This is a genomic window from Chryseobacterium gallinarum (genome assembly GCF_001021975.1).
GTDB classification, from domain to species: Bacteria; Bacteroidota; Bacteroidia; order Flavobacteriales; family Weeksellaceae; genus Chryseobacterium; species Chryseobacterium gallinarum.
The window spans coordinates 3917129-4032471 of record NZ_CP009928.1; the positions used below are offsets into that span (position 1 = coordinate 3917129).

Below are 115343 nucleotides of genomic sequence, written 5' to 3' on the forward strand. Positions count from 1 at the left end.
TGTGAAGCGGCCAGTACCTTCAGTGAAGCAATGAATAAAATAGAAATGTTTCATTATGACTGCATTCTGTTGGACATCATGCTTCCTGATGGAAACGGCCTTAAAATTCTGGAAGAAATAAAAAAACAACATAAGCAGGACGGTGTGATCATTATTTCTGCCAAAAATGCTTTGGATGATAAAATTAACGGACTGAAACTTGGTGCGGATGATTACCTTACCAAACCTTTTCATCTTTCTGAACTGATGGCAAGAATATATTCTATCATCCGCAGAAAACAGTTCAGCAGCTCCAATACCATTAAGCAAAATGAATTACAGATTGATCTGCTGGCTAAGAAAGTGTCTGTTCATGAGGAAAACATTTGCCTTACCAAAAAAGAGTTTGACCTTTTGATCTATTTTATTGGAAACAAAAATAAAGTAATCTCTAAAAGTACTTTAGCAGAACATTTATCCGGTGATTTTGCCGATATGCTGGATAATCATGATTTCGTATATGCCCATGTGAAAAATCTGAAGAAAAAACTATATGATGCCGGCTGTGGGCATTATCTTAAAACAATGTATGGAACCGGCTATAAATGGGAAACATAGATAAATCTCTAGATAACTTTACATCCTTCCGGATTACACTCATAATTCCTATTTATTTTGAAACCTCTATTAAGCAAAACAACCAAGCCTTTCCTTATTTATGTTCTTATTGTTCTGATGATCAGTATTCCGGTGTATTATTGGGTGATAGATATGATCTGGAAAAGCGAGCTGGATGAGCATAATCAGCTTATAGTAGAAAAAACGGCATATGAATTCAAACAATTACATTTATCCGATGACCAGCTGGAAACGAGCCTGAAACTTTGGAATCATATCCAGCCTGAAACCAATATTGAAAAAATTTCTGCGGACCGGATCAGGAAAGACAGTGTCTATACGAGTGAAAAGCAACTTCCTTTTATCTCTGATAAGAAAAAGGAACGTTACCGGTGCCTTAAGAAAGTTGTTTATATTCAGGATAAACCTTATCTTTTTACCATACAGACCAATATTGAAGAATCTCATGAGACTATGGGCATTATTGCCATGATCACCATTCTTTTCTTTATCATCATTGTTGTAGGCTTACTATATTTGAACAGGAGGCTGTCATCATCAGTCTGGAAACCATTCCGGGAAACCCTGGACCGTCTGAAAACATTTAATCTCAACAGCCAGAAAACAATCTCATTTCCGGCTTCAGACACTGCTGAATTTGAAGAGCTTAACGAATCTCTTTATAAATTGATAGAACGTAATATTTCTGTTTATAAAACCCAAAAAGAATTTACAGAAAATGCTTCCCATGAACTTCAGACCCCGCTTGCCATTATCAAGAATAAGCTGGATATCCTGATGCAGGACCAGGATCTTACCGAAAGGCAATACAGGATCGCTGAAGATATGAATAAAGCCCTCACAAGAAGTTCCCGGATTAATAAAAACCTTTTATTGCTGGCTAAAATAGACAATAATCAGTTTGACAATTCGGAAATTATTTCATTTGATAATCTGCTTTGCCAAAGCATAGAAATTCTTCAGGAACATTTTGAACAGAAAAATATTATTATACAGAAACAGATTGCATCTGATATCCGGGTCAGCGGTAACAGTATTTTAACTGAAATAATGATCAGTAACCTGATCATTAATGCAATCCGGCATACTTCTCCGGGAGGAACAATTTCTATACAGCTGACAGATTCTGTCTTTGAAGTTTCTAATTCAGGAACAGAGAAACTCAATACCGGATTATTATTTAAAAGATTTTCCAAATTATCGGCAGATAATAACGGGAGTGGTCTTGGATTATCTATTATCCAGGAGATTTGCAGGTTCCATCATTGGACTGCCGGTTATATGTTTGAGAACAATAACCATGTATTTTCAATAAGGTTAAAATTATCTTAAAAAAGCACCGGAAATCTGGAAATTCAAAATTTCTTCTAAATCAGATTACACCTTTGAATTGAAAAATCTAAGGATGTGTAACTTTATTTAGAACATGATAACTAATATTTTTCTCTTATTTTCAGGAGTCCTTCGGGCAATGGGCACTTTTACCGGTTCTGCCGCCCGGATCGTTGTTTCTGAAAAACACATCCACCGGAAGAACTTTTGTGGTTTGCTTTGCCCTTTACTACGGCTAATCTTCCAGGGTTTTATACTTATCACTGAAGTTCAATAATACAGTCAAAGATGAAAAAACACAGTCAAAAAATGCTGATTTATTTAATTATTTTGATATCAGCTTTCAGTAAGATCAGTGCAAAGGGAAATGATACGGTTGCAGTTAAAAATCCGAAACAGGACAGTATCATGGCTACCACTATTCAAAAGAGCACCCTGAATTATAAAAGTCTGATTATTCCGGCGGCTTTTATCGGATATGGAGTAGCAGGGTTATCTGTAAGAGGATTGAAGGAACTTAATAGAGATACAAAAATTGAAATTGATGAACATCAGCCGACCCGCGTCAAATTTGATGACTATACCCAGTATGCTCCGGGACTAATTGTGTATGGGCTCAATCTTGCAGGAGTAAAGGGGAAACATAATTTAAGGGACCGGACTATCATTTATGCTTCTTCACAGTTAATAGCAGCGGCTTTTACACTTCCTCTGAAGTATATGGTTAAGGAGGAGAGGCCTGACCGTTCCAATACGATGTCTTTTCCTTCCGGTCATGCTGCTACAGCGTTTTCAAATGCCCAGTTCATGTTCAGGGAATATAAGGATACCAATATATGGCTAAGCCTTTCCGGTTATCCTTTTGCGATCTTTACAGGAGTATACCGGATGCTGAATGACAAACACTGGCTCGGGGATGTAGTTGCCGGCACCGGTTTTGGGATCCTGTCTACAGAACTGGCCTACTGGCTCTTTCCAAGGATCAACAACCTGCTGACCGGAAAGAAAAATAAAAACCAATCTTCTGCAATGATAATGCCATTCTATCAGAATAAAGCTGTAGGGATAGGAGTGATAAAGAACTTTTAGAGTACAGGTATAGAACAGAATATATTGCTAAACTACTTTTGCTTTTCGGACAACCTTTGTCAGCAAAGCAGGAAAGAATCTTTTCAGATAAACCCCTATTACTTCTTTACCACCAATGGCTTTCTGATTCTTTTGTTGCTCAATTGCTTTCAGCATCTTCCCTGCAAAAATATCCACAGGCATTCCTTTTTTTGTGGCATCATCCATTGTTCCCTGCTGTGAACCGTTGCCAGTAACAGCATGAATAGAAATATCAGTTTGTATAAAGCCGGGACAAATAATGGTCACTCTGATTTTATCATTGTAAAGCTCTGCACGCAGGGCATCAAAGAACCCGTGCAGAGCATGTTTAGCAGCGGCGTAACCGCTTCGCATAGGGGCGCCAAATATTCCCATAAGACTGGAAACTACAGCAATCTGACCGCCTCCATTTTGAATCATATAGGGGAGGATAGCTTTGGTAAGTGCCACTGTGCCGATAAAATCTACATCCATCAAACGCTTATCAACTTCTATATCGGTCTCTATGGCTAACGAGCGCTGGGACAGCCCTGCATTATTGATAAGGAGGTCAATCTTTCCGAATTTTTCAATGGCCAGGGCTGCAATACCGGGCATTTCTTTGTAGTTCATCAGGTTTAAAGGGATTATTGCATACCGATCAGTTTTTAACCCTGATTTTTCAGCAACATGATATAATTGATCTGCATTTCTTGATGAAAGGATAATTTTTGCGTTGCTTTTCAGTGCCAGCTCTCTCACTAAAGCTTCTCCGATGCCCGATGAGGCTCCTGTGATCCATATCGTTTTATTGTTAAAATAGGTGTTCATTCTGATAAATTTTATAATCCTGCGATATATTTTCCTGCCACCATTCCCGAAAAAATACAACCTCCGAGGAAAGTTCCTTCCAATGCCCTGTAGCCATGCATTCCGCCACCTCCAAAACCAGCCGCTTCTCCTGCAGCATACAATCCTTCGATGACACTTTCATCTTCTCTTAAGACCTGCGCATTCAGATTGGTTTTTATCCCTCCCAGGGTTTTACGTGTTAATATATTGAGACGTACGGCGATCAAAGGTCCGTTTTCAGGAGACAATATTTTATGTAGAGGAGCAACGCGGCCCAGTTTATCTCCCCAATAATTCCGGGTATTGCGGATGTAATTCACTTGGGTATCTTTTGAGAATGTGTTATCTAATTCCCGGTCTCTGGCTTCAATCTGAGCTTTTATCTTTTCATAATCCAGCAGCCGGTTCCCGGATAAAAGGGTCATTTTTTCTACCAGATCTTTAAGGTTATCCGATATGACAAAGTCTTTCCCGTGTTCTTTAAAAGCTTCTACGGGTTCCGGGGCTTTTTTACCAAAAATCCTTTTCATGAAAAGGGTGTAATCCCTATTGGTGATATCAGGATTCTGCTCGGATCCTGAAAGGGCAAACTCTTTTTTAATGATTTTTTGAGTCAGGATAAACCAGGAGTAAGAAAATCCTGTTTCCTGTATATATTTCAGAGTTCCTAAAGTATCAAATCCCGGTAGAAACGGTGCTGGCAAGCGGTTCCCTTTAGCGTCAAACCATAGGGAAGAAGGCCCTGGCAATATCCGGATTCCATGGCTGGGCCAGATAGGGTCCCAATTTTGTAAACCTTCCGTATAATGCCACATCCTGTCAGGATTGATAATGTGAGCACCGGAATTTTCCGCAATGCCAATCATTTTTCCGTCTACATACGCCGGAACGCCGCACAGCATATTTTCCGGTGCTTTTCCCAGCCTTTCGGGCCAGTTTTTCCGGACCAGTTCATGATTGGCTCCAATTCCTCCTGAGGCAATGATAACATGAGGAGCCGTATATTCAAAATGTGAAACGACATTTCTGCTGGTGGGTTCTCCTCTTTTTTTTAAATCAGCTTCAAGAATATCCCCTTTTACTCCTTTTATTTTCCCATGCTCTATATTCAGTCCGGTAACTCTATGCCTGAATTTCATCTGTAGGAGTCCCTTTTCTTTAGCCTGATATGCTTTTTCCACAAAAGGTTTTACTACTCCGGTTCCTGTACCCCAGCTCACATGAAACCTGGGCACCGAATTTCCATGACCATAGGCAGAACCGTCCCCCCGTTCCGCCCATCCTACCATAAACATGAGTTTAATTCCCAATTTTGAAATATACTGGTATTTTTCACCGGCAGCAAACTTCAGATAAGCTTCAGCCCATTTACGGGGCCAGTAATCTTCTTTACGGTCAAATCCTGCCGTACCTTTCCAATCCTGTAAAGCCAGATCATAGGAATCTTTGATACCCATTCTTCTCTGTTGCGGCGAATTGATCAAAAAAAGTCCTCCAAAAGACCAGAATGCCTGTCCTCCGATATTTTCTTCCGTTTCCTGATCGAGCAGCAAAACTTTTTTTCCTGCATTGGTTATTTCCATAGCAGCAGTAAGCCCTGCGAGCCCGGTTCCTATGATAATGGCATCCGGTTGGAATTGATCTTCCATGGTATTGATATTTTATTCTGGGGTTATTTAGTATAAAATTAGCAATTTTAGACTATAATTAAAATTAATAACAAGGTTTAAAAGTGTTTGCGGTATAACAATCTTCTCACGGCAATACCAGCATTAAATTTAGCCTGTTCCGGTTATCACTTTTTATAAACTTCCGAAAAGTACACCATACATAACTCCCTTGTTTCTATAACTTTGCTATACACCAAAATACAAAATCATGAATAAATACCAGAACATTTTCGATACCCAAAGAGAGTTTTTCTTTACAGACGATACAAAAACCTATGAGTGGCGTATGGAACAGCTGAACCGGATGGAGAAATTTCTCACAGAAAACCAGGAATCTTTTTGCAGGGCTCTTGCGGAGGATTTTGGCAAACCTCCTTTTGAGCAGTTATTTGAAATTACAGTTCCATTAGGAGTAATAAAATACTATAAAGAAAATCTCCGGGAGCTTATGGCTCCCCAGCCGGTTGAAATTCCAAAAGGACTTGAAGATACCGGGAATAGCGGAATGATCTATAAGGAGCCTTATGGGGTAACTTTGGTAATAGGACCCTTCAATGCTCCTGTATTACTTTTGCTGGATCCGGCTATTGCAGCACTTGCTGCTGGCAATACGGTAATTTTAAAGCCCGCCAATACAACACCAAAAGTAGCTCAATTGTTTCAGGAGCTTATCCCGAAGTATTTCGAGCCCGATGCAGTAGCAACAGTTACCGGCGGAAGAAATGAAATTACGGAACTGCTCCAGTTACCTTTTGACTTTATTTTCTTTACCGGAAGTTCTGATGTGGGAAAAGTGGTTATGCGTGCTGCTGCTGAAAATCTTACTCCGGTTATTCTGGAACTGGGCGGCCAGAATCCTACTGTAGTTGATGAAACTGCAAATATTGATATTGCCGTGGACAGGATTGCCTGGGGACATAATGCTATTTCCGGGCAATGGTGTATTGCTCCCGGATATGTTTATGTACATGAAAGTATTGCTGATGAATTTATTGAAAAACTGAAGGCCTCTATTCGTAAAATGTACGGAGAAGATCCTCAGCAAAGTCCGGATCTTGCCCGAATGATCAGTGAGCGTGATACAGAGCGAGTTGCCTCCTATATTGTTTCTGAAAAAGTAGTAATCGGCGGACGTTATGATGTGGACAACAGATACGTGGAACCTACTGTCCTTTTTCCCAGCACGTGGGAAGATCCTGCATTGCAGCAGGAAATTTTCGGACCTGTATTACCTGTACTGGTTTATTCTGATTTAAAAGAGATTACCAATATTATCAAGCGTAAACCCAAATCATTAGCAGCATATATCTTCAGTAAAAATCAACAAAATATAGACTATTTTCTTCATTCGGTTTCTTTCGGAGGAGGATGTGTTAATCAGACGAATTTGCATTGCTGGATAGACAGCCTGCCTTTTGGTGGCGTAGGCTACTCAGGAATGGGCAAATATTATGGGAAAGCTGGATTTGATGCTTTAAGCAATACCAAAGCAATGCTGGTAGGAAACCCTGACCTGGAGCTTGATGTTTTCCCTCCGTATGCAGGAAAAGATATCGCTAAGAATTTAAGTATATTTAGTTGATATAGATTACCGGATTACCTCATAGTTATGCTCAATACATCAGCTGTATTGAGCTTTTTTATAAAGACTCTTTCTATCTTTGTAGAAATCAATAAGAAATGAATGAAATAATACCTTATCAGATATTTGCGGTAAAAAAAGACGGGACAAAACACTTAATTGAAGCGGAGTCGATTATCATAGTGATGGAAGAGGAAGAGATCGAAATTTCGGTTGTCCCTGTTCATCCGGCTTTTCAGGGAAAAGTGACTTTAGCTACAGGTTCTGCCATTCAGGGCCGTGAGCAGGAAAGAGGAGCAGGAACCCGGCTGGTCATAGAACCGGGAGCAGCCAATGTGATCCACGTTACTCCAAAGAAATATTAGTTGAATTGTTGAAATAGTCTTTGAAAAACAAAAATATCCGTTTTTGATATTCTGTTTTCAGGTTTCAACTTTTTATCTTTGTGAAAAATAGAAGTATGAAGTATTTGTTTATCATTGTTTGCTTTGTCTGCTCACTATTTAGTCAGGCACAGCAAAAACAGAATCCCTGGAGAGAAAACCAGCTGATGGATCCTGCCTTACTGGCTTCCAGAATTGTTAAGAACAAGACTAAAGATCTGGTGATTATTTCAGTAGGTCCTGAAGCTATTATCAAAGGCTCAGTAGACATTGGCCCCACTCACGAGCCTGAAAATCTGGAAAAACTGAGAAATTATCTTAAAAGCATACCCAAAGATAAAGAAGTTGTGATTTATTGCGGATGTTGCCCTTTTGTAAAGTGTCCTAATATTCGTCCTGCATTTGGATTATTAATGGAAATGGGATTCAGAAATGCTAAATTGCTTAATCTCCCTAAAAGTATCAAAGCAGACTGGCTGGATAAAGATTACCCTACAAATGATTAGTATGAAGATGATTCGGATTGCAATAGTATTTTTAGTTCTTATTTCAGGGCTTATGTCCGCACAGAACAATACGGAAATAGGCCAGAAAGCACCGGAAATTACGATGCCCCGGGCAGACGGGAGTTCATTTGTGCTTTCTTCATTAAAAGGAAAACTTGTACTCATCGATTTCTGGGCGACCTGGTGTGCTCCATGTGTGAATGAGCAGCCTGAGCTTAAAAAACTGTATGCTCAGTTTTCTGACCAGGTAAAAAATAATTCGTTTGAAATTGTAGGAGTATCTTTAGATAAAAGCAAAGAAAGCTGGCAAAAGGCTATAGACCGTTTTGCAATCAGCTGGATACAGATCAGTGATCTGAAGTTTTGGAAAAGTCCTGTAGCAAAAGCATATGGAATTGAGGAGCTCCCTTTTAATCTTATTATAGATAGTAATGGCATCATTATCGCAAAAAACCTCCATGATAAAGAACTGGAAGAATTTTTAAGCAAAAATCTGAAACAGCAATAAGAGGTATAATCTTTATATTCATTCAGTGGAGATGTGAGTAATTTTAGACTTCAATATTTGAAAATGATTGGCTCCTGCAAGCAGATATTGCTGAATAAGAGCTATTAGAGATAAAAGATTTCATTTGGAAGATTTATTCTTTGAGACCAACGATTTATGTAACGACGAGCAAACCAGACAGCATGGAAAAGGGAATGATAACTTTTAACCTACTGTATTAGGTTTGCTGACGTACTTGTTATTTTTAACAAAAAAACGCCATGGCAAAAGTGCATCTTCCTGTGCATACGCAACCCCTATGCGGGTTGAGGCTACAATAGCATCCGGAGGATATTGAATCCCATGATCTTCAATCCAGATTTCATTTCCGCCCAGATCTTTTCTGTTGAAAGATTGATCAATTCCCAAAGCTTTGGCTGCAGATCCCGGGCCTGAAGAGATAGCTGCCCTCGAAGCAGGCATTTTCCGTCTGGATTCCATAATTTCTTTACCGATTAAAGGTTCTATGGCTCTTACCAGAACTGCATGAGGATCGCCTTCCACTGAAGTAACCACATTAAAGAGATGATGTATTCCATAGCATAAATAGACATAAGAAATGCCACCATGGCTGTATAAAGGTTCAGTTCTATTGGTACGTCTGCCACCATAGGCATGGGAGGCTTTATCCTTTATTCCGAAGTAAGCTTCTGTTTCTACAATAATTCCGGCAGTTATCTGACCGTTAAGGTTGGTAAAAAGAACTTTTCCCAGGAGATCCTGAGCCAGAAAAAGAACATCCTGATCAGAATAATAGGAGAGTGGTAGTTTCAAATCAATAGTTTTAGTATTTCCGGTTCAAAATTAACGATAATCCTATGAAAAGAGAAATAATGAACGATGAATAAAAAAATCATTTGATAGTGATTAATTTGGCATATTCATTGCATTTTAAAAAATATCATTATGAATCACTTTTAAAAATATAGTTTTTGACACCATTATCCCCGGAGCATTCCGGGGATTTTATTTTGGTAGTGTAATTCGCCTCATATTCAGGCTGTTAAAAATAAAGATTTTCTTTTCCTTTGCCATTCGTTCTAGAACCTTGTTTCTTTCTTCAATTGACATATTCAGGATATGATCAAAAGCACCGAAAGTAACCCCGTTATTGCCTCCGTCTTTTTCATGTTGAGCTCTGACAATCTCTAGTATTTGTTTCTCTATTTCTTCCTGATTTTCCATGGGGCAAAGATACGAAGAAAGCTGAAAATTTTATAAAAATAGAATCTCCGTTATCTTCTTTATTTAAACCAAAAAGTCCCACATGATTGTGAGACTCTAATTATTTTCTTCCGAAGAATTGTGAGTTAAGACAAATGTTCGGCTCTGTAATTTTCAATCTCTTCGATGGTTTTAATCAGGCCGTTCCCAAGAAGTCTGTAGCCGTCATCAGTAACCAGAAAATTGTCTTCTATACGTATTCCCCCGAAGTTCCGGTACTCATTTACTTTATCATAATTAATAAAGTCTGCATTCTTATTTTCAGACTGCCAGATATCGATCAGCTCCGGGATCATGTAGATACCGGGTTCAACAGTTAATACAAATCCGGATTCCAAAGCTTTACCCAGGCGTAAGGATTTAAGACCAAATGTTTGGGTATCTTTCGGTTCTTCTTCAGTATAGCCAATATATTGTTCCCCAAGATCCTCCATATCATGCACATCGAGCCCCATCATATGTCCCAATCCACATTGAAAGAACAACGTATGGGCATGGTTGTTAACGGCATCTTCGGGATTTCCTTTCATCAATCCCAGATCGACAAGTCCTTCCACAAGATGCTGGGCAGCTTTCAGGTGGATATCTTTGAACCTGATTCCCGGTTTCAGCAGACGTTGAGCATTGTTAAAAGCATTCAGTACCACTTCGTACAGTTCTTTTTGCCGGGTAGTAAAAGCCGGACTTACAGGAAATGTTCTGGTTAAATCACTGGCATACCCCATTGCTGTTTCAGCCCCTGAGTCATTCAGGAAAAGATCTCCTTCTCTGAGCGTGTTAAGACGGTAGTGGTTATGAAGAATACCGCCATTTATTGTAACAATGGGAGGGTAGGCCATCTGACATTCCTTATTGGCTGCCAGATATTGTATGGCATTGGCTATTTCATATTCTTTAACTCCCGGCCTGCCCATGCGCATCACTAAAAGATGCATTTCATTGGATATATTGATTGCCTGTTCTATCTGTTCTATTTCCTGAGATTCCTTAATAGAGCGTTGTTTTACAACAGCCCTGATCAGTTCCACAGACGGCTGCAGTTCTGCTATTCTGACACTTAATAAATCAGCCAGTACAATTTTATTGAAAGACTGATAAGGCGGCAGGTAATGCACTTTCCTTCCTGAAGCCTGCGCTTTCAGAATATACTGAGAAAGTTCCGCGTAGGGTAGAGTTTCCTGTACTCCTGATTTCAGGCTTTTTTCTTTCAGGGTTTCCTGCCCGCCCATCCAGACGATATCATCTATACTTAATTCGTCTCCGAAAATAATGGTCTTATTTTCATCAATATCAATGATAGCTGCAATCCTGGGTTCCTGAATTCCGAAATAATACAAATAAGTACTGTCCTGACGAAAATAATAAGGATTGTGTTCAAAGTTTACCGGGTTCTCTATATTTCCTAAAAACAATAAAATTCCATTAGCGATATTGCTTTGCAATACTGCTCTTCTGTCTTGATAAGTTTGTGCTGAAAACATATATTATGAATAGTTTTTATTTTTAAGCTTTAAAGGTACGATTTTGTATTATTTGCAGCTGTTATTCCTGAAAATAAAAGGTGATCCTGTATTGAATAATAAATGAGTAAATCATTATGATGAATAAATTCTGATCCTAAAGGTTTTTCTGCTTTATTTTCCTACTTTTACTGAAGCATTTAATCCTGGCAGAAACATTATTATGTATGCATTATAAAAACGATACCCTTATTATCCGGGAATTTACTCCGGAAGAATTTACTCTTTTTTCGGCACTCTTTGAGAATGAAAATGTTACCCGTTATCTTCCTTATAAAACCCGTGAGGAATATAAAGAGATGTTTGACAAAGCAATAGCTGATTATAAAGAAGGGCCATTCAGCAGATGGGGAATTTTCAATCCTGTAAATAATGATTGTATGGGGATGTGCCTGGCCAGGACATTCCTTGACCGGCCGGACCAGATAGAAATCGGATATACACTGGGAGAAAATTACTGGGGGAAAGGTCTCGGAACAGAAGTGTGCAAAGCCCTCGTTGAATATTGTCTTTCATTACAACAGGAAAAAGATATTGTCGCGGTGACGGATCCGGATAATATCGGCTCACAAAGTTCTTATCAAAAGCGGATTTAAGAGGATTGATAATCTGGTACGGGAAAATACAACGCTGGCGTATTTCGTGTTTTCAAAAACATCAGATATTGACAAATAAAGCCTTTATCAGTTGTAAAGGTTTTCTGAATCTGAATTTTATTCCTTAATTGCTTATTGTTTATTTTTGATTCCTATTACTTTTAAAGCTGCAGAAGTCAAAAAGATATCATCAAAAACGGTGAGTGATTCTATGTCATTGTAGCCGGTAGGCATCAGGTCATTTTTATTGAAAGACAGCTCGATGGAAGGATCATAAGAAGCTATGATTCTCACTTTCGAATAACCGTTATAATCTACTTTAAAGCCTTCAAACATGCAGTTCTGTTCTGCCTTTTGATAGGCTGCATATTCTTCAAATCCGGCAATATCTGTTCTTTCCCCGTCATTATGGTCAAGGGATTTCCAGGACGAATAATTTTTGGGCTCCTTAAGTACATTTCCTTTTTCATCAACGGGAACAAACATCCCGAGATGAAGGGATTTCTTTAAAAAAACGGCATAATTATTCATCAAATTTAAAATCTGAAGATCAGCATATCCTTCGCTTGAATAATATTCAATCACGAAAGTGGTCATCGGGATCAGCTTATGAGAAGCGTCGGTCGGCATAATTAGTCTTTTCTTTATCGGGCGATAAAAATAGTATTTTTTTTTACTTTTCTCAACGGAATCGTATGGATAGAGCCATATTTATACCCATTCTGAATAAGATTTTTGTTGGGAATCCATTTATTTTTCAGTTTTTTGAAGGGAAGACGTTAAGATTGAAAAATCCCGATAAGAGTTAAGGAGATTGAGGTTACCAATATTGTAAGGAAGGATTTTTATTCTGACTTATCTCTTTTTTCAGGATAAAGAATCGCATTATCGATTGTTTGACACTTTTCCAGCATTCTTTAATAAGATAATACTTATAATGAATAAAACCTCTCCTGTAATGAGCACCAGTATAGCGGTAGCTGCTTTATCGGGAAAATCGGAAAAGGAAAGTAACAGAAATATTATCCAGGATAAGATCCCCAACCCCATCAGGGTAAATCCCAGTATCTTTTTGCCACCTAATTTTCCCTTAGTCATAGTAATGAAATATAATTATTCATTACAAAGCAACTAAGTTTGTACATCCGGCCGGGCTATTTTCTACGTCAATTGGAAATTAAAAGCTTTGAAGTGTTATTTTTTGACATTGAAGCATATTAAAAATGTTTCAATGAATTGGTTATTTTATGCCCTGGAACATTTCGGGCAAATTCCGCTGATGATAAAATTATAGTCCTGAGGAACAAAATGTTCAGGTAAACTAATTTCCGGGATTGCATTTTCTATGCAGGTCACGGAATGACATTCTTTGCAATTGAAATGAACATGATTATGAAAATGTTGCTCATTCGTACACTTCCCGCTGCATTTTGCAAAATTAACAACACCATCCACATTAACGATCTTATGAATAGCTCCTTCATTTTCGAGCCTTTCCAATACTCTGTAAATAGTCACTCTATTGCATAGATCACCCAGTTTCTTTTGAATATCCGAGTGGGTAAGGGCAATATCCGAACTGTTAATAAGATTAAGAATTTCAGTTTTGGCCTGGGTATTTCTGACTTGTTTCATTATTTTAATGCAACAAAGTTGCGTTATTTAAAAATTAATTTCTACTTTTGCAACAAAGTTACTATAAGAAATTTAAATCTCCCTATTTATGAAATCAAAAATACTTGACACAATAGGAATTTCCGCTGCGGTTGTATGCCTCATTCACTGTATCATTTTCCCGTTATTACTGATCGTTCCTTTGGGAATATCCCATAATCCTTATATAGACCTGGCTTTTCTGCTGATCGGAGCCGTTGTTGTTTACCGGGTAACCAGGACCATCAGGAATGTAAGGTTAAAATGGTTGTTCTGGGTTTCAATTTTTCTTATTTCAGTTTCAGTAGGGCTTGATTTGTTATTTGAAATTCATGTTCCTTTGATTTACATTGGCGCCCTGGGTTTAATAGTAGCTCATAGCATCAATTTTAAAAACCATAAACATTAAGAGATGAACAAACTTCCTGTAACCGTATTGAGCGGCTTTCTGGGGTCCGGTAAAACCACATTGCTGAATCATATCCTGCACAATAAAGAAGGGTTGAAAGTAGCTGTTATTGTGAATGATATGAGTGAAATCAATATTGATGCCCGTCTCATAGAAAATCAGCATACCCTTTCCAGAACAGAAGAAAAACTCGTGGAAATGAGCAATGGCTGTATCTGCTGTACCCTCAGGGAAGACCTTATGATAGAGGTGGAACGCCTGGCTAAAGAGAACCGCTTCGATTACCTGTTAATCGAAAGTACAGGAATCAGTGAGCCTATTCCTGTAGCCCAGACCTTTACTTACACCGATGAAGAAAACGGAATTGACCTTTCCCGCTTCAGCTATATCGACACTATGGTGACGGTGGTAGACTGTTTCAATTTTATGAAAGATTTTGGATCTGCCGAGTTGCTTCTGGACCGGAAACTTACCGACATGGAAGGAGACTATAGAACGATTGTCAATCTTCTCACTGATCAAATAGAATTTGCCAATGTAATTATTCTTAACAAGACCGATCTTGTTGATACTGAAACATTGGGATTTTTACAGACTGCGCTCCAAAAGCTTAACCCCGGAGCAAAAATTCTCCATTCGGAATTCAGCAGGGTAGATATCAAAGAAATTGTGCACACCGGACTTTTTGATTTTGATAAAGCCCAGGCTTCTGCAGGGTGGCAAAAGGAATTACAGGCTGCCCACCATACACCTGAAACCGAAGAATATGGAATAAGCTCCATTGTATTCAGGAATAAAAGACCTTTTCATCCCATGAGGCTTTGGAAATACCTCAATGAAAATTATCCTGAAGGCATCATCCGGGCTAAAGGTTTGTTCTGGTTAGCTTCCAGACCGGATGTTGCGCTCAACTTTTCCCAGGCAGGCGGCTCATTCCGGTTAGAAAAAGCCGGGGTCTGGTGGGGTAGTATGCCTATGAGTTCCAGAGTACAATACGCTTCCTTTATAGAAAACCAGGAGTTTATTGAAAGCAGATGGGATAAAAACTGGGGTGACAGAATCAATGAACTTGTCTTTATCGGGCAAAATCTTGATCATGATCAAATTCGTACAGCATTAAGCCATTGTCTTATTACAGATCAGGAAGAGAATCTCTGGAATGCAGGAATGGTATTCGAGGATCCGTTTCCTGAAGGGATTTAAAATTAACAATTTATTAATGCAACATAGTTTCATTTGAAAGAATAATTATAATAATTTGCATTCACATTTTGCAGTATGGACAGACGAAAATTTTTAAAAGGATCCGCATTACTGTCGGGAGCATTTACTTTATCGCCAGCAAGTCTCTGGAGCACACGGAAGCAGATTGAATCCCCGGGAAAGAATGCCAAAAACATCATATTCATGATCAGTGATGGAATGAGCCTGGGAACCCTTACTATGGCTGATACCTATTCCAGGAATATCCTGGGAAAAGGCAGCAATTGGCTCAATCTTTATCAGGAAAAAAAGGTAACGAGAGCTTTAATGGATACCGCTTCCGCCAGTTCTGTAGTGACCGATTCTGCTGCAGCCAGTTCTGCGTTCGGTGGCGGGGTCAGGGTACAAAACGGAGTTCTTAATATGGGTACAAACGGGGAAAGACATCTTCCTGTGTGGCAAAAGTTTAAAAAAGCAGGCAAGAAAGCGGGTTGTGTAACTACTGTTACCATAACTCATGCTACCCCGGCAGGATTTTGTGTGAATTCCGCCAGAAGAAATGCGGAGCCTGAGATTGCAGAAATGTATGCGGATCTGGAATTGGATGTGCTGATGGGCGGCGGAGACGAATTTTTTAATTTCCGGAAAAGGGAAGATAAGAAAGACCTCTATGCCTCATATGCCGGAAAGGGATATCAAATCCTTAAAAACAGTAATGATCTTAAGAATATTACGCCGGGAAAAAAAGTCCTGGGAATTTTTAATGCCGGAGCCTTACCTTACAGTATAGACAGAATGCATGTAAAAGAATTCAAAGATACTCCCACTTTGGCAGATATGACAAAAGCAGCCATCAATCAATTGAAAGGCCATCAAAAAGGATTTGTTCTTCAGGTAGAAGGAGGGAAGGTAGACTGGGCTGCTCATGCCAACGATGTTGCTGCTCTTATTCATGACCAGCTTGCCTTTGATGAAGCGGTAAAAGCAGTAATAGATTTTGCAGAAGAGGACGGCAATACTTTAGTCATTATCACCACAGACCATGGAAATGCCAACCCGGGAACTATTTACGGAAATAATGCCACTCAGCATTTCAACAGCATTTCCAATTATAAATATACCAATGAATATCTTTTGAATGCTATTCACAAAGATTATTCTGTAAAGGACATCACAGACTGGATCTATGAAGGAAATAAAATTCGTCTGAATGATGATGAAGCACGGCATCTTCTTAGTTTCTATAACGGTCTCGAAAAGGAAGAAGGGCTTTACAATTATAAAAAGCTCCCGTTCAAATGGTATTCTGAAATTCAGAAAAAGCATAATTCAGTAGGGTGGATCAGTATGGATCATTCGGGAGATTATGTTGAAGTAGCTGCATATGGACCGGGAAGTGAATTGTTGCAGCCGTTTATTAAAAACACAGATCTTCATTTTTTAATGCTGAAAGCTGCACAACTGTAAACAGAAAGTTTTTTTATATCTATATTTTACATTTTTTAACAAGTTTGGGAGCAGGGTGAATGTGTATTCATCCTGTTTTTTTATGTTATAGTCTTCATTTACAATCTTTCTCAAGGCATCATAAACCAGCCGATAATTCACCGCCAGTCCATTTAATTTTAAAACAGTATCTTTACATACACCATAAAATTATTAATATGTCATTTATTACAGCAGAAGGAGCCAGAAAGGCTCAGCTTGACGCCACAGACAGGGCATTGGTTGCCAATGCACTTCTTGCAGGGGCAGAAAACATTGTAAAGTATAACACGGGGGTATGTCACGATGTAGTAGCCTATACGCTTTATATGCGTGGGGCAAGAATCAGTGCAACGGAACTTGTGCAGTCAACCGGTCAGAAATGGCTGGATAAATTTGATTATTTCAGAGGAGAAAAATGGGATGGATATTCTATTATTCCGAAAGGAAAAGCCGTTGGATTTTACAGACTTGTGGATAAAACTTTTTTTCATTCAGCCATCACTACGGGAAACATTAATGAAGTACGTTCAGTAAACGGATTTAAACTAGGTTCGGGATGGAATGAAAGGGTAGACCTAAGCTGGGTTTTAGGTAACAGAAATTCTGATGGAACCTTCAATTATGACGGAACTAAAATAGAAGTGTATATATCTTCCTTATAATATTAAGGTTTATAAAAAATGATGCACCCTGTCTGAAACCGGACGGAGTGCATTATCTTTTATAGCGTATATAATACAATTCTAACGATTGCAGTAGGCTTTATTGACAGTTGAATGATGGAATAATTATTGCCGTAATTAAAAAACTGATTTCTTAAATAACCATATGAAGATAGCAACCTACAATGTCAACGGTATCAACGGCAGGCTGCCTGTTTTACTTAAATGGCTGCAAGAAGCTTCACCGGATATTGTCTGCCTCCAGGAATTAAAAGCCCCTCAGGAACGTTTCCCCTTGCAGGAGATCAACGCCGCAGGGTATCAGGCGATCTGGAATGGACAGAAAAGCTGGAACGGAGTAGCTATATTGGCAAAAGACAGGGAAATAACAGAAGTACAGAGGTCTTTACCTGGTGATCCTGAAGATATTCAAAGCCGGTATATAGAAGCAATTATAGACAAGATGGTAATCTGCTGCCTGTATCTTCCCAATGGAAATCCTTATCCCGGGCCTAAATTTGATTACAAACTATCCTGGATCAAACGTTTCAAAAAGCGAACAAATCAATTGATTGCAATGGAACTACCCGCCATTCTCATCGGGGATTTCAATATTATTCCGGAACCTGTTGACGTTTATAAACCCGAGCGCTGGGAAAATGACGCCCTGTACAGAACGGAAGTACGGAAAGCCTATAAGGAGCTTCAAAAGAAAGGCTGGCTTGATTCCATCCGCAAGCTTTTTCCGGAAGAAAAGATCTATACATTCTGGGATTATTTATATAAAGCTTACGACAGGAATGCAGGGATGAGGCTGGATCATATATTATTGAGTCCTTATCTCCATTCCAGGTTACAATCTGCCGGAGTAGACAGCCATGTACGAGGCTGGGAAAAAAGCAGCGATCATGCTCCCGTCTGGATAGAACTTGCTGATGAAATGTAATTGCACCAGGAATATCTGTACAATGTACTTCTGACTTTGTGTAACCTCAGAAGTACATTGTAAGGATTATACATTAAGATTGCTTACGGCGACGGCCTGAAATCTTTTTGTCCAGGTCCCTGATGTCCTTCTTCAGTTCGCGAAACATTTCTTTAAAGTTGTAATTTTCATAATCTCCCGGCTCAAAATCCTCCGGGAAAATTCCCGAAGCATATTGCCAGATTTCAACGATTTCCGAAAAAGGAATATCATAAGGCTCATAGAAAGAATTGTCGGCACTTACACAGATTACATTGTTTTTTCTCTCCTTAAAACGTTTATAAGTAATTCCGTCATTTAATGTTACAAAAACATATGTTTTTCCCGGTTTCAGTTCATCGATTCCTTCCACGTATTTTCCTACGATATAGGAGCCATTTCTAAACGGAGGCATAGAATCACCATCTGCAGGGAATGCCCGGTATTTTCCATTGGTCAGAAAGGGAAGGGCAATCCTCTGAAGACTTTCAATATATTCTACATCACTATATCCTTCAAGATAACCCATGGAGGCTTTCTGGGGAATAATTTCAATGGTATCATTTCCCAGATGATCTACTGCAACTGGAAGGACAATCCTGTTATCCGGAAGTTTCAGCATTTCATCAATAGGATATTTACGGATATCTACCGACACCAGAAGATCGATACTGACATGAAAATATTTGGACATTTTTACCAGAAGATCAATGGGAGGTTCTGATATTCCATTCTCATATTTGGAATACCGTACACGGGAAATAGATAATTCGTCGGCTACATTTTGCTGTGAGAGCTTTCTACCAGCTCTTAAAAAGCGGATATTATTTGAAAAAATTGACATGATACAAAGTATGACGGCAAAAATACAAAATTTGGCCCCGTAACCAATAATCAGAACAGGTTTTACAGTAATAAAAAAGAAATTCAATTTTCCTTCATTAGTTTTCAGATTGGAAGCAGCAATCTTTTTAGTAAAAACAAGAAAAGAAGACAAAAACATAGATTTGAAGAATAATCATAAAAAAACAATATTTATTTAAAAATTATTAACTCTAAAATTTCAAATTTGAGATATTTTTTTTAACATTTGGATAATCAATAAGATATATCATAAAATGATAAATTCATTAAATTATGTTTATATTAACGAAATATTAAATTATAAAAATATTTTATTGATTTTTTAAAAAATATTACCGTGATAATGTTATTTATTCCTATATTCGTGATGTAATAATCATATAAAATTATCGTTATGAAAAACTTAAAAAAATTAGACAGAGAGCAATTAAAAACTATTTCAGGAGATGGATTTCTTGATCCGGTTCTAGGCGCTATCGGAGGAATTCTTGGTGGTGTTGGAACTATCGTTGGTGGTACCCTTAACGCTGTTGGAGGTGCTGTTGGCGGAACTGTTGTTCAGGTAATCAAAAATCTTGAAAACGGATTATGTGAAGTACAGTGTGGAATTAACAATGTAGTTCATATCACAGTTGTTAGCTGTGGAAGCAATTCTTGCAAATAAGAAAAAATTAGAAAAAATTACCGCTCTGCAAAGGGCGGTTTTTTTGTTTTAAATAGATACCATCAAATGCTCCAGGCGCATTATTCATTGTTTTACCCACCGGAATGTCATATTGATTCTTGGTTTCATTGCCATAACAGATTTGGCGATACGATGTTCCCAATCCAACTGTAGATCTCCTTTCATAATCAGTAAAGAGCCATGTTGAAGGGGTAGGCTGTATTTGTTTGCGTGATCATCAAATTTCCTGAATTCAAAATTACGGACCTGGCCAAGACTTACAGAAGCAATTACAGGGCGGTTTCCAAGCTCACTTTCTTTATCTCTGTGCCAGGCGACAGAATCGTTTTTGTCACGGTATAAATTTAACAGTACGGAATTAAACTGATAGCCCGTACTTTTTTCAATACGCAGTTTTAAATCCCATAGTTCAGGCAGCCAGGGATTGGCGGTAAAAGAAGTTCCGCCCAGCTGATAGGTTTTCTCCTTATCACCATACCAGGCAGTGAGCCGTGGAGTGATAACCATTTTATCATACATTTTTTGTACTCTTTGTTTCCAGGGAACAGTGTTCATCAATAACTCCTGCAATTTTACAGCTTCATTTTCTGATAGAAAATGTTCCGTATATTCAAGAAGCTCTTTTGGAAACTGATAATATTCCTCTGAATCAAATAAAGCAAGTTGTCCCATGATAAAATTTTAAGATAAGAGCAAAGTGGATTCTATTGCTGTTCTAAATTATATCAACAAAAATACAATTTATGATCAAAAATATAACAGTAAATTTAATAAAGAAAAGTATCATGTTGATTATCTGACTTTTAATTCATTAAATTAAAATTTTGGATTTACAAAAAACTCAAAAAAAGTCAAAAATGATTTTTATTAAAATTTTAATCGTAATATTGCAATATAAAGATAATTATATGGGGGTAACAAAAACAGATCACTTTACTGAACATCAAAATCAGGTAGCAGTTATTGCGAAAGCATTAGGACATCCTGCAAGAGTAGCTATCATAGAATATCTGCTGAAAGTAGATACCTGTATAACCGGTGATATCGTAAATGAGCTTCCTTTAGCACAACCCACCATTTCACAGCATTTAAAAGAATTAAAAAATGCAGGTCTGATTAAGGGAACTGTAGAAGGAAATTCGGTTTGCTATTGTATTGATGAAAACACTTTTAGTGTTTTAAAAGAATACTTTTCAAAAATTATTACAACAGTAACCGATCGGAAATGCTGTTAATTATTTTATTCACAAGAATCATAATATTACATTTTAACTATAAATAATTGATAAATATGAAATTATCGGAAATTAAAGAACTTCTCCCTACATTGGAACATGTTGAATTTCAGTTAGAAAACGGAACATTTGTTCCTGAGCATTTCCATGTGACCGAAGTAGGCCAGGTCAATAAAAAATTTATCGACTGTGGAGGAGTGGTACGTGATGAAAAGTCCGTAAACTTCCAGCTTTGGAATGCCAATGACTATGAACATCGTTTGAAACCCGCGAAATTATTGAACATCATCAGGCTTTCTGAAGAAAAACTACAAATTGAAGATGCCGAAATTGAAGTTGAATATCAAAGCGATACCATTGGTAAGTACGATCTTGCCTTTAATGGAAAGACATTTGTATTGAAGGCAAAAACTACAGCTTGTCTGGCACAGGATGCCTGTGGAATTCCTTCAGAAAAGCAAAAGAAAAATCTGAGTGAATTAACCGTAAGCCAAAATTCTGCTTGTAAACCAGGAAGTGGATGCTGCTAGTAAGGCCGAAAAATAATTTTACATTCCCCGGAGAATTATTAAATGATACAGCTCCAGATTTATCTTCACAAAGTAAATTATGAGAGTCATTGTGTTTCAAATGGGAATGTAAAAACAAATACAATTTAACATAATATAAATTATAGGAAAAAATAAATATTACAAAGGAGAGTATATATCAGCCACGCTAATCACTTTATAAGCTTCTCCCAGAGCTTCTTCTGCCTGAACCAAATATCAGAAATTACACCACGCCTGTTATTTCCTGTTTTCTTCAATATTAAATCTATTGTACATGGGATTAATGTTCAGAAATAATTTTGAATTAGGTAATTGTCTTTCTACAACTTCTCCAGCTAAAATTATAAAGTCTGTCCACTTGTCAACAGATAAATATTTTCTGTAAAGCGCTCTTTTTGTTTTTGACTAAATTACATTTTTTGAGTGATCTATAACGCCTAGAGTTCTGGATATTCCCCTTAAAATAATTTTTAATTCTGTAGAATCGATTCTAAGGAATTATATATTTGAAAAATTAAACACATATATTATGTTAAATTAAATTTCTTCGTTAAATATCCTGTAACAACCTTATGGAACTCTTCCTTCGTCATAAACCGGTCTAAAAATTCCTCAAGGCTTCCTTCATTTTCAAGTTCGTCAAAATACACTTCATGATCTGTACTGTAAACTGTCGGATTAGAAGGATCAGGATCTGTTGTACACACGAAATAATGATCCGGATACCCATAAGAATACAGTATACACATAAATTCGGGCTTAGAAATTCCCACCACTTCCTGTACATAATCTTCATCTATTAAATCATCAAATTCTTCCTGATTTTCTGAGCCTTCTTTAAAAGGTGTAAACATCCAGTCTTTCACAAAATACTGCCCATACGCTGAATCATGAGCTGAAAAATAATGGTTTAACAGATTTTCATAAAACTTTTCCGGCTGATTATGATACAGTTCTTTATTGGATTCATAAAATTGGTCAATTCCGTAAACATCCCAATCTTTATCGTATAAATAATGATTAAAAGTAATGCTCCTCCAGTTTTCGATGAAGTTTTTATCCTGATCTACAGCATCCGTATTACCTCCTAAAGTTTTTATTTTATTGATAATAGTATCTTTCATATGTTATTTTTACTGTATTGTAATTCAATCTGTCATCCGCTTTTCAGCCGTTTCAAATACAATTTAAATATTATGTTAAATTAACCAACATTAAATTTCCTGGGATATCCTTTTCTATTTTCAACAGTAAGAAATTCATCCAAATCTCCTGATTTCTCTTCATAATAGCTATTTAACAGATCGAGAAAGTCTTCAAGACTTGTTGCAATAATATTTCTGTCATCATCTCTGTTCCAAAATTCCAGAATCTGTCCTTTATTTCCGGTAAAAATACCTTTTAGATCATAGCAGATATAATCTCCGCCACCATTATGGAAAATAGGAATCCAGTTTTCATTCCACCAATTTTCAACCTCAAAATCTGTCCCTATCATTAAAGCCAGTTCCTGAGCAATATCAAGTGCTTCCTCCAAAGGAATAAACATTGAATTATTCACAAAGGCATCATAACAACTGCTCTCCTGCCCGTTTTTCCATTGGTAAAGTCATCTAAGGTCTTTCGGGATCTGAATATTATATTGAATTTCAAGCATTTGAATATCATTTTCAACCAATGGAATTTTTAATCTATCATAAAATTCAGGTCTGAATATTTTAATATGTACATCTAATTTCTTAAGTATTTCTTCCATTGATTTCTTTCTGCACATTAAAAATACAAAATCTTGCCACATGGCAATCTCTATCCCTTTAAAAGAACCTAATTTTACCCTAACCAAAAAAATAAATCATATGAAACCTAAAATGATCTGGGCCAATCTGGCTGTCGCCGATCTGGAACGTACCCAAAAGTTTTATAAAGCCATAGGATGTACTCCCAACAATCCTCATACTTCTAATGAGCTGGTAAGCTTTTTTTTCGGAGAAAATAATTTTGTTATCCACTTCTTTCTGAAAAACATACTGGAAGCTAATGTAAAAGGAGTCTCTTTCGGTAATTCTCAAACTTCAAATGAAATTATATTTACCGTTTCTGCTGAAACTAACGATCAGGTAGATCAATGGGCTTCAGAAGTTAAAAAAGCTGGCGGGACCATTGTTTCAGAACCTGAAAGTTTTGGAAACAATTATTATGGTTTTGTTTTCGCAGATCCGGATGGACATAAATTTAATGTCTTTAAAATGTAAAAATTCTGAAATCCGATTAAAACTAATTTTCGCCCATAAATCTCCTTTATTTGCAAGCGGATAGCATAGGTTGAGGATGAAAAAACACTGGTTATTTGAGCTTATTTTGATTTTATGTATTTAAGAGCTTTTTTCTGTGATTTTGCACAAATTTTTATAAAAAAACAGGCCCTAATTTCGTTGAAGAAAATAAACTGATGATTTAAATACTGTAATGTAAACTCAAGGCGGCGGTTTGTTAATCTTATAATAAACTGTAAAATATTATTTATTCATTCCCAAACTGTTATATACCTGCACCTGCCATATTCCCACAACCTCTTTCAGCATAACGAATGTAAAGGCAGCATTATAGCTGTTAGGAAACCAGGTTATTTCAGTATCTATAAAATCTGAGGCCTGCGGAACAGGCTTTAATCCAAACGTCTTGAACAAAGCAACAGATCTCTTCATATGAAATCCTGAAGTCACCAAAAATAAGCTAGAAGGAGCCATTGTTTTCAGTATCTGGCTGGAAAATTTCGCATTCTGATAAGTATTCATACTTTGATCTTCCTTAATGATATCAGCATCCGGAACGCCCATCCTTTTAAAATCTTCACTGAATAATTCCGCTTCACTTCTGTGTCCTCTCCCTTTTCCGGAAATTAATATTTTACAGGACTGATTATTTTTTCTGTATTCATGGTACAATTGATACGCAGTAACCATTCTGGAATAAGACATGGTATGCAGTTTCTCTGTATTGTTAATCTCTACAATACCGCCCCCTAATACTACAATAACACGATTCTGAGCAGCTGTAGTCTTTATTTCAGAAGTATTGAGGTAAGCTTTCTGTAAATACCCGGAAATCATTTTCCCCAGAAAACCATTCCCTATAAAGATAACCATAACAACTGTTAATATAAAAATTCCTATTCTCAGATTTTTACCCTTATTTTTCCTTTTTAACACGGCAATAATAACAATTGCAAGAAATACTAAAAAGTACGGTTCCGTAAAAAGCTGAAAAACACGAAATAAAAAGTCCAGTAAAAATTTCATCTATGATAGTATTGATTAATGCAAAGAAAACATTGAATTTGCAAAGATAAGGTTATTTCACAACTACTCTTTTTACCGGTATACTTTTGAACCATTAAGATTATTAAGGAAAAAACAATAAAAATAAATCAGAATCCAAAATAGAAAGATAAACACCTAGATTTATAATAAAAAGTTTCGGCGGCCGGAGGCCGCCGAAATCCTATCCATTCACCTTCATCAGGCAAGTTCACTTGCCCACTCTTAGCTCCCTAAAAATATAAAAGCCACCATCAAAACTTTGCGTCTAAAAAATTCTCCCGCAGATCACACTTACTATAAAAGCAGACTCTATTCACTCACCTTCATCAGGCAAGTTCACTTGCCCACTCTTAGCTCCCTAAAAATAATACAGTCACCATCATAAAACTTTGCGTCAAACAAAAATAATTTCACGCAGATCAAGCTGATAACGCAAATTTCATAGCACTTTCAAAATCTGCAATCTCCCAAATCTGCGGGACCATTATCCACAACCTTCATCAAGCAAGTTCACTTGCCCACCCTTAGCTCACTAAGGATGATACCACCGCCGTCATAAAACTTTGCGTCAAACAAAAATAATTTCTCGCAGATCAAGCTGATAACGCAAATTTCATAGCACTTTCAAAATCTGCTCAATCTCCCAAATCTGCGAGACCATTATCCACAACCTTCATCAAGCAAGTTCACTTGCCCACCCTTAGCTCACTAAGGATGATACCACCGCCGTCATAAAACTTTGCGTCAAACAAAAATAATTTCACGCAGATCAAGCTGATAACGCAAATTTCATAGCACTTTCAAAATCTGCTCAATCTCCCAAATCTGCGAGACCATTATCCACAACCTTCATCAAGCAAGTTCACTTGTCCATCCTTAGCTCCCTAAAAATAATACAGTCACCATCATAAAACTTCGCGTCTACAGTATACTACCTTTCCAGGCTAGCTCTTTCAAAAAATGAGATACCTTTAACTTTGCATTTAATTAAAAACCTCACACAGATTAAGCAAATATCGTAGATTGTAATCCCCAATCATCTGCTTGATCTCCGAAATCTGCGAGAGATTAAAAAACAAGTCTCAGCAATATCAGCCAGAAACCTGTATTATTTACACCTCTTCATAATTCATCTCTTTTTCTAAGATAATCTGATGTCTCCGAACCGTCACCAGCACTTTATCTCCCGGTTCAAAACCACACTCCAGCAGCCACTTCCCTGCCAGCCGGATTTCCGGGAAGAAAACCAGCCTTCTGTATGCTCTTTCAAATGATTTATGGTAAACCGTAAGGTTACGGATGGACACAATCTTATATTTGCCCCTGATAGTTATTTTTCTCATCTTATTGTTTTTCAACAAAGCAAGAAATATTTAGGCGTCTGTACCAGTTATAAAGAGGATATTTTATGCTAAAAAGCAGCTATTTTAGAAGATAATTTATTTTAGAAAAGGACTTTATTTTTATCTTTTAAAACTTTATATTTGTTATTATGACTTACACAGATATGCAAAATAAAAAAATACATCAGGGTAGAAATATAAAGCGTTTCCGTGAAATGCTGGGCATTAAACAGGAAGCCTTAGCTTTTGAACTGGGTGATGACTGGAACCAGAAGAAAGTTTCTCTTTTAGAACAAAAAGAAACGGTAGAATCTGATATTTTGGCGCAGGTAGCAAAGATTTTAAAAGTGCCTGCGGAGGCGATTGAGAATTTTGATGAGGAACAGGCGGTGAATATTATTTCTAATACTTTTAATGACCAATCAAATGGTTATAACTATTATCCTAATTTTACTTTTAATCCTCTTGACAAAATGGTTGAGCTTTATGAGCGTATGCTTCAGCAGCAGAGGGAGATGATTGAGAAATTGGAGAGGTTGATTAAAGATCATTCAAGCAAATAACCATTTATCGAAATAAATATATGGATATAAAAAAATATTTTGAAAAAATCTCCGAGCAATCTAAAGAGATATTTGAATTAACTACTAATACATACGAACAAAAATTAGCAAAATCACATTATTTATGTACTTGCATTTTTGACTTTTCAGAAGAGATTATTGCTGCAAATGATGAAATTTGTGCTTTAAAGAATGCTATTTCTCAATTAGAAACAAGTCTATATTGTTTAACTATTGGTCTATATAGGCAAGCAAACATGTGTTTAAGGTTGGGATTTGAACTCGCATTAGGTTCAATTTTCTTTTCCACAAATAAACTAGAATATCTTGAATGGGAAATAGGAAAACAAGATATAAGATGGAGTAAATTAATTGATGAAGAAAATGGAGTTCTTTCTGAAAGGTTTTCAATTTTTTTTAGTTCCAATTTAAATAAAGTAATTCAAGAGTTTAATAATAGAGCATCTCGTGTTTATAGGAGGCTATCTGAATTTGTTCATGGTAATAATGAAACTTGGAGCAAAGTTGATTTAGAGCTTGTATATAATAAAATTTTAGCAGACGATTTTTTTAATTATTTTAGTGAAGTTTGCGAAATAATATTATTTACATTATCTGTAAGGTATCTAAAAAAGATTGAAAAAGACAATCTCGATTTTCTAATAACTGAATTATCCCATATAGAAGAAATTAGAATCTATTTAGGGGGACCAAAATAAAAATTATGTCAACATTTTATTTAAGAACAGAGAGTATAAAGACAGAAGATATTAAAAAGCTTTCTGTAATAAGCCATCAAGACAAAGAAATAATTAAATCATTAATTCTTCCTGATCCTTGTTTATTAGAAGGTTCAAGAGGGACAGGCAAATCTTTTTTATTAAAATTAACAGAAATAGAAGTTGAAGAAAATTATCCTAATTGTATATGCGTTTATATTTCCTTTAACATTAGTTCTTTAATAAAGACAGATGATCATTTTCAGTTTTATCATTGGATGCTAGCTAAAACTTTAAAAGCACTTCTAAATAATTTAAGGAAAAAAGGAATTTCAATTGATACAAATTCTGCAAGTTTATTGAGTAATGATGAAAGCGAAAATGAAGAAGATATTTCACAAAACTTAAAAGAAATTGTTAAACAATATGAAAATTCTTATAAAGGAAAATCAACCATAAATATTGAAGCACTTCCAGATATCGAAGATGTAAAAGAAGCTATTGAAATAATATGTAAAGAAAATAATTTAGATCGAATTTATTTTTTATTTGATGAAGCTGCACATGTTTTTAGACCTGAGCAACAAAGACAATTTTTCAGTTTATTTAAGGATCTAAGATCACCATATATTACATGTAATGCTGCTATTTATCCTGGTGTTACCTATTTTGGAAACTCTTTTGAGCCATTACATGATTGCATCTATTTAAAATTAGAAAGGGATATTAGAGATACAAATTATGTTAGCTATTTTAAAGAAATTGTATTCAATCAATCAGATGAAACATTAAAAAAATCAATCCAAACTCACGAATCACTTTTTATTACATTAGCTCTTTCATGTGGAGGAAACCCTAGGTTTCTGCTTAATACCTTACGAGATATTTCAACATTTAACTCTAAAAATGTTGAACAAGTAATTAAAGACTTTTATAGAAATAAAATTTGGTCTGAGCATACAGATTTAGGCGAAAAATACTTTGGACATAAAGCATTGATTGATTGGGGAAGAGATTTTCTTGAAAAGGGGGTAATCCCCTCAATAATTAGATACAACGATGCTAGAAAAAGCTCCGACAAACAAGAATCAACCATATACTTTTGGGTTCATAAGGATGCTCCAGAGACAGTAAAGGAGGCTCTTCGTTTATTAACTTATACAGGAATTATAAGAAAAATAGATTCGGGAATAAGAGCGACTAAAGCTGAGTTAGGAACTAGATATGAAGTTAAATTTGGTTGTATTTTAAGTTTGGAACCAAATCCTCATAATATTTCAAAAGCCTTTTTTAATAACTTAGCAATTGCAAAATTCTTAGAATTCGGTAAAAATAGTCCTGCCTATAATTCAATACTTGACTTAGTTGAAGTCATTAATGATGATGAAGGGGTTTTTGAAAAATCTATTTCAAACATACTTTTAAAACCAATTTCTGTATTGGAACTTCTAACAGAATGGCAGAAAAAAACTTTAAATGACGCAGGTATCTATACTATTTCTGATTTACATAACAAGACAGAAGCAGAATTGATTGCTAAGATATACAATGTTGGCCCTGTCAGAGCAAGAATTATGAAAAGAGCTGTAGATGCTGAATTACTAGAATACATCTCCGGATAAAAGTCAGAACAAAAGGGCATATGGAATAATATGCCTGTTATAATTTTATATAAATTTAGTAGTTTTTATGTAATTTTTTTTACATTAAAATTTTATTTAAAAACTTGCGTAGCTAAATAACTACACATATATTTGTAGTCAAATAACTACACAATGAATTTAAGAAGAGATGTTTTTCAGGCCATCGCAGACCCTACCAGAAGATCCATACTGATGCTGGTAGCTGCACAATCTATGACTGCAGGAGCCATTGCTTCCAATTTCGATACCGCAAGACCTACCGTTTCCAAACACCTTCAGATTCTTACAGAATGCGAACTGCTGAGATCTGAACAAAACGGCCGTGAAATTATTTACCACCTTAATCCCCATAAAATGAAAGAAATAGCCGACTTTATAGAGCCGTTCCGCAAAATGTGGGATGAAAAATTCAATACACTGGAAAGTGTGATGAAAGCTTATCAAAACATAAGTAATAAGTAATGGAACCCAACAACTTTTACTCTAACACTCTCCCACCCTCAAACTTAAAACCAAACCCAAAATCATGGAACTTAAAACAAAAATCCACGCAGAAGACGGAAAACAGGAAATTTTTATCATCCGGGAATTTGACCTGCCGGTAGAATTGCTTTTCAAAGCGTATACAGAAGCTGAACTGTTCGAACAATGGATGGGAACAAAAGTGACAAAATTTGAAAACAAGCCACACGGAGGTTACCGTTTTGAAACCTTAAATCCTCAGGGCAATGTAGTTTTCAGCGCCAATGGAACCATTCACGATATTGTTCAGAATGAGAAAATTATAAGAACTTTCCAGATGGAAAATACGCCTTTTCCGCCTCAACTCGAGTTTTTAGAATTTGAAAAACTAACCGATACTACCAGCAAAATCACCATTCAGACCATTTATAAATCCGTTGATTTCAGAGACCAGCACCTGAAAATGCCTTTTGCCCAGGGAATTAATATGGCGCATAATCGTTTGCAGGAAATGTTTGAATAGATATAAGATATAAGATAATAAGATGTCAGATGTCAGATTTCAGATTTCAGATACTGAAAGTTAGAAGTTTAAATACCCTCGACTCAATCACTCTCTCCTCAAACTTATAAACTCAAAGCTCCCACTCTAATACTCTCAAAACCAAACAAGTATGAATCCAAAAGTTGATTTCTTCTTCAATAAAGCCGGACAATGGAAAGAAGAATTTGAAAAATTAAGAACAATTGCCTTAAGCACCGAACTTGTAGAAGATTTAAAATGGGGCTGTCCCTGCTATACCTATGAAGGGAAAAACATTTTCCTGATCCACGGGTTTAAAGAATATTGTGCCCTGCTCTTTTTTAAAGGAGCTTTGATGAAAGATCCGGATAAGATTTTAATCCAGCAGTCTGAAAACGTACAGGCGGCAAGGCAAATTCGTTTTACAGATCTTCAACAGATCAACGATCTTGAAAATGAACTTCGGTCTTATATGTTTGAAGCTGTAGAGATTGAAGAATCCGGAGCAAAAGTTGAAATGAAGAAAACCAAAGACTTCGAAATGGTGGAAGAATTTCAAAACAAGCTGGACAATGATGCTGTATTAAAAGAAGCCTTTGAAACTCTTACTCCAGGCCGGCAAAGAGCTTACCTGCTCCACTTTTCCTCCGCCAAACAATCCAAAACCAGGGAAGCAAGAATTGAAAAATGCATCCCTCAGATCCTTGAAGGAAAGGGTCTTAACGATTAATTAAAAAAAAACAACTTATATGGAAACCTCAAACCGATCAGAAAAAAGAACAAAGATCATCTATTGGATCTTTACGCTCTGGATGGCCTTAGGCATGGTCTCTACAGCTATCGTTCAGCTAATGAAAAACAAAGATGAACTTGCCAATTTCACCAATCTTGGCTATCCCGCTTACCTGATGACCATCATCGGAGTCTGGAAGATCCTGGGAATTATCGCCATACTCATTCCAAAACGTTTATTGTTAAAAGAATGGGCCTATGCAGGATTTTTCTTTATAATGTCCGGAGCGGTTATTTCCCACCTTATTGTTGGAGATACCGCCGGAAGAACCTTCCCTGCTGTCTTACTGTTTGTATTGGTCATTATTTCATGGTATTTCAGACCTGCTGATAGAAAAATTTCTATTCAATCTTAGTAATTTTAGTCTAAATCAATCACTTGAAAATTTGATATGAAAAAGAAACAATTAACCCCCGAACAAAGCGAAGCTCTTTTAAAAGTACTGCAATCCCGTTTTGAAAAAAACATGAACCGCCACAAAGGCCTGAAATGGGAAAAAATTCAGGCTAAGTTGGATGCCAGTCCCGAAAAGCTATGGTCTTTATACCAAATGGAAGAAACAGAAGGCGAACCCGATGTTATTGATTACAACAAAAAAACAGACGAATATATCTTCTGTGACTGTTCACCAGAAAGCCCGAAACGCAGAAGCCTTTGTTACGACTATCAGGCATGGCAATCAAGAAAAGCCAACAAACCGGAAGGCAACGCCATTGATAAAGCTTCAGAAATGGGCATTGAAATTTTGACTGAAGAACAATACCGCAGGCTTCAGGAACTGGGAAAATTTGACCAGAAAACATCAAGCTGGGTACAGACTCCAGCTTCCGTCAGGGAACTTGGCGGTGCCCTTTTCTGCGACAGACGCTACAATACTGTATTCCTTTATCATAATGGCGCCGATTCTTATTATGCCGCCAGAGGATTCAGAGGAATACTGAAAGTCTGATTCATTTTATGCACCAACCGGAACTATTTAAGCACAAAAAAGCGCAGAGTGATCTGCGCTATTATTGAATACCTAAAGAAACGTCGCATGAATTGAATTCAGGCGCATCATTTTCTAAAGCATTTTAAGATTATTCACTTCCAGTTCTGTAAGGATTCTCCAGTGTCCTCTCTTGATATTCTTCTTCGTTAGTCCGGCAAACATTACCCTGTCTAAAGATTCCACTTCATATCCTAATCTTTGGAATATTCTTCTGATAACACGGTTCCATCCGATATGGATTTCAATTCCCACTTCATTCTTTGGTTTACCTTCAATATAAGAGATCTGATCTACAACCGCAATTCCCTCATCAAGGCGGATACCTTCAGCAATAAGACGCAAATCTTCACCGGTAAGCTTTTTATCAAGCGTTACATGATAAATCTTTTTCGCATCGAAAGATGGATGTGTCAGTTTTTTGGTCATATGCCCGTCATTGGTCAATAGAATAACTCCTGTTGTTGAACGGTCCAGTCTTCCTACCGGGAAGAGCCTGTAAGGAGAGGCATTGGCCACGAGGTCCATTACAGTCTTTCTGGCTTTATCATCCTTAGTCGTAGAAATATATCCTTTCGGTTTATTTAAAAGTACATAAACAGGTTTTTCAGGCGTAATGCTTTGCCCGTCAAAAACCACCCTGTCCGTTTTTTGCACCTGGTATCCCATTTCGGTAACTACCTTTCCGTTTACTTCTACAAGTCCCTGGGTAATCAGCTCATCAGCCTCTCTCCTGCTGCAGATTCCTGAATTGGCAATATACTTATTAAGACGGATGCTGTCCTTATGAACGTCTTTTTCAATTTTGTTCAGTCTTCTCTTTTGCACAAAAGATTTTGCCCTGTCTTCTCTTTCGTCACCGTTAGACGGCCTTCTACCGTATTTCAGGCTACCTCTTTCATACTTGTCTCTTGTATCAAAGTTTTTTCCACCTCTTTTGGGTTTTCCAAAAGATTTCTTCTCATAGCTTTCACTTTTATTGGTGATATAAGGCTTTCTTTCAGATTTTGAACCAAAATCCTCGTCGGAACCATCAAAGCTTCCGGTGTTCTTCTTGAAAGATTTCTGTTCAAATTTTGAATTGGATCCTTTATGTTCCGGGCCTTTTCTGTCTCCCGATTTAGAGAAAGGCTTTTTAAAAGACTTTGATCCTGAAGAATTTCCAGATCTGGAAGCGCGAGAATCATCAGAACTTTTTTTGGTTGAAATTCTTGGTCTTTTGGGTTTGTCTGAATTATTATTATCTCTGCTCATTCTAAAAATTTCTGCAAAGATAGTAATTTAGTTACGAGTTAAAAATTAAGAATCATAACTTTGCAATATAGTTTACTTTTAATTTTATATACAATCAAAAGATGATAACAATATTAAATGATAGTTTTTCTCAGCTAAACACCTTTCTTCACGAAAAATCTTTCAGTAAAATTTTCATATTGGTAGATGAAAACACCCATGAATATTGCCTTCCCATACTTTTAGGAAATATGGAAACAGATCTGGGCTTTGAAATTCTGGAGATAGAAGCCGGTGAAGAAATGAAAAATATCCAGACCGCTAACCAGCTTTGGGAAATTCTTACGGAAATGCAGGCAGACAGAAAAGCTCTTGTTATCAATCTTGGCGGAGGAGTGATTACAGATATGGGAGGATTTGTAGCTTCTACCTATAAAAGAGGAATACAGTTTATCAATATCCCTACTACCCTTTTATCTATGTGTGATGCTTCCATTGGAGGAAAAACAGGAATAGATTTAATGCATTATAAAAACATGGTAGGAACCTTTTCCTTTCCTGAACAAATTTTCATCTATCCAAAATTCCTGGAAACATTGCCTTTCAAGGAATTGAGAAGTGGTTTTGCAGAAATGCTGAAACACGGATTGATTGCTGATAAAAAACATTGGGAACAGCTTATCCGTATCCATAAACTTGATGTGGAAGCAATTACGCCCCATATCCAGACATCGATGGATATCAAACAGGATGTGGTAAATAAAGACTTCCATGAAAAAAATATCAGAAAGACCCTGAATTTCGGGCATACTATAGGCCATGCCGTTGAAAGCCTGCGCCTGCAGCAAGGTAATCCTATTCTTCATGGTGAAGCTGTTGCCATGGGAATGATCAGTGAAGCCCATCTTGCATATCTTGAAAACCTTATTTCAAAGGAGGACTCTCAGTTAATTGTTGAGAGCATTCAGAGGTATTATCCTTATTTAGATATCAGTGATCTTAAAGATGAAGATATTACAGCACTGCTGCTGAATGATAAAAAGAATACGGACAGTAAAATTAACTTTTCACTGCTCACTGCCATTGGTGAATGCACCTATGACCATCAATGCAGCCGCAAAAACATCCTGAAGTCCATAGATTTTTACAGAAAGCTGAATGATGCGTAAACGATTTAAAAAAAATGAGTCTTCAATCCAGCAAAAAATAGCCTGATTATCTATTTAGACTTTTTCTAAACAAATGTTTAATTAGTTTGTTAAGTAGCTATAAATCAGGTAAATAAATTAAAATCCATCTTTTTTTAAGATGGATTTTTTATTGATTTTAATCATATTTATTTTTTTTGGCAAGCAATTTGAAAGATACTCCCCGTCAATCAGAAATGATGACAAGTAGTAAAATTTAAAATTAAGAATAGTAAATACTTAAAAAATTAAAGTTATGAAAAAGTTAATTTTAGGATTAGCAGTAACTGCAGGTACATTAGCGTTCGCTCAACAGACACCATCTACTAATCCGGTAACATTCGGGGTAAAAGGTGGGATGAACGTATCGTCACTTTCCAATGGAGCTGATTTAAGTGATTCAAAATCTAAAATAGGTTTTAACGCAGGAGTTTTTGCCAACATTCCGGTAGCAAGCAATTTCAGCGTTCAGCCTGAGGTTATTTACAATGACCTGGGTTCAAAAGTAACAAGGGAATATACTGCATTAGGAAACACCTACAAAAGCGAGTATTCCAGAAATTTAGGATATATTGCAGTACCGGTAATGTTCCAGTATAATGCAACTCCGGAATTCTTCCTTGAAGCAGGACCAGAATTTGGCTTCCTGGTAAGTGCAAAGGATAAATTCAAAAGTTCGACAAATAACAACAATAATAGCTCTCAAATCGCAACCCTTGATAAGGATGATTTCCAGACATTCAACTTTGGAATCGGTATCGGAGCTGGTTATTATTTCTTACCTAACTTAGGAATTACAGCAAGATATACAGCAGGTCTTACAGATATCTATAAGAACAACTCTGGTGACGCTGTGAAAAACAATGTATTCCAGGTAGGTCTGGCTTTTAAATTTAAATAAAAAGCCACAACATTCACTAACAAATTTTATATTCAATAGAAGGATCGGATTATTTTTAATCCGGTCTTTTTTTATAAAGGTTTATTAGAAATGTTAATAATTTACAAATTATAAAGAAAAAATATTTATAGATATTAAACGATTTCTGTTAAACACTTAATTATTTCCACTAAATAAAGACATTGGTTAACAACCCAATAATTAAAAAAATGTATTTGGCACAATGTTTGCTAATAAAGAAAATGTTAAACAAAACTTAAAATAACTATAAATTAAATATCTTATGAAAAAGATTTTTTTAGGCCTTGCCCTTACAGCGGGTACATTGGCTTTCGCACAAAAGACTTCTACTAATACAGCTTCATCACCAGTTAGATTTGGTTTAAAAGCAGGTCTTAATATTTCCAGCGTATCAAACTCTGATATGAATTCAAAAGCAGGATTTTACGGTGGTGTATTTGCCAATATTCCTGTAGCTCAGGATTTCTCTGTACAGCCGGAAGTATTGTACAGCGGTATGGGAGCAAAAGCAAAAGCAAACAGCGATGTCAAATTAAATTTAGATTATATTGCAGTACCGGTAATGTTCCAATATAACGCATTGCCTAATTTATATTTAGAGGCAGGACCTCAATTTAGCTTCCTGATAAACTCAAAGGTTAAATATCCATCAGGTTCTATTGATGCAAAGGATGCACACAAAACTTTTGATTTCGGACTTGGACTTGGTGCAGGATACTACTTTACTCCTAACATCGGAGTTAATGTAAGATACGTTGCAGGACTAACAGATATAGCGAAAAACAGAATCGGAGGTGACTCTTCTAAGAACGGAGTGTTCCAGCTTGGTTTAGCTTATAAATTCTAATAGTTTTTAATCATTTTTAACTCAATAAACAATATCAGATTAAAATTTTAATCTGATATTTTGTTTTAACACCACCTGCAGATGCCTGTTAAATTGGAATGGCAATAAAAGATGTTCAGTATCCTATTTGGAGCAAAAATGAATCAACATTATTTCATTTTCCAGGCATATCATCCTGAGAACTTGTATGCTTAGCTCTCAAATTTTAAAACTCACCTGCTATTTTGGCAAGAAATTTGCGGTTTGTAAATTAATTGTACCCTCTCTCCGATTCTCCATTTAACAACTCCGTTTTATCATTTTTTAATACACATCGTTTTATTCAAACGAATCAGTTATTTCAAATCATATCCTTAATTCAGTTTTGTTTTTGGAAGAGATTTCGGAGGCATCATAAGTAATACATTTTGATTTCAATAGAAAAGGTCGGGCTTAGTTTTTTAAGTCTGACCTTTTCACTTTTATTGAATCTTTGGGGTAAAACTCAAAATTCGGGGATAATACAGTGTTGATATTGATATGCTTTAAATTATAAAGATTTCGAAATCCGACTGATGTAATAGTTCAATTTCTGTTTAGTTCAGTTTTAAGAATAAACCGGTTTACAAAGTTCAAATAAGACATATTTATAAATTAAACGAATATTTAACTTAAAATTTACCTTAAATATTCAATATGTGTTGAAATATTTTATTAAAACTTGGATAAATTAATCTTTTTTTCAAAGCTCAAAACCTTTGTCAAACAGCTTCTATTCAAGGTTTTTTTTAGTTTGGCAAGCATTTTGCAAACTAAAGAAGCAAATAGTAAAATTAAAAATAAAATTATGAATAAGTTATTTTTAGGATTGGCATTAACTGCTGGTACATTAGCTTTCGCTCAGGAAACTCAAGAAATAAAAACAACAACTACAACTACTACATCTGCTCTTAAAAATGATGTACAGCCTGTAAGATTCGGTATAAAAGCAGGAGGTAACTCAGCTTATTTCAGTGCGCAAAAATTCGGTATGAATAGCCAGAAATTAGGATTCCATGCAGGAGCATTCGTAAATATTCCGGTTTCTAAACAATTCAGTATCCAACCGGAGGTTTTATATAACCAAATGGGGGCAAGAGACGTAATCTCTTCTACTCCTATTGAAAACGGAACTGTAAAAATACAGGATAAAGTAACAATGAATTATATCTCTGTTCCTTTAATGGTTCAAATGAGACCTACGGAGAAGTTTTATGTAGAAGCAGGTCCTGAATTCAGTTATTTCATCAATGGTAAAAATAAAGGTGATGTAACAAGAACTACTACTACAGGAGGTATTACTACTACAACCACTCAATCCCACTCTGAAGATGTGGATAAAGATCAAATCAACAAATTCAACTTCGGGTTAGGTCTTGGTTTAGGGTATGACATTACTAACAATATCGGAATCAGCGCAAGATATGTAAATAGCTTGACAAAGATCGATAAGAGCAGACCTGCTGCTGAAAACAACAACAGAGTTTTCCAATTAGGCCTGAACTATAAGTTCTAATCAAAAGAAACCAATTTTTTAACTTAAATGCATACTAATGCATTGTATAAAATCGCCGGAAGAAATTCTTCCGGCGATTTATTTTAATTGGCCTCAGATAGAATAAGAAAACGATGATTTTCGTAACTGTTCCTTCTCCAGTTCAAACCCACAGCACAGAATTCTTTTCCAAACCTTGGTTTTAAAATATTCTTGGGTCATCACTAATCACCCCATCTATTCCCATATCCTTCAGCTCCTGTAATCTTTCTTTTGAATTCACTGTCCATGGGATCACTTTCATACCCAGGGCATGACATTCCCTTACCAATTCAGGCGTTACAAGACGATGGTCAGGACTATAGATCGTAGGAGTAAAGCTCAGAAACTTCATATCTCCGGCTACTCCACTTAGATGATCAGGATATAATTTAAACCGCTCCAAAGGTATATTTTTGAAATTAGCCCGTTGCTCAGCCAATTTTTTATCATCTACTTTTTCCACCAGTAAAGCAGTCATAACCGCAGGATACTCTCTATGGATAATTTCGAGCGTCCTGGGATCAAAAGACTGAATGATAACACGGTCCTGGATTCCTTTCTCCAGAATGATTTTCATCATCAGGTCTACAAACTCTTCAGGCTCCGGATGAAAGATATTATCTGAGAAAGGCCGGGTTTTTGTTTCTATATTATAAAAAGGTAACGGTCTTTTCAATGCACGGGAATAAGCTTCACATTCATCTATTACCGATGAAAAGAGTGGCTTTTGAACTTTTATTTTCTTTTGGTCGGGATAATGATACAGCTTTTTTAGCCCTACATCAAAGGTCTGGATCCTGGTATAGGGCATATCATAAATTTTATAATAAAACCCGGAATCTTTTGGAATATAGCTTCCATCAGCTTTTGTTACCAATCCCGGTGAAAGAAAAGCGTCATGGGAAAGAATCACCTGCTTATCTCTGGTAATTGCCAAATCCATTTCCAGCGTGGTAACGTTCATTTTTAAAGCATTCTTCATCGCCGGAATTGTATTTTCAGGATACAGGGATTTTCCACCCCGATGAGCCTGTGTATCAAAAGACTGTGCCTGACAAAGCTGCGTAAATACAAGTATAATACCCGAAAAAAAAGCAATTTTCATATCCTGGAATTTTAATCTGATAAAATTAAAACTTACCCCACGGCTGTATACTACAGGAATATTAAGCTTTATCACATTAATGTAAATATTTTTTAACACGGATCTGAAAATAAAAAAGAGCCAGGTAATACCCGGCTCTATTATGCTATTGTATATAACAATTAGTTGAATAATTCTATCTCTTCTCCTTTTCCTACCGGATATTCTTCTGTGAAGCACCCAAAGCAGTGATTGGAAGATCCTAAAATTTCTTTCAGGTTGTCTATGCTTAAAAACTCTAAAGAATCTACTCCTAAATAGTTTTTAAGTTCTTCTGTAGTCATATTCGCTGAGATCAGATCATCTTTTGATGGAGTATCAATTCCCAGATAACACGGAGCAATAATAGGCGGAGAAACACTTCTGAAGTGGATCTCTTTTACCCCCGCGTCTTTCAGGATTTTAACCAATCTCTTGGAAGTAGTCCCCCTGACAATAGAGTCATCAATAATAACCACTCTTTTATCTTTCATTTCTGAAATAATCGGGTTCAGCTTAAGGTTTACTACTCTTTCTCTCATTTCCTGTGTAGGAACAATAAAGCTTCTTCCGATGTATCTGTTTTTAATCAAAACAGGACGGAAGGGGATTCCTGAAGCTTTTGAGAACCCAATGGCAGCAGGAACTCCGGAATCCGGTACTCCGATTACCAAATCGGCTTCTACAGGTGCTTGTTCCCAGATTTTTTCTCCTGATTTTTCTCTGATCTCATATACATTAATATTTTCCAGAGTAGAGTCAGGTCTTGCAAAATAGATGTATTCAAAAGAGCAGATTCTTTGCTTCCCTTTCTTTTCATCCATCATATATGAATGCAGCTTTCCAGGTTCATTTTCGTTGGTATAGATAATTTCCCCCGGAAGAATATTCCGCACATACTGTGCTCCTACAGCGTCTAATGCTACAGATTCTGAAGCAACAACATAGGACTTCTCATCAATAGCTCCTAAAACCAATGGGCGGATTCCGTTAAAGTCCCGGAAAGCAAAGAATTTATTTCTTGTCATTCCTACTACAGAATAAGCTCCCTCGATTTTCTCCATCGTTGCCTTAATAGCTCCACGAAGTCCAAGGTCCAGGTTTTTCTGGATTAATCTCAGGATTACTTCAGAATCGGAAGTAGCCCTGAAAACAACACCTTCCGCTTCCAGTTCTGCTTTAAGTTCTTTCGCGTTGGTCAGGTTACCGTTGTGTGCTATAGAAAGTATAATCTGGTCATATTCGTTTTTCGCGAAAAATGGCTGGAAATTATATTTCTTTTTATCTCCTGCCGTGGTATAACGGGTATGCCCGATTGCAGAATTTCCCATAAAAGTTGCAGGTTCCTTAATGTCTTTATACACGTCGAGAACCAGTCCTTCATCTTTCATATTGGTGATTTTCCCATCCTTTAAAACGGAAATCCCACAAGCCTCCTGACCTCTGTGCTGCAAAGCAAAAAGACCGAACTGTGAAAGAGAAAATGTATCAAGATCATTATCTGAATACAATCCGAAGATACCACACTCTTCATTGGGTGCATCTAACCTTTCCTCTTCTTGTGTTCTAAAAAGGTTTCTGCCATAAGTCTGGTTTTCAAATTGTTTTAAATATTCACTTTTATGAATGTCTAAACTTTTCATTTCTATTTTTTCTAATGATTAGAAGTTAGATATTAGATGTTAGAAATTAATCTAAGTTAACTTCAATTATATTTTTAAACTTGTTTTAATGAATAAATCATTTTGGGGATTTCAGCTAAAGGTCCTTTTACTTTTAGAGGAATAATTTTTCTTCAGAAATAAAATTCAAATCAATTCTTTTACTGAACCCATAGACTTACTCCAACCTTCCAATTTTCTATCCGGTGTGAATTTGATATTAAGTTCTATAACTAACTTCTAATTTCTAAGTTTATTTACCAAGTAAATTTTTAAGACGGTTGTAGATTTCCACATACGCCTCCGTTACTTCTCCTAAATCTCTTCTGAATCTGTCTTTATCAAGTTTCTTCATTGTATCTTTATCCCAAAGTCTGCAGGTATCGGGAGAAATTTCATCAGCTAAAATAATTTCTCCGTCGGAAGTTTTACCTAATTCAATTTTGAAATCCACTAAAATGATATTGATTTTATCAAAAAGATCGATAAGGATTTCGTTGATATCAGAAGTCAGCTCATACATTTCGTCAAGCTCTTCATAAGTAGCCGCTCCCAGGAAAACCGCATGGTGATCATTGATAAGCGGATCTCCCAATTCGTCTTTTTTATAACAAATATCGAAGATCGTTACCGGAGATTTAATGCCTTCCTCTACTCCTAATCTTTGGGCCATACTTCCTGCAGAATAGTTTCTTACCACCATTTCCAGAGGAATAATGGATACTTTTCTTACCAGCTGTTCTCTTTCGTTTAATTGTTTGATGAAATGAGTTTTGATCCCTTTTTCATTTAAATATTCAAAAATAAGAGTAGTGATGGCGTTATTCATTTCTCCTTTCAGGTCAACCTGACCTTTCTTTTGAGCATTAAATGCTGTAGCATCGTCTTTGAAACGTACTACTACTTCATCAGGATTATCGGTAGCAAATACTTGTTTCGCTTTCCCCTCGTACAACATTTCTTTCTTTTGACTCATAATTTTACTTTCTAAATTGTAGTTAGATTTATTGATTTATTTAATTATTATCCCTGTTAAAACAGCCAATCCAAAACTCAGGAGTGTTCCGATAAGAACATATTCTGTAAGCTTTCTTTGTTTTGCCTGTGCAAGGTCGCTGAATCTGAAAACAGACTTGGCGGCAACCATGAAACCTACCCCTTCCCAGTGATTTACCATAATAAAAGTAAATACCAGAAGGCGTTCTAAAATTCCTATATATTTTCCGGCACTTGTTAAAGATTCGGTCTGAATAGTATTGGGACCATCCGGAGCGGGTGTCCAGGATGATAATAGTATTTTGATAAAAATGGAAGCCGGCGTTGTCAGAAACAAAGCAGCCATCAATATCTTTAAAAATTCCTGATTTTGTAAAAAACCGAAACTGAATTCTCTGAAATAAAAAGAAATACCTCCAATTACCAGAATATGCAGCAGCTGGTCTATGAAAAACCATCTTTTCTTTGTTTTCACATTTTGAAACGTCAGCTTGGCAGCATCAATAATGAAATGAGTTACTCCCACCAGCATAGCCACCCACCAAAGCCGTAGATCCCAAAGGAAAATAAGACTTAAAACAGTGTGAATCAAAACATGAAAATATAAAAATGTACTTTTCAGTTTATGGTTTTCCTTATCTGCAACCCATGAATTTGGCTGAAGTATAAAATCTCCGAGTAGATGTGCCAATATGAGTTTGATGAAGATCATGCTTTAAAGTTCTGAGATTTTCTTTCTAAAATACTGGTTGGTTTCCACGATGAGCTCATAGTTGGCTCGTTTCAGTCTCTGGCTTATTGAAGACTGTGAAATAGCAAATCTCCTGGCGAGATCTTCCTGGGTAATGTCCTGGTTCATAATCATTTCATGAATGATTTCTGCAGTAGCCATTGTCCAGTTGTCAAAATCTTTGGATGACCATTTCAGAAGAATATTAAGGTCCCTGTCAAGAGAATCATTGGAAGTTTTGATCGCAACGGTATGTCCGTCATTTTTAAGGTCGTTCAGCAGCCTTCCGGAATTCACATAGGCCGTTCCGTTGGATTCGGTAATCTTTTCCGAAGAAAAACTTTCTTCACCGATACCGATAGCCATTCTTACATCAAGATTTTCCTGGCTTTTAATAAGGGATTTTATGGCAAGAAAATGCCAGAAAACATCATCTATACCACATTTGAACTGAAATTCATCCCCTCTGTAAATTTCCCATGTATGAGGAGCGCTTCCCCAGGTTTCGAGAAGATTTTTAAGTCTGGTTATCCAAACTTCAGTATCCGCATGCTGTGAATTTATAATATCACCGGTAATGACCGCTATCATACTGCAAATATAAGCATAATTACTTATAAATAAAAAATATAAGCAGAAACACTTATAGATATTGATTATTAGTGAATCTGCTTATATCGATGATACTGTAAACATACGGTTTTTAAGCCTGATTTAAATCACAAAAAGACAAAATAAATTAAAAATTTTCATGACAGATGAAATATTAACTTACCTTTTAATTCTTTTCATGTAAGAAGCTTATATTTCTCTAATAAAAAACCATAATAGTTTTATAGTTTATCAGGGTTTGTATAGACAATTTCTTGCTCTATTTCTTAATAAACTGCTCTACTTTGTCATCAAGCCTCAGAAAGTATGTCCCTGCAGGAATTCCCTGCATAGAAATATTTTTTTTGTTTCTGAACGGATTTTTCTCTGTATAGATCACTTTTCCTGAAAGGTCAATGACCTGGGCAGTTTTTATCTTTTCAGGGTCTCCGCTTACAAAAAGGTTGTCGTATACCGGATTCGGGTATATTTTCAGGACTTTGTCTGCAGAAGTGATTAGTTCTGAAGTTGACAATGTTCCGCCAAGGTTCTGACAATAATCCGTAGGATAAGCCTCCCATTCATTAAGATTGAAAGTACTCGCCGGTTGGTTGACAGAAGCTTTTCTATACAAAGAAACATCTTTTAAAGCTGTAGAATTATTTTGCCCTGTCACACCCAATGCATCTATTGTTACAGACTTGTATCTCAATTCAAGGTAATTATATCCATAAAAGGTCATCTGGGGGGCAGCTGTTACAAACTTTGCCTGATCATTCGTATAGCAAGAAAAGCTGGCCGACGGATTTAAAACAACAAAAGTTTCATTATTCTGAACTACCCCTTCCATTTCAAAAGGAGCAGGAAAATAATGACTGTTATTGCTTCCCTGCAGCTGAATAGACAATTTATAATCACTTAAATTGACAGAATGACCTGTTTTATTGGTGATTTCGATCGCTTTGTTACCGTTAGTTGACCCTTCCAGGTATTTTGAAATAAAGAGATCTTTAGCATACGAATCCGAAGCTAATGTAGTGACAGGAAGAATATTGCTGTCCGGTGAAAGCAGATAACCATTGTCATATGCTTTTACCGTATAATTATACGTTGTAGAAGGACTAAGGTGATCAATGGTAACAGACGTGCCTTTTGTAGCAGCAACTAAGGTACCGTTCTGATACACCTTATAACCAATTACATCTGCATCGGGGCTGGGAGTCCAGCTCAAATTAGAAAAATAAGCGCTGGTTTGTGTGGAGGTTAGGTTGGAGGGAGCCTGGGGAGCAATGGTATCCGGAGTCTGGCTCCAGATGGCATTAATCCAGGCAGGGTTATCTATAAAAGGATTCCTGTTTTTCTGGATTGCATATACTGCATTATTTCTGTCAATTTCCCTTGGTGATACAGGATCCTGCTGATGCCATTGAAGGAGCATAGCCAGATAAGCGGGCTCAAATGCCCTTTCTTCTGTACCGTCAAGTGGATTTACATCTAAAGCGGGATTTGCATTCGTATTGTATTTGAAAGTACCCAGTTTTCCTTCATACCTTACTGCAAAATACAATAAAGATCTTGCTATATCTCCCTTAAACTCATCAATAGGTTCATAAACGTTCCCTGTGTATGGTAAATTGGGAATCATACTCGTACCTATCTTGGAGCTATTGGTGAAAGTATAAGCTATGTTGGCAGGTAACGTGCTGGAAATCCCATAAGGATAATTGCTTCTCAACTGATTGATCTTTGCATCCGTGGGAATTACATAAAACAAATCGGAATACATCGGATAATTACTGTTAAATGTACTTTGCGGCATCATATGTTCTCTGTTGTATCCCATTCCTTCCCCGCCTGAGGAGGATATCAGCTGCGCTGAGGTGTATTCATAAGCATCAGGGCCTGATGGTACTTCTGAATAGATATCCAGCAGAAAAGTAGTATTATTGGAAGGGTTATGATCGTAGTAAACATCCAGATCCGTCTGGTTATAGTATCCTGGAAGATCACCATAATGCCAGCTGATTGTTTTCTCTGCAATAATATCATGAAGTTTTGATTTCAAAGCATAACCGGTAAGTCCGGCAGTGCCATTGTAATATCCGGGAGGTGCCTGTGCAGACAGATAAGAAGAAATCAAAATAACAGGGAGTAGAATTTTTTTCATGCCTTAAAATTTGGGGAAACTAAAATAGTAAATAAAAAACGCATAGCTCTTGAAATTTTATTACGAAAACATTAATTTTTAAAATATAAAAAATTGAAAACTAAAATTTTGCGTCTAAAATATTATGGATAAAATAAATTCTTTTAGCATTCCATCAATTTATTTATCTTTGGGAACTAACTATTATCTATATGAATACAGAGACTATTGACAACATCAAAATGATAGCGGAGACAGCTAGAGAATTTGCAGAGAAGAATATCCGTCCGAATATAATGGAATGGGATGAGAGCCAGACATTCCCTAAAGATTTATTTCACCAACTGGGAGAAATGGGTTTTATGGGTGTTGTAGTTCCTGAGCAATATGGAGGCTCTGGTTTGGGATATCATGAATATGTTACAATCCTTGACGAGATTTCTCAGGTAGATCCGTCAATCGGTCTTTCTGTAGCAGCACACAATTCTCTTTGCACCAATCATATTTATGAATTCGGTAACGAAGAACAAAGAAATAAATGGCTTCCTCAGTTGGCTTCAGGAAAAGTAATCGGTGCCTGGGGATTAACGGAGCATAATACAGGTTCAGATTCCGGAGGAATGTCTACTACAGCTGTAAAAGACGGCGATGACTGGATCATCAACGGAGCTAAAAACTTTATTACCCATGCCATTTCGGGAGATATTGCCGTTGTGATGACAAGAACAGGGGAAAAAGGTGCTAAAAACAATTCTACAGCTTTTGTTTTGGAAAAAGGAATGCCTGGTTTTACTTCCGGGAAAAAAGAAAATAAATTAGGTATGCGTGCTTCAGAAACGGCAGAGCTTATTTTCGACAATGTACGTGTTCCGGATTCACACCGTTTAGGTGAAGTAGGCGAAGGTTTCAAACAAGCTATGAAGATTTTGGATGGAGGAAGAATCTCTATTGCGGCTTTAAGTTTGGGTACTGCAAGAGGTGCTTACAAAGCTGCTTTAAAATATGCTAAAGAAAGACACCAGTTTGGGAAGGCAATCTCTGAATTCCAGGCAATCAACTTTATGCTTGCCGATATGGCAACGGAAATTGATGCTGCGGAACTGCTTATCCAGAGAGCAGCCACACTGAAAAATGCCAAACAGAAAATGACCAAAGAAGGGGCAATGGCCAAATTATATGCTTCTGAAGCTTGCGTAAGGATTGCCAATAATGCCGTTCAGATTTTTGGAGGCTATGGATACACCAAGGACTTCCCTGCTGAGAAATTCTACAGAGATTCCAAACTTTGCACTATTGGAGAAGGTACTTCTGAAATCCAGCGACTGGTGATCGGAAGAGATATCACAAAATAAACTAAAACTTAAAACAAATGATTAAACAGGCACTTTTAGGTGAATTTCTGCATGAAGCAGAAAACACCAGAAAAATTTTGAAAGCAATTCCTGACAGCGCCCTGGACTGGAAACCGTCTGAAAAAAACTGGACGACTGCCCAACTGGCTTCTCATATTGCTGAAGTATACAACTGGTATGAACCCACTTTCAACCAGGATACTTTTGATATGGGAAAATATGAATACGACAAAGGAGATATTTCCAAAGCTGAAAATATCCTTACAAAATTTGAAGAAAATGTTGCCAAAGCACAGCACGCGCTTGAAAACTCTGATGAAGCCACTTATTTCAATGAATGGAAAATGGAGATGCATGGAAATGTGCTTTTTCCTCCTTCCCCAAGGATTCAGGTGGTTAGAGGCTTTCTGTATAATCATTTGTATCATCACAGAGGAGAGCTTGTGGTCTATTTAAGATCAACCGGCAATAAAGTTCCCGGGCTTTACGGACCTACTGCTGATGATAAAATGTAACTGAAAACTATTTTATAGCAACTCATTAAGCTGTTTCACTCTTCGAAACAGCTTTTTTGTTATCAGGTCCGGCTGTTTTATACCATTACAACGGAAGAAGAAATGCTAATGCGACACAATAATTAGTTCGTTAATTCTGAAAAAAATCAAAAATATTATTGTCTCATTTATAGAAATTAAATAAAATTTCATCTTATTTTTAAATTTCTATAAAATAAATCAAATGACAGTGTTTATTTTTCGTGTATTGAAGGCTGTTTTCAATTAAATTCAATGCATTGCATAATACATTAAACATATACTCAGAATTTTTCTTAAATAATTTCGTTTTTCGTAATATATTTTTTATTAGTTTTGATATTCCACAATTAAAACAAATAATTAATATGAAAAAACAACTAACCCTGATCGGAATGCTTCTCATTACGGGTGTTTCTTTCGCACAAACTGACCGCCTTTGGTCCGAAACTTCTAAAAGAACCTCATCAGAGATCTTTGAAAACAAATCCGGAATCAACAATCCAAAGGTATACAACCTGGATATCAACGGATTGAAAAATGCTCTGGCAAAGGCTCCCAAAAGACTGGCAGTTGGCGAAAAATCGGAACTCATTATTTCCTTTCCAAATTCTCAAGGAAAAATGGAAAATTTCAAAGTGAGAGAGAATTCCAACTTTACCCCTGAATTGGCTGCAAAATATCCGGATATCAAATCCTATATCGGCCAAGGACTTGAAGACCCAAATTCAACGGTATATTTCAGTGTTTCTCCGCTAGGACTATCCTCAATGGAAATATATGGCGACAGATCAGCTGTATTCATCGAGCCTTACTCTAAAGATCTTTCCACCTACGTGGTTTATAGAAAATCGGATAAAAAAGACGACCTCAGTAAATTTGAATGCTCTGTAATAGATGTAGCACAGAAAGGCGCTGCCAGTTCAGCCCTTGCCGCAAGACCTAATGCAGATGATTCCAAATTAAGAACTTTCAGACTGGCATTATCCTGCACGGGAGAATATACGGCTTATTTTGGCGGGACAAAAGCTCAGGCTTTAGCAGCAATGAACAATACGATGACCCGCGTAAACGGAGTTTTTGAAAAAGACTTTGCTGCAAGAATGGTACTCATTGCCAATAATGATGCTGTTATTTATACCAACGCTTCTACAGATCCCTATTCCCCTTCTTCAGGAATGAACAACTGGAATTCACAATTGCAAAGCACTTTAACTTCCGTAATCGGAGAAGCCAATTATGACATCGGTCATTTATTCGGCGCATCCGGAGGTGGAGGTAATGCAGGCTGCATAGGCTGTATCTGTGTTAACGGATCTAAAGGAAGCGGTTATACTTCTCCGGCAGATGCCATTCCTTCAGGAGATAATTTTGATATTGATTACGTAGCTCACGAAATGGGACACCAATTCGGAGGAAATCATACTTTCTCAATGAGCAATGAAGGCACAGGAGCCAATATGGAACCGGGTTCGGGTTCTACCATTATGGGGTATGCAGGAATCACAAGCCAGGATATCCAGCCTCACTCAGATGCATTTTTCCATGCCATCAGTATTCAGCAAATCACAAATAATATTAAGGCAAAAACCTGTTCCGTAAACACCAGTACAGGAAATTCAATCCCTACCGCTAATGCAGGCCTGGATTATACCATTCCGAAAGGGACACCGTTTATGCTGACCGGAACAGGAACAGATGCTGACGGGGATTCTCTAACGTATATCTGGGAGCAGATGGATAATGCATCATCTTCTCAGACCGGGTCAAGTTCCGCTGCAAGTGCAACCAAAACATCCGGGCCTAATTTCAGATCCTGGACACCTACTGCATCTCCTACAAGATATTTCCCAAGGATGGCATCCATCTTAAACGGGGCGACTACTACTGCAGGCTCAGAAATTACTGTTGAAGCTCTTTCATCAGTGGCCAGGACTCTTAATTTCAGATTTACGGTACGCGATAACAGAGCCGGAGGTTCGGGAAACAATTCTGATGATGCGGTAATCACTGTAAACGGTACTGCCGGTCCATTTAGTGTAACTTCTCAAAACTCCGCAACAACTTATACAGGAGGAAGCTCGCAAACCATTACCTGGAATGTTGCAGGAACTACAGCAAACAATGTGAATGCTGCCAACGTAGATATCCTTTGGTCCACCGATAACGGAAATACCTGGACTACCCTATTGGCAGGCACTCCAAATGATGGTTCACAAGCGGTAACGATTCCTAATACTTCCACAACATCCGGAAGAATCATGGTAAAAGGGTCTAATCATATCTTCTTTGATGTAAATAATGCCAATATTACAGTGAATGCAGGTTCAGGAACTCCGGACACTACCGCACCTACTGCGCCTACTCTTGCAGCTTCAGGAACTACTGCTACCAGCACTAATCTTTCCTGGTCCGGAGCCACAGACAATGTTGGGGTGACTGGCTATGATGTATACCAGGGCACTTCATTAATCGGTTCTACTGCTTCTACAACGTATACGGTTACCGGATTGACTCCATCTACCACATACACTTTCTCTGTTAAAGCTAAAGATGCAGCAGGAAACGCTTCTTCTTCAAGCAATACCGTAAATGTTACAACGCTTTCGGGAGGAACAGTCAGCTATTGTTCTTCTTCAGCATCCAATACTGCTGATGAAAGAATCGGAAATGTTAAATTCGGAACTATCAACAATACTTCAACAGGAACAGCCGGCTATGAGAACTTTACTGCAATCTCTACCAATGTTACCAGAGGAACAGCCTATACCCTTTCTATAACTCCTGTGTGGACTTCTACAAAATATAGCGAGGCTTATGCTGTATATATTGATTATAACGGTGACGGAGATTTCACAGACAGCGGTGAGCTTGCCTGGTCAAAAGCTGGATCTACAACATCACCTGTAACTGGTTCCATTACGATCCCGTCAACAGCTACTCTTGGAACAACGAGAATGCGGGTAATGATGAAATACAGCAGCATTCCTACTTCATCTTGTGAAGCCTATACGTATGGACAGGTTGAAGATTATACCCTGAATATCGTTTCTTCAGGAAAAGGAGATATCTCGAACACCAATAACCTGATCACAGATATTAAGTTGTATCCAAACCCTGTAAAAGATCAATTATATATTTCAAATACATCATCTGAAGATTATAAAATCTTCGATATGGGTGGAAAACTAATTGATTCCGGAAAACTTCAAAGAGGATCAGTAAATGTAAATAACCTTGTAAAAGGAGCTTATATGATTCAAATCGGAGAAACAACAAAGAGATTTATCAAAAATTAATAACCTTATCATTAAACGATGTGAAAGGCTGCCCGTCCGGGCAGCCTTTTTATGATGAAATTTAATACTCCCAATTTATCCGGGTAAAATTTTCCATGCTATATAAATACCCAAAATAGGAGTCTACAACCCATGGTTGTAGATTTTATTGTTCATAAGTCTTGAAAAGATAACACCGCTTTTACTTCCTGCAATTCATACATTTTCCCCTGTACATTTCAAAATTTACAAATCGTTTTCTATCTTTGCGTAAATAAAAAAATTCATGGATAAAATTGATAGTCTGAACCAAGTAGCAGAATTCCATACTACTTTTAAAGCCCCTATTTTAGATACCCCACAAATTCCTTCTCCTGAAAGGTGTAACCTTAGGGTAGAGCTTCTACAGGAAGAATTAAACGAATTAAAACAGGCTATTGCCGACCAGAATATTGTAGAAATTGCTGATGCACTTTGTGATCTTCAGTATGTTTTGAGTGGTGCTGTGCTTGAATTCGGGCTTGGCAACAAATTTGTAGAATTATTCAACGAAGTTCAGCGTTCCAATATGTCAAAGGCTTGTGATAATGAAGAGCAGGCAAAAGAAACGGTTGAATTTTATAAAGAAAAAGGAGTAGAATCTTTTTATGAAAAGTCCGGAGAAAAACTAAATGTTTACAGACGTGCTGATCATAAAGTATTAAAGAACAAATACTACTCTCCTGCCGATTTAAAATCAATTATTGAAAAATAAATATGAAAAAATTTATTACCCATATTGTTGCCTTTTCGAGCCTCTTTTTTGCTGCCCAGCAATTGAGTGCCCAAAAAGTAGTTATTAACCGCGAGGTAGAGTCCCAAAAGGATGGAAAAATGCTTTTAGGATATCAGTCTAAGGATCAGTTTTTAAAAGCTCCTTATGCCGACTGGTATGTAAAAGAACATGATGAATACGCCCTTGATCAGAAAGCTATCAGCGAACTGAAAAAGGAAAGAATCAGTTCTTATGACATGATTGTTTTCATAGGTACCTGGTGTGAAGACAGCCACAGAGATTTCCCAAGGCTAATGAAAATACTGGAGGAAGTAAGTTATCCCGACAGTAAGCTTACCATTATTGCGGTTAACCGTAAAAAAGAATCTCCCACCGGAGACGAAAGTCTTTATAATGTCCAGAAAGTTCCTACCATCATTGTCAAAAGATACGGGAAGGAAGTGGGAAGAATTGTAGAGATGCCTACTAGCGGATATATTGAAAGAGATTTGGCAGAAATTTTGAAAAAGAACGATTCATCTGTAATCAAAGAAATTTTTAAATAAACTTGAGAAATTATAAAGTAATTATATCGTTTCTGGCAGGTGCAGGTGTTGTACTGCTGTTGTTTTTTGGTCTTAAATCATGCCTGAATATGGGTGGAAAAACGGAAAAATCAGATTATTATATTCTGACCAACCAGATTTCCAAGATGAATAAAATGGTGGTGATAGAGCAAAACACATCCAGTATGCAGAAAACCAAGATGGGCTATGAAGTATTTGGAAAGGAAGTGTCTAACAACAGCATTATTACCTATACCAAAACCAATGCACAGGTTTCCTATGATCTTAATAAAATGAAGATCGAGGTAGATTCTATCAACAAAAAGCTGGTGATCACCGAACTTCCTGATGCAGATATCAGAATCACCCCAAGCGTTGAAATTCAATCCCTGGATGATTCATTTTTCAACAGGATTACAGAGAAAGATATTAAAAACGTAACGGAAAAAGCCAAAGAAACTGCTATTAAATCTATTGATCAGAATCAGCTGAGAAGCCAGGGCCGTAAACAATTATTGGAAAATCTCGATAATATCTTTGTTTTGGCAAAAGCTTTAAACTATACCATAGAAGATAAAACCGGCAAAATCGGCATTTTAAATCTTTGATACGGTAATAAAAGAAACTACGGTCCTTTATTTACTTTGGCAAACGCTTTGAAGAATATTAAAATCAAGATTCTTGAAATTAATTAAAAATTTAAAGTCATGAATTCAAAAGAAAATAATAAAAAGGATACATCTGCCAATACTGCAGAAACTAAAAAACAGAATCAGGATTTTCAAAACATTCCTGCTTCATCAAAAAAAGCCAACCCTCCTGATATTGATAAAGAAGATGTTCAGAAAGCTTCAAAGAATAAATCAGGAAAAACGGATAATACGAAAGAATAATCTCCTACTGGATTATTACCGGATAAAATTGAAAAGTACTGCTTCACAGCAGTACTTTTCTTCTAACTAATCTTATTTAAGTGGACTATAAAAATTATACGATAGTTGATTTTCCGATTTTCACGTTTTCAAAGTTATAATACGATTTCTCGGAATATTTGATATAATCTGCAATAAAGCTTCCCACCTCACCGGTAGAATAATGCTGCTTTGTATTAAGATCAATAGTAACATATTTATTTTCAATGGCATGTTCTACCGATTGTCTTAATTTATCCGCTGCCTGATGAAGCTGAAGATGATCAAGCATCATGGCAACACTCAGGATAGAGGCAACAGGATTGGCAATTCCTTTACCCTTTGCCTGTGGATAGGATCCGTGGATAGGTTCAAACAGGGCATTCTTTTCACCTATGGAGGCAGACGGAAGTAACCCGATAGAACCGCCAATTACGCTGGCTTCATCAGAAATGATATCCCCGAACATATTTTCGGTCAGAATAACATCAAACTGTTTAGGATTAAGGATCAGCTGCATGGCTGCATTATCTACAAACATGTAGTCCAGCTGCACATCAGGATATTCCGGTGCAATTTCCTGGCAGACCTTTCTCCACAGCCTTGAAGTATCCAATACATTAGCTTTGTCAATAAGTGTAAGTTTCTTTCTTCTCTTCTGAGCTTCTTTAAAGGCCATATGAGCAATCGGGGTAATGTCTTCCCTGCTGTATTGGCAAACATCATAGGCATAAGAACCTTCAGGATCTGTAAATTTCTCTCCAAAATAAATCCCGCTTACCAGTTCCCTGAAGATCTGGATATCTGCCCCTTCAATAACTTCTCTTTTCAGCGGGCTTTTTTCAATAAGCGAAGGGTATGTCTGAAGAGGGCGGATATTGGCAAATAAACCCAATTCTTTTCTCAGTTTCAACAATCCCTGTTCAGGCCTTACTTTCGCTTCAGGATTATTATCAAATGCAGGATCGCCTATTGCTCCAAAAAGGACCGCGTCGGATTCCTTACAGATTTTTAAAGTTTCTTCAGGCAATGGGTCTCCGGTTTTAAAAATAGCTTCCGCTCCAATAGAACCATACTCAAATTGAAACTGACATTGAAAAACTTCAGCGATGACATCCAATATCTTAATACTTTCTCGGATCACTTCAGGACCAATCCCATCTCCGGGAAGAACTGCAATTTTAAAATAATTTCTATGCATTTGTTGTTTGTGTTTTAAGTTCAAATTCCTTGATTGCCTGTTTTTTACTGATTAAAAAGTCAATATCATCATAACCGTTCATCAGGCATATCTTTTTATAAGAATCAAGTTCAAAAGTCTCCTTAGTTCCATTAAAGCTGATAGTCTGCTGCTCAACATCCACCACAATTTCACTTTCAGGGTTTTCATTGATTCCTTTTAGAATATCTTTTAAAAAACCTTCAGAAACCTTAACGGGAAGCAACCCGTTATTTAAGGCATTTCCTTTGAAAATATCCGCGAAATAGCTGGAAACAATAACTTTAAATCCATAATCCGTAAGGGACCACGCAGCATGTTCACGGCTGCTTCCACACCCGAAGTTATTCCCGGCTACCAGGATTTCCCCTTTGAAGACGGGATTATTTAAAACAAAATCGGGATTCGGTTCTCCCGTATGAATATTAAATCTCCAATCCCTGAACAGGTTTTCACCGAAACCTTTTCTATCAATACTTTTTAAAAATCTTGCGGGAATGATCTGATCCGTATCTATATTTTCTGCCGGCAACGGAACACCACTGGATTTTATAATAACTAATTTTTGCATGTATTTTATTTCTTGGATTAGAACCACAAAAGCATACGTTCTTTTATGTAAACAGATAATATCTTTCTACTTAGAGCGTTATCATCTCTTATTTGTGGTTCCATATATTTTTAAAACTCCTTTTTAGTTGAATTCATAAGCTGAAATTCTGCCTTCAATGGCTGCTTTGGCCGCAGTAAGCGGACTTGCCAGAATTGTTCTTGCTCCTTGTCCCTGCCTTCCTTCAAAATTCCTGTTCGAAGTAGAAACACAATACTCTCCTTCGGGTATTTTGTCATCATTCATCGCCAGGCACGCCGAACATCCGGGCTGACGGATCTGGAATCCTGCATCATTGAAAATTTTATCCAGCCCTTCTTCATAGATCTGTTTTACAACCTGCTGGGATCCCGGAACGATTAAAGCCTTTACGGCTTCAGATTTGCTTTTGCCTTTAATATATTGCGCTGCCGAACGGAAATCTTCAATCCTCGCATTGGTACAGCTTCCTATAAATACATAATTCACTTTGATATCAGAAAGAGCCTGGCCAGCTTTTAAACCCATATATTGTAATGCCTTCTCCTCTGACTCATTCTGGGGTGCCGGAATTACTTCCCGGACAGAAATCCCCATTCCCGGATTTGTCCCGTAAGTAACCATAGGATAAATATCAGCAGCATCGAAAACCAATTCTTTATCAAAGGTGGCACCCTCATCAGTTTTTAAAGACTTCCAATATTCCACTTTCTCTTCCCACTCTTCTCCCTGCGGGGCGAATGTCCTTCCTTTCACATACTCAAAAGTGGTTTCATCAGGAGCAATCATTCCGCCTCTGGCACCCATTTCAATACTCATATTACAAACGGTCATCCTACCTTCCATCGACATCTCTTCAAAAACGTTTCCGGCATATTCACAGAAATATCCTGTTCCGCCATCGGTCCCTATTTTTGAAATAATATAAAGAATCACATCTTTAGGCTGAACGTTATCATTCAATTTTCCATTCACCGTAATTCTCATTGATTTCGGTTTACTGAGAAGAAGGCATTGGCTGGCAAATACCTGGGCTACCTGGCTTGTTCCTATTCCGAAGGCAATGCTTCCGAACGCTCCGTGCGTTGAAGTATGGCTGTCTCCGCAAACGATGCTCATTCCCGGTTGGGTAATTCCCAGTTCCGGAGCAATAATATGGACAATTCCCTGATAAGGATGTCCCAGTCCGAATAATTCGATATTATTTTTCCGGCAATTCTCCGTAAGCTGCTGAACCTGATTTCTTGATAACTCATCGCGGATGGGTAAATCCTGATTGAGTGTAGGGACATTGTGATCTGCTGTGGCTACGATCTGAGCGGGCCTGAAAATCTCAAGGTTTCTCGACTCCAGCTCTGCAAAAGCCTGAGGACTTGTTACCTCATGGATCAGATGTTTGTCAATATATATGATTTGGGGGCCGTCAGGAATTGTTTCCACTACGTGAGCGTCCCAAACTTTATCAAAAAGTGTCTTTTTCTCGTTATTCATTTTTACTTTACTTGATTTTAAATCAAACTCACCCTATTTTTCTGCTAAAACTACCCATGATCCGGGCCAGATCATCATTGCACACCTCTTTTTTAAGATCAGCTATTTTCAGGAATTCCTGGTACAGATAATCCAGTTCATTTTTAGTAACATCATAGCCTATATGCTTAAAACGGTATGCTAATGCGGAACGTCCGCTTCTTGCTGTAAGAATAATGGAAGAGGCGTTCACCCCTACTTCCTCAGGATCTATAATTTCGTAGGTTTCCCTGTTTTTAATCACACCATCCTGATGAATTCCGGAGCTGTGGGCAAAAGCATTTGCTCCTACTATGGCTTTATTAGGCTGTACAGACATTCCCATCAAATCGGAAACCATGTTGCTCATTTCGTTCAGCATCCTGGAATTGACATCTGTGTAAAGATTTAAGTTTTTATGTTGTTTTAAAATCATTACTACTTCTTCCAAGGCTGTATTCCCTGCCCTTTCTCCCAGTCCGTTAATCGTGCATTCAATCTGGCGGGCTCCGTTGATTGCCCCGGCAATAGAATTGGCAGTGGCAAGTCCGAGATCATTATGGCAATGACATGAAAGTACCGCCTTTTCAATTCCTTTTACATTTTCTCTCAGGTACTTTATCTTCTTCCCATATTCCTCAGGCAGACAATACCCAGTTGTGTCAGGAATATTTAATACGGTAGCCCCCGCTTTAATAACGGCTTCACATACCCGGGCCAGATATTCGTTATCTGTTCTTCCCGCATCTTCAGCATAAAATTCAACATCTTCCACATACCCTTTGGCATACCGTACTGCCTCAGCAGCCCGTTCTATGATGTCTTCCCTTGTAGAGTTAAATTTGTATTTAATATGAGAATCCGAAGTGCCTATTCCTGTATGTATTCTTGGTCTTTTGGCAAACTTCAGGGCTTCAGCAGCCGTATCAATATCTTTTTTATTAGCTCTGGTTAACCCGCATACTTTTGCATTCCTTACCAGTTTTGAAATTTCGGAAACAGACTCAAAATCTCCCGGACTGGAAATAGGAAATCCGGCTTCAATGATATCAATCCCTAGCTCATCAAGCCTTTCGGCAATAATCAGTTTTTGCTCCGTATTCAGTTTACATCCCGGGACCTGCTCCCCATCTCGCAATGTCGTATCAAAAATTTCAATTTTTTCGGAATTCATAACTAAAGTTTTTTACTTAATTTTGATTCAAAACTACAGCTTGCAATATTTTTCCGTTTTCAGTTTTTTTGAAAATTACAATATTCAACAGTTGGAGAAACAGATGTATCTAATTATTAACCAGAATTTTAACATATAAAAATTTACAATGGCAGAATTGCAGAAAGATTTTTTGTTTGTATTGATAAAGTCATTGAACACTTCAGAAAAACGACAGTTTAAATTGTATGTTAACCGTCTTGGTATCAATGTAGACGCCAAATTTCTTTTGTTATTTTCAGAAATGGACAAAATGAAAGAATATGATGAAAATATTATTATCCAGAAGAAAATATCCACCAAGCAGCAGCTTTCTAATCTCAAAGCACATCTTTATAAACAGATTTTAATCAGTCTTCGTACCAATCCCAGTCATCAGAATTATAGAATTCAACTGAGGGAACAGCTGGATTTCGCTAATATTCTGTATCAGAAAGGATTGTACAAACAAGCGTTGAAAATACTGGATAAAACCAAACAATCTGCTCTGGAACTGGATGAAAAAAGCATTGCATCTGAGATCATCGACCTGGAAAAGGTTATTGAATCACAGTTTATTACCAGGAGTTTTGACGGCCGGGCTGATGAACTGATCAGGCAATCCCAGGAAATCAGCAGGCAAAACCGGTATACCACAAAGCTTTCCAATCTTTCACTGAAATTATACAGTGAAATGCTTACCCACGGCTATGTAAAAAATGACGCAGACCGCCAGGAGGTCCTTGATTTTTTTAATTCCCAGATTAAGAATATCAGGCTTGAAAAACTGAATTTTACAGAAAAGCTCTGGTATTTTAAAGCCCATGTATGGAAAAACCAGCTTTTGCAGGATTATAAGTATACGCTAAAATATGCCTATCAATGGGTAGATCTCTTCCACAAAAAGCCTGAAATGATTTTCAGCCATCCTGTCTGGTACATTAAAGGAAATACTTACCTCTTAAAGATTTTATTCCTGTATGGGAATATAGATATCCTGGAAGAACATTTTGAAAACTTTAATAAAACCGTGAATTCTGAAAGTTTTGCCCAGAATGAAAACCTTCAGTCTCTTGTCTTTCTTACCCATTACAATACATTGATGAATATTCATTTTGTAAAAGGTGAATTTTTCACAGGAACCAAACTCATTCCTGAGATTGAACTTAAAATGGAAAAACTCCGTGAAAGAATTGACGAACACCATTTTATGATCCTATACCTGAAAATGGCCGCCATGTTTTTTGGAAGCAAAATGTTCTCAAAATCAATCGCATATTCCATGAAAGTGATAGAATCAAAAGGAAATGTGCAGGAAGACCTTCTTTTCCATACCCGCATTTTGATTTTGATGGCTAAGTATGAATCAGGAAATGATGAGGATTATGATGAGTTTGTAGCTTCTACTTTAAAGTTTGCCAAGAAAATGAAAAAACCGGAAGAGTTCCATTTTGAAAGTATACAGTTTTTTAAGAACCTGAATAACCAGGTTTTAGACCAGCAGCAAAAGGCTTTTGAAGCTTTTGACAAAAAACTGGAAGAATTTTCCCGCAACGAATATTACAGAAGGTCATTATTTTATATTGACATTCACGGATGGATCAGGTCTAAGGTTCAAAATGTAGATGTAATTGAGATTATCAAGCAGAAAGTGAAGTATAAGAGAAAAAATTAGTTTTATGTTGTTGAAACGAAAAGGCATTGACTTTACCTGCTACTCCGTTTTAAAGCCCAGTGATCTTATCTGAGATAGAACTGACTATTACAGAGTATAGACTTGTTGTTATACATTATATTATGGAAGGAAATTATTTTATCTTTCTGCTTACACTATCCATTCCTTTCTATAAAATTCAATACATTTTTATGACTGACTTTTTCCATAATTTCATGGGAAAAGCGTTGTTCAATTTCTTTATTGATGGCCGGATAGGTTGCAGCATTAGCATGTTCGGGAAAGAAAAACGGGTGGCGGGAAGTGTCCGGATGGTCTTTCCAGTAAAAGTAATCGGCTCCATAAGCAATCGCTTCTTTCCCATCCAGATCCAGACCATATTGGATGTGTTCATATAATCTTTCGGGGTGTTCAAGGTCAATATAATCCATGATAAAGTTCAGGCCGATAAGTCCTTTTCTCCTGATCACTTCTTTGGCCAGTTCATCAGGAAGGTTCCGGTTGTTTTTACAGACCGTTCTGTAGTTGGAATGACTCGCCAGGACAGGAATTGAATACCCTTTCTGATCAATATAATTAAAAATATCATAGGCCAGCTGATCACTGGTATGGGCCAGGTCAATGGCTATTTTCCGGTCAGAAATATAGTCTATCAGTACTTTTCCATCATCTTTTAATCCTGCTGTTGCATTATTTCCTCCTCCAAACCGGTTTTCCAGATGGTGAGTAATTCCGATATACAAAACTTTTTGTGTATTTTCAATGATTGTTTCAAGCTTTTTAAATCCTGTATCAAGACTTTCATCCTCATCACAAAAAGAAGAGGCATTTTCAATAGAAGCAATCACTCCTACCCGATTTTCGTTTTCATGATTTTTATAATTGTCCGTATCGAAAAGGAAAAAATTTTCATGTTTCACCAATTCTGAAAACAACCGGCTTTGCTTTAATCCGTATACTGTGCTGTCTTTTCCCGTTCCCGAATAAATGGCCATTACCTGAAGTCCTACATTTCCTTCTTTTAAATATGGTAAAGAACAACCTATTTCCCTGTCATCAAGGGCAGCATTGGATCGTAATAAATAATAAAGGAGGTCGCAATGCAAATCAATGTTTATCATATTCATTATGAGTTAGTTTTAAATGATTTCTCAAAAATCCAACAATACGGTCAACTGTACGGTAATGAAATAATCTGCCGGATGATTGAATCATATTAATTGAGTATATTATTTCAGGTGTTTAAATTACTACTATTATTCATTGTTTATCATATTTAAAATGAGCGTATAAAATTTAACATATCTATGATTTTCTCTGGCTTATCAGAAGTCCTTTAACAGCCTGTTTTTTTTAGCAATATCGTAGACCACAGGTTACCTGATGTATGCATATTGATGATATATAAAATACCGGACATAAAAAGGCCTTATGTCCGAATGGATCAGTATCAATATTAATTCTCATCTAAATAGGTCTTCATATAGTATATTATCTAAAAAATGCGTATTTTTGCATCTTAAAATTTCTTAGTATACAATGATAAAAATTACACTTCCAGACAATAGTGTCAAAGAATTCGAGGGAGCAGTGACTCCTCTAGATGTGGCAAAATCTATAAGCGAGGGATTGGCTAGAAATACCATTTCCGCAATTGTTAACGGTAAACAAGTAGAGACGACCACACCTATAACCACGGATTCTACGGTACAGCTTTTGACCTGGAATGATGATCTTGGAAAGAAAGCTTTCTGGCATTCATCTGCCCACCTTCTGGCGCAGGCAATCCTTGAATTTTATCCTAATGCTAAGTTGACCATCGGTCCGGCAATTGAAAGCGGTTTCTACTATGATGTAGATTTCGGTGACGAAAGTTTATCTGAAAAAGATTTTGAGAAAATTGAAAAGAAAATCCTTGAAAATGCAAAGAAAGGTTCTACATTCTCATTATATCCTGTTTCTAAAGAAGACGCTTTAAAAACTTATGCAGATAACCCTTACAAAGTTGAGTTGATCTCTAACCTTAATGATGGTGAAATCACTTTTGTAACCCATGATAATTTCACAGACTTGTGTCGTGGTGGTCACATTCCTAATACGGGAATCGTAAAAGCTGTTAAAATTTTAAATGCAGCGGGAGCCTATTGGAGAGGAAATGAAAACAATCCTCAGCTGACAAGAGTATATGGTATTTCTTTCCCTAAGCAGAAAGATCTTACTGAATATCTTGAAAGACTGGAAGAAGCGAAAAGAAGAGATCACAGGAAATTAGGTAAAGAGCTGGGAATCTATGCGTTTTCTGAAAAAGTAGGTGCAGGTTTACCGCTTTGGCTACCCAAAGGAACTGCTTTAAGAAGAAAATTAGAAAATTTCCTTTCTGAAGCTCAGAAAAAAGGTGGTTATGAATTCGTTATGTCTCCTCATATCGGGGCTAAGGAATTGTATGTAACCTCCGGACACTGGGATAAGTATGGAGCAGACAGCTTCCAGCCGATCAAAACGCCGAATGAAGGAGAAGAATTCTTATTGAAGCCAATGAACTGTCCTCATCACTGTGAAATTTATAAAACTTCACAATGGAGTTACAGGGACCTGCCTAAGAGATATGCAGAATTCGGTACGGTATACAGATATGAACAAAGTGGAGAGCTTCACGGCTTAACAAGGGTTCGTGGATTCACTCAGGATGACGCCCACCTGTTCTGTACTCCGGATCAGCTTTCTGAAGAGTTTGAAAAAGTAATTGACCTTACTCTTTATGTATTTAAATCTTTAGGATTTGAAGACTTTGTCACCCAGGTATCATTGAGAGATCCTGACAACAAAGAAAAATATATCGGATCGGACGAAAACTGGGAGAAAGCAGAAAACGCAATCATCAATGCTGCAGAAAAGAAAGGACTGAAAACTGTAATTGAATATGGGGAAGCTGCATTCTATGGACCTAAGCTTGATTTCATGGTTAAAGATGCGTTAGGAAGAAAATGGCAGCTTGGAACCATTCAGGTAGATTATAACCTGCCGGAAAGATTTGATCTTCATTACATCGGAAGCGATAATGAAAAACACAGACCCGTAATGATCCACAGGGCTCCTTTTGGTTCTATGGAGCGTTTTATTGCCATCTTATTAGAAAATACAGCAGGAGATTTTCCATTATGGCTAAGCCCTGATCAATTTATTATTCTACCTATCAGTGAAAAATATGTAGATTATTCAAAAAAAGTTTCACAATTTTTGGAAAATCACGATATTAGCGGTCAGATTGATGACAGAAACGAGAAGACCGGTAAAAAGATCCGTGATGCAGAATTGAAGAAGATTCCTTTCATGCTTGTAGTAGGAGAAAATGAAGAAAAAGAAGGCACGATTTCTGTAAGAAGACGTGGTGAAGGAGATCTTGGAGTAATGAAGATGGAGGATTTTGTTGCTTACTTCAAAAAGGAGGCAGCGATTTAATAAAAAATTAAGATTAAAGGATTAAAACTGATATTATCTTTAATCATTAATTTTTGAGTATTTTAAATAGAAAGTTAACCAATAAAATTATAATACAATAGCACAAAGATTTAACAACAGGGGCCCACAGAGACGTCCGGTACAAGAGGACGCTCACTTGATCAACGATAAAATTCGTGTGAGAGAGCTTCGTTTAGTGGGCGATAACGTAGAGCCGGGAGTGTATCCAATTGACAAAGCAAGACAGCTTGCTTCTGAACAGGAATTGGATCTTGTAGTAATTTCCGATAAGGCAGAACCATTCATTGCGAGAATATTAGACTATAAAAAGTTTTTATACGAGCAAAAGAAGAAACAGAAGGAACTTAAAGCTAAGCAGGTAAAAGTGGTGGTAAAAGAGATCCGTTTCGGACCTCAGACCGATGACCATGATTATGAATTTAAGAAAAAGCATGCTGAGAAATTCCTTGAAGAAGGTTCTAAACTAAAGACCTACGTATTTTTTAAAGGACGTTCGATTATCTTTAAGGACCAGGGAGAAATTTTGCTTTTAAAACTGGCTCAGGAACTTGAGCACGTGGGTAAAGTAGATCAGCTTCCTAAACTTGAAGGAAAAAGGATGATTATGATGATGAGTCCTAAAAAACCGGCAAAATAATTCAACTATTATTTTACATACAAACCTCAAAGTAATTTGAGGTTTTTTTTATTGTACCAAGCATTTCCCGTTAACTGATTACATATATTTATTATTATGATATGAGATTAGTTTATTCAAAATAATAGCATTGATATTTCATTATTGCTTTTAAAATTTTAATCAGTTATTATCTTAGATCAAGATATTGTGAAAATTTTCTATCTACATTTGTGATTATAAAAAGTCAAATACACTATTTATTAATCATTAAAAAAGAAACAATGAGCACACTTACATTAAAAGATGGGACAGAGATTTACTACAAAGATTGGGGAAAAGGACAACCTGTTTTTTTTCACCACGGATGGCCATTATCAAGTGATGACTGGGACGCGCAGATGTTCTTTTTCTTAGAACAGGGCTACAGGGTAATTGCTCATGACAGAAGAGGTCACGGAAGATCTGAACAGACTCCTTACGGACATAACATGGATACTTATGCTTCGGACGTTGCAGAAATTGTTGAAGCATTGGATTTAAAAGATGTGATCCACGTAGGGCATTCTACCGGAGGAGGTGAAGTAATACGATATGTTGCCAGGCATGGTAACGGACGAGTTGCCAAAGCTGTTCTGGTAAGTGCAGTGACCCCGATTATGGTTCAGAATGAAAATAATCCGAATGGAGTTCCTATGTCCGTTTTTGATGATATCAGAAATAATACGGCAAAACACAGGCAACAGTTTTTTATAGATATCACTTTTCCTTTTTACGGGTACAACAGAGAAGGTGCAAAAGTATCGGAAGGCATTCAGAGAAACTGGTGGAGACAGGGAATGAATGGCTCCATTAAAGCTCACTACGACTGTATCAAGGCATTCTCGGAAACAGATTTTACGGAAGACCTTACAAGTGTAGATGTTCCTGTATTGGTTATGCATGGTGAAGATGATCAGATCGTTCCGTTTGAGACAACAGGAAAAGTGGCCGCTACCCTACTTAAAAACGGAAAACTGATTTCTTATCCGGGCTTTCCTCATGGCATGCCGACAACGGAAGCTGAAACAATTAACAAAGACCTTTTGGCTTTCTTTACATCATAGTTCTTTAAGCAGACAATATATACGATGCACGGATTCCTCTTATCCGTGCATTTATATTCGGAATAAAAGGATCAGAGAATAAAGTCAATATGATATAAAGCTGAAAGCTCAAGGTTATCTTTACAAAAACCGAAGCTTTGCATGGCTATCATCTTAATATATAACCCGGAGTCTTTTGTATATCACTTTTTTTTCTTAATTTTGCAGACTATTATTCCTGATATCTTTTGGGAGTAACCAAAACAGATATTGATAACAAAACAATAAAAAAGCAAAACAATGCCAAAATTAAAAACGAAATCAGGTGCTAAGAAACGTTTTGCTCTTACCGGAACAGGTAAGATCAAAAGAAAAAACGCTTACAAAAGCCACATCTTAACTAAGAAAGAAACTAAGCAGAAGAGAAATCTTACTACTACTTCTTACGTAGCTAAAGTGGATGAGAAAAGCGTTCAACGTCAATTAGCCATTAAGTAGTTTTTATAAATCTATATTCGGTTTATAAGAATTCAAACAAATTCAAAATTTTAACCCTGAAATGGAGCAGCCAAGTACAATGAAACAGATTGTCGCACATTTCAAAAAAACAATTTAAATTATGCCAAGATCAGTAAATGCCGTAGCTTCAAGAGCTCGCAGAAAGAAAATTTTTAAGCAAGCTAAAGGTTATTTCGGAAGAAGAAAGAACGTTTGGACTGTAGCTAAAAACGCGGTAGAAAAAGCAATGCAATATGCTTACCGTGGTAGAAAAGAGAAAAAGAGAAACTTCAGAGCACTTTGGATTACTCGTATCAATGCGGGAACCAGAGAGCACGGAATGTCTTACTCTCAATTTATGGGAGCTCTTAAAAAGAACAACATTGAGCTTAACAGAAAAGTTTTAGCAGATTTAGCAATGAATCACCCTGAAGCTTTCAAAGCTGTTGTAGATCAAGTAAAATAATGTAGAATACTATTTTGTTATCAATATAAGTCCCGGGCTTTGCCCGGGACTTTTCATGTTTATCCCTTGCGAAGCATAAAAAGAGAATCATTTTAACCAGTTTAATAAATTTAATTCGTACAAAAAGTGAATTGTATAGAATACATTCTATTTTTAATAAAATTTCATTAAAACTACATCAAACACCCACTATATATAAAAACAAATCTTATTATTTGCTATATTAGCAATCAGAAAATAAGTTAAGTAAATAAATGAAAAAAATCGCTGCTTTTTTATTTGCATCTGTGGTGGCACAAAGCACCAACGCCCAAAGTTTTATTCAAAGCTATAAGGATAGAGCCGATATGGTTACCCAGACAAATATTACCACCTATCTTCAGGAATTTGCCAATCTGGGAATAAAAACAACCGGTTCACAGGCCAACGCCAATGCCCTGGAATGGCTAAAAAACAAGTATACTTCGTATGGATATTCTGCCAGCCAGATTGCAGAAGATCCTTTCACATTCGGAACCACAAGTTCCAAAAATTTAATCGTTACCAAAACCGGTACGGTATATCCTAATAAATATGTTATTATTTGCGGGCATTTTGACAGCATCAACGGCCCGGGGGTAAATGACAACGGAAGTGGCACTTCTATCATCCTGGAAGCAGCGAGGATTTTGAAAGACGTACCTACGGAATACTCTATCAAGTTTATTCATTTCTCAGGAGAAGAACAGGGCCTTAGAGGAAGTTTACATTATGCTAATAACGTTGCCTATCAGAATAACATCCGTGTTTTAGATATTAAATTAGTTTTCAACCTGGATCAGGTTGGAGGGGTGATGGGAAATAACAATAATACAATTTATTGTGATGAGGACCAGGGAGGTATTCCTGATAATAATACAGCTTCTGCAGCAGTAACCCAGGAGCTAAGAAACTGTACTGCATTGTATTCGCCCCTGCAAACAGATGTGGATCCCGCCGCAGATACCGATTATATTCCTTTTGAACAAAAAGGCGAAGTGATTACGGGCTTCTTTGAAAGGATAAGAAGTACTTACCCTCATAAACCAACTGATACTTTTGCCAATACAGATCCTGTATACATTTATAATGTAGGAAAGGCTACCGTAGGGGCTTTACAACACTTTGCCGTTGCATCTGCAAGCAGCCTTGGAACACATGAAACAGGTTTAAAAAACTCGTTGGAAGCTGTAAAGATTTACCCTAATCCCGCAAAGGATACTATCCATATTGAACTTCCTGATTCTAAAATACAGAAATTCAGTTTTGAAATTACAGATGTATCAGGACGCTCCTTATTGAAAAGGACAAATGAAGCAAAAATCAATGTAACCAATCTGGAGAGCGGTGCTTATATCGGGATTTTAAAAGCAAATGATCAGACTGTGGTAAGAAAAATTTTGATTGAAAGATAATTTTTAGCCTTCGTATATACAAAGCCTTTGATTATTTCAGAGGCTTTTTTTATGATGCGTCAAAGTATGCATAACAAGTCCAAAACACCCATTAACAACTAAATAATTAATATTTTAACATATTTTCTAAAAAATTAACCACTGTATTGGGATTTAATTATTACATTAGCAATACCAAAACAAATAAATATTATGAAAAGAATTGCTACATTATTATGTACTTCGCTACTCGTTCAGAGTATGGCGGCCCAAACTTTTATCCAGGCCTATAAAAACAGGGCTGATATGGTTACCCAGGCAAATATTACGGCCAATCTGCAGGAATTTGCCAATTTGGGCATAAAAACCACGGGTTCACAGGCAAATGCCAACACTTTAAACTGGATTAAAAACAAGTATCTGTCTTATGGATATACTGCCAGCCAGATTGTAGAAAGTCCTTTTACCTTCGGAAGTACAAGTTCAAAAAACCTGATTATTACCAAAACCGGTACGCTCTATCCTAACAAGTATGTTATTATCTGCGGGCATTTCGATACCATTTATGGCCCGGGAGTCAATGACAACGGTAGCGGAACTTCTATCATTTTGGAAGCGGCAAGAATTTTAAAAGATGTTCCTACAGAATATTCTATAAAATTCATTCACTTTTCCGGGGAAGAACAAGGGTTAAGAGGAAGCAGCCATTATGTGAATAATATAGTATACCAGGGAGGGGTCCGTAAACTGGACATCAAATTGGTTTTCAATCTTGACCAGGTAGGAGGAGTAAGAGGAAACAACAATAATACAGTATATTGTGACGAAGATCAGGGAGGTGTTTCGTCTAATAATGCCGCTTCTGCAGCGGTGACACAACAGCTTAGAAATTGTACGGCTCTCTATTCCCCCCTTCAGACTGAAGTAGACCCGGCTGAAGCTTCAGATTATATTCCTTTTGAGCAAAAAGGGGAAGTAATCACCGGTTTCTTTGAAAGAATAAGGAGTACTTATCCGCATTCATCCAGGGATACTTTTGCCAATATGGATCCGGTGTATGTTTATAATATAGGAAAAGCAACAGTAGGGGCTTTGCAGCATTTTGCAACAGCTTCCACAACTTTACTCTTAAACAGGGAGACATCGAAAAATTCATTGGAAACAACAAAAATCTATCCCAATCCGGCAAGCAGTGTTTTAAATATAGAATTCCCCGGCTCCAAAGAAAGTAATTTCAGTTTTGAAATGAAAAACCTGATGGGAAGAACCGTTCTTAAAGCAAACAATGAAACCAGGATTAATGTTTCTAACCTGGAAAACGGGGTTTATATCGGAGTTTTAACAGTAGGTGAACAGACTATCTCAAAAAATATTCTGATAGAGAAATAAGACCTTGTCTTAATGAAGAGGCCGTATCACGACTCGTGAAAACGGCCTTTTTTTATGAAATTTCCTGTAACTTATTTTCGTTTAAACGATTTTTGACCCGCATCGTCTAACGGTGATACACTTTCTTTATCCAGTTGCAAATCAAGTAGAAACACCCAATATCTTTTAATAATTAAAGTTAAGGGAAACGGTATAATATCTTCCATTTCCTCTTACGTATTCGGCGTCACGTGCTGTATACATCGAGGTAGGTGTAAAATAAGAAGTGTTGAGCACATTTTCTATTCCCAGCCCAATAGTAATTAACTTATTGAATCTATAGCTTCCCTGGAAATTGAACAGATTAAAATCCTTTACAGGACCTTCTCCTTCATCATACTTTCCTGAAGCAGCCGGTTCAAATTTTTCTCTTTTAAACGAATACATATGATAGATTCCCAATTGCAGGTTTTGGCTTTTATCATTCCATTTAATGTAAGAATTCAATCTTGCAGGGGCTATTCGTAAGCCGCTCAGGTATTTACCGTAGCTATTGTCATTCTTTACGTCTACTTTTCCTTCCTGATACGTATAATGGGTTCCTACTGTTAATCCTCGTACCGGATAAGCAGTAACCGCCAGCTCTACTCCGCTAATGTATTGCGGAGCCCGGAGAGGAGTCCAGAAACCATTCACAGAAACCAGGTCTGCTCCCAGTTTGGAATAGTTATAAAAATAGCTTGCCGAGAAATCAACATGTGTTCCGATTTTACTGTTGAACCCTATTTCGTAATTGTCAATCACTACCGGATCTGTATTGATCTCATTAAGAACATTACTTTTAGCATCCCTGAGCACACGTCCTAAATCATAGATATTAAATCCTCTTGAATAAGAAGTGAAGGGCTGAAAGAAATCAAATGCCACATAGCTTACTCCTACATTGTAAGATAAATTGGAATAATTCAGCCTTCCTCCCTGCACATTGAACGGTATGTCTTTATTGGATGGTAAAGTAGTATAATCCGGCACCTTCACAGACATCTTGTCCCATCGAAGTCCGGCTTTTAAGGTAAGATCAGTGGTAAGAAATAATTTCCCCTGTACAAAAGGTGCTGCAGCAATCATATTCATCTCAGGAACCCAGATCCGTCCATCTACCAGGGGTTGGCTCGTTTTTTCATTCAAAAGATCCAGACCATAAGTTAATGAACCCTTTAATCCGTTATCCCGGCCAAATTCCGTATTAAAATCTGCTCTGAATCCATATTTTTTTTCTAAAATAGCTGACTGCCCGCCGGTTTTCCATCGTGGCGGATTGCGGTAATCATAAATGGTATAAAAGTCCTGGAAATAAAGAATGGTGGTAAGGCTGGTATGATGAAAAATATTTTTATTACTGTATTTAAAATACCCGTTGTGATTGTATCTTGTTCCTTCTTTCACTCCTTCCCTTTCTCCTAATTTCCCGGTAGAAGGCCGCTCTCCGTATTTACCGGGATCCAGTATATACCTGGAATCCTGCAAACTTGAATAGTAGTTGTACATCACCTCCAGCCTGCTGCCGGCATTAATATTATATCCTATTTTAGCAAAGGCGTTATTCACGGCTGTTTCTCCTAATCCATATCTTGGATTCTGAACCAATCCTTCACCATCTATTTTCACCCCGTTCTGAGTAAAAGTTCCGTTGACAAGATAATCCCATTTTCCTGCATTTCCATAGAAGCTTTGCGAAATCCTGTATCCTGCCCCTCCATCTGCTTTAAACATTTTGTTATTAAACAGCTCATGACTGGTAAAACCCAATACCGTTTTACCTGAAAGAGGTTTGTCTGAAATACTTTTCTGCGTGATATAATTAATAATTCCCCCTTCTGCTCCATTACCATAGATCGAGGTAGCTCCTTTTACGACTTCAACCTGTTCCAGCACTGAGGGATCAATACTTCTGATTTCCCTGTCATTATTCCGTAAAGGACTGGATTGGGGGATTCCGTCAATCATGATAAGAACATTTCTTCCTCTCAAAGTTTGTCCCCTGTTGCTGACAAGATTATTTCCGAATGCCAGTCCTGGTACTGTATATGCCAGAATAGTGCTGAGATCCGGAGAAATTAATGATTGCTCAGCAATTTCTTTCTTATTGATGATATTTACTGTAGAAGCTGTTTTTTTGACAATTTCAGGCGTCCTGGATGCCGTAACAATTACTTCCTCCAATCTGTTTTGATTTACCGAATCTTTTTTCTGGGCTGTCACATGGGAAAATACCATAAGGCTGCCGATCAAAAAAATAGATTTTCTCATACCGTAGTGTTATTTAGAATAATTAAAAACAAAGGTAGTTTTTTTAATCATCATCAAAGTTCATCCCTTTTAAATACATTATTTCAAAATCATGTTTAAAATAACACCATAAACCGTATTAAACGAAAATAATTAACATTATTTACCAATTAACATCAATATATTTATCTTAACTGATAATCATCATATATGGAATTCAAGTAAATCTATTGAAGACCTCACAGCCGCTATTGATTCCTGCTTTCAAGAGTCCTCTCTATATCTTCTAAAGAAAAACCTTTTGTTTTCAATAAAATCAGAAAATGATATAAAAGATCGGCAGCTTCATTTTTAAAAAGTTCAGCGTTATTGTCTTTAGCTTCAATTACCAGTTCTACAGCTTCCTCGCCTACTTTCTGTGCAACTTTATTGATCCCTCTTTGGTATAAAGAATACGTGTAAGATCCCTCTGATTTTTGATCAATCCGTTGGGAAACTGTATTTTCCAGTTCATATAAAAATCCTTTGGCTTCTTTTTCCCCGAAACAACTAAAGCTTCCTGTATGGCAGACTACATTTTCAGGAATCACTTTTATCAAAATTGTATCCCTATCACAATCTATATCTATACTTTTTACTGTTAAAAAATTACCGGACTCCTCTCCTTTTGTCCAGAGCCTGTTTTTGGAACGGCTGAAGAAGGTAACAATTCTCTCCTTTTCCGTTTTTTCAAAAGCTTCTTCATTCATATATCCCAGCATAAGAACCTGTAATGTCCTGTTATCCTGGATCACAACAGGAACAAGCCCGTTGTCTTTATTAAAATTAACTTTCATCGTACCTGGATTTTTTTTAATTTAAGTTGTTGTTTTAATCCTTGGATAGTCATTTCATTGAAATGAAATACACTAGCAGCTAATGCTCCTGTTGCCTGCGTTTCACTGAACACTTTAACAAAGTCTTCAATTTTACCCGCACCTCCTGAAGCAATAACAGGAATACCAATGTTTTCCGAAACCAGTTTTGTAATGCGAAGATCAAAACCATTTTTAGTACCATCACCATCCATAGAGGTCAAAAGAATTTCTCCTGCTCCTAACTTTTCTGCTTTCCTGGCCCAGTCTATGGTAGTAAGTGCGGTGGTTTCTTTTCCTCCTTTGATATGAACAAAATCATATGCTCCTATTCTTTTTGTATCAATGGCCACAACAATACATTGGCTGCCAAATTCTTTAGCAAGCTCAGAAACGAGCTGCGGATTTTTTACTGCCGAAGAATTAATGCTTATTTTGTCTGCCCCTGCCTCCAATAGTTTCCTAACATCTTCAACAGTAGAAATTCCTCCTCCAACAGTAAATGGAATGCTTAATTCCTTTGCAATTTCTTTTACCAGTTCTGCAAATGTTTTCCTGTTTTCAATCGTGGCCGTGATATCAAGAAAAACCAGCTCGTCAGCACCTTCACGTTCATATTTTTTGGCAAGCTCCACAGGATCTCCTGCATTTTTTAAGTCTTCAAAATTAACTCCTTTTACAGTAGTTCCATCTTTAATATCCAGACACGGAATAATTCTTTTTTTAAGCATTTTCAATACAATTTTGAAGTTGTTGCAAGCTTATTTTACCTTCATAAATGGCTTTTCCAATGATTGTTCCGGAGCATCCGAGATCTTTCATTTTATAGACATCTTTAATATTGGCAATTCCACCGCTTGCAGTTAACCGGACCGAAGTTCTGGATAAGATCTCGCTATATAAACCTGCTGCAGGACCTTCCAGCATGCCGTCCTTTGCAATATCGGTACAAATCACATTCCGGATTCCCTTTTCCTGATATCCAAGGATAAAATCAATAATATCCTGATCACTTTCTTCCAGCCATCCGGAGGTTTTAATTTTTCTGTTCTCACAATCCGCCCCAAGAATAATTTTCTCCGGACCATATTGCTCAATCATCCTGAAACCAAACCCGGGATCCTGTACAGCAATACTTCCCAGTGTAATTTGTTGGGCACCGGAATCAAAGGCGGTTTGTATGTCTTTCTCCGTTTTTAATCCTCCACCAAAGTCAATATGAAGGGATGTTGAACGGGCAATGTCTTCCAGTACTTTCTGATTAACAATATGCCTGGATTTCGCCCCGTCCAGATCTACCAGGTGAAGAAACTGAATACCGGAGTTTTCAAACTCTTTCGCTACTTCTACAGGGTTTTCATTATAAATTTTTTTGGTGGTATAATCTCCTTTTGACAGGCGTACACATTTCCCGTCGATAATATCAATGGCCGGAATTATTTTCATTATAATCTTATAAAATTGTTTAAAATCTGACTGCCAATTTCTCCTGATTTTTCAGGGTGAAATTGCACCGCATAAAAATTGTCCTTTTGCAAAGAAGCACTAAATGGCAGGATATAATCACACACCGAGGTTGTAAAACCGGATAGTTCACAATAATAGCTGTGAACAAAATACATATCGCTTCCGGCTTCAACCTTTCTAAACAATGCCCCATCCTGAGCCGAAATGGCATTCCATCCCATATGAGGAATCAGGCCATGGGAAGGAAATTTTCTGACCTTAATATCAAAGATCCCCATTCCTTCGGTATCTCCTTCTTCATTGTCTTTACACATCAGCTGCATTCCCAGGCATATTCCCAGGACCGGCTGTTTCAAATCGGGTATCAGTACATCCAATCCCTTTTCCTTTAACCGCTTCATGGTAGATGAGGCTTCTCCAACTCCCGGAAAAATCACTTTATCCGCTTTTATGATCTGCTCAGGATCATCCGTAATTACCGAATCAATATTTAACCGATTCAGAGCGTTTTGAACGGAATTGACATTTCCTCCGTTATATTTTATTATAGCAATCATCTTTATAAACTTCCTTTGGTTGATGGTAAACTGTAATTGGCATCAGATTGATTGACCGCCATTTTAATCGCTTTTGCAAAAGCTTTAAAAACAGCTTCTATCTTATGGTGCTCGTTATTTCCTTCCGCTTTGATGTTCAGATTGGATTTTGAAGCATCTGTAAAAGATTTAAAGAAGTGGTAAAACATTTCTGTAGGAACATCTCCTATTTTTTCTCTTTTAAATTCAACATCCCAAACCAGCCATGGCCTGCCTCCGAAATCTATAGCCACCTGTGCCAGGCAATCATCCATCGGAAGAAGGAAGCCATATCTTTCAATCCCTTTTTTCTGTCCCAGTGCTTTCAAAATTGCTTCTCCCAATACAATAGCAGTATCTTCTATCGTGTGGTGTTCGTCTACTGAAAGATCTCCGTTTACTTTAATTCTGAGATCCATATTACCATGTCTGGCGATCTGATCCAGCATATGATCAAAAAAATGGAGCCCTGTAGAAATTTCTGATTTCCCTTTTCCGTCGATATGTACTTCCACTTCTATTTCTGTTTCCTTGGTTTTTCTGTAAACATTTGCCCTTCTCATACCCGATTTTAAAAACCGGTAAATATCCGCCCAGTCCGTAGTAGAGAGTACTGCTTTATCATTAAAGCTTTCATTGAGAAAAATAGATTTAGACCCCAAATTTTCAGCTAGTTGAACATCTGTATTTCGATCACCAATTACATAGGAATTTGCAAGATCATACTTTCCATATTTATATTTTTCAAGCATACCTGTTCCCGGTTTCCGGGTCGGCAGATTCTCGTGCTCGAAACTTTTGTCAATTAAAATATCGTTAAAGATGATCCCTTCGTTTTCAAAAGCTTTCAGCATCTTTTCATGCGGACCGGTAAAGTCTTCAAAAGGAAAACTTTCTGTTCCCAGACCGTCCTGGTTGGTTACCATCACCAATTCATAATCCAGCTCATTGGCAATTTTTGAAAGGTTGCTGAAAACGCCGGGATAAAACTCCAGCTTCTCCAGTGAATCCACCTGGAAATTTATGGGCGGCTCAATGATAAGCGTACCGTCACGATCTATAAATAATACTTTTTTCATATTTAGTCTGTTATATTTTTTAAAAGATTGACCAGCTTTTCATTTTCCTGCCGGCTTCCTACGTTAATCCTGATACATCCTGGTATAGCAGGATCCCTTCTGCTTACCAAAATCTCATGATCCAGCATTTTTCCGTATACCTGATCTACATTTTTCATTTTAATCAAAAAGAAGTTGGCATCCGTAGGAAAAATTTTCGCAATGCATTCAATATCCCGAAGCTGATCTTCCAACCATTCTCTTTCTATTAAAATGTTCTGCACATTCTGCTGAAGCTTTGTTTCTTCATCCAGTGTTTTCAGAATTAATTCCTGGCTTAATATATTGACGTTATAAGGTGCTTTTACCGTATTAATAAGACTGATAATTTCTTCTGAAGCATAAGCCATTCCTACCCTGGCTCCTGCTATACCCCATGCTTTTGAGAAAGTCTGAAGTACAATCAGATTGGGATATTTTTCAAGAAGTCCCAAGCATGATTTTTTTCCGGAGAATTCTATATAGGCTTCGTCTACCACCACAAGTCCATTGAAATTCTGAAGATAAAATTCAATGTCATCTATGCTGTTTCCCGTAGGGTTATTTGGGGAGCACAAAAAGAAAATTTTGACCGGTTCTTTCACAAGGGTTAGAAAGTCTTCTTTTACAATCTCGAAATTTTCATCAAGATTGAGTTTTAATACGTTATTCTCATTGATGGCAGCATAAAACCCGTACATCGCAAAGGATGGATTCATCATAAGTATAGAGTCTTTTTTAGGCTCACAAAAAATTTTGATAATCAGGTCGATCAGCTCGTCGCTTCCGTTTCCTATTGCAATCTGTGATGGCGAAACATCCTTAAGCCCTGCCAATTTGTTTTTAAGCTTTTTCTGTGTAGAGTCAGGATAGCGGTTAAATTCTCCAAACGGGCTCTCATTGGCATCCAGCATGACAGGTGCATTAAATTCATGCTGATCCCTGAAACTGATGTAGGGCTGTAGTTTTAATATATTTTCTCTAACTAAAGTATTGATACTGTTATTTTTCATTGTAACACTTTTCATTTCCAAATAAACAAGACAGCTAAAAGCTGGTTATAATGTAATTAATTATTCTAATTTCTAAGATTAAGATGAAATGTAAAATTGGGGCAATTCAACTAAGCTTATAAGACGTAAGGCTTTCTGACCGCTCTCTCTACTTTGTGTAACCCTTAAAAATTAAGATCTTAATCGTATTGACACTGCATTTTTGTGTGCAAACAGTCCTTCCGCCTCGGCCATAAGCTCTATTGTCTTTCCTAAATTTTGAAGTCCTTCTCTGGAAAGATGCTGAAATGTTATTTTTTTCACAAAACTGTCTAGTGAAACACCGCTGTAATTCTTTGCAAAGCCATTGGTAGGAAGGGTATGATTGGTTCCACTGGCATAATCTCCTGCACTTTCACAGGAATAATTCCCAAGGAAAACAGATCCTGCATTCCGGACCTGTGCGGTATACTGATCAAAATTTTCTATGGCCAGGATAAGGTGTTCCGGAGCATACAGATTACTGAATTCCATGGCAGCATCAATGGTATCTGTAAGTATAAAGGAACTGTTTTCCAAAGCCTTGGAGGCCATTTCATTTCTGGGCAGGGCTTTTAACTGCCGGTCAACAGCTTCTATTGTTTCGTTGAAGACTTCAAGATCTGTCGTAATAAAAATAACCTGACTGTCGTTACCGTGCTCTGCCTGGGAAAGAAGATCAGCGGCACAAAATTCAGGAACGGCATTTTCATCGGCAATTACAAGTACCTCACTGGGACCCGCAGGCATATCAATTGCTACTCCAAAGCGCTGGGCATATTCTTTGGCTGCTACTACGAACTGGTTTCCGGGACCGAAAATTTTATATACTTCCGGAATACTTTCTGTTCCCAGACTCATCGCTGCAATGGCTTGTGCCCCTCCGCTTTTAAAAACCCTGGAAACTCCGCATATCTTTGCGGCATATAAAATTGCCGGATTAATCTTTCCGTTTTTATCGGGTGGTGTGCAAAGGATAATATCTTTACAGCCAGCCAGATTGGCAGGAACAGCAAGCATCAGAACCGTTGAAAACAAAGGTGCCGTACCTCCCGGAATATAAATTCCCACTTTCTCTATGGCACGGTTCTCCCGCCAGCAGAAGACTCCTCTTGTTGTTTCAATTTTCCGGATCTCCTGCTCCTGGGAAGTATGAAATTGAGCAATATTTTCCTTTGCTTCCCGGATCGCCTGTTTCAGATCATCACTGATCCTGTTTTCCGCTTCTTCAATTTCAGATGGGGTTACTGCAATACTACCGGTTTCTGCTTTATCAAATCTTTTATTGAATTCTATTAAAGCCCGGTCGCCATTTTTAGCGACTTCCTGAAATATTTCTTTAATAATCCCGGAAATTTCTTCCTGCTTTAAAACCGGCCGCTCGATTAAATCAGCCCATGTATCTTGTGTGGGGTACCTGTATATTTTCATCTGTACTATCTTTTAAATAACCATTTTATCTATCGGGATAATTAATATATCCTGGGCACCGTTTTCCTTCAGTTCATCAATTACTTCCCAGAATCTTTCTTCTTCAATGACAGAATGAATACTACTCCATCCTTCTTCAGCCAGAGGAATTACCGTAGGACTTTTCAAAACAGGAAGCACTCCGGCAACCTTTTCTATTTTATGGTTGGGAACATTCATCAGAATATATTTTGATTTTTTAGCCTTTAAAACTGCTTTGATTCTGAATAAGAATTTTTCGAGAATGATTTCTTTTTCAGGTGATAACCGGGGAGTTTGGGCTAAAACGGCTTCAGATTTCAGTAAAGTGACTGTTTCCCGTAATCCGTTTTTGAATAAGGTACTTCCTGAACTTACAATATCACAGATCCCATCCGCCAATCCAATATTCGGGGCAATTTCCACGGAGCCGGAGATGACGTGAATGTCTGAAACGATGTTTTCTTTTTCCAGAAAATTTCTAAGGGTATTAGGATAGGATGTGGCCACCTTTTTCCCCTGGAAATACGAGGGATCATCGGTCTCCACTTCCTTGGGTACAGCAAGGGAAACCCTGCATTTGGAGAATCCCAACTTCTGGATAATGGGAATATTTTTTTGTTTTTCAATCAGCAGATTTTCTCCTACGATGGCAACATCCACTACCCCGTCTTCAAGGTATTGCGGGATATCTGAATTCCGGAGATACATGATTTCCATCGGAAAGTTATCTACCGAAACTTTAAGCTGTTCTTTACCGTTGTTGACTAATATTCCACAGTCTTTGAGGAGCTGTAAGGAATCTTCGTAAAGCCGGCCACTTTTTTGAATCGCAATTTTTAATTTACTCATTTCGTCTTTTTTGAGTCCGAGTAAATAAAAACTGATCTGTTGAAGATTTCTGAGGAGAATTCAGGAAACAAAAAAACCGTCTATTTACTCAGACGGTTTTTAATTATTTTTGATTTTAGCATCAGCAATTATCAATCAATTCCGTCTAGCAGAGATGATGATGATAATGATGTAATGCTAAAAAAGTTGGTTTCATTGTATTGAATTATGATGCAAATGTAGGATTTATTTTTAAAATGCAAAGCTTTTTCAGATAATTTTTTGATAAAGGTTTATCAGTTCTCTTGCAATTGACTCATCATTAAATTTCTGAACAAACTCAAAACCCTTTTCTGCACGGCGTTTTCCCTCTGATTCATTTTCCCAGAGAAATGTAAGCTTGGCTCTGATATCAAGCTCATTGTGAGGATCTATATAGACAGAGTCCTTACCTCCTGCTTCCGGCAGGCAACTTGTATTGCTTGTTACCACTACCGTTTTCGAAAAAAGAGCCTCTATCACAGGGATTCCGAAGCCTTCAAAAAAGCTTGGATATATAAAAATATCTGCCAGTTTATAGATTGCTGCCAGCTCTTCCATAGAAACTCCTTCCAGAAATAGAACCTGTTTTTCCATTTTATTTTTTTTCAAAAAGCGTTCTATTTTCTGATAATATTTTGTCTTTCTGCCTACAACTACCAGGGGTATTTCTGTCTCTTTAATAGCTTTTACCACATTCAGAAGATTCTTACGCTCTTCAATGGTTCCGACATTAAGAATAAAACGTCCCGGCAGATTGAATTTGTTTTTGACACTTTGTATGAATTCTACCGGCTGTTGTTCTTTAAAAGCTTGATGACATCCCTGATAAATCACTTCAATCTTATCTTCAGGAACCTTTAAATACTGAATGATATCTCTTTTGGTCTGCTCTGAAATGGCAATAATTTTATCTGCGGTATCAGCCGCTTTCTTAAATTTCCAGAAATGTATTTTCCGGTCAAAAAAAGAATAGTATTGTGGATACCGTACAAAGATTAAATCATGAATGGTCACCACCTTTTTGATAGGATCTTTCCCCCATTTTAAAGGAAGCTCCCCGGAGAGTCCGTGAAAAATGTCAGCGCCTTGTTTCTGCGCATCTTTTCCCGTTTTAAACTGGCGGGAAAAGTTTCCTTTTGAGGTTTCAATAAACCGTACATTGGAGCGGTTCAGAATCTCTTTTCCGCGTTCAGATTTATTTTTATTGAGCAGCAGGTATTCATTTTCCGGTGCATATTCGGAAAGTATTCTGACAAGATCGCGTGAATAATTGCCCAACCCGGAAGTATTGTGAAAAAAACGTTTTGCGTCAAAGGCAATTTTCATAGTGTATCTGTAATTTTATCAAAATTATTAGAATTCATCAATTTTCCCCGGCATAATCCCGGGATCCATCGAGAATTTATCTTTGTATCTGTTTCTGAAAGTCCTGAAAGGTGCCGAACGTATGTCCCTTATCTTTCAGCCATCCTACGAACGAATCAAACCTTTGTACCATATCTTTTCCGGAATTTTTTACGGTAAAACCCGGAAGCCTGAATGCCTCATCTTTAATTTCTGCAAATTCCCACGGATGGAAATAAATATTAAGGTATTTATCTTTTCCTAACGTATCGGAAGCTAGCTTTTTGTACACTGCCAAAGGAAAATTATGAAAACTCAGCCAGAATAACGGAATCCTGAAATTGGGTGTTACCGAAGCCGGAACCTGCATTACGTTTCCTTCTTTGAAATACGTTCTTGACACTTTTAAGTTGTTATATCTGCCCGGTAAAAAGGTTGGATTGATAGAAGAATTATAGGAATACCCTGCTTTTTCGACGTCTTTGTTGTCAACAGGCATCATTCTCGGCATTCTTAGTCCTGTTATTTTGGTGGAGAAAAGTTCCTCCAGCCGCTCTCTCGATTCTTTAAGATGTTTCACTTCAAATTCTGAATGGAACCAGGTGTGGGAAGCCAATTCATGCCCGTCGTGTAGCAACCTTTCGATAAGGGGCCTGCTGTTTTCTGCGAAAACTACCGTAGAAAAAAAAGTAGCTTTCACTTTATATTTCTTAAGGATATCCAATATCCTTTCCAATCCGGTCTGCGAAATTGAAATTTGCTTTTCAAAAGGAATTTTACCTTTGTATTCAAATGGCATATCAAATTCCTCAATGTCAAAACTTAATAAAACCATTCTAAAAATTTTTGTTTTTAATAATATAATTAGGTCTGTCTTTCACCTGTTTAAATATTTTTCCTAAATAGATTCCCATTATCCCCATAATAATCAATTGTAATCCTCCAAAGAATACAATCGTCATAATAAGTGAGGCCCAACCTGAGATTTCTGTTTTGGCAATAAATGAATGGATGACATATATCCCGTATCCGATAATAGAAATTGCTGAAAATAAAAAACCAAGGTAAGCCGCAATATAAAGGGGTTTTACACTAAAAGCTGTAATTCCGGTAAAGGCAAAAGTGAACATTTTTTTAAGATTATAGCTGCTTTGTCCGGACATCCTTTCGGCTGCCGTAAAATTAATCCCGGTCTGCCTGAATCCCATCCAGCTTGTCAGCCCCCTCAGGAATAAATCATCTTCATTAAAATTGCGCATTACTTCCACGGCACTGGCATCCATCAGCCTGAAATCGGAGCCGCCTCCTTTTGTTAGATTAACATCTGACAAGTTGGATAAAAGCTTATAAAAAAGATCCGATGTTTTTCTTTTAAAATAGGAAATCTCCTTGGGATAGGTTCGTACAGTAAAAACCACATCATACCCTTCCTCCCATTTTTTTATCATTTCCGGGATAAGTTCCGGCGGATGCTGAAGGTCTCCATCCATAGAAATGACTGCATTCCCGTGGGCATTATCCATGCCTGCTTTTACAGCTGGCTGATGCCCGAAATTTCTTGAAAATTCAATAAATTTCACTTCATCAAACCGCTCTGAAAGCTCTTCCAGTTTCTTCTGCGTATTGTCCCTGCTCCCATCATTTACAAATATAATTTCAAAGTCATAATGATGCAGCCCATCAAAAACTTCTTTGATTTTCTGATGGATCACAGCAACGTTTCCTTCTTCATTATAGGCAGGAATTACAATTGAAATTTTCTTCATAATGATTAATTCAGGCTATAGTTTTTCTCAAAATCCTTGGTTAAAAGCTCATAAGTTACTCTCAGCCAAACCAAGATACAAGGTACGGCTTTTAAGGAATACTTGATGATATAGTTCTCTTTTACAAACTTGGGAAATAAATCTGAAGTGGAGAAACAGGTAAAAATAATCACAAAGACAAGCAACCCGATAATGAAAGGAGTTCTTTCTTTTTGAAGAAAAAACCATATCAAAACGCCTACCACGGCAATGATATAAGTAGGAGACTCAGAGCTGGAACTGAATAAGACTAAAAACAGTAAGGTTGAAGCCAGGATCATTAGCTGAAAGGCATAGTGCTTATATTGCCTGATCCTGATATAAGGTAATGCAAAAAGCGGTAGCCCTGCTGCTAAAAAAACAAGGTTGGAGATAGAGGCATCTCCTAAAATCCTTCTGAAAAAGCCCATTAATGAGATATCCTGCATATTGCCCAATACCTGGTTCTCATTATTTTTTTCTATAATAGACTGAAACCAGTCCGAATAACACTGTATGACAAATGCCGGGCTTGAATATGCCATCGGAAGTACAAAAAATAACAATGCAATGCCAATTCCTGAAAGAATAAATTTCGTCTTATTTTTGATAAAGAAAAATTGGGTAAGTCCTACAATACCGTAAATTTTCACAAATACTCCTATTAATATGGCCGTAACGGATTTTACTTCTTTTCTTTCATAGATATAGACAGCAGACAGCTGCAAAAGCCCTGTTAAAGCTACATTAAACTGCAGGCTTAAAGCTGCGGTAATATATTCCTGAAGACAAAGCAACCCAAAAATTGCTTTTTTGGAATCTGAAAACGGGAGTTTATAAATTCCATAAATGAAGATAAAGGTATTTGCTACATTCCAGAGGGAAATTCCAAGCCAGTCAGGCATCATGGCAAATGGTGCAATCAATGCACTGAAAAAGACCCCGTAATGATTCAGATCAAAATAGAGGTCGGGATAATGAATAAACAGGTTTTTCTGATGAATGGTATTGAAAAATACATTTTTAAAGATCAGATAATTATTAATCGCATAGTCTCCCCTGAAATATTTGGAAATTGCGGTAACAACCGATATAATAAGATAAACCCCAAATATATATTTAGGGTTTAATAGTATTTTAAGAAATTTTTCTTTCAAAATTGTGGAATATTAGCTTAAAAAATTAATCTTAAACAGCTACATTGTTATCTCTCAATGCATCATTAAGAGACGTTTTCTTGTCTGTGGATTCTTTTCTCTGACCAATGATCAAAGCACATGGAACCTGATATTCTCCTGCAGGATATTGTTTTGTATAGCTCCCCGGAATCACTACAGAACGGGCAGGAACCCTTCCTTTAATTTCTACCGGTGTATCTCCTGTTACGTCAATAATTTTTGTAGAGGCCGTCAATACTACATTAGCTCCCAGTACTGCTTCTTTTTCTACGTGAACACCCTCCACCACGATACATCTTGATCCGATGAAACAATCATCCTCAATGATTACCGGAGCGGCTTGTAATGGTTCCAATACCCCGCCAATTCCTACACCACCACTCAGGTGAACATTTTTACCAATCTGTGCACAGCTTCCTACGGTTGCCCAGGTATCTACCATTGTTCCCGAATCTACGTATGCCCCGATATTTACATAAGAAGGCATCATGATCACTCCTGAAGCTACAAAAGAACCTTCTCTTGCAATCGCATGGGGTACTACTCTTACTCCTTTTTCCGCATAATTTTTCTTTAAAGGAATTTTGTCATGGAATTCAAACGGACCTACTTCAATAGTTTCCATTTTTTGGATCGGGAAATACATTACTACGGCTTTCTTCACCCATTCATTTACCTGCCATCCGTTTTCCGTAGGTTCTGCTACACGAAGTTCCCCGGAATCTAATAAAGAAATTACCTCTCTTATCGCTTTTTGGCTGTCTTCATTCTGTAATAGGTCTCTATTATCCCAAATGTTTTCAATAGTTTGTTGTAACGACATGTTTCTTGTTTAAATTAGTTTGAAAAATTATACGCGCCAAAGATACAAAAAAGTTCAGCAAAACAGTTTTTAAGTTGTTGCTTTTAATAAAGGCGAAACATACGCCCAACCCTCTTTTTATAAGACTGATAGGTGGGGCCGTGCTGTTTTAATAAATACTCTTCTTCCAGCCGTATCTGGATCTGCATTACAATACTTCCCACCAGTAAAAACAAGAAAGTGACTGCGGTGGGAACTACCAGAAAAAAACCGGCAAGACTTACCGTCATTCCTAAAAAGACAGGATTTCTGGAGTATTGGAATAAGCCGTGGGTAATAAGTTCGGTTTTCATTTGATTATCAATTCCAATCCGCCAGGACTCTCTCATCTGACACTGGGCTATAATTACCCAGATGAAGGCAAGAATCATCATTATAATCCCTGCATATTGAACTTCTTCAGCTTCCCAAAGCGGTATTTTAAAAGCTTCTTCCATCGTTTCGGGAAATAATAAAAACAGAAAGGTGTAGATAAAAAGAGCAGCCATAATGAGTTTAAAATACCAACCTACCAATGCATAGGCTGAATCATCTTTTGGTAAAACATCAGGACTCTTACCAATTTTCCTGGCAACCGCTATGCTGATTCCCAAAAATGAAACCGCAAAGAACAAAATAAAATAAAAAGGAATAAAGAATCTGATGAAATCTGTCATGGTGAAAATGTTTATGTTTCTGACAAATTTCATGAATTTCAGGATGCAAATCTATTGCATTAAAGTTTTCACTTATATCATTGATTTAACGGATCTTTTGGTCTTTTTAAATTCGGTCAGACTCATTTTATGCTGTTTTTTAAAAAATTTGTTCAGGTGGCTTTCATCTGAAAAGCCAAATTCTGTGACAATTTCATTGATCCTCATATCACTGAAAAGAAGGCGGTGCTCAATCAGTCTCATCTTATAATTCAGGATATAATGGGTAATGGTTTCCCCACACTGCTTTTTAAAGTAGCTTCCGAGATAGGTTTCAGAAAGACCAAATTGCCGGGCTATTACAGAAACTTTCAACAAAGCCGGGTCATGGATATTTCCCTGGATATAATTAATGATTTCCAATATCCTTTTATCAGTATTGGATGCAATATGCTCTACTCTCATCTTTGAAATGTTCCTTGCTGCAATTACGATAAGCGCATTCACATAATGTAAAGTGAGTTCCTCCTGGTAAAGATCAGGATAGTGAAGTCCATGGAGAAGAGAAGCGATGATGGAATCAACCAGAACAACATCAGATTTATTCTGCAATATACACCCTGAAAGATAAGAAGCTCCATAAAGCAGGCAACCTATAGAATTAATACTGTTCCACTTATAGTCTTTTATATAGTGTTCACTGAACTTTACGAGTAAGAGCTCAGTTTTTTCTTCAATCTGCAGATAATGCTCGTCATCGGGAGTAAGCAGAATAAGGCTGCCTTTGCTGTAAGAGGCAAGATTATTATTGATTTTAAGTGACCCTTTCCCGGAAATGACATATATAATCTGAAAAAAAGAAAACTGATTCCCTTTCAGCGGACAGTTTTCTGTCTGAAGATATTCTACTTTTACTAACTGATCTATATTCTCTCTTTTCATAAGGCAAAATTACTTATTTATCATTGAAATATACTGATTTTTTACATTTTTTCTGTCCAAATTTGCTAGATCAAAATTTTTAAAAATCAATGAAAAGATCAATTTATGTGCTGGCACTCGGTGCATTTGGTATTATTACCACCGAATTTGGAGTTGTAGGTATTTTACCTACCATCAGCCGGCAATTTGGAGTATCCATAGATACAGCAGGATGGCTATTAAGCGCTTTTGCAATAACGGTTGCCATTTCTTCCCCTTTTATTACTTCATTTACCACTAAAATAAACCGGAAGCTGCTTCTGTGTCTTGTCATGAGCATATTTGTGCTTTCAAATCTTATATCTGCTTTTTCCACCAATTTCACTATGCTTATGATTGCCCGTATTTTACCGGCCATATTGCATCCGCTTTTCTGGAATATCTCCAATGCCATTGCATTCAAAGAAAAGGGAGCAAAAGGAGTTTCCACTGTCATGCTGGGTTTAAGTTTAGCTACAGTGCTCGGGATTCCGATTACAACATATGCCGCCGATCTTTTTCATGATTGGAGAGCATCATTTTTCCTCAGCAGCGTAATAAGTCTGATTGCTTTTATCGGGCTGTTGGTTTTTGTTCCTTCCATTCCGGGAGACAAAGCAAAGTCTGAACAGGATCAATTGGTTATACTAAAAGATCCTCTTCTGTGGATTAATCTTATTTCCACGATCTGTACACTTTCTGCTATGTTTTCAAGCTATACTTATCTTACTGCTTTCCTTGAACAAATCACAAAACTGGATGGAGCACAGATCAGCATGATGCTTCTCCTCTTCGGTGGCATGGGAACTATCGGGAACTGGCTGATGGGAGTTGCCCTGCACAAAAATGTACAGTTGACAAGCAGACTGTTTTTAATCCTGTTAATTACAGTACAAATTCTTGCGTATTATCTGGGAGGGATTTTTATTCCTATGATTATTATTGTTTCACTGTGGGGAATGATCCATACGGGCGGCTTTTTGGTTTCCAATATCCGGACCACCCAGTCTATTCCCCATCAGGCACTGGAATTTGTCAACAGCTTACTCACATCATCTTATAATATCGGAATTTCGCTGGGCGCTTTTCTTGGCGGAATCGTAAGTTCTTACTATGGGGTTCAGCATGTACTTTCGGTAAGTATATTACTCCTTGCGGTTACCTTTATTCTGAGCTTCTTTTCGTTTCCCAAAAAGATTACGGAAAATGAAGAAACCGGTCAGGAAGAATTTACAGCGTCTGTATGTGAAAATCTGTAACCGGATTATTGTTTTAAAAAAGCAACTCTTCTCACGATGGGTTGCTTTTTTATTGATTTCTTTTCCAATTACCAGGCTCCGGCAATCAGGCTTATGACCGGTTGATTACTATTTTTTATAGAACTCTTTGCGCATGGAGATATGCTTTATTCCAATATTTCTCATTCAAAGATGAAATGATGACTCCTTTGGAAGTAGAAGCATGGATGAATTTCACTTCTCCATCGGGCCCGATATCGTGGACAATCCCTACATGAGAAACCCTGCTTCCGCCACCTGTCGCAAAAAACAGCAAATCCCCCGGTTTTACGTCTCTGATATCTATATTTTTTCCGGCTACCGCCTGGTCTGATGATCTTCTGGGAAGACTAAAATCATTTTCTTCAAAAACTTTCACGGTAAATCCGGAACAATCAAATCCTGAAGAAGTATTTCCTCCGAATTTATACGGGGTTCCAAGATACTTTTCAGCATCTTTCAGAATATCACTGATGGACCGCGGGACTTTACCGTCAAATGTAGAGTCTAGCTTTCTGAGATTTTCAGATTTTGCCACTGTTTTGGTGCCTGATTTCCTGCTGGCAGAAACTTTTTTTGAACTTCCGCAGGAAACAACTAAAACGGAGGCCGCCAGTGCAATAGCAAGCCGCTTTATTTTCAATGTATCTTCCAATAATCCCGATTTCATATCCATCTGATTTTTACCCGATTATAAAATTCTTTACAAATATACATTTTATATATTAACTATGCTATAAGTATACTACAACTATATGATAAATATATGTTAAAATTTTATTTCCCGTTATTTATTACTATATTTGAGACCAATTTGGCAGTATGGCAACATATGAAAGCATTATCAAGATCAAAGGGGCTGTAGGCGACCTCGTTTTTTATACTCTGAATGGCAAAAATGTAGTCCGGAAGAAAAGCGGGTTTAATAAAACAGCCTTTACAAAGAATCCTTCTTATGAGAAAGTACGCCAAAACAGCACGGAATTCGGACATTGCTCCAGAATGGGTAAAGCCCTGCGAAGTTGTTTATCTTCATATATTAAAGAAGCAGGTGATCCCCTCCTCTATCAGAAGTTTGCAAGATTGATGACTTCGGTTAAAGATCTGGACCTTACTTCGGAGAGAGGAAAAAGAACTGTCGGAAACGGTTTAAAAACCGAGCAAGGGAAAAAGCTGCTGAAAGAATTTCAATTTGGTAATGTAAAGAATATAGTACCGGAAGTTAGGATTGAAGCTCAAACCCTGTATACAAATCATTATCATACTGTAACGAATAATATTACCTTAGTAATAATAAAACCGGATTTTGAAAATTATAGAATGGAATTTGTGGAAGAAACCTTCCCGTTGGCTTCCGGACAATCTGTAAGTCTGAAACCCGGATTCTCAAAAGATGATTTTCTGCTTTATTTTATGGTAATAAAAAAAGAGGACGGATCCATTACCCATATGGGATTCATATAAATAAAAAAGCCTGCAGCAATCTGCAGACTTTCTATTTATTTTTTGTCCCCTTTCCAGGTTCCTGCTTTTGCAGGATTCGGAAGTGAATTAGACCAGTTTCCATTACCTTTTTTATCTGTGCTCAGGGTTCCTCTGAAATCTCCTTTGGAAGGAAGTCCCACTACGGCGTTCAGATCACCTGAAGGACTTAGATTACCGGATATTACATAATTTTCATTATTGAGATCAGAATGCATGGTTCCTGATACTTTACCTTCAGTATCTACCACAAAATTCCAGACTCCTTTATCGCTTCCTTCGTAAGACCCTGACCATGTTCCTACATAATCGTAAATCGTATCGTCTTCTGAGCTACAACCGATAAATAAAAATGCCATTAAAAAAAGTAAAAAAAGTTTCTTCATAATTTCAGTAATTTTATAATCTAAAAATCCTGTTATTCCTTACTAAGGAATTGAGCTTAATATTATTATTCTATTTCGTGCAAATCTACTAATTTTTTATTCAAATTATCTGAAATTTAATCAGCAGGCCATATGTTTATTAATATTCAACATATTCCGGCTAAAATACAATTATTTTTCAAATAAAATAAGTACTGAATTTTTGAATTATTTTTTAAAGATTGTGATTATCCTCTTCATAATATATATGATGTTAGTAGCTACTATCCATCGCTGTAAGAAATGAATTGTAATTTATAAAATAACAATATCCTTATTGTAGTTAAAAACTGATGCGTAATCTTTATCGTACTTGCTAAAATTCGGAAAAAATAAATTTCATAAAAAACTGAAGTTCAACACTATAAAAAACACTTGTATACGGTAAGGACCAGACTACAAACTGGGATTCCATATCCGTCAATAAAAAATGATGTAAATTTGCCCTATCTATCGCAACAAAGGATGATTTTGAGTTTAAATATCATGAAAAAATTAACATTTTCTTTACTGGCATTTGTTATCCATACCGTTTGCCAGGCACAGCATTTTGACGTTATCCCATTGGGAATATATGGAGGAGAACAGGAAGACAATCTATCAGCTTATCTGGTAGGAGCACCTGAAGAGAACTCTTTTCTTTCTCTTGATGCAGGCACTGTCAATACCGGAATACGAAAAGCCATTGAGTTTAAAAGTCTCAGCGGAACGGAGGAAGACATTCTAAAGAACCAGATAAAAGGGTATTTTATCTCACATGGTCACCTGGATCATTTAGCCGGTCTTATCATCAATTCTCCGGCAGACAGCAAAAAGAACATTTTTGCCATTCCCCCTGTAATCCAGATTCTGCAAAACCATTATTTCATCACCGATACCTGGATTAATTTTGCGGATCAGGGGCAAAAACCTATTCTCGGAAAATACCATTATAATGAACTGCAAACGGGGACAGAAATACCGGTGGAGCAAACTTCACTTTTCTTAACAGGATATGAACTCAGTCATGTAAATCCTTATAAAAGCAGTGCAGCGCTGGTAAGATATGACAATCACTATCTGCTTTATTTAGGTGATACCGGAGCAGACCGGATTGAAAAGTCAAATCAGCTTGAGCAGCTCTGGAAAAATATTGCTCCATTGATTAAAAAAGGTCAATTGAACACCATATTAATTGAAGTTTCTTTTCCGAACAGCCAACCTGAACACCTTTTGTTTGGCCATCTTACCCCTAAACTGCTGGTAGAAGAATTAAACCAATTAAAAGAAAAAACCGGACAGAAGGATTTGAAAAACCTACATATCGTAGTAACCCATAGAAAACCTACCAAAGATAACCCTGAGATTATCAAAAAAGAATTATTAGAAAACAATCCTTTACAGGTACAGTATATTTTCCCGGAACAGGGTAAAAAGATAAGCTTACCTTAAATAAAAAACAAAAGATGAGTCACTACCGGACTCATCTTTTCATTTGTGAGGCTTTACAGCATCAGAAATGATGTTATAATGGTAAAAGATGGCTTTTGATTTTTTTTTCTGCAATACACAATAAAATTCAAAAAAAAATTTGTACATATCATTTAAATACTTACTTTTGTACCGCTTCAAAAAAGGGGGATTGGCGCAGTTGGCTAGCGCGTTTGACTGGCAGTCAAAAGGTCACGGGTTCGAATCCCGTATTCTCCACTCTGTGTTATTGAAAAATTTCTGTAAACACTAAAAGCTGATTAATCCTGCAAAATTGAATTTTGCAGGATTTTTTTTCAACGAAAAATCATATATTTTTCAATACTGGTAAAATTATAGCAATCGCGACAATTTTGAATCAATCTCAAAAGTTGGGGATAAGCATCATTTAAGTACTCTAAAAATGAATAGATTTAAATGTATCCAATTATATAACATAAAAATCCTGATCAATCACTGTTTTGTAAGTGAGCAAAGAAAGTAACAGAACCACTGAATATCTCTGGTGATTTAAGCTCATTGCAGTTTCTATTGACCTTATATAACGAAAAAAGACTGCCTTTGTGGCAGCCTCTTGTATTTCTAATCGTCACAGTGATTAATAGCACAATAATTTCCGGTAGGATGATAGCAACAACGATAATTATCATCCGGGCAATGGGATCCTCCACATGCCGGTCCTATAGGGTCTACACCTTCAACCGGATCAAACGGACCTCCTCCTTTAACTTGTTTTAGTTTCTCTCTAGAAACCTTCTTTAAATTTTTCATGGTTTTTGATTTTAGTTTATTGAGTGATAAATGTAAAAATAATCCGTCAATAAACAATTTAACATAAAAAATATTACGAAAAAGCATATCGAACATCAATATATTACTACATCATAGTTTATGACTAATGTCATCTAAATTATCCTGCTCTGAACAAGCACTCACCTAACGCATTACAAATCAACAACAAAAATAAATTGATATTATCAAAAACATAAACGGATAATAGTGCTATGCCTCCTTTTATGAGTACTCATAATAAAGATTTAATACACTATTCAAAAATAAATATTCATATTTGCAGCCTCAAACTCAAACACGCTAGTTTATTCATGAGCATTATTTTTAAAAAGCGTTTGATCATAGCGCTTGCATTACCTACTGCAGCCTTATATTACGGGCAGAGTACGAAGGATTCATTAGAAAAATCCAAATCCATTGATGAGGTGATGCTGGTAGGGCGAAACCTTAGCCAGACAGCCAAAGAAAGAAAAACACCTGTTGCAGTTTCCAACATTAAGGCAGCTGAGATCCAGGAGAAACTGGGAAATAGAGAATTCCCTGAAATTATGAAGTCTACTCCTTCTGTGTATGTTACCAAAGTAGGAGGAGGTTTTGGAGACAGCAGAATCAACATGCGGGGCTTCGACGGGGCCAATATCGCAGTTATTATCAACGGACAGCCTGTGAATGATATGCAGGGAGGTACTGTTTACTGGTCCAACTGGACGGGGTTAGCAGATATTGCGAGTTCTATTCAGATACAGAGAGGCTTGGGTGCTTCTAAATTTGTGGTACCTTCTGTAGGAGGAACCATCAATATCGTAACCAAAGCTACCGATTCTGAGCAAAAAGCAATGATAAAGGCAGAGGCTGGCAACGATAACTATTCCAGACTTTCAGCGATGTACTCTTCCGGGTTGAAAAACAAATGGGGAACTACCGTATTGCTTTCCCGTTGGCAAGGTGATGGGTATATCAACGGAACTAAAGGTGAGGGATATTCGTGGTTTTTCTCAACAGGATTTAAGCCCAATGAAAAGCACGCGTTCAACTTCATTGCAACGGGTGCACCACAAGTACACGATACAAGAAGATCTTCTGCCACCGGAGCCAATGTGGCAACCCTGCAGCAGTTTGAAACCTATGGAAGAAGATATAATCCGCAGACAGGAATGCTGAATGGTTCTCAATTCAATTTAGCACCTAATTTTTACCATAAACCTATTGCATCTCTTAACTGGGACTGGACCATTAATGACAACCTGAAATTATCAACTGTTGTTTACGGTTCATGGGGACGTGGTGGCGGTGGTACCGGGCTTAACGGTTCCATTAAAAACGCTAACGGAGACACCATGAATTTCATGAATTACGGTCCGGGCGGAGACGGTACCATCAATTGGGATATGATTTACCGTTATAACAGAGGGGGCATAGTAACAGATTATAATGGAAAGACTTTTCAGAAAGGGGCTTTTACTGCTCCTGCAGGCTCCCCAACTGATTATAACGGACAATACGTAACAACTTTAAACGGAACCACCGGTATCGTAAGAAAGCAGAGTATCAATTCTCATGATTGGTATGGAGCTATCGCTGACCTAAATTACCATAAGAATAACTGGACGTTTAACGGAGGTATCGATCTTAAAACTTATAAAGGAGCCCTGTATGATATTGTTACCGATATGTTGGGATCAGATGCTTTATTTGTCCGTAATACGGTAAATGCTCCTAATGGCTACTATATTGATCGTACCGTAAAACCAGAGCCTCTTACTAAACTTAATAATGCCCAGAAGGTATCTATATACAACGAAGGTCTGGTAAAATGGGCCGGTGTATACGGAATGGTTGAATATAGTTCTGAAAAGCTGAGTGCATCTGTTCAGGGATCGGTTTCCCAACAATACTACAAGAGAAGGGATTATATGTTGTATACTCCAGGAAACCAGGAAACCAAATGGTATAACAAGACCGGCTATATTGTAAAAGGAGGTGCCAATTACAATATTGATGATCATCATAATGTATTTTTCAATACAGGGATTATTTCCAGACAGCCATTGTTTAATGCTTTGTTTCCATCCAACCAAAACATCTATAACGATGCGAAGAATGAAAGAATTTTTTCTGTAGAGCTTGGGTATGGCTTCAAGTCCCGTTATGTGGATGTGAACATCAATGCCTACAGAACGCAATGGGATGACAGGTTTATTTCAAGAACTTTCAATGCCACTTCTGCAGATATTGCCAAGTTCTCTCAGTTAAAGCTCGGAAACGCTTATTACTACAATGCCCTGAATGTGGGACAAGTTCACCAGGGAGTTGAATTGGAAGCAAAAGCAAGACCTTTCACTAACCTAAGACTTAGAGGAATGTTGTCACTGGGCAACTGGAAGTATAAAGGAGATGCCAATTTCAACATCATTGATGTTCAAAACAACCAGGAAGTTTCAGGAGCTACCGGAATGATCAATATTAAAGATCTTAAGGTGGGTGATGCTGCACAAACTACCGCAAGCATCGGGGTTGATTATAATATCACCAAAGCTTTCAGCATTGATGCCAACTGGGAATATTATGACAAATTATATGCACAATTCAATCCTATCAACTTCCTTACTGCTGCTGACCGGGAGAAAGGCGTTGTAAAATTACCAAGCTATCATTTATTTGATGTGGGAGCAACTTACAAGTTTAATATTGATCAGAAAAGATCTTTAACTTTAAGAGCGAATGTATATAACCTGTTCAATACATATTATATTTCCGAACTAAGCTCTAATATTCACCCGGGTGATAAGATTGCCAATGGTCCTGATGCAGGAAAAACCTATCAGGAAACCGGCAGAGTCTATCAGGGAATCGCTGATGGAAACACAGGATTCCTTGGTTTTGGGAGAACGTGGTCTGTGGCTGCGACTTTCAGGTTCTAATCAATATATCTGACATAAATTAATTGAACCCGTCGTTTTTGGCGGGTTCTTTTATTTAACGAATTAAGTTAATCCTCAACTGATTTAATCTTTAAATCCATATCAATGATATAAGCAAGATGCTCATGCATTTTTTCTGCAAAATGAAGCTCTGCGTCCATAATCTTGCCGGTTGATTTTTCAAAATTATATTTTGTTTTGACACTGAATTCAAACTGGTCAACAGAGAATACTTTCTCATTTTCATAAAGCTTTTTGATATGACTTTTAATGAGTTCTTCCCGGTTATTCAGTACAGCATGAAACTCTACAAAAAGAGTATTTTTTTCCTCTTCAAGCTTTACCAGTTTCAGCTGATAGCTGTACTCTACTCCCTGAATCAATCTGGAACGGATACTCAACGGGCTGGATAAAAAGCTGTAATATTCATTTGGTGGGAATATAAGACTGTAAACTTCCGGTAACAGCAGAATATACTGCAGGTTTCTCTTCAGTTCTCCCTCAAAGCTTTTCAGTCCTTTTTCATAATCGGCAGCCAGTTTAACCTGATCTTTTTCTTCCGGAAAAACAGTGGCCAGTTTATGTTCTTTCCATTCTTCCCAGCTCTTCCAAAGTTCATCTTTATTCTCCACAGAAAGTATCTTTCCGTTTGCATTTCGTTTGATATGAATATTACGGGAAATATCAGCAAGAGCAAGGCTTTGCAGTAAAAAAGGTTTCATCACATGATCTTCCGTATCTCCTGTAATTTTAAGAAGGTTTATGGTGGTATAAATAAAATCTGATTCTTTCTGTTGACCAATTAACAGTTCAGATGAGGTTTTTAAAGAGATCGGAGGATTTTCCTTTCCCATCAGAAAGGTATTCTCTACATTCAGGGTGTATTCCTGTGAGAATTTTTCGAGCTGAAGAAGGGGAATATTTTCCCCGAAAAAGAAATTTGAAATACTCATTACTTTATTTTGACTCCGGTGCAATTTTACAATGATCTCTTTTAAAGATAAAATTTATATTTTTTACTTTATTTTTTACTTTTTGCTATCATCTGATCTAATAAATCATCAAACTCATTTCTTTCCGGATTGATATCCATATAATTGAGTGTGAAATTGTTTTTCAAATAATTAAGCAGTTCTTCATCAACTAATAACGACTTTTCCGGACCAATAATGATATCGTCAACATCCTGCTTTCCGATAATCTTCATCCAGTAAAATTCAGGTAATGATTTATTCAATTGGTAATTATCGTTGAGGTACTCACCTTTAGTTACAATCATTTCTGAAAACTCAAATCCAGTGAATTTTGTTGTTTGTAATCCGGTTTTGAGCTTTTCAGTAACAATATAACAAGGATGGCATTCCATTAAGTCATCACCTAACCAGTCTTCAAGTTGTATATGTAATTTTATAACTGTTAAAAATGGAGCTTCTTTCTCCAGAAATTCAGTTTTTTCGCCTAGCCCACAATAACTTCAGGCTGAATTCTTTGATATGTTTTCATAAAAATTTATAGACTCAAAATAGGCTAGTTTTTAAGATCTTTTTTAATTCAATAGACAGTATTTTATACAAAATGCTATTCAGAGTTTTCATTCAACTCTTTATCTCTATTTATTAATGGCATAATAAAATCATCTGTTTCCTTATCATACACTGGATCAACAATTAGATACTTGATTTGAAAATTTTCTTTTAAATAAGCTCTAAATATTTTGCTTTATCAGATCAAAATATTTGTCTTCTTCACCATTAAATATCTCTTTCCCTTCCAGCATATATGCACTCATTAAAGCATCTTGGGCCTTATCTATTTCTTGAAGTTCAAAATAAGATTCACCTAAACCTAACCATACATAGCCATGGCTTAAGCCATCAGGACATTTGAGAGCTTCATTATAATTATTACAGGAATTTTGAAAGTCTTTCAGATTAAAATAGCAGTCTCCTAAAGCTGTGTAAACATGTAACGCTATTTCATAATCATTTTTAGGATTGGGTATATTATCTAAAGCTTCCATATATTTTTTTAGAGCTTCCTTTAGTATTCCTCTCTCTGCAAGGGAATCTCCTTTTTCCAGAGATTCCATTATAGTTTCATACTTTTCATCAGACAGTTCCATATTTACTTAATATATTTTCCGGGATTTTTATAAAGGTCTAGATATTTTGGATCTTCATCCTGAAATGATCTTCCCTCTGACTTTTGAAATGCAATTTTAAATTCCTCGTATGCATTTTGATATTCATTAAATTCATAATGACTTTTACCTGCAACAAATTCTCTCTCACCGTCATCTAATCTTTCTTTATCACAAAGAAAGAATATATCAATCCATCTTTTTGCTTCACTATTATTTTTAAGTTGTGTATACTCATCAACTAATGATTTTGCTATAAAAAAACTTTCATCATAATTTTCTTTAACATCTGGAAGTAAACTCCATTTTTCTAATTCTAATTCAATAATCTTATTATGATTTCCTTTCTCATAATAGTTTTCGATTTTTTCATCAATTTTTTCAAATTGATCTTGAATTTGGTTTGGTAGTTCCATTATTTATTTTTCAAAATATTAATCTTGAAAATATTTATCGGGATTTTTATAGAATTCAAGATATTTTGGATCTTCATTTTCAAAATATCTGAAACCTGCTGCCTCTACTACTTGTTTTAATTTGTCATATGACTCTTTATACTCTCCAATTTCAAATTGATATTTTGCATAATTAAAATAACAATCTTCATCATTTAAGTGAAGATAATTATTTACCCTTATCATATTGTTCAACCATACTTTTGCTTCAGCTAAATTTTGTAAACTCATATAGTCTAAAAATATATACTTTGCAGTATTGTATGCTTCGTTCCATTGTTCTTTAGGATCAGGATATGTATTCCAAGCTTGTTTTAATAATTTGAAAGATTCTTCTGTATTACTTTCTTCAAATTGAGTATAGGCCAAATCTGTCAACTCATCGATTTTCGCTTGTAAGTTTAAGTCTAGTACTGCCATTATTTTTTATTTAAAAGCTTCCGAATATTTTTTTAGAGCTTCCTTTAATATTCCTCTCTCTACAAAAGAATCTCCTTTTTCCAGAGATTCCATTATAGTTTCATACTTTTCATCAGACAGTTTCATACTCACTATTTAAAATATTTTTCAGGATTTTTATAGAATTCAAGATATTTTGGATCTTCATTTTCAAAATATCTGAAACCTGCGACTTCTACTACCTGTTTTAATTTGTTATATGACTCTTTATAATCTGCTGTTTCAAATTGATACTTTGCTGTTTCAAACCAAACATCTTCATCAAATAAGTTAAGGGTATTATTATTTTCTATCATTCTATTCAACCAAATCTTTGCTTGATCAAATTGTTTATGGCTAAAAAAACCTTTGTAAATCATTTTTGCATAATTGTATCCTTGGTTCCAATTGTTTTTTGGTTCTGGAAAACAGTTCCATCCTTCTTCAGCTAATACTGAAAATTGGTCAAGATTATTTTCTTTTAAACTGGTAATTGCTTTTTTTCCAAAATCAATTACATTATTATACTTTTCTGCTTCTAATACTGCCATATTTATTTTTTTATATTAATAATAAATTTATTTTAATGGAGGTAAATATTGCTCAAGAAGTTTTGCTCCTTTGCTTCTATTGGTCTTATAATATTCTAAAACATAATTTTTACTATCTAACATCCATTCTCTTACTTCTTTTGATTTTGCCCCATAATGTCGGCCTGTTTTATTCCACCAGCTTACAGCGTCATCTATATGTCCCATATCTGCTTCTTTTATATCTCTCCAAACTTTATTTCCATCGTCCCAAAATTCTTTTACAGCATTTCCAAATTCGTCTTCAATCCTAGCTGTTGGAGGAACTTCTTTCATCATTCTATCAAAAACTTCTCGTCCTGTTTTACTTGCTTTTCCAGGGGTTCTTCCTAAATATTGAAGTCGTTTTGATACTTTTTTAACAACATTCGACAAGCATCTGCCAGCATTATGCACCAGCCACGCAAACATACCTACAAAATACGTATGAAAGTTGTCTACCGTAAAGTTATAAACTTTTTTAGGTTCATAGCTATATTCTGTTCTTTCAATGGTAACTTTTTCATCATTTTTGGTTAGAATTTTTTCACCTGCTTCCAGTTCTGAAGCATCTTTCCAACCTTCTTCAGTATAAAAAGGATGTATTGCTGTAGTTTCAATGACTTCTGCTTCCGTATAAATACTAATGGTATGGTCACTTTCATTGGTGATAAGATCAATCACCGGCTGAAGGGCTACAGTGTCTGTATCTTCATCATAAGCCCATACCAGATCTCCAATCCTGATGTCTTCAATATTTTTAATTCCATCCTCGGTATGAACAGGGGTTCCGGCCGGAAAACAGGCAAAAACACAGGTTTTGAGCAGCTTTTTGGCTACATCGTCCACACTTTTCTTTAAGGCTTCCTTGCTCAGCTTTTTCATCGCAGCTTTTCCCATCTGCTGCAAAGCTTCTTTAGAGATCGCTTTTGCCCCTGCTTTGATAGCGCCTTTCACTCCGGCTTTTGCCCCTTGCATCGCTACAGTTCCGGCTCCAAATGAAAACACTCCTACAGCAATGGAAGCTACATCCCATATTAAAAATCCGGCATTCATAAGACTGCCGCCTACATCTCCTGTTTGTATATCATTGATAAGGTCCCGGCCGCTTCCCCAAACTGGAATCATCCCTTCTACAAGACCGGCTTCCCCTACACTATTGCCCTGCCCGCTGTCATCAAGTTCACGCTGTGCCTGGTCCTGCATATCTTTTACTTCCTGTGCGGCATCATCCGGCAGAGGAACCTGTCCGCTGGTCATAAACTCTATTTTTCCGCCCACAGAACATTGGCAAGTACTTTTTCCGATCAGGGAATTGATCCCGTTAATTTTTACCTGCCAGGTATCCTTCCAGGTCATAGGAACGGTGCCTGGGGTACAAGGACCACCACTAATCTTGCACACCTTAAAAGAAGGTATGTTAATCAGGGGCCTGGCGTCTTGATTGGTCGCCACCAGACAGCCGTGGATTTTCACCTTCGTATTGAACGTAGGTTTGAAGAAATCCGGGGCTGCTCCCTGATCGCACATCATTAAGGCATTAAGGGTGATGTATTCTAACTCATCCATGATTTCTGTTTTAGAATTACATGATATTGGTATCCCCGGAAGACATTACCGCACTTGGACCTCCGGTAATCGTAAGTGTCGAGTCTGTAGTAATATCCATTGTTCCACCTGTGCTGGAGAGGGCTAATGCTCCTGCCAGTGCTGTAATATCAATAGTTCCTTTACCTGCTGATGCGGTAATTCCTGCTTCGGATATGGTAATAGAATTTTCTCCAACCTGCAGGGTAATGCTCGTTTTCCCGTCAAGGGTAATATTTCCTCCCGCATCCATTTTTAATAAGGATTGTGGTGGAGAATCTTTTTTTCCTCCCACATTGATAACGTTGGTACTGCCTGCATTTACGGTATGATTGCTGTTGGCATTGGTTGTGGCATTTCCGGTTCCGTCAAAATGCATATTGGCACCACCCTGATCTTTAAGATTCACAGATCCGGCACCATTGTCATATTTCAGTTCGGCCCCGCTTCTGCCGCTAAAACTCATGATATTATTTCCTGTCCCGCCACCGGACGCAATTCCTCCATGATACATTCCGCCCATGACAAAAGGACGGTCCGGATGAAGATGTACAAAGTTGACAATTACCTGGTCTCCCACTTCAGGAACAGACATAAAGCCACGATTCTTCCCTACTTTTTCACTGCTTCCGGCATCCGGAGACATTACACGGATAAATTCCGTAGTGTCCTGTCCACCTTGCCAGTCAAGCTGCACCTGTACTCGGCCTTGGTTTTCAGGATCTGTGTTTGAAATTACTTTTCCAAATTGGGGTTCTGCCACCGGTACGGTGAATTCAGGTCTTGGTATAAATCCGGTATCAGCAGCTATAGCCTGGAAAGATCCGTCGTAATATCCTCTTGCATCCACTTCATGGGTTACTTCTATAAGCATGAGTTTGGTAAAATATCCGGTATCATTGGTATCCGTTTTACGCATTTCTATATCTGCAATACATCCCGGATAAAGGAAGGGTACTGTTGTATTCCCGGAGGTTACAAAAACTTCTGAAGCTTTACTTCCGGCAGCTCCTTTCTGTGAAGCGTCAATATCCATGAAAGAAGTAGCTTTGATGGGAGCAACGCGTAAAGACGGTGTCTGAAAAGTTTTTTCCGAGATTTCATATGCTCTTTTAGCTATATCTGAAGTATGGTTGATTTTTGAATTTCCACCTTTGAATTTCTCATTTTTACTGCTGTTATACCCATAAAATGACGGATTGACATGCTGGGCTTTCATTTTGATTTTAATATCTGTGAGATTACTGCCATAAGTCAGTATCACAGGTTTCTCCTGTGGAGGCAGCTGCCCGAAATGCAGCACTTCCCCATCATAAAAGAATTGCTCACCGTAAGCTTCAGCTATCCTTGCCAGATAATTATAATGGGTTTCTTCGTATTGGCAGCTGTAAGAGACATTTCCATGACGGGCGTCTACCCTGAAATCATACTTTCCTTGTCCCAGTCCCTCTTTAATCACTTCATTGGCAATAGTGTTCAGGCTGATGGGCTGAGCTCCGCCAAAGCTTTGAATGTGGGGTGCAGCATCCAGCAAAATGGTTGGACTGAACCCTGACAAAACCAGATTCCCCAGGCTTCCCTTTTCCTGGCTGAATCCAACTTCTGTGATAACGCCCACAAAATTTCGTTCAGCACCCCCTTCCACATCTTTATACTTGAAAACAACCGTAATCCTTTTTCCCAGGAAGTTCTGCACTTCTTCAAGATTATGGTTTTCTGCACTTCCTAAGGTATCATGGGCCAGAATGAGTTCAAACTCATGATGCCTGGTCGCACTTTGGGTGAGTTTAAAATGTTTGAAATATTTTATAGCCTTCCCTTCCACATGAATATCAAGTTTTACCACGCGGTTAATCCCTGCAATGGCACTCTCAGGGATACGGTCAGCATTGAATATTCTGGAAGTAGGCTGTTTTGCCCAAAGTTTTTCTTTAACAATGGCAGGTTCATTTGGTAATAAAGGCTGATTCAGGAATTGTTTTCCCGTATTCACCGCATTCACTGCATTATTTACTTTTGAAGCTACTTTCTTTACTTCTTTGATTTTTTTATTTTCCTGGATTTTGTTTACAAAACCTGTCTTGTCTGAATCTATTTCCGGTTTTGGAAGATTATTCTGTTCCTTAAACATGACATTATTTTTTTGGTGTATGACTTAATTGGACATTCAACCTTTACAGGTGAGACCCTTTAACTCAAAGAACCAATCGGCAGGTTGCAACGGCCTCTTGAACAAGCTTTTTTGTGATTGATTTTTGTGATTGATCTGAGATGGGTGCAGCTGGAATTTTCAGAAAAATAATTCCACTTTAAGTATCTGACAGTACTTTTTTACAGGATTGTTTTTTATTTTTTTTCATAAATTTCGGTGATTTTGGTAATGCAATATATAACCTTAAGTACTCACGTCAAAATGAATTACCTATTATTTTAAAAATTGTCGTAAAACTACGACAACGAATTTTCAAAAAGCTTTTCATTAAAAGATTCCCTGAATATCACAGATATTTACTTTGAATTTTTATACTGCAAAACCCTCTGATAAAAAGATTGACTGGCAATTTTCCCTTCAGCTTCGTTAATAGCAGCCAATAAGTTGTTCGGGTTGTCTGCAATATCCCCCAAAACCTGAGACATCAGTTCCCAGACCGGCTTCATTTTCTCAATAAGCTCGCTCCCTTTATAAGTCAGCTTAAACAACCTTTTCCGTTCATCCTGCTTATCCTTTTCCCATTGTATCAGCTCCAGTTTTTCAAGTTCTTTGAGCAGGCTTATTGTGGAAGGATGTGTATAGCCTATTTCGTTGGCGATTTCAACGACTCCCGCTATTTCTTTTTTATAGATGGTAAAAATGACCGGAAACCATTTAAGTTCAAAATCAATTCCGAACGCTTTATAAATCATGGCACCATCCTTTCTCAATTGTTCACTGAGCCGGTGCAACCTTGTTGATATGGCAAGAATTCCTGCTTCGTTGATAACATTCATATTCAATGGATAGATAAATGATAAAAAATATTGTCTGCACTCATTAAAGGAAACAGAGGCGGGAGCTTCTCTTTCTCTATTGAAACAAAAAAGTTACGTTCATAGAATCGCTGAGCTGCTTTTAATACCGTTATGGTTCCCAAATACAGTTCGTTGATTTGATTTTCATGACAGAAAGAGATTAAAACTTCCAGTAGAGCCTGGGCAATATTCAGTTCTTTTCCCCTGAATTCCTTTTTCACAAACATTTTCCTGATAGCTCCTGCGTGCTTGTCAAATTTCAGCAAGGCAATAGTGCCTACCAGTTCTCCTTCTATAAAAGCCCCCCAGAAATGCCCTCCTTTTTCATGGTAAAAGTGCTCTATTGCTGCCAGATCCGGTTGATCCTCTAATGTAACAGGAATATTAAATTCCTTTTGCTGGATATTCAGAATAAGATCAATCGCCTGATCTGAATATGAATTGCCGATGGGTTGAATCTTTAGTTCCATTTTTATTTTGATTTAAATTAAAACATGGATGATGAAGTCAGCAGAAAATAATGGTTTCATCTGATCACCTAAGCCACGCCTTTCTTATGATTTAATTTATAGTACAAAACTACGTATTTAACTACATATATCCAAATGAAAAATTTATAGTATATTTATCGGATCAATAAAAAATAAACACTAATGATGGCATTACCCTTTCTTTCATTTGCCCTGGCATTCTGGCTAGGTTCTAAAAACCGTAAAAAATCTGCAATTATAGCATTCGTGGTAAGCATTGTACTTATTGTTGTACTGGCAAAGTATCATATCACAGACCCACTCAACCTCCAATTTTAATAAAGAACTTACAATGAACAATCACACTATTGCTTATATTAATATTTCAGGAATATTAATCATCTCTGCTATTTTATCGGGTGCTTATTATTTTCAGTTTATTATGCATGAACATCCATGTCCTTTATGTTTACTGCAGAGATTATGCTTCCTTGGAGTTATGTTTGGGCTGTTTTTAAATTTAAAATTTGGATTTAATTCTGCTCACTATGGGATATCTATCCTGAGTGCATTATTAGGGGCCGGGATTTCTTACCGTCAAATATTATTGCATATATGCCCAAGTCCAACGGATTTTGGCTTTGGAACCCCTGTTTTAGGAATGCATCTTTATACCTGGGCATTAATTGCCTTTTTAACGGGTATACTGGTCATTGCTTTTTTAATGTTATTTCCAAAGCAATTCGAAAAAACGGAAGATCATACACTCAATCCTATTTTCGATTTTTTATCAGGCATCGCTTTTACACTCTGTTTTCTGCTGGCTCTTACCAACGGAATTGCTACTTTTTTTGAATGCGGAATCGGATTCTGCCCCGATAATCCTGATTCTTATATGATCTTTAAAGGACAATGGGGATAAAAAGATATACTTCAACTGGATTGGCATTCTTCCATCTCTTTGCTTACAGCCCAAATAAACAAAAAAACGTATGTCAATACAGACATACGTTTTACTATTAAATCAATGCGATACTTTTATTTCCAGCCTCCGCCCAGCGCCTGATAAAGCTCTACGCCAGCTTTCATTTTATTGTATTGTGCATTTGATATATTGAGTTCTGCATTTAATGAATTGACGCTTGCATTCAATACTTCAAGATAATTCGCCATACCATAGTTAACCAGTTCCTGGGAATAGTCAACAGATTTTTTATAGGCATCCAGCTCTTTTTGTTTCAATTCAATAAATGAATCCTGTACTGAAAATACCCTTATAGCGTCTGAAACTTCTTTTCCCGCTGTAAGAACCGTTTTTCTGAAATTCAGGTAAGCAGTCTCCTGGTTCGCAAGGCTTACGTCATAATTTGTCTTAATCTGTCTCTTATTCAGAATCGGCTGTGCCAATCCTGCCACTACATTGGCAAATAATGAATTTACACTGAACAGATGATCAATATCTACTGACTGTACTCCACCGCTTCCTGTAATTTTCAATGTCGGATAAAACTGGGCTTTTGCAGCATTGGTAAGCTCAAAAGCATTCATCAGATTATATTCTGCTCTCATTACATCAGGACGGTTGGCTAATAATTGAGCAGGATATCCCAACTTCAAATCAAGCGGAAGCTTCTGCCCTTCTAAAGTAGATCTTTCAATGGTATGTGAAGGTTCTCCCATTAATAAACTCATTGTGTTTTCCAACAGTTGAATTTGCGTATCAATATCGATCAGCAAAGACTTTGCATTGAAGACAAGAGCTTCACTCTGCTGTACTGCCACTTCTGTAAGGGTTCCTGCAGTTTTTAATGCCCTGGTTGTTTCCAGGTTTTTCTCACGCACTTCAATGGTTTTCGTGATGATCTTTTTCTGGGCATCGAACGTCAGCAACTGATAATAGGCAGAGGCAATTGAAGCTACAAGGCTACTTTTTACCGCTTTATGTGCTGCCACAGTTCCGAGATAGGTAGCAATCTGGGCTTTCTCCTGGGCTTTCAGTTTTCCCCAGAGATCGGCTTCCCAGCCCAGCGTGGCCGTAATATCAAATTGGTTGACATAACGTCTTTCCCCGATAATCTGCCCAAACTGGGTATTGATAGACTGTGTCTGAAAGGTATAATTGGGCCCTACCGTAAGTGTCGGCAAATAGGCTGCTTTACTCTGCTTAAGATAAGCTTCAGCTGAATTAATGCTCTGCAGGGCAATCCTGATATCCAGGTTATTGTCCAGTGCTTTGGAAATGTGTCCCTGTAAAATAGGATCTGTAAAGATTTCTTTCCATGAAATATCCGCCATATTGGTACTGTCCGAAGGAAGCATATCTGTACGGAAAAGCTTTTCGTCGACCACACCCTTCGGTCTTTCATATTCTTTTCTGGCCATACAGGATGTAATGGCTCCCAATATGAAGACGGAGAAAGTTATTCCTTTTATGATGTTTAATAAACTCTTCATTATGTAAAATTAGAGGTTAGACATCAGAGGCTAGAAGTTAGTTTTGGCTTGGCTAGAATCTAACTTCCAACTTCTGAATCATTATTTTTATTCTGCTAAATTGATATCTTCTTTCTTGATAGGTTTGATTTTTTCCTGTAATGTTTCAAAAATGACAAACAATACCGGAATTACAAAAAGTCCTAAAATGGTTCCTATCAGCAATCCAATAGCTGCTCCTGTCGCAATCGAACGGTTACCTACAGCTCCGATTCCACTCGCCAGAACCAGCGGTAATAAACCGAAGATAAAAGCAAATGAAGTCATCAGAATCGGCCTTAGCCTTGCTTTTGCAGCATTGATGGCAGACATCACGATAGTTTCGCCATGATGCCTTCTCTGGATCGCAAATTCTACAATAAGGATGGCATTTTTCGCCAATAACCCGACGAGCATGATCAAGGCAATCTGGAAATAAATGTTATTTTCCAAGCCCATGATCTTCTGTCCGAAATAAGCACCCATTACCCCTAAAGGAAGTGAAATAACAACAATCAGCGGTAGGATATAACTTTCATATTGTGCAGAAAGAATAAAGTATACGAAAATTAAACTTAAAGCAAAGATCAGTAATGTCTGTGACCCTGATGCCAGCTCTTCTCTGGATAATCCTGTAAACTCAACCGCATAATTCTGGTTTAACGTTTCTCCGGCCACCTGCTGCACAGCAGCAATTGCATCCCCGGAACTGAATCCCGCAGAGTTTGCTCCTGTAATCTTCACGGAAGTAAAGAGATTATAACGGCTTACTGACTGAGGACCGTATGCCTTTGAAAGGGTTACAAACTGGGAAATAGGTGACATCACTCCTGAACCTGTTCTTACATACAGCTCATTAAGATTATCAACACTCTTTCTGTTATCAGGAAGAGCCTGAACCATTACCCTGAACTGCTTTCCATACTTGGTAAAGTCCGCCGTGTAAATTCCTCCTATATAGCCTTGCATGGTTGACAGGATATCGCTTACAGAAACGCCGAGCTGCTTTGCCAGGGGAACATTGATGTCCATCTGGTATTGAGGATATCTTGTGTTGAACGATGTCTGGGCAAATTCAATTTCAGGTCTCTGCATCAGTTTACCGATGAATTCGTTCGTCTTCGCATCCAGCTCTGCATATTCACCTCCTGATTTATCCAGTAACACCATCTCAAAACCTGCGCTACTCCCGAAACCTGGTACACTTGGAGGTTGAAAGAATACTACTTTAGCATCAGGAACTGATCCTGAAATTCCAAATAATTTTTTGGTAATATCTTCAGAAGTCTGGCCATCTTTTTTCCTTTCATCAAACGGTTTGAGTTTGATAAAGGCAAGACCGTTATTGCTACCGTTTCCTGATAAGAAACCTCTACCTGTAGATATGGTAACATTTTGTACTCCCGGAACTTTCATCGCATTTTTCTGAAGCGTTTTCAGCACATTATAAGTTCTTTCCATAGAAGAACCCGGAGGAAGCTGTACATCCGTAAATATAATCCCTCTGTCTTCCGTAGGAACGAAACCTTTCTTCATTGTTCCACTTGCCCAGTATAAAATACCACCGGTAACAGCAAAAATAACCAAGGTTACCCATTTATGTCTCAACAGGAAAACAAATCCTCTACCGTAACGTTCAGTCGTTGTTTTAAAAGCAATATTAAATTTATAGAAGAACTTCTGCATAAAATTCATGCTCTGATACTTTTCATGATGTTCCGCGTGGGGCTTCAGAAATAAAGAACATAAAACCGGGCTCAGTGTCAATGCATTGATGGCAGAAATTACGATCGCCACAATCAGTGTAATCCCGAACTGCTGGTAAAACACCCCTGTAGGTCCTTTGATAAACGTTACCGGAATGAATACCGATGCCATTACCAGGGTAATAGAGATGATAGCTCCTGTAATTTCGTCCATCGCTTCTACCGTTGCTTTTTTGGCATCAGCAATACCATGCTCCATTTTCGCATGGACAGCTTCGACGACTACAATGGCGTCATCCACCACAATACCAATGGCCAGCACCAAAGCAAATAACGTCAGGAGGTTTAACGAGTATCCAAACAGGTTCAGGAAGAAGAAAGCTCCCACAATAGATACCGGAACGGCAATGGCCGGAATTAATGTAGACCTGAAGTCCTGAAGGAAAATATATACCACAATAAATACCAGGATAAATGCCTCAATCAAAGTATGTACTACCTTATCAATAGAGGCCTCGAGGAATTCATTGGTATCAAAGTTGAATGTATATTTAATCCCCTGCGGGAAAGTGCTTTCCGCTGATTTCAGGTAAGCTTTGATGTTTTTAATGATTTCCTGTGCATTGGAGCCCGGTGTCTGGAAAATCCCCATACTGATGGAAGGATTGTTTCCGTTTTCCCCGATCCCCGTGTAAGACTGTCCTGCCAGTTCCACTTTGGCGACATCTTTCAACATTAGATTCTGCCCATCTTTAAGAGCCTTGATGATGATATTATCATACTGCCCCTTATCGTTGAACTTACCTACATATTTAATGATATATTCAAAAGAGCTTCCGCTGTTTTGCCCGATAGAACCGGCGGCGGCTTCTCTACTCTGCTCATTGATCGCGTTGGTTACATCAGCAGGTGTCACTCCGTAAGCTGCCATTTTTGCGGGATCCAACCAGATTCTCATTGAATAGTTTTTACCTCCGAAAACGTTAGCATCCCCTACACCATTCACCCTTTTTAAATTAGGAATAATATTGATATTCAAAAAGTTCTGAAGAAATACATCATCCAGATCTTTATTTTCAGAATAGAAAGACATATACATCAGGGCACTTGTCTGTTGTTTCTGTGTTACAACCCCTGAACGGGTTACCTCGGCAGGCAATAAAGGAGTTGCCCTGGCAACACGGTTCTGTACGTTTACCGCAGCAATATCAGGATCAATTCCCTGTTTAAAGAAGATCTGAATATTCGCAGAACCATCATTTCCGGCAGAAGAAGTAATATAATCCATTCCTTCCACCCCGTTGATCTGTTCCTCCAAAGGAACAACAACACTTTTCATGACTGTTTCCGCATTGGCTCCCGTATAGTTGGTAGTAACACTTACCGTAGGAGGTGCAATATCCGGATACTGTGTAACCGGTAACGAGACAAGTCCTAAAATACCGAGAATCACAATCAAAATTGAGATTACGGTAGATAAAACCGGTCTGTTAATAAAGTTTTTTATCATTAGAATTTCGGTTTTATAGATTGAACAAGACTATCCATTTTAACAGGTTTAGGTTTCACAACAGTTCCCGGTTTAAGGCCTCCGATACCTGCTGCAACGATAGTTTCCCCTTTATTGATTCCTGATTTAACAAGAGCCATATTGTCGATCCTGTCGATGACATTGATCACGACATTTTTGGCGGTATCTCCTTTTGCTACTTTATAAACGTAAACAATACCCTGCTGTTCGTAAGTCGCACTTTCCGGCACTACTAAAACATTATCATAACGCTGCGGGAATCTTATGGTACCGCTGTTTCCGTTACTTAGCAGTTTCTGGGCGTTGGAGAAGGCCACTCTAAACTGAATGGTTCCTGTTGTAGGATCAATCTGGCCTGTAATGGCCTCAATTTTCCCTTTTTCAGGATACAGGCTACCATTCGCCAGTTGAAGCTCAACCATCGGAAGGTTCTTGATTTTTTCAGGCATGGATGCTCCGGGAACTTTTTCAAGGAAGTCAAAATATTCCTTTTCATTCATGGCGAAATAGGCAAATATCTGGGAAGTATCAGAAATTGTTGTCAGCGGAATCTGATCTGAAGGTCCCACCAGGCTTCCTACTTTCAATGGAAGTTTTCCGATCACCCCGGAAATAGGTGCACGGATGATAGAATACTCGATATTGGCTTCTACTCCTTTATAGTTGGCTACAGCCTGTCTTTTAGCGGCATTGGCCTGCTGTAGCTGAGCCTGGGCCTGGGCCAGATTTGCCTGGGCAGTTTGTAACTGTACATTACTGATAATATTTTTCTGTACCAAAGGCTTTAGTTTGTTCACTTCAACCTGTGCAGCGTTTACAGCAGCCTGCGCAGCTGCAATATTGGATTCGGCAGCACCGATACCTGCTTTGGAAGCGGCAGCATTTTCGCTCAGAATATTAGTTTCCAGTCTGAATAAAGGCTGTCCTTTTGTAACGTACTGTCCTTCGTCTACAAGTACCTGGGTAATATATCCCTGAATTTTTGCGCGTACATCATTGTTTACCCTACCCTGAATGGTAGCCGGAAACGTCTGATACCCCACTATATTTTTCGACTCCACATTCACTACAGGATACGGCTTGGCACCGTCCTGCTTCGGAGCTTCTTTTTTGCAGGCCGTCAGTGAAAACGCTGCAATAGAAAGTATAACTAGCTTATTATTCATTTTATAGTTTATTAAGAGATTCCTGAATATTTTGTATGTTTTTATTTAAGAGTGCTTTGTAAACTTCTATTCTTTCGTTGTATCCATCGTCTTTACTTTTTTTAAAGTTGTTTAAATCATCTAATAGTTTTAATTCGTCCTGCATCTTCTGGACAATTTTCTCGAATCGAATTTTTTTGTATTCGTCATTGATGAAAAAATACCGTCTCCGCTCATCCATTTTGTTATGGTCTACAATAAGCTGGGCATTGAGTAATAATGAAATGCTTGTAGAAACCGAGCTTTTGCTGGCTGAAAGCACTTCAACAAACTCATCAAAAGTAATTCCTACTTTCTCATAATCAAAAAGAAGGTAGGAATAAATTTTTGAAGCTAAAGGTGGTAAGCTGAACACGGTGCCATAGAATTTTACGGCATCCTGAAAAATTTTTTCATCAATTTCTATACTTTGGTGCATAATATAAAAATTTGAACAAAAGTAGAAATTAGTTCAGAACCAAACGAACAAAGCTGATAGAGTTTATAAATACAGCCTGTTTTAAAAATTCAATGAAATCAGATTTAACTTTTTGCTTAAATTATAATCTTCTCAAAAGCTTTTCTCATCCCATCGGCAAGAAGAACCTCTCCGCAATAAGAAAATCCTTTACTTTCAAGGATCTTCAGCATTGCTATATTATCATAATTGGTATCTACTTTTATACTCTGAATGCCATGGGATCGGGTAAAATCTTCAATATGGTCAAACAGTTTCCTGGTCATTCCCTGTCCTGCAAACTTTTCATCAATAGCAATTCTATGTACTACCACAAACTCTCCGTCACTGAGCCAGGCTCCTTCTATAGTGCTGTAGGCCGGTTCATCATTCAGGATCAATGCTGCGTACACTGCAATTTCATTATTCACGGTAAGAACGTGTGCAAATCCCTTTGCAATATCGCTTTCTACAGTACCCAGATTGGGGTATCCGTTCTGCCATTGCGTACTGCCATCCTGTTTTCTTCTTTCAATAGATTGCTGGATAATATTCCAAATAGTGTCTCTGTCTTCAATTTTCGCTTTTCGTAGTTTAATTTCCGTATCCATGTTGTAAAGTCTTAGAAAAGATGAAACAAAAATACCTGTTTGCCAAAGCAACGGATAATGCCTGACCTGGGATTTTGTTTATCCTTTAAATAGTTTTGTAATCATAAAAAACCGAAAACTAATTAATATTAATTTTCGGTTCGAAGTAGTAAAATTTAAAATTATGAAATTGTTTTATTGATTTTCACTTTGTTGAAGGTAAGCATCAATAATTTCAAATGCTTTTTTCTCATCTTCCAGATCCACCATTAGTTTCAGCGATGTTGCCGTGGGCGTAGTGGTGAAGGTAAGATAATTATTTTCAACGGTGTTTGTAATTTGTGCATCATCCAATTTAGATTTAACCAACTGAATTTCTGAAGGGTTATCACTTTCATAAACCGATACTCTCGTGCTTCTTTCCATATTCTAATTGTTTGAATATCTAAATATACAATGTTTTTTCGAAAATTACAAATCTTTGATTTTAAATTTTATTAATATTATTTTCGATTTTGTCTAATGCCAGTTGAATTTCTTCTTTGGTTACATTCAGATGAGGTCTGAAACGTAAAGACTGATCACCACAAGGAAGAATAATCAAACCATCATTGAAAAGTTCTTTCATCAGCTGATTCCTTTGTGCAGCAGACGGAAGGTCAATGGCGCACATCAATCCTCTCCCTCTTGCATTGGAAATTTTGTCAGGATACTTATCTGCCATAGCTTTGAGGTTTTCCAGTAAATAATCTCCTACCACTCTTGCATTTTCTACAAGGTTTTCTTTTTCGATCACCTCCATTACCAGCTGGAAACGAAGCATATCAATAAAGTTACCTCCGAAAGTGGAATTAATCCTTGAGCTTTCCCTGAAAACATTGTTCGGAACTTCATCAAACTTTTCTTTATTGGCCAATACTCCACATACCTGTGCTTTTTTACCGAAAGATATAATGTCCGGTTTAGCTGTGAAATGCTGGAAAGCCCACATTTTACCTGTAATGGCAATACCTGTCTGAACTTCGTCAAAAATCAGTAAGATTTCATTGTCATCACAGATTTTTCTCAATCCTGATAAGAATTCGTCTCTGAAATGATTGTCACCACCTTCTGCCTGGATAGGTTCAATGATGATACAAGCCACTTTATCAGGATTCATCAGGATAGCTTCCTCAATCTGCAGTAAAGCAAGGTTTTCATTTTTGATGGTTTCTTCAAGGTTTTCTTCTGTGATCGGGAATTTCAACTTTGGATTGATGATTCTCGGCCAGTTAAACATCGGGAAGTATTGGTATTTTCTTGGATCAGAAGTATTGGTTAGGCTCAAAGTATAGCCGCTTCTTCCATGAAAAGCCTGTTTGAAGTGAATACAGATTCCGGCTTCCGTATCAAGTCCTTTCGCAAAGTTTTTACGCGTCTTCCAGTCGAAGCATGCTTTCATAGCATTTTCTACTCCCAAGGTTCCGCCTTCAATGAAGAAAGCATACTGCAGTTCTTCGGGAATTACCACTCTTTCAAACACTTCCAGAAAGTGGGCATATTCTTCTGAATATACATCTGCCAGAGTAGGTTTATTAACAGCCATTTTACCCAGCCAGTCCGACTTTTCTACAAGATAAGGGTGATTATATCCTACAGAAGCAGAGGCAAACATGGAAAACATGTCCAGGTATTCTCTGTCTGTAAGTTTGTCATAAAGCCATGATCCGTGAGATTTTTCAATGTCCATCACAAAATCAAAGCCGTCTGCCAAAACATGTTTTCCTACGGTTTCTTTTACTTTATTAGCTTTTATATCAATTGTTTGTTCCATAATAAATTGTTGTGTGATTTAATAAATGAATGATCAGAATATCAGCACTCAGAGATTCTTCCCACTCAGGTTATTAAGTTTTTGTTTTTTCAAGTGTTTTAACTAAAGCTTTTACAAGTCGAATTTAATCCCTTGTGCTAAAGGAAGTTGAGCGGTATAATTTATAGTATTTGTTTGTCTTCTCATATAGTATTTCCAGGCATCGGATCCGGACTCTCTTCCTCCTCCGGTTTCTTTCTCTCCACCAAAAGCACCTCCAATTTCTGCCCCGGAAGTCCCGATATTTACATTGGCAATACCACAGTCTGAACCTGCATGGGAAAGGAATAATTCTGCTTCTCTGAGATTTTGTGTCATGATTGCAGAAGATAAACCTTGCGGAACATCATTCTGGATTGCGATTGCCTCTTCCAGCGTTTTGTATTTAATCAGGTATAAAATAGGAGCAAAAGTTTCGTGCTGAACAATTTCATATGAGTTTTTCACTTCTGCTACACAAGGCTTCACATAGCATCCTGATTCGTATTCTTTTCCTGATAAAACTCCGCCTTCAACAACGAATTTTCCACCTTCTTTCTTACATTTTCTGATGGCTTCTTCGTATTGATTGACAGCATCCGTATCGATCAATGGCCCAACATGATTCCTTTCATCCAGTGGATTTCCGATTTTCAGCTGCCCGTATGCCTTAACCAGTCTTGTTTTTACTTCATTATAAACGCTTTCATGGATAATCAGCCTTCTGGTTGAAGTACATCTTTGACCGGCTGTTCCCACAGCTCCGAAAACGGCCCCGATAATAGCCATATCAAGATCTGCCTCTTTCGTAATGATGATGGCGTTATTTCCGCCCAGTTCAAGAATAGATTTTCCGAATCTTTCCGCTACTTTGGAAGATACCATTCTTCCCACTCTTGTAGACCCGGTGAAAGATACTAAAGCTACTCTTTTATCATCCACCAGCTTTTGTCCGATCTCGTGGTCTGCTACCAATACACTTGAAATTCCTTCCGGAAGGTTGTTTTCCCTTAAAACCTCAGTCATGATATTCTGACATGCAACAGCACAGAGCGGAGTTTTTTCTGATGGTTTCCAGATGGTAACATTACCACAGATCCATGCCAGGGCCGTATTCCATGACCAAACAGCTACCGGAAAATTGAATGCAGTAATGATCCCAACCACTCCCAACGGATGATATTGTTCATACATTCTGTGACCAGGTCTTTCTGAATGCATCGTATATCCCTGAAGCTGTCTGGAAAGACCTACTGCAAAATCACAGATATCAATCATTTCCTGAACTTCTCCAAGTCCCTCCTGCAATGATTTACCCATTTCATAGGAAACAAGTTTTCCAAGATCTTCTTTATATTCTCTTAATTTTAACCCCAGCTGTCTTACTATTTCTCCTCTTTTGGGTGCGGGGATCAGCCTGAATTCCTGAAAAGCCTTTTGAGCTGTTTCAATTACTTTGTCATAATCACTTTCTCCGGAAGTTTTTACTTTAGCGATCAGCTTTCCGTCTACAGGAGAGATGCTTTCTATCACCTTTCCCGAAGCGAAATATTTACCGCCTACTGAAGTACCTTTGTTTTCTTCTTTAATACCTAAGTTTTTTAGCGTTTTTTCGATTCCGAAATCCTTTACTTTTTTTGACATAAAATCTTACTTTTCGTTCTCTCTAAAGATAAAAATATTATACGAACCTCAAAACTTTAATTTTTTACCATCTGTTTTATTTGGACTAATTATAAACATGCGTATCTTTGTAAGATAATCTTTTTGATATTTACCCATGGAAAATTCACAAGAAAATAACTCAAAGTTTAAAAAATGGTTCAAGCGTGTGGGATGGGCCGGATTGGCTTTCTTTACCATCAAAGGCTTGGTTTGGCTCGTTATATTCTACTTTGGGGCTGATACGCTTCAGAGTTGTATTCAATAAAAAAGCAGAGGAATTTTCTCTGCTTTCTTTTTTTGTGTCATAAGATTATGCCATCCATCATATGAGACTCAAGGATGCTTAGCGTCCAATTTTTGAGACTTATATCCGTTATATCTCTCTTAATTTTTGCATAACCCTGTTGACGATCTCATCACAATACACCAGGTTAAATTCAAAAATTTCCTCCCTGATATAATATTTTTCTATTTCTTTTCTCAGAAAAGCTTTAGCCCTGCTGACGCGGACTTTTACATTACTTTCACTGATTCCTAAAGCTTCCGCAGTTTCCTGAACACTTAAACCATTAATTTCTCTTAAGGTAAAAGCTACTCTATAATCTTCAGGAATGCTGAGCAGGCTCTTTTCAATTACTGAATTCAATTCTCTGTTCATCACCTGGGCTGACGTTTCAGTGTTATAGAGGTTTTCAAAGACATGATCTCCATTTTCAGGGGTTTGAATATGCTTCGAAGACCATTTTTGTGTTTTGCGATAGCATTGATGGAGCATTATTTTAGATATCCACGTCCGGAAGGAAGACCGGTTCTCAAACTGATGAAGATGCATGAATGCTTCCATGTAGGTTTCCTGCATCAGGTCCTGCGTGTCTTCATGACTGAAACGGTACATCCTTCCGATGCGGTACAGATAAGGATTATTTCTCCTGATGATCAGTTCAAACATAGCAGTTTCTTTATTCAGAATCTTATCAATCAGTTGCTTGTCTGTGTATTTCTCCTCAGCCTTCATTATTTACGGTCAAAAATTGAAGCCAGTCTTGTCATTGAAAAAGCTGTTATGGCCATTACCAGATCCCTGACAGCAACGTCCAAAAAGTTCCACCAGGCTAATAATGTCAATGCAATTAAAGTTAACCAAACCGAAACGATTAAGCCCCCTATTCTGGGACTTAATAATACTAAAATCCCTGCAATGATTTCGATAACTCCTACAACCATCATGAAAGTTTCACCTGAGAATGGCAGGAAATTAAGAACTGAGGGATTAATATACTGTGTCCATTGGCAAAGGATATTGGTAAATTTATCCAATCCTGCCACAATGGGTACGATCACAAAGACAATTCTTAAGGTAGTATACACCTGTTGAACAATCTGTTTTTGCTGAATTGTTTCCATTTTTATTTTTTTAAGATTAAAATTGAACTTCTAAAACAATAGAGTCATGCTAAAATAAAAAGGTTACAAGCTTTCTGAATTAAGCAGCATTTCACGTACCAAATATCTGTATAATATTGCTTTTCAGTAATTTATTATTCCTGCTTTTTTCTTCCGGAATTGATAAGGCTTTGATGCAGCAGGTATTCAATCTGGCCATTAACACTTCTGAATTCATCGTTCGCCCACTTTTCAAGGAGTTTATAGGTAGACTCATCTATTCTTATAACGAAGGATTTTTTACCTTTGGTTTCTGAAGATTTCTGAGCTTTTTCGGCTTTCATTTTTCTTGTTTTTTAGTACAAAGTGTGCAAAATTGTTTTCTGGCTTACAATGGTTTCATAATATACAATCCCTGAAACCTGAATTGCTAATTATATAAGGTACCCGCATTCAATATTGGTGTTGCTGCTTTTTCACCGCATAGAACCACCATTAAATTACTTACCATTGCTGCTTTTCTTTCATCATCAAGTTCTACGATATTATCTTCAGACAGCTTTTTTAAGGCAAGGTCTACCATCCCTACGGCTCCCTCCACGATTTTTGTTCTCGCAGCCACAATAGCAGTAGCCTGCTGTCTCTGAAGCATTGCCCCTGCAATTTCGGATGCATAGGCTAAATGTGAAATCCTGGCCTCCTGAATTATAATTCCTGCTTTTGAAAGACGATCCGTAAGTTCCTGTTCTAAAATGGAATTTATTTTGTCTCCCCCTTCTCTCAATGTAATGGGTGCATGGTCATCTTCCAGATTATCATAAGGAAAACTCATCGCCAAATGACGTACAGCAGCTTCACTTTGCATTTTTACAAAGTCTGAATAGCGTTCAACATCAAAAGCAGCCTTATAAGTATCTCCTACTTTCCATACAATCACTACTGCAATTTCAATGGGATTTCCCATCTTATCATTGACCTTCAGCGTCTGCCCCTGAAGGTTTTCTGAACGAAGGCTTATTCTCTGGGAAGAATACAAAGGATTAATAAAAAACAATCCATTATCTTTTACTGTTCCCACATACTTTCCGAAGAAGTTCAACACCCTTGAATGATTAGGCTGGATAATCATTAATCCTTTTAAAAAAAAGCATGAAAGAAGAAAGCATAAGATAGCAATAATAACATACACTACGCTTTGATCTACTCCTGCAACAAAAAAGTAAACGGAGACTGCAAATAAGATGAGGCAAATGACTAATGTGAGATAACCTGAAATAGGTTTTAATGTTTTTTCCATGATTGAATTTTTAATTTGATATTATTTTGATATCATAAAGATAGCAATAAATTTTATTCTGAATGACAGATTTTGATTTTTTTAATAGATATGGTATGACTTGTGAGACCATTGGTTAGAAGTGAAAGTAACATACCTTATTTATATATGCAAAAAAAATCCCGGAAGTAAACTTCCAGGATTTAGTAATTATATTTTAAAGATTATTTCTTCGTTAAATTTTTAAACTTGAAATAAGACAGGGCTGCCAGAAGAATCATTGTTGAGATTCCAATGTATACCCAAGCCGGCACCGGTACCGGATCTCCTGCGG

Annotated in this window: 120 protein-coding genes, 1 tRNA gene and 1 pseudogene (2 of these 122 running past the window's edge); 53 read left to right on the forward strand and 69 right to left on the reverse strand. The window is 37.3% G+C overall.

Annotated elements, in window-relative coordinates; translation table 11 throughout:
• The 3 genes from OK18_RS17350 to OK18_RS17360 form a co-directional block, all read left to right on the forward strand.
• A protein-coding gene (locus OK18_RS17350; protein ID WP_053328827.1) for a response regulator transcription factor crosses the window boundary here: on the forward strand, positions 1-597 show its 3' portion. The gene continues 78 nt to the left of window position 1, outside the view; only the last 597 of its 675 coding nucleotides appear in the window; its start codon lies beyond the left edge, outside the window; its stop codon occupies positions 595-597.
• A gap of 57 nt (positions 598-654) precedes the next feature.
• A complete protein-coding gene (locus OK18_RS17355) occupies positions 655-1950 on the forward strand; it encodes a sensor histidine kinase (RefSeq protein WP_053328828.1) in 1296 nt (431 codons plus the stop codon).
• A gap of 288 nt (positions 1951-2238) precedes the next feature.
• Positions 2239-3039, forward strand: a complete 801-nt coding sequence (locus OK18_RS17360; RefSeq protein WP_053328829.1) for a phosphatase PAP2 family protein — start codon at positions 2239-2241, stop codon at positions 3037-3039.
• Positions 3040-3066: 27 nt separating this feature from the next.
• On the opposite strand, the gene OK18_RS17365 is transcribed toward OK18_RS17360, so the two are convergent.
• Complete coding sequence (locus tag OK18_RS17365) at positions 3067-3870, reverse strand: SDR family oxidoreductase (protein WP_053328830.1); 804 nt, start codon at positions 3868-3870, stop codon at positions 3067-3069.
• 11 nt (positions 3871-3881) lie between these two features.
• Complete coding sequence (locus OK18_RS17370) at positions 3882-5540, reverse strand: FAD-binding dehydrogenase (protein WP_053328831.1); 1659 nt, start codon at positions 5538-5540, stop codon at positions 3882-3884.
• A gap of 229 nt (positions 5541-5769) precedes the next feature.
• Between OK18_RS17370 and OK18_RS17375 the strand changes: the two genes are divergently transcribed.
• The 4 genes from OK18_RS17375 to OK18_RS17390 all read left to right on the forward strand — a co-directional run bounded on the left by OK18_RS17375 (position 5770) and on the right by OK18_RS17390 (position 8540).
• On the forward strand, positions 5770-7143 hold the full coding sequence (locus OK18_RS17375; RefSeq protein ID WP_053328832.1) for an aldehyde dehydrogenase family protein: 1374 nt from the start codon (positions 5770-5772) through the stop codon (positions 7141-7143).
• A 98-nt stretch (positions 7144-7241) separates the two neighbouring features.
• The gene (locus OK18_RS17380) at positions 7242-7508 is read left to right on the forward strand and encodes a hypothetical protein (protein ID WP_053328833.1); all 267 of its coding nucleotides are present in this window, start codon (positions 7242-7244) and stop codon (positions 7506-7508) included.
• 95 nt (positions 7509-7603) lie between these two features.
• Entirely contained in the window at positions 7604-8032 is a 429-nt protein-coding gene (locus OK18_RS17385) for a hypothetical protein (protein WP_053328834.1), read from the forward strand.
• A 1-nt stretch (position 8033) separates the two neighbouring features.
• The gene (locus tag OK18_RS17390) at positions 8034-8540 is read left to right on the forward strand and encodes a TlpA family protein disulfide reductase (RefSeq protein ID WP_156173321.1); all 507 of its coding nucleotides are present in this window, start codon (positions 8034-8036) and stop codon (positions 8538-8540) included.
• Positions 8541-8744: 204 nt separating this feature from the next.
• Here OK18_RS17390 and OK18_RS17395 read toward each other — a convergent pair whose 3' ends face one another.
• The 3 genes from OK18_RS17395 to OK18_RS17405 form a co-directional block, all read right to left on the reverse strand.
• Positions 8745-9353 carry a DNA-3-methyladenine glycosylase gene (locus OK18_RS17395; protein WP_053328836.1) on the reverse strand — a complete coding sequence of 203 codons (609 nt, stop codon included), beginning with the start codon at positions 9351-9353 and terminating at the stop codon, positions 8745-8747.
• A 192-nt stretch (positions 9354-9545) separates the two neighbouring features.
• Positions 9546-9764, reverse strand: coding sequence for a hypothetical protein (locus tag OK18_RS17400; RefSeq protein WP_050021030.1), 219 nt, complete (start codon positions 9762-9764; stop codon positions 9546-9548).
• A gap of 125 nt (positions 9765-9889) precedes the next feature.
• Positions 9890-11284, reverse strand: coding sequence for an aminopeptidase P family protein (locus OK18_RS17405; RefSeq protein ID WP_053328837.1), 1395 nt, complete (start codon positions 11282-11284; stop codon positions 9890-9892).
• Positions 11285-11490: 206 nt separating this feature from the next.
• Between OK18_RS17405 and OK18_RS17410 the strand changes: the two genes are divergently transcribed.
• The gene (locus tag OK18_RS17410) at positions 11491-11919 is read left to right on the forward strand and encodes a GNAT family N-acetyltransferase (protein WP_053328838.1); all 429 of its coding nucleotides are present in this window, start codon (positions 11491-11493) and stop codon (positions 11917-11919) included.
• Between the two features lie 132 nt (positions 11920-12051).
• Here the strand turns inward: OK18_RS17410 and OK18_RS17415 are convergent, their stop codons facing one another.
• Together OK18_RS17415 and OK18_RS21960 are read right to left on the reverse strand one after the other, a co-directional pair.
• Positions 12052-12549, reverse strand: coding sequence for a hypothetical protein (locus tag OK18_RS17415; RefSeq protein WP_053328839.1), 498 nt, complete (start codon positions 12547-12549; stop codon positions 12052-12054).
• 255 nt (positions 12550-12804) lie between these two features.
• Complete coding sequence (locus OK18_RS21960; RefSeq protein ID WP_394331975.1) at positions 12805-12945, reverse strand: hypothetical protein; 141 nt, start codon at positions 12943-12945, stop codon at positions 12805-12807.
• Here OK18_RS21960 and OK18_RS21775 point away from each other — a divergent pair.
• Complete coding sequence (locus OK18_RS21775) at positions 12878-13054, forward strand: hypothetical protein (RefSeq protein WP_228377643.1); 177 nt, start codon at positions 12878-12880, stop codon at positions 13052-13054. The two genes, OK18_RS21960 and OK18_RS21775, sit on opposite strands and share 68 nt — an antisense overlap.
• 110 nt (positions 13055-13164) lie before the next feature.
• Here OK18_RS21775 and OK18_RS17425 read toward each other — a convergent pair whose 3' ends face one another.
• Positions 13165-13554 (reverse strand): Fur family transcriptional regulator, encoded by a 390-nt coding sequence (locus tag OK18_RS17425; protein WP_053328841.1) that lies wholly within the window; start codon positions 13552-13554, stop codon positions 13165-13167.
• Between the two features lie 88 nt (positions 13555-13642).
• On the opposite strand from OK18_RS17425, the gene OK18_RS17430 reads away from it, so the two are divergent.
• From OK18_RS17430 to xth, 5 genes are all read left to right on the forward strand, one after another.
• The gene (locus OK18_RS17430; protein ID WP_050021024.1) at positions 13643-13981 is read left to right on the forward strand and encodes a MerC domain-containing protein; all 339 of its coding nucleotides are present in this window, start codon (positions 13643-13645) and stop codon (positions 13979-13981) included.
• Between the two features lie 3 nt (positions 13982-13984).
• A complete protein-coding gene (locus OK18_RS17435) occupies positions 13985-15184 on the forward strand; it encodes a GTP-binding protein (protein ID WP_053328842.1) in 1200 nt (399 codons plus the stop codon).
• Between the two features lie 75 nt (positions 15185-15259).
• Positions 15260-16651, forward strand: a complete 1392-nt coding sequence (locus tag OK18_RS17440; RefSeq protein WP_053328843.1) for an alkaline phosphatase — start codon at positions 15260-15262, stop codon at positions 16649-16651.
• Between the two features lie 197 nt (positions 16652-16848).
• Positions 16849-17334 carry a hypothetical protein gene (locus OK18_RS17445; protein ID WP_050021022.1) on the forward strand — a complete coding sequence of 162 codons (486 nt, stop codon included), beginning with the start codon at positions 16849-16851 and terminating at the stop codon, positions 17332-17334.
• A 166-nt stretch (positions 17335-17500) separates the two neighbouring features.
• Positions 17501-18280: an exodeoxyribonuclease III gene (xth, locus tag OK18_RS17450; RefSeq protein WP_050021407.1), complete on the forward strand. Its 780-nt coding sequence runs from the start codon at positions 17501-17503 to the stop codon at positions 18278-18280.
• A 73-nt stretch (positions 18281-18353) separates the two neighbouring features.
• Here xth and OK18_RS17455 read toward each other — a convergent pair whose 3' ends face one another.
• A complete protein-coding gene (locus tag OK18_RS17455; RefSeq protein WP_053329417.1) occupies positions 18354-19142 on the reverse strand; it encodes an XRE family transcriptional regulator in 789 nt (262 codons plus the stop codon).
• A gap of 414 nt (positions 19143-19556) precedes the next feature.
• Between OK18_RS17455 and OK18_RS17460 the strand changes: the two genes are divergently transcribed.
• Positions 19557-19826, forward strand: a complete 270-nt coding sequence (locus OK18_RS17460) for a bacteriocin-like protein (RefSeq protein WP_050021021.1) — start codon at positions 19557-19559, stop codon at positions 19824-19826.
• A gap of 84 nt (positions 19827-19910) precedes the next feature.
• Here the strand turns inward: OK18_RS17460 and OK18_RS17465 are convergent, their stop codons facing one another.
• Positions 19911-20519, reverse strand: a complete 609-nt coding sequence (locus OK18_RS17465) for an alpha-ketoglutarate-dependent dioxygenase AlkB family protein (RefSeq protein ID WP_053328844.1) — start codon at positions 20517-20519, stop codon at positions 19911-19913.
• Positions 20520-20755: 236 nt separating this feature from the next.
• Here OK18_RS17465 and OK18_RS17470 point away from each other — a divergent pair, with 236 nt between their 5' ends.
• Positions 20756-21082 (forward strand): ArsR/SmtB family transcription factor, encoded by a 327-nt coding sequence (locus OK18_RS17470; RefSeq protein ID WP_050021019.1) that lies wholly within the window; start codon positions 20756-20758, stop codon positions 21080-21082.
• Between the two features lie 56 nt (positions 21083-21138).
• Complete coding sequence (locus OK18_RS17475; protein WP_053328845.1) at positions 21139-21612, forward strand: DUF6428 family protein; 474 nt, start codon at positions 21139-21141, stop codon at positions 21610-21612.
• A 548-nt stretch (positions 21613-22160) separates the two neighbouring features.
• Here the strand turns inward: OK18_RS17475 and OK18_RS17480 are convergent.
• From OK18_RS17480 to OK18_RS21785, 3 genes and pseudogenes are all read right to left on the reverse strand, one after another.
• Positions 22161-22757 (reverse strand): hypothetical protein, encoded by a 597-nt coding sequence (locus OK18_RS17480; RefSeq protein ID WP_053328846.1) that lies wholly within the window; start codon positions 22755-22757, stop codon positions 22161-22163.
• Positions 22758-22837: 80 nt separating this feature from the next.
• Positions 22838-23230, reverse strand: a pseudogene (locus OK18_RS21780) (SMI1/KNR4 family protein); the annotation flags it as partial.
• 12 nt (positions 23231-23242) lie between these two features.
• Positions 23243-23389 carry a hypothetical protein gene (locus OK18_RS21785; protein ID WP_228377645.1) on the reverse strand — a complete coding sequence of 49 codons (147 nt, stop codon included), beginning with the start codon at positions 23387-23389 and terminating at the stop codon, positions 23243-23245.
• A 40-nt stretch (positions 23390-23429) separates the two neighbouring features.
• Here OK18_RS21785 and OK18_RS17490 point away from each other — a divergent pair, with 40 nt between their 5' ends.
• Complete coding sequence (locus OK18_RS17490; RefSeq protein ID WP_228377646.1) at positions 23430-23885, forward strand: VOC family protein; 456 nt, start codon at positions 23430-23432, stop codon at positions 23883-23885.
• A 264-nt stretch (positions 23886-24149) separates the two neighbouring features.
• On the opposite strand, the gene OK18_RS17495 is transcribed toward OK18_RS17490, so the two are convergent.
• Together OK18_RS17495 and OK18_RS17500 are read right to left on the reverse strand one after the other, a co-directional pair.
• Positions 24150-24779 carry a YdcF family protein gene (locus OK18_RS17495; RefSeq protein WP_228377647.1) on the reverse strand — a complete coding sequence of 210 codons (630 nt, stop codon included), beginning with the start codon at positions 24777-24779 and terminating at the stop codon, positions 24150-24152.
• A 1286-nt stretch (positions 24780-26065) separates the two neighbouring features.
• Positions 26066-26296, reverse strand: a complete 231-nt coding sequence (locus tag OK18_RS17500) for a SymE family type I addiction module toxin (RefSeq protein ID WP_053328848.1) — start codon at positions 26294-26296, stop codon at positions 26066-26068.
• 149 nt (positions 26297-26445) lie between these two features.
• Here OK18_RS17500 and OK18_RS17505 point away from each other — a divergent pair, with 149 nt between their 5' ends.
• The 8 genes from OK18_RS17505 (at position 26446) to OK18_RS17540 (ending at position 31948) form a co-directional block, all read left to right on the forward strand.
• Positions 26446-26859 carry a helix-turn-helix transcriptional regulator gene (locus OK18_RS17505; protein ID WP_053328849.1) on the forward strand — a complete coding sequence of 138 codons (414 nt, stop codon included), beginning with the start codon at positions 26446-26448 and terminating at the stop codon, positions 26857-26859.
• 20 nt (positions 26860-26879) lie between these two features.
• Positions 26880-27578, forward strand: coding sequence for a hypothetical protein (locus tag OK18_RS17510; RefSeq protein ID WP_053328850.1), 699 nt, complete (start codon positions 26880-26882; stop codon positions 27576-27578).
• A gap of 5 nt (positions 27579-27583) precedes the next feature.
• Positions 27584-29200 carry a hypothetical protein gene (locus OK18_RS17515; RefSeq protein WP_228377648.1) on the forward strand — a complete coding sequence of 539 codons (1617 nt, stop codon included), beginning with the start codon at positions 27584-27586 and terminating at the stop codon, positions 29198-29200.
• A 153-nt stretch (positions 29201-29353) separates the two neighbouring features.
• Positions 29354-29683 carry an ArsR/SmtB family transcription factor gene (locus OK18_RS17520; RefSeq protein ID WP_053328851.1) on the forward strand — a complete coding sequence of 110 codons (330 nt, stop codon included), beginning with the start codon at positions 29354-29356 and terminating at the stop codon, positions 29681-29683.
• 64 nt (positions 29684-29747) lie between these two features.
• On the forward strand, positions 29748-30206 hold the full coding sequence (locus OK18_RS17525) for an SRPBCC family protein (protein WP_053328852.1): 459 nt from the start codon (positions 29748-29750) through the stop codon (positions 30204-30206).
• A 151-nt stretch (positions 30207-30357) separates the two neighbouring features.
• Complete coding sequence (locus OK18_RS17530) at positions 30358-30936, forward strand: YdeI/OmpD-associated family protein (protein ID WP_053328853.1); 579 nt, start codon at positions 30358-30360, stop codon at positions 30934-30936.
• 19 nt (positions 30937-30955) lie between these two features.
• Positions 30956-31354 (forward strand): DoxX family protein, encoded by a 399-nt coding sequence (locus OK18_RS17535; RefSeq protein WP_053328854.1) that lies wholly within the window; start codon positions 30956-30958, stop codon positions 31352-31354.
• Positions 31355-31390: 36 nt separating this feature from the next.
• Positions 31391-31948, forward strand: a complete 558-nt coding sequence (locus tag OK18_RS17540; RefSeq protein ID WP_053328855.1) for a DUF4256 domain-containing protein — start codon at positions 31391-31393, stop codon at positions 31946-31948.
• A gap of 114 nt (positions 31949-32062) precedes the next feature.
• On the opposite strand, the gene OK18_RS17545 is transcribed toward OK18_RS17540, so the two are convergent.
• Positions 32063-32974, reverse strand: coding sequence for a pseudouridine synthase (locus tag OK18_RS17545; RefSeq protein WP_050021405.1), 912 nt, complete (start codon positions 32972-32974; stop codon positions 32063-32065).
• A gap of 368 nt (positions 32975-33342) precedes the next feature.
• Here OK18_RS17545 and aroB point away from each other — a divergent pair, with 368 nt between their 5' ends.
• The 4 genes from aroB to OK18_RS17565 all read left to right on the forward strand — a co-directional run bounded on the left by aroB (position 33343) and on the right by OK18_RS17565 (position 37710).
• Complete coding sequence (gene aroB, locus OK18_RS17550) at positions 33343-34389, forward strand: 3-dehydroquinate synthase (RefSeq protein WP_050020997.1); 1047 nt, start codon at positions 33343-33345, stop codon at positions 34387-34389.
• Positions 34390-34663: 274 nt separating this feature from the next.
• Positions 34664-35308 carry a porin family protein gene (locus OK18_RS17555; protein WP_050020996.1) on the forward strand — a complete coding sequence of 215 codons (645 nt, stop codon included), beginning with the start codon at positions 34664-34666 and terminating at the stop codon, positions 35306-35308.
• Positions 35309-35591: 283 nt separating this feature from the next.
• Positions 35592-36176 carry a porin family protein gene (locus tag OK18_RS17560; protein ID WP_053328856.1) on the forward strand — a complete coding sequence of 195 codons (585 nt, stop codon included), beginning with the start codon at positions 35592-35594 and terminating at the stop codon, positions 36174-36176.
• 826 nt (positions 36177-37002) lie between these two features.
• Positions 37003-37710: a porin family protein gene (locus OK18_RS17565; protein WP_156173322.1), complete on the forward strand. Its 708-nt coding sequence runs from the start codon at positions 37003-37005 to the stop codon at positions 37708-37710.
• 181 nt (positions 37711-37891) lie between these two features.
• On the opposite strand, the gene OK18_RS17570 is transcribed toward OK18_RS17565, so the two are convergent.
• The 6 genes from OK18_RS17570 to OK18_RS17595 form a co-directional block, all read right to left on the reverse strand.
• Positions 37892-38836, reverse strand: a complete 945-nt coding sequence (locus OK18_RS17570) for a glycerophosphodiester phosphodiesterase family protein (protein WP_053329420.1) — start codon at positions 38834-38836, stop codon at positions 37892-37894.
• A gap of 161 nt (positions 38837-38997) precedes the next feature.
• The gene (purF, locus tag OK18_RS17575) at positions 38998-40497 is read right to left on the reverse strand and encodes an amidophosphoribosyltransferase (RefSeq protein WP_050020994.1); all 1500 of its coding nucleotides are present in this window, start codon (positions 40495-40497) and stop codon (positions 38998-39000) included.
• Between the two features lie 271 nt (positions 40498-40768).
• Complete coding sequence (gene purC, locus OK18_RS17580; RefSeq protein ID WP_050020993.1) at positions 40769-41491, reverse strand: phosphoribosylaminoimidazolesuccinocarboxamide synthase; 723 nt, start codon at positions 41489-41491, stop codon at positions 40769-40771.
• Between the two features lie 36 nt (positions 41492-41527).
• A complete protein-coding gene (locus OK18_RS17585) occupies positions 41528-42223 on the reverse strand; it encodes a DUF3307 domain-containing protein (RefSeq protein ID WP_053328858.1) in 696 nt (231 codons plus the stop codon).
• A 3-nt stretch (positions 42224-42226) separates the two neighbouring features.
• Complete coding sequence (locus OK18_RS17590; RefSeq protein WP_053328859.1) at positions 42227-42832, reverse strand: SatD family protein; 606 nt, start codon at positions 42830-42832, stop codon at positions 42227-42229.
• Between the two features lie 280 nt (positions 42833-43112).
• Entirely contained in the window at positions 43113-44999 is a 1887-nt protein-coding gene (locus OK18_RS17595) for an endonuclease (protein WP_053328860.1), read from the reverse strand.
• 191 nt (positions 45000-45190) lie between these two features.
• Between OK18_RS17595 and OK18_RS17600 the strand changes: the two genes are divergently transcribed.
• From OK18_RS17600 to OK18_RS17630, 7 genes are all read left to right on the forward strand, one after another.
• Positions 45191-46330: an acyl-CoA dehydrogenase family protein gene (locus OK18_RS17600; RefSeq protein WP_027372239.1), complete on the forward strand. Its 1140-nt coding sequence runs from the start codon at positions 45191-45193 to the stop codon at positions 46328-46330.
• A 17-nt stretch (positions 46331-46347) separates the two neighbouring features.
• Positions 46348-46845: a DinB family protein gene (locus OK18_RS17605; RefSeq protein ID WP_053328861.1), complete on the forward strand. Its 498-nt coding sequence runs from the start codon at positions 46348-46350 to the stop codon at positions 46843-46845.
• Positions 46846-47231: 386 nt separating this feature from the next.
• The gene (locus OK18_RS17610) at positions 47232-50162 is read left to right on the forward strand and encodes a reprolysin-like metallopeptidase (protein ID WP_053328862.1); all 2931 of its coding nucleotides are present in this window, start codon (positions 47232-47234) and stop codon (positions 50160-50162) included.
• 265 nt (positions 50163-50427) lie between these two features.
• Positions 50428-50895 (forward strand): pyrophosphohydrolase domain-containing protein, encoded by a 468-nt coding sequence (locus tag OK18_RS17615; RefSeq protein ID WP_050020988.1) that lies wholly within the window; start codon positions 50428-50430, stop codon positions 50893-50895.
• A gap of 2 nt (positions 50896-50897) precedes the next feature.
• Complete coding sequence (locus tag OK18_RS17620) at positions 50898-51461, forward strand: TlpA family protein disulfide reductase (protein WP_053328863.1); 564 nt, start codon at positions 50898-50900, stop codon at positions 51459-51461.
• A 2-nt stretch (positions 51462-51463) separates the two neighbouring features.
• Positions 51464-52069: a DUF4230 domain-containing protein gene (locus tag OK18_RS17625; RefSeq protein ID WP_050020986.1), complete on the forward strand. Its 606-nt coding sequence runs from the start codon at positions 51464-51466 to the stop codon at positions 52067-52069.
• 99 nt (positions 52070-52168) lie between these two features.
• On the forward strand, positions 52169-52354 hold the full coding sequence (locus OK18_RS17630) for a hypothetical protein (RefSeq protein WP_053328864.1): 186 nt from the start codon (positions 52169-52171) through the stop codon (positions 52352-52354).
• A 94-nt stretch (positions 52355-52448) separates the two neighbouring features.
• On the opposite strand, the gene leuB is transcribed toward OK18_RS17630, so the two are convergent.
• The 4 genes from leuB to OK18_RS17650 form a co-directional block, all read right to left on the reverse strand.
• Positions 52449-53573 (reverse strand): 3-isopropylmalate dehydrogenase, encoded by a 1125-nt coding sequence (leuB, locus tag OK18_RS17635; RefSeq protein WP_053328865.1) that lies wholly within the window; start codon positions 53571-53573, stop codon positions 52449-52451.
• Positions 53566-54162 (reverse strand): 3-isopropylmalate dehydratase small subunit, encoded by a 597-nt coding sequence (gene leuD, locus OK18_RS17640; RefSeq protein ID WP_053328866.1) that lies wholly within the window; start codon positions 54160-54162, stop codon positions 53566-53568. Before leuD ends, leuB begins: the two co-directional genes overlap by 8 nt.
• 123 nt (positions 54163-54285) lie before the next feature.
• Positions 54286-55671 (reverse strand): 3-isopropylmalate dehydratase large subunit, encoded by a 1386-nt coding sequence (gene leuC, locus OK18_RS17645; protein ID WP_053328867.1) that lies wholly within the window; start codon positions 55669-55671, stop codon positions 54286-54288.
• Between the two features lie 28 nt (positions 55672-55699).
• On the reverse strand, positions 55700-56863 hold the full coding sequence (locus tag OK18_RS17650; RefSeq protein ID WP_050020982.1) for a 2-isopropylmalate synthase: 1164 nt from the start codon (positions 56861-56863) through the stop codon (positions 55700-55702).
• A gap of 148 nt (positions 56864-57011) precedes the next feature.
• On the opposite strand from OK18_RS17650, the gene OK18_RS17655 reads away from it, so the two are divergent.
• The gene (locus OK18_RS17655; protein ID WP_050020981.1) at positions 57012-58556 is read left to right on the forward strand and encodes a hypothetical protein; all 1545 of its coding nucleotides are present in this window, start codon (positions 57012-57014) and stop codon (positions 58554-58556) included.
• A 155-nt stretch (positions 58557-58711) separates the two neighbouring features.
• On the opposite strand, the gene OK18_RS17660 is transcribed toward OK18_RS17655, so the two are convergent.
• Positions 58712-59683, reverse strand: coding sequence for a dipeptidase (locus OK18_RS17660; RefSeq protein ID WP_053328868.1), 972 nt, complete (start codon positions 59681-59683; stop codon positions 58712-58714).
• Positions 59684-60095: 412 nt separating this feature from the next.
• Here OK18_RS17660 and thrS point away from each other — a divergent pair, with 412 nt between their 5' ends.
• From thrS to OK18_RS17695, 7 genes are all read left to right on the forward strand, one after another.
• Positions 60096-62015: a threonine--tRNA ligase gene (gene thrS / locus OK18_RS17665; protein WP_053328869.1), complete on the forward strand. Its 1920-nt coding sequence runs from the start codon at positions 60096-60098 to the stop codon at positions 62013-62015.
• A gap of 157 nt (positions 62016-62172) precedes the next feature.
• Positions 62173-62673 carry a translation initiation factor IF-3 gene (gene infC, locus OK18_RS17670; RefSeq protein ID WP_115960727.1) on the forward strand — a complete coding sequence of 167 codons (501 nt, stop codon included), beginning with the start codon at positions 62173-62175 and terminating at the stop codon, positions 62671-62673.
• Positions 62674-62936: 263 nt separating this feature from the next.
• The gene (locus tag OK18_RS17675) at positions 62937-63758 is read left to right on the forward strand and encodes an alpha/beta fold hydrolase (RefSeq protein WP_050020979.1); all 822 of its coding nucleotides are present in this window, start codon (positions 62937-62939) and stop codon (positions 63756-63758) included.
• A 279-nt stretch (positions 63759-64037) separates the two neighbouring features.
• Positions 64038-64235 carry a 50S ribosomal protein L35 gene (rpmI, locus tag OK18_RS17680; protein WP_034676300.1) on the forward strand — a complete coding sequence of 66 codons (198 nt, stop codon included), beginning with the start codon at positions 64038-64040 and terminating at the stop codon, positions 64233-64235.
• Between the two features lie 121 nt (positions 64236-64356).
• Positions 64357-64701 carry a 50S ribosomal protein L20 gene (gene rplT, locus OK18_RS17685; protein WP_050020978.1) on the forward strand — a complete coding sequence of 115 codons (345 nt, stop codon included), beginning with the start codon at positions 64357-64359 and terminating at the stop codon, positions 64699-64701.
• A gap of 254 nt (positions 64702-64955) precedes the next feature.
• Positions 64956-66134 carry a M28 family peptidase gene (locus tag OK18_RS17690; protein WP_053328870.1) on the forward strand — a complete coding sequence of 393 codons (1179 nt, stop codon included), beginning with the start codon at positions 64956-64958 and terminating at the stop codon, positions 66132-66134.
• Positions 66135-66326: 192 nt separating this feature from the next.
• Entirely contained in the window at positions 66327-67502 is a 1176-nt protein-coding gene (locus tag OK18_RS17695; RefSeq protein ID WP_053328871.1) for a M20/M25/M40 family metallo-hydrolase, read from the forward strand.
• A 165-nt stretch (positions 67503-67667) separates the two neighbouring features.
• Here the strand turns inward: OK18_RS17695 and OK18_RS17700 are convergent, their stop codons facing one another.
• From OK18_RS17700 to OK18_RS17775, 16 genes are all read right to left on the reverse strand, one after another.
• Complete coding sequence (locus OK18_RS17700) at positions 67668-69791, reverse strand: TonB-dependent receptor (RefSeq protein ID WP_053328872.1); 2124 nt, start codon at positions 69789-69791, stop codon at positions 67668-67670.
• Positions 69792-70018: 227 nt separating this feature from the next.
• Positions 70019-70606, reverse strand: coding sequence for a bifunctional phosphoribosyl-AMP cyclohydrolase/phosphoribosyl-ATP diphosphatase HisIE (gene hisIE, locus OK18_RS17705; protein ID WP_053328873.1), 588 nt, complete (start codon positions 70604-70606; stop codon positions 70019-70021).
• Entirely contained in the window at positions 70603-71355 is a 753-nt protein-coding gene (hisF, locus tag OK18_RS17710; protein WP_053328874.1) for an imidazole glycerol phosphate synthase subunit HisF, read from the reverse strand. The genes hisIE and hisF overlap by 4 nt, the downstream gene beginning before the upstream one ends.
• Complete coding sequence (gene hisA, locus OK18_RS17715) at positions 71348-72070, reverse strand: 1-(5-phosphoribosyl)-5-[(5-phosphoribosylamino)methylideneamino]imidazole-4-carboxamide isomerase (protein ID WP_050020972.1); 723 nt, start codon at positions 72068-72070, stop codon at positions 71348-71350. Before hisA ends, hisF begins: the two co-directional genes overlap by 8 nt.
• Entirely contained in the window at positions 72070-72648 is a 579-nt protein-coding gene (hisH, locus tag OK18_RS17720) for an imidazole glycerol phosphate synthase subunit HisH (RefSeq protein ID WP_053328875.1), read from the reverse strand. Before hisH ends, hisA begins: the two co-directional genes overlap by 1 nt.
• Positions 72649-72650: 2 nt before the next feature.
• Positions 72651-73745 carry a bifunctional histidinol-phosphatase/imidazoleglycerol-phosphate dehydratase HisB gene (gene hisB / locus OK18_RS17725; RefSeq protein ID WP_053328876.1) on the reverse strand — a complete coding sequence of 365 codons (1095 nt, stop codon included), beginning with the start codon at positions 73743-73745 and terminating at the stop codon, positions 72651-72653.
• Between the two features lie 2 nt (positions 73746-73747).
• Entirely contained in the window at positions 73748-74776 is a 1029-nt protein-coding gene (hisC, locus tag OK18_RS17730) for a histidinol-phosphate transaminase (RefSeq protein ID WP_053329421.1), read from the reverse strand.
• A gap of 171 nt (positions 74777-74947) precedes the next feature.
• Positions 74948-76225, reverse strand: coding sequence for a histidinol dehydrogenase (gene hisD, locus OK18_RS17735; RefSeq protein ID WP_053328877.1), 1278 nt, complete (start codon positions 76223-76225; stop codon positions 74948-74950).
• A 12-nt stretch (positions 76226-76237) separates the two neighbouring features.
• Positions 76238-77095, reverse strand: coding sequence for an ATP phosphoribosyltransferase (hisG, locus tag OK18_RS17740; protein WP_050021402.1), 858 nt, complete (start codon positions 77093-77095; stop codon positions 76238-76240).
• Positions 77096-77344: 249 nt separating this feature from the next.
• Entirely contained in the window at positions 77345-78442 is a 1098-nt protein-coding gene (locus OK18_RS17745; RefSeq protein WP_053328878.1) for a glycosyltransferase family 4 protein, read from the reverse strand.
• A 76-nt stretch (positions 78443-78518) separates the two neighbouring features.
• Positions 78519-79295, reverse strand: a complete 777-nt coding sequence (locus OK18_RS17750) for a polysaccharide deacetylase family protein (RefSeq protein WP_053328879.1) — start codon at positions 79293-79295, stop codon at positions 78519-78521.
• A 1-nt stretch (position 79296) separates the two neighbouring features.
• Complete coding sequence (locus OK18_RS17755; protein ID WP_053328880.1) at positions 79297-80226, reverse strand: glycosyltransferase family 2 protein; 930 nt, start codon at positions 80224-80226, stop codon at positions 79297-79299.
• A 5-nt stretch (positions 80227-80231) separates the two neighbouring features.
• Complete coding sequence (locus OK18_RS17760) at positions 80232-81401, reverse strand: glycosyltransferase family 87 protein (RefSeq protein ID WP_053328881.1); 1170 nt, start codon at positions 81399-81401, stop codon at positions 80232-80234.
• Between the two features lie 31 nt (positions 81402-81432).
• On the reverse strand, positions 81433-82245 hold the full coding sequence (locus tag OK18_RS17765; RefSeq protein WP_053328882.1) for a 2,3,4,5-tetrahydropyridine-2,6-dicarboxylate N-succinyltransferase: 813 nt from the start codon (positions 82243-82245) through the stop codon (positions 81433-81435).
• A gap of 83 nt (positions 82246-82328) precedes the next feature.
• Positions 82329-82940, reverse strand: coding sequence for a methyltransferase family protein (locus OK18_RS17770; protein ID WP_228377650.1), 612 nt, complete (start codon positions 82938-82940; stop codon positions 82329-82331).
• A 72-nt stretch (positions 82941-83012) separates the two neighbouring features.
• Positions 83013-83861 carry an AraC family transcriptional regulator gene (locus OK18_RS17775; protein WP_174441965.1) on the reverse strand — a complete coding sequence of 283 codons (849 nt, stop codon included), beginning with the start codon at positions 83859-83861 and terminating at the stop codon, positions 83013-83015.
• An 89-nt stretch (positions 83862-83950) separates the two neighbouring features.
• On the opposite strand from OK18_RS17775, the gene OK18_RS17780 reads away from it, so the two are divergent.
• On the forward strand, positions 83951-85138 hold the full coding sequence (locus tag OK18_RS17780; protein ID WP_050020965.1) for an MFS transporter: 1188 nt from the start codon (positions 83951-83953) through the stop codon (positions 85136-85138).
• 115 nt (positions 85139-85253) lie between these two features.
• Here the strand turns inward: OK18_RS17780 and OK18_RS17785 are convergent, their stop codons facing one another.
• On the reverse strand, positions 85254-85826 hold the full coding sequence (locus OK18_RS17785; RefSeq protein ID WP_128572339.1) for a C40 family peptidase: 573 nt from the start codon (positions 85824-85826) through the stop codon (positions 85254-85256).
• 152 nt (positions 85827-85978) lie between these two features.
• Here OK18_RS17785 and OK18_RS17790 point away from each other — a divergent pair, with 152 nt between their 5' ends.
• On the forward strand, positions 85979-86620 hold the full coding sequence (locus OK18_RS17790; protein ID WP_053328884.1) for a hypothetical protein: 642 nt from the start codon (positions 85979-85981) through the stop codon (positions 86618-86620).
• A gap of 35 nt (positions 86621-86655) precedes the next feature.
• On the opposite strand, the gene OK18_RS17795 is transcribed toward OK18_RS17790, so the two are convergent.
• Positions 86656-87024, reverse strand: a complete 369-nt coding sequence (locus OK18_RS17795) for a hypothetical protein (RefSeq protein ID WP_053328885.1) — start codon at positions 87022-87024, stop codon at positions 86656-86658.
• A gap of 525 nt (positions 87025-87549) precedes the next feature.
• Between OK18_RS17795 and OK18_RS17800 the strand changes: the two genes are divergently transcribed.
• Both OK18_RS17800 and OK18_RS17805 read left to right on the forward strand, forming a co-directional pair.
• Positions 87550-88494, forward strand: a complete 945-nt coding sequence (locus tag OK18_RS17800) for an MBL fold metallo-hydrolase (protein WP_053329423.1) — start codon at positions 87550-87552, stop codon at positions 88492-88494.
• Between the two features lie 184 nt (positions 88495-88678).
• Positions 88679-88752: transfer RNA gene (locus OK18_RS17805), tRNA-Ala, on the forward strand.
• A 363-nt stretch (positions 88753-89115) separates the two neighbouring features.
• On the opposite strand, the gene OK18_RS17810 is transcribed toward OK18_RS17805, so the two are convergent.
• Entirely contained in the window at positions 89116-89304 is a 189-nt protein-coding gene (locus OK18_RS17810) for a bacteriocin-like protein (protein WP_156173323.1), read from the reverse strand.
• Positions 89305-89636: 332 nt separating this feature from the next.
• On the opposite strand from OK18_RS17810, the gene OK18_RS17815 reads away from it, so the two are divergent.
• Positions 89637-92246: a TonB-dependent receptor gene (locus OK18_RS17815; protein WP_053328887.1), complete on the forward strand. Its 2610-nt coding sequence runs from the start codon at positions 89637-89639 to the stop codon at positions 92244-92246.
• 68 nt (positions 92247-92314) lie between these two features.
• On the opposite strand, the gene OK18_RS17820 is transcribed toward OK18_RS17815, so the two are convergent.
• The 10 genes from OK18_RS17820 to OK18_RS17865 form a co-directional block, all read right to left on the reverse strand.
• Entirely contained in the window at positions 92315-93199 is an 885-nt protein-coding gene (locus OK18_RS17820) for a hypothetical protein (RefSeq protein ID WP_053328888.1), read from the reverse strand.
• A 68-nt stretch (positions 93200-93267) separates the two neighbouring features.
• Entirely contained in the window at positions 93268-93525 is a 258-nt protein-coding gene (locus tag OK18_RS17825; protein WP_128572333.1) for a hypothetical protein, read from the reverse strand.
• Positions 93526-93951: 426 nt separating this feature from the next.
• Positions 93952-94368, reverse strand: coding sequence for a tetratricopeptide repeat protein (locus OK18_RS17830; protein ID WP_053328889.1), 417 nt, complete (start codon positions 94366-94368; stop codon positions 93952-93954).
• Positions 94369-94370: 2 nt separating this feature from the next.
• The gene (locus OK18_RS17835; RefSeq protein ID WP_053328890.1) at positions 94371-94802 is read right to left on the reverse strand and encodes a hypothetical protein; all 432 of its coding nucleotides are present in this window, start codon (positions 94800-94802) and stop codon (positions 94371-94373) included.
• 18 nt (positions 94803-94820) lie between these two features.
• Entirely contained in the window at positions 94821-95261 is a 441-nt protein-coding gene (locus OK18_RS17840) for a hypothetical protein (protein ID WP_053328891.1), read from the reverse strand.
• A 131-nt stretch (positions 95262-95392) separates the two neighbouring features.
• Positions 95393-95830, reverse strand: coding sequence for a hypothetical protein (locus OK18_RS17845; RefSeq protein WP_053328892.1), 438 nt, complete (start codon positions 95828-95830; stop codon positions 95393-95395).
• A 27-nt stretch (positions 95831-95857) separates the two neighbouring features.
• On the reverse strand, positions 95858-97417 hold the full coding sequence (locus OK18_RS20935) for a polymorphic toxin-type HINT domain-containing protein (RefSeq protein WP_082129225.1): 1560 nt from the start codon (positions 97415-97417) through the stop codon (positions 95858-95860).
• Between the two features lie 16 nt (positions 97418-97433).
• A complete protein-coding gene (locus OK18_RS17855) occupies positions 97434-99566 on the reverse strand; it encodes a type VI secretion system Vgr family protein (RefSeq protein ID WP_082129226.1) in 2133 nt (710 codons plus the stop codon).
• Between the two features lie 377 nt (positions 99567-99943).
• A complete protein-coding gene (locus OK18_RS17860) occupies positions 99944-100423 on the reverse strand; it encodes a MarR family winged helix-turn-helix transcriptional regulator (protein WP_050021399.1) in 480 nt (159 codons plus the stop codon).
• Positions 100424-100425: 2 nt separating this feature from the next.
• Positions 100426-100914 carry a GNAT family N-acetyltransferase gene (locus tag OK18_RS17865; protein WP_053328893.1) on the reverse strand — a complete coding sequence of 163 codons (489 nt, stop codon included), beginning with the start codon at positions 100912-100914 and terminating at the stop codon, positions 100426-100428.
• Positions 100915-101097: 183 nt separating this feature from the next.
• Here OK18_RS17865 and OK18_RS21335 point away from each other — a divergent pair, with 183 nt between their 5' ends.
• Both OK18_RS21335 and OK18_RS17870 read left to right on the forward strand, forming a co-directional pair.
• Positions 101098-101253 (forward strand): DUF5993 family protein, encoded by a 156-nt coding sequence (locus OK18_RS21335; protein WP_156173324.1) that lies wholly within the window; start codon positions 101098-101100, stop codon positions 101251-101253.
• Positions 101254-101266: 13 nt separating this feature from the next.
• Positions 101267-101836 (forward strand): disulfide bond formation protein B, encoded by a 570-nt coding sequence (locus OK18_RS17870; RefSeq protein WP_053328894.1) that lies wholly within the window; start codon positions 101267-101269, stop codon positions 101834-101836.
• A 116-nt stretch (positions 101837-101952) separates the two neighbouring features.
• Here OK18_RS17870 and OK18_RS17875 read toward each other — a convergent pair whose 3' ends face one another.
• The 8 genes from OK18_RS17875 to amaB form a co-directional block, all read right to left on the reverse strand.
• Complete coding sequence (locus OK18_RS17875) at positions 101953-103368, reverse strand: efflux transporter outer membrane subunit (RefSeq protein ID WP_050020950.1); 1416 nt, start codon at positions 103366-103368, stop codon at positions 101953-101955.
• Between the two features lie 87 nt (positions 103369-103455).
• Entirely contained in the window at positions 103456-106602 is a 3147-nt protein-coding gene (locus OK18_RS17880; protein ID WP_053328895.1) for an efflux RND transporter permease subunit, read from the reverse strand.
• Positions 106602-107789, reverse strand: a complete 1188-nt coding sequence (locus tag OK18_RS17885; RefSeq protein WP_053328896.1) for an efflux RND transporter periplasmic adaptor subunit — start codon at positions 107787-107789, stop codon at positions 106602-106604. The genes OK18_RS17880 and OK18_RS17885 overlap by 1 nt, the downstream gene beginning before the upstream one ends.
• A gap of 1 nt (position 107790) precedes the next feature.
• Entirely contained in the window at positions 107791-108246 is a 456-nt protein-coding gene (locus tag OK18_RS17890; RefSeq protein ID WP_053328897.1) for a transcriptional regulator, read from the reverse strand.
• Between the two features lie 116 nt (positions 108247-108362).
• Entirely contained in the window at positions 108363-108875 is a 513-nt protein-coding gene (locus OK18_RS17895; protein WP_053328898.1) for a GNAT family N-acetyltransferase, read from the reverse strand.
• Positions 108876-109049: 174 nt separating this feature from the next.
• Positions 109050-109280, reverse strand: coding sequence for a DUF2007 domain-containing protein (locus OK18_RS17900; protein ID WP_050020947.1), 231 nt, complete (start codon positions 109278-109280; stop codon positions 109050-109052).
• 61 nt (positions 109281-109341) lie between these two features.
• On the reverse strand, positions 109342-110667 hold the full coding sequence (gene lat / locus OK18_RS17905) for an L-lysine 6-transaminase (protein ID WP_050020946.1): 1326 nt from the start codon (positions 110665-110667) through the stop codon (positions 109342-109344).
• 111 nt (positions 110668-110778) lie between these two features.
• Positions 110779-112329, reverse strand: coding sequence for an L-piperidine-6-carboxylate dehydrogenase (gene amaB, locus OK18_RS17910; RefSeq protein WP_053328899.1), 1551 nt, complete (start codon positions 112327-112329; stop codon positions 110779-110781).
• Positions 112330-112465: 136 nt separating this feature from the next.
• Here amaB and OK18_RS21510 point away from each other — a divergent pair, with 136 nt between their 5' ends.
• Positions 112466-112615 carry a histidine kinase gene (locus tag OK18_RS21510; RefSeq protein WP_050020945.1) on the forward strand — a complete coding sequence of 50 codons (150 nt, stop codon included), beginning with the start codon at positions 112466-112468 and terminating at the stop codon, positions 112613-112615.
• A 108-nt stretch (positions 112616-112723) separates the two neighbouring features.
• Here OK18_RS21510 and OK18_RS17920 read toward each other — a convergent pair whose 3' ends face one another.
• From OK18_RS17920 to ccsA, 5 genes are all read right to left on the reverse strand, one after another.
• Positions 112724-113365, reverse strand: a complete 642-nt coding sequence (locus OK18_RS17920) for a sigma-70 family RNA polymerase sigma factor (protein ID WP_053328900.1) — start codon at positions 113363-113365, stop codon at positions 112724-112726.
• Entirely contained in the window at positions 113365-113754 is a 390-nt protein-coding gene (locus OK18_RS17925; protein ID WP_050020943.1) for a DoxX family membrane protein, read from the reverse strand. The genes OK18_RS17920 and OK18_RS17925 overlap by 1 nt, the downstream gene beginning before the upstream one ends.
• A 134-nt stretch (positions 113755-113888) precedes the next feature.
• A complete protein-coding gene (locus OK18_RS17930; RefSeq protein WP_050020942.1) occupies positions 113889-114077 on the reverse strand; it encodes a hypothetical protein in 189 nt (62 codons plus the stop codon).
• A gap of 86 nt (positions 114078-114163) precedes the next feature.
• The gene (locus OK18_RS17935; protein WP_053328901.1) at positions 114164-115030 is read right to left on the reverse strand and encodes an SPFH domain-containing protein; all 867 of its coding nucleotides are present in this window, start codon (positions 115028-115030) and stop codon (positions 114164-114166) included.
• Positions 115031-115233: 203 nt separating this feature from the next.
• Positions 115234-115343 carry the final stretch of a cytochrome c biogenesis protein CcsA gene (gene ccsA / locus OK18_RS17940; protein WP_053328902.1) on the reverse strand. It continues 3166 nt past the right edge of the window, so the window shows 110 of its 3276 coding nt (coding positions 3167-3276); the start codon falls outside the window, past its right edge; its stop codon occupies positions 115234-115236.

Coding starts and splice junctions, on each gene's coding strand:
- OK18_RS17535 (WP_053328854.1), top strand. CDS start 30,956: ATGGAAACCTCAAACCGATCAGAAAAAAGAACAAAGATCATCTATTGG.
- OK18_RS20935 (WP_082129225.1), bottom strand. CDS start 97,417: ATGGATGAGTTAGAATACATCACCCTTAATGCCTTAATGATGTGCGAT.
- OK18_RS17475 (WP_053328845.1), top strand. CDS start 21,139: ATGAAATTATCGGAAATTAAAGAACTTCTCCCTACATTGGAACATGTT.
- leuD (WP_053328866.1), bottom strand. CDS start 54,162: ATGCAAAAATTAGTTATTATAAAATCCAGTGGTGTTCCGTTGCCGGCA.
- OK18_RS17405 (WP_053328837.1), bottom strand. CDS start 11,284: ATGTTTTCAGCACAAACTTATCAAGACAGAAGAGCAGTATTGCAAAGC.
- hisC (WP_053329421.1), bottom strand. CDS start 74,776: ATGAAAAATAACAGTATCAATACTTTAGTTAGAGAAAATATATTAAAA.
- OK18_RS17590 (WP_053328859.1), bottom strand. CDS start 42,832: ATGATAGCGGTCATTACCGGTGATATTATAAATTCACAGCATGCGGAT.
- OK18_RS17565 (WP_156173322.1), top strand. CDS start 37,003: ATGAATAAGTTATTTTTAGGATTGGCATTAACTGCTGGTACATTAGCT.
- rplT (WP_050020978.1), top strand. CDS start 64,357: ATGCCAAGATCAGTAAATGCCGTAGCTTCAAGAGCTCGCAGAAAGAAA.
- OK18_RS17825 (WP_128572333.1), bottom strand. CDS start 93,525: ATGATTGTAACTAAAGGTGAGTACCTCAACGATAATTACCAATTGAAT.
- OK18_RS17555 (WP_050020996.1), top strand. CDS start 34,664: ATGAAAAAGTTAATTTTAGGATTAGCAGTAACTGCAGGTACATTAGCG.
- hisF (WP_053328874.1), bottom strand. CDS start 71,355: ATGCTTAAAAAAAGAATTATTCCGTGTCTGGATATTAAAGATGGAACT.
- OK18_RS17780 (WP_050020965.1), top strand. CDS start 83,951: ATGAAAAGATCAATTTATGTGCTGGCACTCGGTGCATTTGGTATTATT.
- purF (WP_050020994.1), bottom strand. CDS start 40,497: ATGAAAAGTTTAGACATTCATAAAAGTGAATATTTAAAACAATTTGAA.
- OK18_RS17870 (WP_053328894.1), top strand. CDS start 101,267: ATGAACAATCACACTATTGCTTATATTAATATTTCAGGAATATTAATC.
- OK18_RS17490 (WP_228377646.1), top strand. CDS start 23,430: ATGGCAATCTCTATCCCTTTAAAAGAACCTAATTTTACCCTAACCAAA.
- rpmI (WP_034676300.1), top strand. CDS start 64,038: ATGCCAAAATTAAAAACGAAATCAGGTGCTAAGAAACGTTTTGCTCTT.
- hisA (WP_050020972.1), bottom strand. CDS start 72,070: ATGAAAATAATTCCGGCCATTGATATTATCGACGGGAAATGTGTACGC.
- OK18_RS17440 (WP_053328843.1), top strand. CDS start 15,260: ATGGACAGACGAAAATTTTTAAAAGGATCCGCATTACTGTCGGGAGCA.
- OK18_RS17410 (WP_053328838.1), top strand. CDS start 11,491: ATGCATTATAAAAACGATACCCTTATTATCCGGGAATTTACTCCGGAA.
- OK18_RS17430 (WP_050021024.1), top strand. CDS start 13,643: ATGAAATCAAAAATACTTGACACAATAGGAATTTCCGCTGCGGTTGTA.
- OK18_RS17510 (WP_053328850.1), top strand. CDS start 26,880: ATGGATATAAAAAAATATTTTGAAAAAATCTCCGAGCAATCTAAAGAG.
- OK18_RS17810 (WP_156173323.1), bottom strand. CDS start 89,304: ATGAAAAATTTAAAGAAGGTTTCTAGAGAGAAACTAAAACAAGTTAAA.
- OK18_RS17765 (WP_053328882.1), bottom strand. CDS start 82,245: ATGTCGTTACAACAAACTATTGAAAACATTTGGGATAATAGAGACCTA.
- OK18_RS17630 (WP_053328864.1), top strand. CDS start 52,169: ATGAATTCAAAAGAAAATAATAAAAAGGATACATCTGCCAATACTGCA.
- OK18_RS17390 (WP_156173321.1), top strand. CDS start 8,034: ATGAAGATGATTCGGATTGCAATAGTATTTTTAGTTCTTATTTCAGGG.
- OK18_RS17795 (WP_053328885.1), bottom strand. CDS start 87,024: ATGAAGAAACTTTTTTTACTTTTTTTAATGGCATTTTTATTTATCGGT.
- OK18_RS17935 (WP_053328901.1), bottom strand. CDS start 115,030: ATGGAAAAAACATTAAAACCTATTTCAGGTTATCTCACATTAGTCATT.
- OK18_RS17755 (WP_053328880.1), bottom strand. CDS start 80,226: ATGAAGAAAATTTCAATTGTAATTCCTGCCTATAATGAAGAAGGAAAC.
- OK18_RS17610 (WP_053328862.1), top strand. CDS start 47,232: ATGAAAAAACAACTAACCCTGATCGGAATGCTTCTCATTACGGGTGTT.
- OK18_RS17530 (WP_053328853.1), top strand. CDS start 30,358: ATGAATCCAAAAGTTGATTTCTTCTTCAATAAAGCCGGACAATGGAAA.
- OK18_RS17650 (WP_050020982.1), bottom strand. CDS start 56,863: ATGAATTCCGAAAAAATTGAAATTTTTGATACGACATTGCGAGATGGG.
- hisH (WP_053328875.1), bottom strand. CDS start 72,648: ATGATTGCTATAATAAAATATAACGGAGGAAATGTCAATTCCGTTCAA.
- hisIE (WP_053328873.1), bottom strand. CDS start 70,606: ATGAAAGTTAATTTTAATAAAGACAACGGGCTTGTTCCTGTTGTGATC.
- hisD (WP_053328877.1), bottom strand. CDS start 76,225: ATGAAAATATACAGGTACCCCACACAAGATACATGGGCTGATTTAATC.
- OK18_RS17435 (WP_053328842.1), top strand. CDS start 13,985: ATGAACAAACTTCCTGTAACCGTATTGAGCGGCTTTCTGGGGTCCGGT.
- OK18_RS17860 (WP_050021399.1), bottom strand. CDS start 100,423: ATGAATGTTATCAACGAAGCAGGAATTCTTGCCATATCAACAAGGTTG.
- amaB (WP_053328899.1), bottom strand. CDS start 112,329: ATGTCAAAAAAAGTAAAGGATTTCGGAATCGAAAAAACGCTAAAAAAC.
- OK18_RS17400 (WP_050021030.1), bottom strand. CDS start 9,764: ATGGAAAATCAGGAAGAAATAGAGAAACAAATACTAGAGATTGTCAGA.
- OK18_RS17620 (WP_053328863.1), top strand. CDS start 50,898: ATGAAAAAATTTATTACCCATATTGTTGCCTTTTCGAGCCTCTTTTTT.
- OK18_RS17505 (WP_053328849.1), top strand. CDS start 26,446: ATGACTTACACAGATATGCAAAATAAAAAAATACATCAGGGTAGAAAT.
- OK18_RS17570 (WP_053329420.1), bottom strand. CDS start 38,836: ATGAAAATTGCTTTTTTTTCGGGTATTATACTTGTATTTACGCAGCTT.
- thrS (WP_053328869.1), top strand. CDS start 60,096: ATGATAAAAATTACACTTCCAGACAATAGTGTCAAAGAATTCGAGGGA.
- OK18_RS17460 (WP_050021021.1), top strand. CDS start 19,557: ATGAAAAACTTAAAAAAATTAGACAGAGAGCAATTAAAAACTATTTCA.
- OK18_RS21775 (WP_228377643.1), top strand. CDS start 12,878: ATGAGCACCAGTATAGCGGTAGCTGCTTTATCGGGAAAATCGGAAAAG.
- hisG (WP_050021402.1), bottom strand. CDS start 77,095: ATGAGTAAATTAAAAATTGCGATTCAAAAAAGTGGCCGGCTTTACGAA.
- OK18_RS17600 (WP_027372239.1), top strand. CDS start 45,191: ATGAATACAGAGACTATTGACAACATCAAAATGATAGCGGAGACAGCT.
- aroB (WP_050020997.1), top strand. CDS start 33,343: ATGATAACAATATTAAATGATAGTTTTTCTCAGCTAAACACCTTTCTT.
- OK18_RS17920 (WP_053328900.1), bottom strand. CDS start 113,365: ATGAAGGCTGAGGAGAAATACACAGACAAGCAACTGATTGATAAGATT.
- OK18_RS17865 (WP_053328893.1), bottom strand. CDS start 100,914: ATGGAACTAAAGATTCAACCCATCGGCAATTCATATTCAGATCAGGCG.
- OK18_RS17830 (WP_053328889.1), bottom strand. CDS start 94,368: ATGGAACTGTCTGATGAAAAGTATGAAACTATAATGGAATCTCTGGAA.
- purC (WP_050020993.1), bottom strand. CDS start 41,491: ATGAGTCAAAAGAAAGAAATGTTGTACGAGGGGAAAGCGAAACAAGTA.
- OK18_RS17470 (WP_050021019.1), top strand. CDS start 20,756: ATGGGGGTAACAAAAACAGATCACTTTACTGAACATCAAAATCAGGTA.
- OK18_RS17375 (WP_053328832.1), top strand. CDS start 5,770: ATGAATAAATACCAGAACATTTTCGATACCCAAAGAGAGTTTTTCTTT.
- lat (WP_050020946.1), bottom strand. CDS start 110,667: ATGGAACAAACAATTGATATAAAAGCTAATAAAGTAAAAGAAACCGTA.
- OK18_RS17880 (WP_053328895.1), bottom strand. CDS start 106,602: ATGATAAAAAACTTTATTAACAGACCGGTTTTATCTACCGTAATCTCA.
- OK18_RS17615 (WP_050020988.1), top strand. CDS start 50,428: ATGGATAAAATTGATAGTCTGAACCAAGTAGCAGAATTCCATACTACT.
- OK18_RS17495 (WP_228377647.1), bottom strand. CDS start 24,779: ATGGTTATCTTTATAGGGAATGGTTTTCTGGGGAAAATGATTTCCGGG.
- OK18_RS17745 (WP_053328878.1), bottom strand. CDS start 78,442: ATGAAAATTGCCTTTGACGCAAAACGTTTTTTTCACAATACTTCCGGG.
- OK18_RS17690 (WP_053328870.1), top strand. CDS start 64,956: ATGAAAAAAATCGCTGCTTTTTTATTTGCATCTGTGGTGGCACAAAGC.
- OK18_RS17595 (WP_053328860.1), bottom strand. CDS start 44,999: ATGAAAAAAATTCTACTCCCTGTTATTTTGATTTCTTCTTATCTGTCT.
- OK18_RS17820 (WP_053328888.1), bottom strand. CDS start 93,199: ATGAGTATTTCAAATTTCTTTTTCGGGGAAAATATTCCCCTTCTTCAG.
- OK18_RS17515 (WP_228377648.1), top strand. CDS start 27,584: ATGTCAACATTTTATTTAAGAACAGAGAGTATAAAGACAGAAGATATT.
- OK18_RS17770 (WP_228377650.1), bottom strand. CDS start 82,940: ATGACAGATTTCATCAGATTCTTTATTCCTTTTTATTTTATTTTGTTC.
- OK18_RS21510 (WP_050020945.1), top strand. CDS start 112,466: ATGGAAAATTCACAAGAAAATAACTCAAAGTTTAAAAAATGGTTCAAG.
- OK18_RS17840 (WP_053328891.1), bottom strand. CDS start 95,261: ATGGCAGTACTAGACTTAAACTTACAAGCGAAAATCGATGAGTTGACA.
- OK18_RS17465 (WP_053328844.1), bottom strand. CDS start 20,519: ATGGGACAACTTGCTTTATTTGATTCAGAGGAATATTATCAGTTTCCA.
- OK18_RS17415 (WP_053328839.1), bottom strand. CDS start 12,549: ATGCCGACCGACGCTTCTCATAAGCTGATCCCGATGACCACTTTCGTG.
- OK18_RS17560 (WP_053328856.1), top strand. CDS start 35,592: ATGAAAAAGATTTTTTTAGGCCTTGCCCTTACAGCGGGTACATTGGCT.
- OK18_RS17385 (WP_053328834.1), top strand. CDS start 7,604: ATGAAGTATTTGTTTATCATTGTTTGCTTTGTCTGCTCACTATTTAGT.
- OK18_RS17655 (WP_050020981.1), top strand. CDS start 57,012: ATGGCAGAATTGCAGAAAGATTTTTTGTTTGTATTGATAAAGTCATTG.
- xth (WP_050021407.1), top strand. CDS start 17,501: ATGAAGATAGCAACCTACAATGTCAACGGTATCAACGGCAGGCTGCCT.
- OK18_RS17445 (WP_050021022.1), top strand. CDS start 16,849: ATGTCATTTATTACAGCAGAAGGAGCCAGAAAGGCTCAGCTTGACGCC.
- OK18_RS17360 (WP_053328829.1), top strand. CDS start 2,239: ATGAAAAAACACAGTCAAAAAATGCTGATTTATTTAATTATTTTGATA.
- OK18_RS21335 (WP_156173324.1), top strand. CDS start 101,098: ATGATGGCATTACCCTTTCTTTCATTTGCCCTGGCATTCTGGCTAGGT.
- OK18_RS17800 (WP_053329423.1), top strand. CDS start 87,550: ATGAAAAAATTAACATTTTCTTTACTGGCATTTGTTATCCATACCGTT.
- OK18_RS17785 (WP_128572339.1), bottom strand. CDS start 85,826: ATGAAATCGGGATTATTGGAAGATACATTGAAAATAAAGCGGCTTGCT.
- OK18_RS17425 (WP_053328841.1), bottom strand. CDS start 13,554: ATGAAACAAGTCAGAAATACCCAGGCCAAAACTGAAATTCTTAATCTT.
- OK18_RS17895 (WP_053328898.1), bottom strand. CDS start 108,875: ATGGATACGGAAATTAAACTACGAAAAGCGAAAATTGAAGACAGAGAC.
- OK18_RS17380 (WP_053328833.1), top strand. CDS start 7,242: ATGAATGAAATAATACCTTATCAGATATTTGCGGTAAAAAAAGACGGG.
- OK18_RS17845 (WP_053328892.1), bottom strand. CDS start 95,830: ATGGCAGTATTAGAAGCAGAAAAGTATAATAATGTAATTGATTTTGGA.
- OK18_RS17925 (WP_050020943.1), bottom strand. CDS start 113,754: ATGGAAACAATTCAGCAAAAACAGATTGTTCAACAGGTGTATACTACC.
- OK18_RS17930 (WP_050020942.1), bottom strand. CDS start 114,077: ATGAAAGCCGAAAAAGCTCAGAAATCTTCAGAAACCAAAGGTAAAAAA.
- OK18_RS17775 (WP_174441965.1), bottom strand. CDS start 83,861: ATGAAAAGAGAGAATATAGATCAGTTAGTAAAAGTAGAATATCTTCAG.
- OK18_RS17585 (WP_053328858.1), bottom strand. CDS start 42,223: ATGATCTTCATCAAACTCATATTGGCACATCTACTCGGAGATTTTATA.
- OK18_RS17500 (WP_053328848.1), bottom strand. CDS start 26,296: ATGAGAAAAATAACTATCAGGGGCAAATATAAGATTGTGTCCATCCGT.
- OK18_RS17605 (WP_053328861.1), top strand. CDS start 46,348: ATGATTAAACAGGCACTTTTAGGTGAATTTCTGCATGAAGCAGAAAAC.
- OK18_RS17875 (WP_050020950.1), bottom strand. CDS start 103,368: ATGAAGAGTTTATTAAACATCATAAAAGGAATAACTTTCTCCGTCTTC.
- OK18_RS17540 (WP_053328855.1), top strand. CDS start 31,391: ATGAAAAAGAAACAATTAACCCCCGAACAAAGCGAAGCTCTTTTAAAA.
- leuC (WP_053328867.1), bottom strand. CDS start 55,671: ATGAATAACGAGAAAAAGACACTTTTTGATAAAGTTTGGGACGCTCAC.
- OK18_RS17855 (WP_082129226.1), bottom strand. CDS start 99,566: ATGTTTAAGGAACAGAATAATCTTCCAAAACCGGAAATAGATTCAGAC.
- OK18_RS17525 (WP_053328852.1), top strand. CDS start 29,748: ATGGAACTTAAAACAAAAATCCACGCAGAAGACGGAAAACAGGAAATT.
- leuB (WP_053328865.1), bottom strand. CDS start 53,573: ATGCATAGAAATTATTTTAAAATTGCAGTTCTTCCCGGAGATGGGATT.
- OK18_RS17660 (WP_053328868.1), bottom strand. CDS start 59,683: ATGAATATGATAAACATTGATTTGCATTGCGACCTCCTTTATTATTTA.
- OK18_RS17790 (WP_053328884.1), top strand. CDS start 85,979: ATGGCAACATATGAAAGCATTATCAAGATCAAAGGGGCTGTAGGCGAC.
- OK18_RS17455 (WP_053329417.1), bottom strand. CDS start 19,142: ATGTCAATTTTTTCAAATAATATCCGCTTTTTAAGAGCTGGTAGAAAG.
- OK18_RS17835 (WP_053328890.1), bottom strand. CDS start 94,802: ATGGAACTACCAAACCAAATTCAAGATCAATTTGAAAAAATTGATGAA.
- OK18_RS17900 (WP_050020947.1), bottom strand. CDS start 109,280: ATGGAAAGAAGCACGAGAGTATCGGTTTATGAAAGTGATAACCCTTCA.
- OK18_RS17365 (WP_053328830.1), bottom strand. CDS start 3,870: ATGAACACCTATTTTAACAATAAAACGATATGGATCACAGGAGCCTCA.
- OK18_RS17750 (WP_053328879.1), bottom strand. CDS start 79,295: ATGGTTTTATTAAGTTTTGACATTGAGGAATTTGATATGCCATTTGAA.
- OK18_RS17370 (WP_053328831.1), bottom strand. CDS start 5,540: ATGGAAGATCAATTCCAACCGGATGCCATTATCATAGGAACCGGGCTC.
- OK18_RS17890 (WP_053328897.1), bottom strand. CDS start 108,246: ATGCACCAAAGTATAGAAATTGATGAAAAAATTTTTCAGGATGCCGTA.
- OK18_RS17885 (WP_053328896.1), bottom strand. CDS start 107,789: ATGAATAATAAGCTAGTTATACTTTCTATTGCAGCGTTTTCACTGACG.
- OK18_RS17815 (WP_053328887.1), top strand. CDS start 89,637: ATGAGCATTATTTTTAAAAAGCGTTTGATCATAGCGCTTGCATTACCT.
- OK18_RS21785 (WP_228377645.1), bottom strand. CDS start 23,389: ATGGAAGAAATACTTAAGAAATTAGATGTACATATTAAAATATTCAGA.
- OK18_RS17700 (WP_053328872.1), bottom strand. CDS start 69,791: ATGAGAAAATCTATTTTTTTGATCGGCAGCCTTATGGTATTTTCCCAT.
- OK18_RS17695 (WP_053328871.1), top strand. CDS start 66,327: ATGAAAAGAATTGCTACATTATTATGTACTTCGCTACTCGTTCAGAGT.
- OK18_RS17520 (WP_053328851.1), top strand. CDS start 29,354: ATGAATTTAAGAAGAGATGTTTTTCAGGCCATCGCAGACCCTACCAGA.
- hisB (WP_053328876.1), bottom strand. CDS start 73,745: ATGAAAAAAGTATTATTTATAGATCGTGACGGTACGCTTATCATTGAG.
- OK18_RS17675 (WP_050020979.1), top strand. CDS start 62,937: ATGAGCACACTTACATTAAAAGATGGGACAGAGATTTACTACAAAGAT.
- OK18_RS17480 (WP_053328846.1), bottom strand. CDS start 22,757: ATGAAAGATACTATTATCAATAAAATAAAAACTTTAGGAGGTAATACG.